Origin of the sequence: Salinimicrobium terrae DSM 17865 (assembly GCF_000424665.1) — a bacterium.
GTDB classification, from domain to species: Bacteria; Bacteroidota; Bacteroidia; order Flavobacteriales; family Flavobacteriaceae; genus Salinimicrobium; species Salinimicrobium terrae.
The window spans coordinates 266294-356454 of record NZ_KE384221.1 but is presented as its reverse complement, the minus strand read 5'-3'; the positions used below and the strand labels follow the sequence as shown (position 1 = coordinate 356454).

The window sequence follows — 90161 nt, the reverse complement described above, 5'->3', positions numbered from 1 at the left end:
TGTATCGAGAACAACCACTCCCCAATTAACTAATCACTAATTCACCTTTCCCTTCAATTCGAGTGGCTTTCCAACTGCAGCGCAGGTGGGAAGATATATCAAGAACAACCAATCCCCAATTATTCAGTTATAAAAAGTTATAATTATAATTATAACTTTTCGTATTTTTGACCAACATTATAGTTATACCTTAAATGCAATTAAAATTTCCACCACACATCGAATTACGCGATCATTACCTTGAAAAGGTAAAACCTTTTATTGGGAAAGGAATAATTAAGGTGCTTACAGGACAACGGAGGGTGGGGAAAAGTTATTTACTCTTTCAGATTATCAGTTTTATTCAGAAGGAAACTCCCAATGCTCCCATCATCTATATAAATAAAGAAGATCTGGAATTTGATCACATAAAAACAGCCAGGGATTTACATGATTACGTTCTAAAAGAGAAATCCGGGACGGGAAAAACTTTCGTGTTCATAGATGAAATCCAGGATATCGAAAATTTTGGAACTGCTTTGAGATCTTTGCTGCTCCAGGCCGATCTGGATGTTTACTGTACAGGAAGCAATGCCAATCTATTATCATCGGATATCGCCGGACATCTTAGCGGTAGATATGTTGAAATTCAGGTTTTTAGTCTCTCCTATCCAGAGTTTCTTCAGTTTCATAAATTAGATTCAGGTGATAATAGTCTTGAGAAATATATGAAGTATGGCGGACTTCCCTATTTAATCAACCTGGAGCTCGAAGACACTATTGTTTTTGAATATTTAAAGAATATTTACGGGAGTATTGTCTATAGAGATATTATCAACAGGTACTCAATTAGAAATGTAGCTTTCCTCGAGCAGCTGGTATTATTCCTGGCTGCCCATACCGGCAGTATTTTTTCAGCAAAGAAGATTAGTGATTTTCTTAAATCCCAACGGGTAAAAATGGCTCCAAATCAGGTGCAGGTTTACGTACAGCATTTAGTCAATGCTTTCCTGATACATAGGGTTCCAAGATTTGACCTTGTAGAAAAACGCTTTTTTGAAATCGGGGAGAAATATTATTTTGAAAATCTCGGAATCCGTAATGGGCTCTGGGGTTACAGGTTGGAAGACAGAGGAAAAATAATGGAAAACATAGTTTATAATCATTTGGTCTATCAGGGATTTGAAGTACAGGTAGGGATCATGGGCAATAAAGAAATAGATTTTGTTGCTAAAAAATCAGGTGAAAAGATGTACATCCAGGTTGCTCTGAGTATCAACAATATCTCAACACTTGAGAGGGAGTTCGGGAATTTAAAAACCATTAAAGACAATTACCCGAAAGTTGTTATTACACTTGATTCCTTTTCAGGAAATACTGTAGAGGGAATTCCTGCAATGGACCTGGAGAGTTTTTTACTTTCGTAGTTTTAAGTTCTCAGTTCTCAGTTCTCAAATTAAAAAATGTCATTTCAACAGAGTATTTTCTTTTGAGAAAAAAAGAAAGTGCGACGAGAAAATCTCATCAATGGGAGGAGCTGAAAATTAGGACCAGAGTAAGAGTGAAAAATATCCTTGCATCCGTGGCTTTAATTTGAATAATTAATGATTAAAAGTTAATTGTTGTGGTTCTGTTTTAAATAGGTATTTCATCAATTAATCAATTTCCAATTAACTGACTAACCATTCCCTGAATACAATTTTCCGTTTTCACGTTTCCCGAATTAAAAGTTATCATTTTCGGCAGAGTACTTCTTTTTGAATTAAATTTTGTTTACTGCAGTAAACAACATTCAATTATATCTACTTAATTCAATAAGCAAAAAAGTGAATAGCTTTCAGGAAAAATATCACAGGGAAATACAAGAAATCTCTCTCGCCTTGTTAAGAAGCGAATTGGACAATATTTCATGGGAGACCCAGTTAATTGAAATCAAAGGTGCCAGAGGGGTTGGAAAGACAACCTTTATTCTGCAATATATCAAGAAAAACCTGCCACTCAATGATTAGTGAATAGGATTAGGGATTAGGGAATTCAATTAACCATTCCCCAATTAACCATTCCCAATCATTCCCCAATTAACCATTCCCAATCAGTTCGAGGCTTTCCAACTGCAGCGCAGGTGGGAAGATGTATCGAGAACAACCAATCCCCGTCAGTTCGAGTGGCTTTCCAACTGCAGCGCAGGTGGGAAGATGTATCGAGAACAACCATTCCCCAATTAACCATTCCTTGATAACCCATTCCTCCGCACCGGGAGTAGACAGAAAATTTGCTAAAGGGAGATTAAAATTTCTTCGAGAACCAGCTGTCGCAATAAGATATTAACCATCGAATCCAATCCAGTTGGCCCTCATATAAATCTCAAAAGATCCCAAGGTACGACAAGTAGATGTTTTTAATAGCTCTTTGATTGACTCTGCCCATTATTTTAGATCCTCTGTTCTCAAAACAAAAAATTATTAGTTCTAAACAATAAAATCCGTTTTGTTACGTTAATAACTGAATTAAAAATTTTAATTTTGCTAATTTTTTGTGAAAAACACATCAAAATATAAATCTTTTATCGTTTGGCTGCTGCTTCTTTGCAGTTATTCTCTTTGTTCCCAGGAATTTAGCCTCGGCTTGAAAGGAGGCATTAATTCCAGTATAAATAAAAGATCTGCAGAGGTTGTTGGAAATGCCGGTCGATTTTCTACAGATTCCCGGCTGGGATTTCAGGCAGGCACTTTTTTAGAGTTGGATTTTGACTTCTTCTTTTTACGTCCCGAAGTATTTTATAGTCGTGCGAGAGGAGAATTTCCTTTTCCCGATAATTCCTCTCTCTATACTCTTGATAAGATAAGTATCCCTCTTTTAGTAGGACTCAAAGTTTACAAAGATTTAGATTTCTACGCAGGTCCTGCCTATCAGTATTTTTTAAACTCTGAATTTGAAAATGCAACTTTGACAGGGACCTCAGAAGAATTGGAAAATCATCAGCTTTTTTGGGCCGGACAAATTGGATTAAAATATACCTTTTATAAGTTCGAAATTGATTTGCGTTACGATTTCACCTTTGACTCTAAAGACACGCAGAAAATTGATGTTTTTAATGTTATGAACGGAGCATCTTTCGACGATGGGCGTCTTAATCAATTTATGCTGAGTCTCAACTGGGAAATCTTCGACAGTGAAAATCCTTGGAGGAGAAAGCGAAGCTGCTATTTCTGATTAGTGATTAGTGATTAGTGATTAGTGATTAGTGATTAGTGAAAATAAAAAATACACAATTACCATTCCCTGATTAACCAATTAACTAACCCCCAATTCACCAATCCCCGTCAGTTCGAGTGGCTTTCCAACTGCAGCGCAGGTGGGAAGATGTATCGAGAACAACCATTCCCCAATAACCTATTCTCAATTAGCCAACTAGTTAACCAATCCAAAACTTTAACACTCCTGCCGTCCTAAAGATCTAAAATCTCCATAATTACCTGAAAATTAGACTTATGAAGAAATAAAATTATCATTTTTGCCCCAATTCTTACCACAATCGGTAACTAATCAAACGCTTTCGTAGCCTCTTACTAAAATGTGTTAATAATCTCCTAAAAATTTTAACACATAAGCCTTGAAAAAAGAAAGGTTAAGGGATATATTCGCAGCTTCAAACTGGCAATCAAACCCCTAAACAGGTTTTTTTGTATTTCATCGACTGATTCCATGTTAAATAATTGGGACTCAGAGCGGCGAAGCCGTGCCGGGCGCGGAGCTCCATTCAGGATTCAGAATTTAAAATTCAAGATTGTAAAGAAGTGACGGAGTAACGAAGTGATCAAGTCAAAACTAACTACATCACAGCGTCACAAGATCACAGCGTCACAACAAACTTTACTCAGCACTCCCAACTCCTAACTCATAACTAACTAAAAAAATGCCCTCCATAAAACACGTCCTTCTTACTGGTGGAATTGGAAGTCGCTTATGGCCGCTCAGCCGACAATCGCGACCAAAGCAATATTTGAACATCTTCTCCGACTCAAAAAGCCTTTTTGAATTGGCAGTGGAAAGAAATGCTCCGCTTACCGATCAACTTATTGTAGTTGGAAACCAGGGCAACAGGCAACTTTCTGAAGCTAGTCTACAAAAAATTGGAATTGAGGATTATGTGGATATCGTTGAAGCAACTCCCAGAAACACCGCACCCGCAATTGCTCTTGCAGCCTTTGCAGCTGAGCCGGAAGATATTCTGCTGGTAACTCCGGCAGATCACATCATCAAAGAAGGTCCTGAATACACTGTAGCTGTGCAGCAGGCAATTAACTTAGCTGAAGAAGGAAATATCGTAACCTTCGGGATTCAACCATCACGACCCGAGACAGGTTATGGCTACATTGAATTTGAGGGTAATGATGTGATTTGCTTCCGGGAAAAACCTAACACTGAGACAGCCAAGGACTTTATAGCTAAAGGCACTTTTCTTTGGAACAGTGGAATGTTCTGCTTTAAAGCCCGAGTATTTCTTGAAGAACTCCAAAAATATTCTCCCCAGGTATACACAAAATCTCTTTCTACATGGGAAAAGGCTCAAAACGGCCGACTTGAAACTTTATCCTCTCTTGAAATACCATCAATAAGTGTGGATTACGCAGTAATGGAAAAGAGCGAAAAAATGAAAGTCGTGTCTTCTAATTTTAAATGGAGCGACATGGGTAGTTTTGAAGCCATTTACGATTATCTCCGCGAACAGGGACACCCTGTAGATCTTGAAGGAAACATGGTCATTGGTTGTGAAAAATTCACCGCCTTTGTAGGCATGAAGAACAGCATCCTTGTCTGTACTGAAGATGCAAACCTGGTCCTGCAAAAAGAAGTATCTCAGGACGTAAAAAATATCTACCAAAAACTAGAACAGGAGCAATCTCTGCTCATTAATTAGAACAATCTGCGGAATCCGCCATAATCCGTGAAATCTTGTTTAAAATCTGTGAAATCAACGAATGAAATGAGTAAAAAAACAGCACTTATTACCGGCGTTACAGGTCAGGACGGAGCTTACCTGAGTGAATTTCTTTTAAAGAAAGACTACATCGTTCATGGGATCAAAAGAAGATCTTCCATGTTTAATACAGACAGGATAGACCACCTGTACCAGGATCCACATGAAGATCAAAGGAATTTTATTCTGCATTATGGGGATATGACCGACAGTACGAATCTTATCAGGTTGATCCAGGAGATCCAACCCGATGAGATCTACAACCTGGCAGCTATGAGTCATGTTGCTGTTTCTTTTGAACTGCCTGAGTATACAGGAAATGCTGACGGACTGGGAACACTAAGAATTCTTGATGCTGTACGTCTGCTTGGATTGGAAAAGAAAACCCGGATCTATCAGGCATCCACTTCTGAGTTGTACGGAAAAGTCCAGGAAGTGCCGCAAACGGAAACCACTCCTTTCTACCCTCGTAGTCCATATGCTGTAGCAAAAATGTACGCTTACTGGATCACTGTGAATTATCGCGAAGCCTATGGAATGTATGCCTGCAACGGGATCCTATTTAATCACGAATCTCCGTTAAGAGGTGAAACTTTTGTAACAAGAAAGATCACACGTGCAGCTTCGAGAATCGCTCTTGGTTTACAGGACAAATTTTATTTAGGAAATTTGGATGCGCAAAGAGACTGGGGACACGCAAAAGATTATGTTCGCATGATGTGGATGATCCTACAGGCAGAAGAAGCTGAAGACTGGGTGATTGCTACAGGGAAAACCACCCCGGTACGTGATTTTGTGAGAATGGCTTTTGGAGAAGTAGGAATTGAACTGGAATTCAAAGGCAGCGGAGCCGATGAAAGAGCATATGTAAAATCCTGTAGCAATCCTGATTTCCAATTAGAAGAAGGAAAAGAAGTTCTTGCCGTAGATCCAAAATATTTCCGCCCGACAGAAGTGGATCTTCTAATTGGAGATGCCAGTAAAGCTAAAAATAAATTAGGATGGGTTCCGGAATATGATCTTAAGTATCTTGTTAAGGATATGATGACTAGTGACGTTGAATTGATGAAAAAAGATCAGCACCTAAAGAAAGGTGGATACCAGGTTTTAAATTACTTCGAGTAATTTAAAAGATTACACAGATTAATACTGATTTAACGGATTAGAGCACACCTATGTCACCATTGTTATTTGAGGAAGAAACTTACAAGATCATAGGTGCCTGTATGACTGTTCACAAGAACCTTGGCAGTGGTTTTCTGGAGAGCGTTTATCAGGAAGTTTTGGCGAAAGAATTTGTGAAGGAAGAAATACCTTTTGAAAAGGAGAGAAAGCTGAACCTTTATTATGAAGGGGAGGAACTCGATAAATTCTTCAAAGCTGATTTCCTATGCTATGACAAAATAATAGTTGAACTAAAGTCAGTAGCCTTTTTAAATAAGAATCTGGAGAGTCAGGTAATCAATTACCTCAAAGTAACCAATAAAGAAGTTGGATTACTGATCAATTTCGGAGAGAAAAGCTTGAAGTGGAAACGCTTTATCAATACTAACTAAAAACTAATCCGCGGGATCATTTTTCAAATCAGCGGAATCAGTGCTTTATGAATAAAGAAACAAAAATATACATAGCTGGGCACCGCGGCATGGTCGGTTCCGCCATTTGGAGAAAACTTGAGAAAGAAGGCTACACCAACCTAATCGGTAGAACCAGCAAAGAACTTGATCTCCGCAACCAACAAGCCGTAAACACCTTTTTTGACACCGAAGCACCAGAAGTTGTAATCGACGCTGCAGCCCGTGTAGGTGGGATTCTTGCGAATAACGACTACCCTTACCAGTTCTTAATGGAGAACCTGCAGATCCAGAACAACCTGATAGATGCTTCCCATAAAAACAACGTTGAAAAATTTATTTTTTTAGGCAGCTCTTGCATATACCCAAAGCACGCCCCCCAGCCGCTTAAAGAAGAATACCTGCTTACCGACAGTCTGGAACCTACCAATGAATGGTATGCAATTGCAAAGATCGCCGGAGTAAAAGCCTGTGAAGCTATAAGAAAACAGTTTGATAAAGATTTCGTATCACTTATGCCGACAAACCTATACGGCAGCCATGATAACTTTGATCTACAGACATCTCACGTTTTGCCGGCTATGATCAGGAAGTTTCACGAAGCAAAAGAAAACAGTGAGCCTGTAAAACTGTGGGGCTCCGGAACTCCTATGCGCGAATTTTTACATGTAGATGATCTGGCAGATGCTGTATTTTTCGCTTTGGAAAAGGAGCTAAAGGAAAACCTGTACAACGTAGGTACAGGGAAAGATCTTACCATAAAAGAACTTGCTGAAACCATCCAGAAAATTACCGGCCACACCGGAGAGATTATTTGGGACAACTCCAAACCCGACGGCACCCCACGAAAATTAATGAACGTGGACAAGCTAAAAAATGAAGGCTGGTCCGCCTCTACTTCGCTGGAAGAGGGGATTCAAAAAACCTATAGTTGGTTTTTAGAAAACAACACCAATTACAAACAAGTTAAACTGTAAACTCGCATCAGTTCGAATGATCACGATGGTAATCGGGATTGTATCGAGAAGAATCCGCGCAATCCGCTTAAATCAGTGGAATCCCATTATCCTGAAATGAAAGACATCAAAATCGCCGTAATAGGTCTTGGCTACGTTGGCCTTCCACTGGCAAGATTATTCGCCACCAAATATCCCGTCATAGGATTTGACATCAATGCGAAACGCGTTGACGAATTGCAAAAAGGTCATGATTCTACCCTGGAAGTAGAAGATGAAGTGCTGCAAGCTGTATTGCTTCAAAAATATCCTATTGCCGTAAAAAGGCATGAGGAGGTAGAAGAATTGGCTATTGCCGGACACTGGGAGCCAAAGGCAAAGCAGAATGGTGCTAGCAAACGAGAAATAGGTGAAACCGTCAATGGACTGTTCGTTACACGCGACCTGGGCGACATCCAGGATTGCAACTACTATATCATCACCGTGCCAACTCCCGTCGACAAAAACAACCGCCCCGATCTTACTCCGTTGTACAAATCCAGCGAAAGTGTTGGTAAGGTCTTGAAGAAAGGTGATATAGTAATCTACGAATCTACGGTATATCCCGGAGTAACAGAGGACGAGTGTGTACCTGTCCTTGAAAGAACCAGCGGCCTCAAATTCAACGAAGATTTTTTCGTAGGATATTCTCCGGAAAGGATCAATCCGGGAGATAAGGAACATACGGTGGAGAAAATATTAAAAGTTACTGCAGGTTCCACTCCTGAAACAGGAATGAATGTAGATGAACTTTATGCTTCTGTGATTACGGCAGGCACTCACCTCGCCCCTAACATTAAAATAGCCGAAGCCGCTAAAGTAATTGAGAATTCGCAACGGGATATCAACATTGCTTTTGTAAATGAACTGGCAAAGATCTTCAATAAAATGAACATCAATACCGCAGACGTTCTAGAAGCCGCCGGCACTAAATGGAACTTCCTACCCTTTAAACCGGGATTGGTTGGGGGACATTGCATAGGTGTAGATCCCTACTACCTGGCTCAAAAAGCACAGGAATTAGGCTACCACCCTGAGATCATCCTTGCAGGAAGGCGCATGAACGATTCTATGGGAAAATATGTTGCCTCGGAAGTGATCAAGTTGATGCTGCAAAGGGACCTAAAAGTAAAGGGAGCAAACATCCTGGTACTTGGGATTACCTTCAAGGAAAATTGTCCGGATGTACGGAACACAAAGGCAGTAGATGTGGTAAGGGAATTACAGCAATACGGGCTTAATGTTACCATCTATGATCCGCTCGCAAATCCTGCAGAAGTTGAGCACGAGTACGGACTGCAAACCTCACAGACTCTTCCGGAAGAAAAATTTGATGCCATTGTTCTTACCGTAGCTCACAAGGAATTTTTGGAACTAGATTTAGCGCAGCTAAAAAACAATCAAGCTGTAGTCTACGACGTAAAAGGCATCCTCGGCAATAAAACCGACGCCAAACTATAATCAAATACAAACCGCATATAAAAATCCGCGCAATCCGCTAAAATCCGTGGAATCCGTACCTTAAAAAATCCGCGGAATCCGCATCTTAATGAAATGAAAAAGATAAAAAATATTTGTTGCATAGGAGCAGGCTACGTAGGTGGCCCCACAATGGCCGTAATCGCACAAAAGTGCCCCGAGATCAACGTAACCGTTGTAGATATTAACGAAGCTAGAATTGCTGCCTGGAATGATGAGAATGTGGAAAACATTCCAATCTACGAACCGGGATTGTCTGCAATTGTAAAAGAAGCCAGAGGAAGAAATCTGTTCTTCTCTACAGAAGTAGATGACGCCATAGATAAAGCAGACATGATCTTCATCTCGGTGAATACTCCAACTAAGACCTACGGAATGGGCAAAGGAATGGCAGCCGACCTGAAATGGATCGAGCTTTGTGCCAGACAGATTGCACGGGTTTCCACAACCAATAAAATAATTGTTGAAAAGTCCACTCTTCCGGTACGGACAGCCGAAGCTTTAAAAAGTATACTTGAAAACACCGGTAACGGAGTGAAATTCCAGATCCTATCCAACCCTGAATTCCTGGCAGAAGGAACAGCCGTGGAAGATCTCCTGGCGCCGGACCGCGTACTTATAGGTGGCGATGTAGATACCAAGGAAGGTAGAGAAGCAATGCAGTCTCTGGTAGATGTATATGCTCACTGGGTACCAAAGGAAAACATCCTTACTACCAATGTATGGTCTTCAGAATTGTCAAAACTTACCGCCAACGCTTTCCTTGCTCAACGGGTTTCCAGCATCAATGCGATGAGTGAACTTTGTGAGAAAACTGGGGCAGATGTTAATGAAGTGGCACGTGCGATTGGAATGGACTCCCGTATAGGATCTAAATTTCTTAAATCTTCTGTTGGTTTTGGAGGGTCTTGTTTTCAAAAAGATATTTTAAACCTGGTTTATATCGCCAAATCTTATGGTTTAAATGAAGTAGCCGACTATTGGGAGCAGGTGATCATCATGAACGATCACCAAAAAAGAAGATTTGCTGCAAATATTGTGAGCACCCTTTATAATACAGTTTCAGGGAAAAAAATTGCTTTCCTTGGTTGGGCATTTAAAAAAGATACCAACGACACCCGTGAATCTGCCGCTATATATGTTGCGGATTATCTACTGAACGAGCAGGCGGAAGTGGTTGTGTACGATCCTAAAGTAAAGTCTGAACAGATCTATGGCGACCTAGATTATTTAGGAAGCAGAAGTCCGGAAGAAAACCGAAGATTGCTAAAAGTTGTAAATGAGCCTTATGATGCCTGTAAGGATTCTCACGCCATTGCAGTTCTTACTGAGTGGGATGAATTTAAAAGCTATGACTGGAAAAGCATCTATGACTGCATGCTAAAACCGGCTTTTGTTTTTGATGGGAGAAATCTTTTGGATGTAAAGAAATTAGAAAACATAGGTTACACCGTTAGCAGTATCGGAACACCTGCGGTAAGCAAAGAAGAAGCAGTAAAAGAACCTGCACTAGTATAAAAGATTGCACGGTTTTTTGCAGATTACACGTAAGTAATCCGCGCAATCCGCTTAAATCAGTGTAATCCGCGTTTTTAATAATCAGCGAAATCAGTACTTATATGAAAGGAATTATCCTCGCCGGCGGCTCCGGCACCCGTTTACATCCACTAACGCAGGTTGTCTCTAAACAGTTACTGCCTGTTCACGACAAGCCAATGATTTATTATCCATTATCTACTTTAATGTTAGCAGGCATTCGTGATATCTTGATAATTTCTACCCCGGGAGATTTGCCATTGTTTGAAAAGCTTTTGGGTGATGGAAGTCGATTTGGGATAAAACTTTCATATGCCGAACAACCCTCACCCGATGGACTGGCCCAGGCATTTTTAATTGGAGAGGAATTTATAGGCGAAGATGATGTATGCCTTGTATTAGGAGATAATTTATTTTACGGACAGGGTTTTACTACTATTCTAGAACATGCGGTAAAGAATTCATCGGAAAATCGAAAGGCAACAGTTTTTGGATATTATGTGAGCGATCCTACGGCTTATGGGGTTGCTGAATTTAATGATCAACAGGAAGTTATTTCTATTGAAGAAAAGCCTAATAACCCAAAATCAAATTATGCGGTAGTAGGTTTGTATTTTTATCCTAATGACGTAATCCAGAAAGCCAAAGAAATAAAGCCTTCACAACGTGGGGAGCTGGAAATCACTTCCGTTAACCAGGCATATTTAGATGAAGGTAATTTAAACATTGAATTACTGGGTCGTGGTTTTGCCTGGCTGGATACTGGTACACATGAAGCATTGAGTGAAGCTACACAATTTGTACATGCCATTGAAAAGAGGCAAGGGCTTAAAATCTCATGTCTGGAAGAAATCGCCTGGAGAAAAAATTGGCTGGATGACGATACTATCAATAAAAATATAGAAAACAAGAAGGGTGAATATTTTGATTATCTGAAAAAACTTTTAAAAAAATAGGCTGGAAATGTATTTACCCAATACGATTAATGACACTACGCTCATTGATTTACCAAAAATAGAAGATGATCGTGGTAATCTTTCGTTCGTGGAAGAAAATCAACATATTCCTTTTAAGATCGAGCGCACTTACTGGATATACGATGTTCCGGGCGGACAGGTGCGAGGAGGTCATGCTTTTAAGGAGCAAGATGAGTTTATTGTTGCCATATCAGGTAGTTTCAATGTTATTGTAGATGATGGGAATGAAAAAAAGGAGTTTCATTTAAATAGATCATATTATGGTTTATATATCCCAAAGGGACTTTGGAGACAGTTGGAAAACTTTTCTACAAATTCCCTTGCTGTGGTTTTAAGTTCGACACTTTTTGATGAAAAAGATTATATCCGGGACTACCCGGAATATTTAAAAACAAAAAGACAGTGAAGGAAAATTCGGTCTATGACTGCCATATAATTCCTTTGAATAAAATTCATAACCGGGCAGGGAATATCACTGTTATTGAAGGAAACAATAACATTCCTTTTGAGGTTCGACGTATCTATTATTTGTATGACATCCCAGCCGGTGCAAGTAGAGGTGGTCATGCTCATTATGATCTATATCAATTAATAGTTGCGGCAGGTGGTAGTTTTAACGTCTTGCTAGACGATGGAGAAAACAAAAAAATTATTTCCCTCAATCGCCCGGATTTTGGATTGTTAATAGTCCCGGGAATATGGCGAGAACTATTTGAATTTTCTTCCGGTTCAGTAAGTATGGTTTTGGCATCACACAAATACGATGAAGAAGATTACATCAGAGATTATATGGATTTCAAGCAATTAAAATTAAAATGATACATCCCACGGCAGAGGTACAAACCCTAAATATCGGAAAAGATACATTTGTATGGCAGTATTCCATAGTCCTCAAAGACGCAGTTATTGGGAGCAATTGTAATATAAATTGTCATGTCTTCATAGAAAACGATGTGGTGATAGGTGATAATGTTACAGTGAAACCCGGAGTACAAATATGGGATGGAATTACTATTGAAAATGATGTTTTTATAGGGCCTAATGTAACTTTTACCAATGACCTTTTTCCACGATCTAAACAATATCCTGAAAAATTTACTAAAACAATTATTCGAAAAGGAGCATCTATTGGGGCAAATGCTACAATATTGGCCGGAGTTGAAATAGGAGAATATGCTTTAATTGGTGCCGGGAGTGTAATCACAAAAAATGTTCCGCCGCAAACTATTTGGTATGGGAATCCTGCGAGGGAAAAAGGTAAAATTGAAAGAGACGGTACAAAAACAGACTCCGAAAATAAATGATTAAATTTTTAGACCTACAAAAAATTAATTCTCAGTATGAGCAGGAATTAAAAGAAGCGGCAAACAGAGTAATTGATTCTGGTTGGTATTTAATGGGGAAAGAATTGGAAACTTTTGAAGAAAACTATGCATCATTTTGCGGTACCAAATATGCATTAGGGGTTGCAAATGGTTTGGATGCACTTCGATTAATCTTCAAGGCTTACATTGAATTGGGTTTGATGAAAAAAGGCGATGAAGTAGTTGTTCCGGCAAATACCTATATAGCATCTGTCTTGGCAATTTCTGACAATGATCTCATTCCTGTTTTTGTTGAACCAAATAGTCAGACTTATAATTTAGATTCCAATAAAATAGAAGCTGCTGTTACTTCTAAAACAAAGGCGGTATTAACTGTTCATTTATATGGTCAAAATTCTGTTGATCAACAAATGATAGATGTATGTGCAAAGCATAACTTAAAATTGGTAGAAGACGGGGCACAATCTCACGGAGCCTTGTGGAATGGTAAAGCTTCAGGAAATCTTGGAGATGCGGCAGGTCATAGTTTTTACCCAGGTAAAAATCTTGGCGCTTTAGGTGATGCAGGTGCGGTCACAACCAATGACAAGGAACTGACAAAAACCATTGAGGCATTGCGTAACTATGGGTCTCATAAGAAATATGAGAATATTTACCAAGGTTTAAATTCCAGGTTAGATGAAATACAAGCTGCTTTTTTAAATGTAAAATTGAAATATATTCAAAATGATATTAATGCCAGAAGGTTGGTAGCTAATTATTATTTGGCAAACATTAATAATCCAGAAATTGCTTTACCTCAAGTATTGAGTGAAGAAGGTCATGTATGGCATTTATTTGTAATACGGACTAAAAAAAGAGTGGAATTGCAAAAGCATTTAGTTGAAAAAGGAATTCAAACTCTAATACATTATCCAATTCCTCCTCACAGGCAAAAAGCCTATAGAGAATACAATAGTTTCAATTTTCCTATTACAGAACAAATACATGCGGAGGTATTGAGTTTGCCAATAAGTGCAGTTATGGAAGAAGATGAGATGGTGAATGTGGTTAGAGAAATAAATAATTTCAATGCTTAAAGATTTTGTCGTTAAAGTACATCCTTATTCCTATCCCTGTAAAAACAATTCCTAAGGTTTAATGGCTGAAGAAAATAAATCATTCTCTCGCATCTTCAAATCCTCCTCCATAGTTGGTGGAGCAGAGGCCATTAATATGTTGATTGGTATTATCCGCGTTAAATTTGTGGCCGTACTTATTGGTCCCGTTGGAGTAGGACTGGTTGGCACCTATCGTTCAGCGGTGGCGTTTATAGGAACAATTGCAGGGATGGGATTACAATCAAGTGCAGTGCGTGATGTTGCGAAGGCAGTAAGTGGTGGTCATCAAGAACATGTGGGACGAACCGTCTTGACCTTACAAAGAATGTGCTGGTTGACGGGTGGCTTAGGTTCATTGGGTGTTCTCCTTTTCTCTCACCAAATAAGCCAATTGGCGTTCAGTAGTCCCAAGTATTCAGTAGAAGTTGCATGGGTTGGTCTGACAATATTATTCGCTAATGTGAAAGGAGGGCAAATGGCCTTAATTCAAGGTATGCGGCGTATTGCAGATCTGGCCAAATTAAATGTAATTGGTATTGCTTCTGGCTCCATTATTAGTGTTTGTTTGTATTGGTGGCTCGGCCAAAAAGGAATTGTGCCAGCTATAGTCATCATGGGTTTCATTGAACTGCTTGCTTCCTGGTGGTTTGCCCGTAAAGTTGAAGTGCCTAAGGTTAAAATGAGCTGGAGAGAGTCATTCCTTGAGGCTGGTGGCATGATAAAATTAGGATTGGCTTTTATGTGGAGTGGAGCTTTGACAATGGGAGTAGCATTTGCTGCTAAAGCACTTATTTCATATGAAATAGATCTAGTGGCAGTTGGTATTTTTTCAGCTGCTTTTAGTCTTTCTGGTATGGTGGTAAATTTTGTTTTAAGAGCAATGGGAGCTGATTATTTTCCTAGCCTAACTGCTGTAAAGGATGATCATACAAAAATGCGTGATTTGGTTAATCAACAGACAGAAATTGGTTTATTGCTTTCTGTGCCAGGAATATTAGGCACGGTGGCGTTCGCTCCTCTGGTAATTTACATATTTTATACCCCTGAGTTTTCGCAGGCTATTGATCTCCTGCGCTGGTTTGCTTTAGGTTGTCTTGGTCGTGTTATTTCCTGGCCACTTGGATTTGTAATTTTGGCTAAAGGGGCAGGTAAGCTATTTGCATTTACTGAAACATTCGCAAATAGCCTGCACCTCGCAATGATTTGGTTTGGGTTACTATTTTTTGGAATTAATGGTACGGGTATGGCCTTCTTTTTCCTTTATTTATTTTATTCACTTTTGATGCTTGTGGTAACATATAAATTAATAGGTTTTTCTTGGAGTCGTGGAGTACGGAAGTTATTATTTGTATTGCTGCCAATTGTTGCTTTAACTTTTCTTTCAGGGATCTTATTACCACAAATTCCAGGGATTCTAGTAGGCTTAGTTCTTACGATAGTTACAAGTGTATGTTGTCTACGAGGGCTGTACCAACGCTTAGGTGCAGATAATAAGTTATGGCGAGTGGCTTTTAAAGTTCCTGGAATGAAATATATTTTAACCTAACTAAAGAACGTTAATGAATATTCTTTTTTTTCAGGATGATGCGGAGGTATTAGGTGGTACGAAAACGCTTATAGCCAGAATGGCAAAAAAATTATTAACTGATGGAGCATCTGTAACTGTATTATTTAAAACAAATAAAGCATCTGCTGCTGTACTTAATTGTTTCCCCGAGGGTTGTTCGTTTTTTTTCTTTGATAATAGCGCTCGTCATCTTTGGAAATTTCCATTTGGTTTGAAGAAACATCTTCCGGAGTTTGAAAAACCCTATGATGCAATATTTACGTTATCCCTTGATGCATATTATTTTTCTGAAATATTAAAGCTTTATTACAACCTTAAAGGGAAAAATTTTTTTTACGTGGTTAATCCACTTGCATTGCAAAGTGATTCAGGTTACAAAGTAAAGTTATTACTATTAAGGAAAAAACCTCCCGAATCTCTCATATTCATGAATGAAGAATGTAGAACAAGTTTTTCCAAAGTTTTTCAATCTGATCTGAATGAGACGCAAATTATTCCTCTCCCTGTGGAACCCCGCCGGCGTATAATGGAAAAAATCCCAAGGAAAAGAATAGTTTCAATTGGAAGAATTGATAAGCATATGAAAACTTACAATTTTACCATGATAAAGGAAATAAAGAAGTTGCGTGAAAAATTCCCTTCCTTAACCTGGGATATTTATGGTAATGGGAGTTCTGATTGTGATTTAAAGCAGCGAATTATTGACTATAAATGTGAGGATTTTATCTCTTTAAAAGGTCCGATTTCCTACGATGAGATGGAAACTGTTTTGCTTGATGCTTATGCATTTATCGGGATGGGAACTGCCGCAGTAGAAGCAGCTTCTTCCGGTATACCTACAATTGTTTCCATTGCTTATGCTTCTGCTCCTGTTTCTTACGGTTTACTTCACGAATTACCTTTTGGAAATGTAGGGGAAGAAAATGGGTCCCTTAAAGAAAGGAATATGGGAGATATTTTGCACGATTTACTTATTTTAAATTACCAGGCTTACAATAGAATTCAAAATAAATCTGCAAGTTTTGCAAAACGATATAGTGTTGACGGAGCTTACGCCTCCTTTAAAACTTTAGTCTGTGGAAAACAAGAAAGTTCCGTCCAGAATAAACCACAGCTAATATACCATTGGATCGAATATTTACAAGCTAGAATAGCTTTAAGGTTAAGAAAACAATTTAATCTTTTTGGTTGAAATCCTAAACTAAAAAATCTATATAATCCAGATACTGTGCTAAAACATTAATAAAATATAAGCAAGAACTGCATTTTGAATGAAAAACATATATATTTTTCGGTTCTAAAAAAGGCTAACCATTTCCACTTCTTATAAAACTAACATTTTGCTCAACAAAGAAGACGTCCAATATTGATATTACAGGAAATATTACCGGCAGCTTCATAATGTTTGAGAAATAAAAGTTGTCGATTCTTGTCAATCTGGTATTATAATAAATAAAAGAGAATTGAAAAAAAAAGGAATATACCTAGTAACCGAACCTGCTTGTTTAGAGATAGGAAGTGGTGCTCATAGGCATATTGAAATAGGAATGCGGATGCTTTCAAATTATTTCGATATCCGGTTAATAGCACCAAAAGCAGAACAATCTTTGGAAAAAACTGCTTCAACTGATGCAAAATTAGATAACTGGGTGAAACATTTTTTAAAAAAAATTGGATTCTGGGGAGTAGTAAAGGATGTAGTTATTTTAACAAAAAACCATTTTAAGCTTTTTTCATTATATAAAAATTTCAAAGCACAACATCCTGATTTTATATATGAACGTAACTCCTATTTAAACTACAATGGATTACTAATTTCCAAGGTTTTAAACATTCCCCATTTTTATGAGAGTAATGGGATTCATTATTATGCACGGCAATCTATGTACAAATCTTGGTTCAATCCAATTGCAGAATTTCTCGAGAAAAATGCTTATGAAAAATCAGATTATGTTTTTTTTATAGGTTTAAGAGGAAATTTAGTTAACTCTAAAAAAACAAATTGGTCTAACATTGAAAACGGTATTGAGAAAGATTTTATAGACCACTTTAAAACCCATCAAAAAGAAATAAATAGACATATAAATATTTGTTTCGTTGGTAGTCTTATGAAACATCACAACTTCCCACTACTTATTAAGGCATTACATCAAATTAAGCATAAATCAAATTTCCACCTTCATTTAATCGGATCGAAACTAGAAACAGTCCACCTCGAGCTGAAAGATATTTTGCCTACTAAAAATCACGGCTTTTTAAAACGAGATGAGCTTAAAAATTTACTAGAAAAAATGCACGTCGGTCTAATTCCTGGAGGACCAGATTATTCTTCTCATATGAAACTGTTTGACTATGGCGCAGCAAAATGTATCGTAATTGCCCCAAACTTGAAGAATATAGTGTATTGGTTCAGTGAGGATGAACTAATTACATTTAAAAATAATTCGGCACAAGATCTAGTGACTAAGCTTAACTCTATTAATAGAAGTTATATAGAAAACAATAAACTGGGAGAAAATTTACATCTAAAAATAAATAATAATTTCACTTGGGAAACTATTTTCAGTACCAAAGCAAATATAATTAAAAATGTTCTTAGCGGTGAATCTAATCCCTTAGTGCATAATAATTATAAACGAAAAGTAGAGAGTGAAATTAATTAAGAACAAAATAACAGCAGGAAAAATTCTTGCTTTAGAAATAAGAAAAAGACTTCCTTTAAAAAGGTCTACCAAGTCAAATATCGGATACATTGGCGGACACGGCGTTAGAAATTTGGGAGACGATGCAATGTTCAACGCTTTTAAAGAAAATATTCCGGAATACAATGTTATTACTTTACAATCTATAGGAGTGGAAAAAGCTCTTTCCATTGTTGGGCTTTCAGGTAAATCATTTTTTGAAAAATTCATTCTTGGAGGTGGCACACTAATAAACGAAATGTGGTTTGACAAAGTAAAAAGGTCTTTAAGTTTTGACGTTCCTTTAATTTCTCTTGGCACAGGAGTCGGTTCTTGTGGGATTGAACAGCCATATGAAACCAGATTTTCATTTTGGAGAGAGGTATTACAACAATTTCAATTTGTTGGAGTAAGAGGTAATATGTCCCGTAGAAGATTAAAGGAGATAGATGTGGATTCGGAAGTTGTGGGGGATCTTGCACTTCTATTAGGAGATAGTGATATTAAAAAAGAGTATGAAAAATTAATTATTCTCAATTTAATGGATATTCAGGAATACAATCACTTTTGGGAAAAGATGATTCCTCATCTGAAGTCTTACCTAAAAGAAGGTTGGGATATAAAGCCTTTAATTATAAATCCTAATGACTTACCCTATACCAAAAGATATTTTAATGAGCTGGGGCTTTCAGAACCAATGGCGGTAACTGAAACTTATAATTCCTTTGAACAAGCAGTTAAAGGAGCAGCTTTATGTATAAGTGTAAGACTTCATTCAGGTGTCCTATCCCTCTGTTATAACATTCCCACAATTCTTATTGGCTATAGAGATAAATGTGAAGATTTCATGGACTCATTGGACTTGATGCATTCCTATGTTTCAGTAGAAAAAGAGATAACTTTAAAAGAATTTTCAATTTTAGAAAAAGTGGATAATCTTTTAGATAAAGATAAAAATATTGAGGAGCGCCAAAAAATTTCTAAGAAAGTTAACTTTTACAAGGAGAAGCTTCAAAAAGCTATTAAGGAGCAAGTTAAATGAAAATTCTTCATTTAAATGATAAAATTGAAATTAGTGGGGGTACAGAAGTGTACATAAAGAACACTATCCATTATTTGTCAAAGATCGGCATTGAAAGTTTCTGGATTGGTGTATATAAAACTGGTAAATATACCATCCGGATAAAAGAAACTGCTGAGGAAATTACAAGTTTATCCTTAGACCAAGCCACAGATTATTTAAAAACTTTTATTTTGAATAATGATATTGATCTTATTCATGTTCATAGTATTTCCGATCCAGAACTGTTAAGAGCTTGTTTTAAAATGGTTCCCGTAGTTCGAACAATGCATGAACCTAGAATGTTTTGTCCTGGTAAAGGTAAATTCTGGAGAAAATCAGAAGAAGTTTGTAAAGTTCCATTTGGAAGCCATTGTATTAAACATGCCTATACACAAGGTTGTATGAACAGGCATCCAAAAAGGATCTATAATGATTGGAAAAATACTTCTGCTGAAATCGATTTTAGTTCGAAGAAATACAAAGCGATTATTGTAATGTCACAATATATGAAGGCGGAATCTTTGAAAGTTGGAATGCCAGCAGGCGTCTTGAATTTAAATCCTGCCTTTACCGAGATAAGACCAAGCGCTGAGTTAGAAAGACCAGGAGAAATTAGGATCTTGTTTATTGGAAGACTTTCTCGCACAAAAGGGGTTCATTATTTTATTCAAGTAGGACTTATCCTTCTAGAGACATATCCAAATATAAGTTTTGATATTGTCGGGGAGGGGCATGATGGAAAACTCTTCAGGGAAATGATTCCTGCCAACTACAGAAAAAATTTTATATTCCACGGTTGGTTATCTCCTAAGAAAGTAGACAGTTATTTAAGTAAATCATTTCTTCTTTTATTTACGTCCATCTACCCTGAAGCTTTCGGTCTTTCGGGTATAGAAGCAATGATGCACGGTAAACCGGTTGTAGGTTTTGACGTGGGTGGTGTTAGTACATGGTTAAAACACGAAAGAACAGGTTTTTTAGTTCCTCCCAAGGATTTAATGGCTATGGCGAAGAAAGTGGAACTACTAATTAAAGATGAAAAGTTATACCTTAAAATAAGTCATCAAGCCAAAATGCTAGCAATTCAGAAATTTTCACCGGAGGTACACATTAAAAAGTTAAACAATATTTATTTAGAATCTTTAGGCAGATAATATACATTTATGACAACCAAGAATAAAGGTGGTAGAAATTTTTATTTAAATGAAGACAATTCAATTTATGTGAAATCAAATCACAATGAAGTCAATAGTGGTGTGGAGCACTTTAAGCAATTAAAAATCGATCCTAAAACTATTCGTGATTCAACTTTAAGTCAAATTTATAAGGAGCGACTACGCTTTGCTGAATTTCTCAAATACTTAATGACCGGAAAAGATAAACTTTCAAAGGAGCAAATCGTCCAAAATCTTTATGACCATCCTGATGGTATTAAACACTTCAAGTATAAGGTAAATGAGGATAGCACTGCTAACTAACGGTATTTATCCATACGTAATGGGAGGGATGCAGAAACACTCCTACTTTCTTGCTAAGTATCTGGCACAAAAAGAGGTTTATGTAGATTTGTACCACTATAGAGATGAAGCTTTAGCCAACAATGAAGATCCTTTTTCCTCAGAAGAACTAAAATTTCTAAACATAATTGAAGTTGAATATCCCCGTGCAAAAAAATTCCCGGGGCATTACCTATACGAGCAGTATTTGTATTCATACAAAGTATATAAAGCAGTAATTAACAGGGAACTGCCAGATTTTATTTATGCCAAGGGGTTTTCCGGCTGGGCTTTAATTAAAAATAAACAGAATTTACAAAGGGAAATACCTGTTGGGGTGAATTTTCACGGCTATGAAATGTTTCAGCAGTGGCCTGATTTTAAAACCGGGATAAAACTTCAAATGTTAAAGCTTCCGGTAAAATATAATGTTTCAAAAGCAGATTATGTTTTTTCCTATGGAGGAAAAGTTTCTGATATTATTGGAAAGATTGGAAGTAACTCTAAAATAATTGAAATTCCTACAGGAATAGGAGCAAGCTGGTTAGCTTCAGATATTAGCCAAAGAAAGCCTAAAGGAAAGCGGAAGTTCATTTTTGTTGGAAGGGCCGAAAGGAGAAAAGGAATTGTAGAAATAAATAAATTTTTGTCCTCTACACAGGATCAAAATTTTGAATTTCACTTTGTTGGCCCTATTAAAGAGGCTGAAAAAATTAAAAAGCCTAATGTAGTATATCACGGCGCAATACGTGAACAGGTTGAGCTTCAGAAAATTTTAGATCAAATGGACGTGCTGGTTTGTCCCAGCTATTCTGAAGGTATGCCTAATGTTATTATGGAAGCAATGGCCAGAGGGCTTGCCATTATTGCAACAGATGTAGGGGCTGTAAACCAAATGGTAGATGCTGGCAATGGTTGGCTAATTGCTGGTAAAGATATTACCTCAGGAATTACAAGAGCTGTTTCAGCAGCCCTCCAGCTTTCTGAAACTCAAATATTAGATAAAAAGAAACGATCTACAGAAAAAGTTCGGGAACATTTCACCTGGGAAAAAGTTATAGATAAAACCATCAAAGAAATAAAGATTTGTATAAATATCTAAATCCCATATTACTTTATAAAAACCTATTCCTGCCAGTAGTTCTTATAATTCTTTTGGGAATTTTTACAAATTTTGTAGTCGCCGGCGGCGCTTTATTAATCTATCTTTTTAGCTCACGTTCTGATGATATACCTCAGTTTCTACTACTTTTATTATTAGCTACATTTATATTGGCGTCTAATTTATCTCCCAGTTTAAGTTTTGCTCAAAATTTTCGTTTCCTGGCTTTAGGAGGAGCGCTTTTATATTTATTTTACAACAAAGGTATCCCTAAGAATCCAGGTAACTATATTCTTCCCTTTGCCATTTATGCCACATTTATAAGCTTGATATTTTCGCCACTGGGATTTGATGCTGTGCTTAGGGGTTTGGCATACTGGCTAATTGCCATAGTAATTTTTACACTTTATGAAAAGTCATACTTCAATTTTCCGGCTAGCACCTCACAAATTATCCTGGGTTTTTTAATTCTGGTTTTCGGTTTAAACTCTTTGCTCATCTTTGGAGGTCCCGAAATGTATTTGGTTGGGAGATTTAGAGGTGTCATGGGTAACCCAAATGAACTGGGTCTCATAGCCGCATTTAGCTATGGTATTATCGATCTATTAAAGAGTAGAAATGAAACAGATTTTAGCCGCCGTGGATTTCTTCTTCTTAAAATTATTTTAGTTGCCATTATTATTTTCACCGGCTCACGAACCGCATTGTTTGGTCTTATTTTATATGAAATTACCTTCAGATTATTCCAGAATAAACTTTTACTAGCTGTTTCCCTACTAACATTGGGCACTCTATACTACATAAGTTTGTCTATTGATCCTGTTGCTATAATTCAATCATTAGGACTTTCGCAGGAACTGAGGGTCGAAAGTTTAATAACCGGAAGTGGGCGGACTGAAGTATGGAAGATAGCCTGGGAGGAAATCAAGCTCAACCCCTGGTTTGGACAGGGAATGCTGTATGATCAATATTTCATTGAAGAATATGTAGACCAAAATCTATCTGGTGTAGTAGCAAGGCACTGGGCGGGAATTTGGAATTCATATTTAAGTTTGTTGATGGATGTTGGTATAATAGGTTTAGTTGCTTTTTTCTTCTTTATTTATAAAGTTTTTAACCTCTCGAATCAGAGAAATTTGGCGGCTGCATTTTTAGTTTTGACACTATTTGCAGGAATCACCGAGTCCTGGATGGCGGCTTCAATGAATGCATTCACCCCAATGTTTATGCTTTATTGGGCAATACAATCACATCCTGTAAATGACCCCGAGGAGGTAATAGAGGAATGAAGATATTAGTTTTATATTCCCGTCTTACAGGTTACTGGATGGCTTGTATGCAGGTTGACCATCAACAAGCAGGAAATGAATACCTGGTAATAAGAAAAAATCCAAGCCCGGAAGCTCCTTTTCAAATAAATCCAGAAAAGGGAATAGAAATACTGGATGGTGATGGACTTAGTGCACAGGAATTAACAGCTACAGCCATAGCTTTTCAGCCAGACCTTTTATATGTGGCCGGTTGGGCAGATAAGCGCTATTTAGAAACAGCGCTGCATTTTGAAAAAGAAGGATTGCCTGTTATTACGGGAATGGACAATCAATGGCTGGGTAATCTTAAACAGCGAATTGCTGGGGTAATGAGTCCCATATTGGTCAAAAAATATTTTACGCATATTTGGATTCCTGGTTTTCCTCAGCATGTATTTGCAAGCAAGCTGGGTTTTTCTTCAGAAAACATTTTACGGGGGCTTTATTGTGCAGATGACCGGCTTTTTAAGGGGATTTCCCAGTCTGGCTATACTAAGCAAATAACCTTTGTAGGGCGGCTTGTGGAACATAAGGGTTTAAAGATCCTTTTTGATGTGATTAATGAGCTTATTAGAGAGAATAAATTGGCGTTAACTGTACATATTATTGGAAACGGGCCTTTGGCCGGGGAAATCCCAAAGCATGACAATATAAAACACAATGCATTTGTAGCGCCTGAAGCTTTGCCCGGGTTGCTGGAAAATGCCGGTTTCCTTATTCTTCCCAGTTTATACGAAGCCTGGGGCGTGGTGGTTCATGAAGCGGTTTTGGCCGGGCTGCCGGTAATAACAACACAGCAAACAGGGGCCGCATCAGAATTTGTGATCCACGGGCATAATGGGTTTATTTATGGGGCTACAGATAAGGAAGCACTCAAAAAAACACTTTTGGAAATTCAAACCTTACCGGAAGAGAAGTACCTGCAAATGTCCCGAAACAGCAAAAAATTGGCAGAAAGGATCAGCTTAAATACCTGGTCTGCAACCTTAAATTCTGTAGTTACAAATTGAAAAAAAGCACAGGAAAAAAGATTCTCATTTTTATTGATTGGTTTTTGCCTGGGTACAAAGCCGGTGGTCCTATCCAGTCGGTAGTCAATTTGATCAGCCATTTGGGAGATGAGATTGCCTTTGATGTGGTAACCTCAAATAAAGACCTGGGAGAAGATTCTGCGTATCCCGATATTCCGAGTAACCAGTGGCTGCAAAAAGAAAATTATCGTGTGATATATCTCGATGAGGAAAATCAATCTTTAAAGCGTTACAGGGAAATACTGGCATCAAAAGCCTATGATGCTGTTTACTTTAACTCTCTATTTTCGGTTAATTTCACTTTAAAGCCATTATTGGTTTTAAGAAGAATTACTACTAAAATCATTTTAGCACCCCGGGGAATGTTGGGGCAAGGTGCTTTACAGATAAAGCCCTTAAAGAAGAAACTGTTTTTAAAACTTTTTCGTATTTCCGGGGTTAGCGGCAGGATCAACTTTCATGCAACAGCGGCTTCAGAGGCTGCAGAGATAAAAAAACATTTTGGGAATGAGGCAAAAGTAAAGGTTGCTACCAATCTTTCTGCAGTAATGCCGGGATCATTTCCGAAGAAAAATAAAGAACAAGGGAAGCTAAAACTGTTCTTCCTCTCCCGAATCAGTAAAAAGAAGAACCTGAAAGCGGCCCTTCAGTTTTTGTCCGGTATAAATGAGCAGTTTCAAATTACTTTCAGCATCATTGGTCCTGTAGAAGAAGCTGATTACTGGAAGGATTGTGAGGAGATTATTAAAAGTCTGCCTAAACATATTTCAGTAAATTACTTAGGTGCGGTACCTAACCATCAATTAAAAGAGATTTTAAAAGATGAGCATTTTATGTTGCTGCCTACCTTTCACGAAAACTTTGGGCACGTGATCATGGAATCCTGGCAAAATGCGTGTCCGGTAATCATTTCAGATCAGACTCCGTGGGCAGATCTTAAATCTAAAAAAACAGGATTCGATATTCCTTTAAAGGAAGAAGAGGATTTTATAAAAGCAATAGAACAAGCAGCATGCATGGATCAATCTGAATATGACGTATGGTCCAAAAATGCTTTTGATTTCGCAAAAGCCTATTGCAACGATCCAAAAGCTGTGGACGCGAGCAGAGAGTTGTTTGTCTAAAATGCTATAGGTTGTAGGCTTTAAGCTAAAAGCTAAATAATTCGGCAAAATTCAAGTTGTAAAAGCACCTGTTAAGACGAGTAATAATCATTGAAATTTCAATTAAACTTTACATAAAGCCCATAGCCTAACGCTTGGAGCCTACAGAATAAAAACAAATGAAAAGAATATTAGTTACCGGTGGTGCCGGTTTTATTGGTTCTCATACTGTAGTTGAATTATTAAACAGCAACTATGAAGTAGTAATTGCAGACGATTTATCTAATTCTTCTATGGAAGTTCTCAATGGAATAGAACATATCACGGGGCAGTATCCAATTTTTGAAAAAATAGATCTTAAATGTAAAAATTCTGTTTCAGAATTATTCAACAAGTACACCAACATTGAAAGTGTCATTCATTTTGCTGCACATAAAGCTGTTGGTGAAAGTGTACAGAACCCTTTAAAGTACTATGAAAATAATCTTTCGCCGTTGGTCTATATTTTACAGGAATTACATTCATTACAACGTCCAATACATTTTATTTTCAGTTCCTCGTGTACAGTTTATGGTGATACCTCTATTAGTCCCATAACAGAGGACGCAGAAGTAAAGTCTGCAGCTTCTCCTTATGGTAATACAAAACAAATAGGAGAAGAAATTCTTAAAGATACCTGTAAGAGTAATAATTTTTTAAACGTAATATCCTTAAGGTATTTTAATCCCATTGGGGCACATCCATCTAATAATATTGGAGAATTACCTCAAGGTAAACCACAAAACCTGGTGCCGTTCATAACACAAACAGCTGCAGGACTTCACAATTCCTTAACCGTTCACGGAGATGATTATCCTACACCCGATGGAACCTGCATAAGAGATTATATAGATGTGGTTGATTTGGCAAAAGCACATGTGTTGGCTTTAAAACGACTAATCAACGGAGAAAACAAGGAAAATTACGAAGTCTTCAATCTTGGGACAGGAAAAGGTAGTAGCGTAAAGGAAGTTATCCAGAGTTTTGAAAAGATGTCAGCTATGTCTTTAACATATAAAGTTGGACCGAGAAGGTACGGGGACGTAGTTACAGCTTTTGCGAATACTTCTAAAGCGGAAAAAATTCTTGGCTGGAAATCAAAAACATCTTTAGACAAATCAATTTTGAAGGCGTGGAATTGGGAAAAGAAAATCAGAAATATTAAAAATAAATAATGAAAAGAATTTTAGTAACCGGTGGAGCCGGATTTGTAGGATCTCACCTTTGTACAAGGCTCATAGAAGAAGGCAATGAGGTTATTTGCCTGGATAATTACTTTACAGGAAATAAAAAAAATATAGTTCATTTATTGGAAAACCATTTTTTTGAATTGGTAAGGCACGACATTACAGAACCTTATTACGCAGAGGTAGACGAAATCTATAACCTCGCCTGCCCGGCTTCCCCCGTTCACTACCAGTACAACCCCATTAAAACGATGAAAACTTCAGTGATGGGAGCGATAAATTCCCTTGGACTTGCAAAAAGAGTTAATGCAAAGATACTGCAGGCCAGCACCAGTGAAGTCTACGGAGATCCTAAGGTGCATCCACAACCGGAGAGCTACTGGGGAAATGTAAATCCTATCGGAACTCGTTCATGTTATGATGAAGGAAAAAGAGCCGCCGAAACATTGTTTATGGATTATCATCACCAAAATCGAGTAAAAGTCAAGATCATCAGGATCTTTAATACCTATGGACCCAATATGAATCCCGAAGATGGAAGGGTGGTTTCCAATTTTATTGTTCAGGCCTTAAGAGGAGAAGATATTACCATCTTTGGAAATGGAACTCAAACCCGCAGTTTCCAATATGTGGATGATCTGGTGGAAGGGATGATAAGAATGATGAACAGCAGGGATGGTTTTCTGGGGCCGGTTAACCTAGGAAATCCGGGAGAGTTTACTATGCTTGAACTAGCTGATAAGATTATTGAACTCACTGGATCATCATCTAAAATTATTCATTTAGAGTTGCCAAAAGATGATCCTACTCAAAGGAAACCATTGATTGACCTGGCGAAGAAGGAATTAAATGGTTGGGAGCCGAAGGTGAAATTAGAAGAAGGATTGGTAAAAACAATTGCTTATTTTGACGAGTTGCTGAAGGAGGAGAAGGTTTTAGCTTAATTTAAATTTACTCGGTGGCCACTGAAAATTTTTGCTCCTACTCCTCTGTACCCAATATTATCCTGGTCCTCAGTGGTCCAAAACCTGTTCTCGATACAAATACTTCACCGCTCCTGCGGTTCCGTATTCACTCGAACTGACGGTTTTGGCAATCGGGAGCAGAAAGTGGAATGCTCAATTTGGAAGCATTTGGCCTTCAGTTCGAGTGCTGGCACAACTGCAGAGCAGGTGGGACAGTGTATCGAGAACAGGCCAAAATCAATTCGAAGAATTATAACTTAATGAAAACAGATCTTTCTAAATACGACAACAGCTGGTACCAACCCGGGAGTAAATTGAAAACATCTTTTTGGTATTTCATTAATGTGCTGTTTTTTCTGAATCCACTCAACCCGGTTTCGGGAATTAAGGTGAAGCTATTGAGATTATTTGGGGCTAAGATTGGTGAAGGTGTTGTTATAAAGCCAGGCGTAAATATCAAATATCCCTGCAAGCTTGAGATCGGTAACCACAGTTGGATAGGAGAAAAGGTGTGGATCGACAACCTGGGGCAGGTAAGCATAGGCAACAATGTATGCATTTCTCAGGGAGCCATGCTGCTTTGCGGGAATCACAACTACAAAGAGCCAACTTTTGATTTGATCGTGAAGGATATTGTTTTGGAGGACGGGGTATGGATCGGAGCGCAAAGTGTGGTTTGTCCGGGAGTGATTTGCAGATCTCACAGTATACTGGCAGTGAACTCTGTGGCAACGAAAGATCTGGAGCCTTACAAGATCTACCAGGGAAATCCTGCAGTTGAAGTGAGAGAGCGGGTGATTGGAGATGGGATTGCCACGCCGGCTGTGAAGTGAAAATCAAATCACAAGCACCAAATTCCAAGACCATTTTTTTTCAATAAAAGACAAAGAATTAGTAAAACTGCCTATTCTCGATACATTTTCCTCATTTGCACAGCAAATAAAGAAAACACTCGAATTGACGGCATTCGTGAATTGGCGGCTAAATGGCAGCAAGAAATAGAGTAAATGACGAGGGGGCAGATTGCCACGTCGGCTAGCACCTTTTCTAAACAATAAATTTTCACGAGTTATCAGAACAGTAGTTTTTAATATCCAGCCCTTGTTCTCGATACGATCCCGACCGTCAGTTCGAGTGCTTTCACAACTGCAAAGCAGTTGTGGAAAGTGTATCGAGAACAGGCCGGGATCACTCGAACTGACGGGCACTAAGATTAAATAAAAATGAAAATTTCAATAATAACCGCAACCTACAACTCTGAAGCAAGTATAGGTTCTGCCCTGCAATCCATTGCTGAACAAAATTACAAGAACGTGGAAGTGCTTTTAATCGACGGCAAATCAAAGGACAACACCATAGAGGTGTCAAAAAAGGCATTTTCGGGAGAGCTTAAAATTATTTCCGAAAAAGACCGGGGAATTTATGATGCTTTGAACAAAGGTATTTACCATGCCACCGGAGACATCATTGGCTTTGTTCATTCAGATGATCTCTTGGCTTCAGCAGATGTGCTTCCTGAATTAGCTAAAGCTTTTGAAGAAACGGGAGCTGACGGTGTTTATGGAGATTTGCAATATGTAAGCAAAGAAAATACTTCACAAGTTATCCGCTACTGGAAAAGTGAAGACTTTACAGCTTCCCTGTTAACCCGGGGTTGGATGCCTGCCCATCCCAGCCTATTTCTTAAAAAAGAAGTGTATGAAAAACACGGCTGTTTTGACTTAAATTATTCTATTGCCGCGGATTATGATTTTATGCTGAGAATCTTACAAGATCCTGATCTCAAATTCTCGTACCTGCCAAAGGTGATCACCAAAATGAGAGTCGGTGGTGCCAGTAACCGCAGCATCAAAAATATTGTTCAAAAATCCGCAGAGGATTATAGAGCCCTTTCAAAAAACAAGATCCCAAACCCGGCAAGAGTGCTGGCAATGAAGAACCTTAGTAAGATCTCGCAGTTTGTGAAAAAATAGCTATTGGCTATTGGCCGTTAGCTGTTGGCTGGAGCTAGAAGAAACCAAAGGCTAATAGCTAAAGGCTAATGGCTCAACCAAGAAAAAACAACATACATTATACATTCTTCAGGTCGTCCCCTACCCGACCTACTAACCTCCAACAATTATGAACATTCTCGATCAAGAAGTAATTCTGGAATTTTTTCGCGACAATTATATGTGGTTCGTGACCTGTGTATTCCTGGGAACCTTTGGGCTCACCTATTACCTTATCCCTAAAGTGCTGTGGGTGACTAAAGAGAAGAACCTAATGGCACATGTAAACGACCGCAGCTCTCATGCCAGTGCTGTGCCTTCTTTTGGAGGGGTAGCTTTTTACATCTCCATTATCATGGTACTGTCCATCCTGCAGAGTATGAGGCTCACGTATATTGGAAACCACCTGATCGCAGCGATCACCATTCTCTTCATGGTGGGTCTTAAAGATGATCTGGTGATTTCCACAGCCCGGGTAAAGTTATTTGGACAGGCGGTGGCTGCAATGTTCCTCATATTTTCGCCCGAAATGGCCCAAAATACACTCCACGGCTTTTTAGGTATTTATGAGATCCCCTTGTGGGCAGGATATGTTATTAAAACTTTTCTGGTAGTAGCTTTAATAAATGCCTTTAACCTTATTGATGGTATCGATGGCCTCGCCGCCATAGTAGGTATTGTGATCAGCTCCGTATATGCTTATATCTTCTATCTCTCTTTCCAACCTTACTATGTATTGATCAGCATAAGTATAGCCGGGATCCTTGCAGCGTTTTTAAGATATAATTTCTCCAGGGGGGCAAACAAGATCTTCATGGGAGATTCCGGCAGCCTGGTAATAGGTCTGATGCTTGCTTTTTTAAGTCTGAAATTCCTGGTAATGGAACCTCATACTGAAATACTTGATGCAGGTTATGATCCGGGAAACCGCCTGTTGTTTCTGGCCTGTCTCCTGTTTATTCCTGCATTTGATACCCTGCGGGTGATGATCCTCCGGAAGATGGGTGGTACTTCAATGTTCACGGCAGACCGCAACCATATGCATCATGTGCTGCTCGATCTTGGCCTGCCCCACTGGAAAGCCAGCCTTGGCATAGGCCTCCTTAACTTGATCGTGATATGGACCTTCTTTTACTTTGCAAATAAGCTCCCCCAGGCCTGGTTATTCTTCCTGGTGGTCCTTCTTTATTCTTCCAGTTTCCTACTTTTTATGAGGCTAAAGAAGTTGAGTAGTAAAACCGCCAGACAAACCATCCGTCGATCTGAATTCAGCATGGACTCAAAATGAATGGTTAAAATCTAAGGAATAAGGATTAATCGTTTTCACAGATTATCCCGGTCATACTGACCACTGACCACTAGAAAATGATCATTGTTAATTGCGTGATTGTTCCCTGTTAATTGTTAACTCTTTAATTGTTAATTGTTTCTTAAACAATTATCTTCGCCCTCTTATTAAAAAACTGCATGAAATTTCCTTTACCCTATACGTTTTTTATTGGAGCATTGGCCCTCCTAATCAGTACTTCCTGTGTATCCCGAAAAAAGATCGCCTACTTCCAGGGGATTGAAAATATTGAACAGTTGGAAACAGAGAGGAATGTGAAAATCCAGCCGGGAGATCTGCTAAGCATTATAGTTTCGGCACCTGAATTACAGGCCGCTCAACCCTTTAATAACTTTAGACCCATGCCGGGAATTGGACAGGGTTCAGGCGGAGGAAGTAATCAGGAGCCTCTTACGTATCTGGTAGGTGAGGACGGTGATATAGACTTTCCGACACTTGGAGAAATGGAGGTAACCGGAATGACCGGCAAGGAGCTGGAAAAAAAACTTAAAGATCAGCTTACCTCCTATTTGCAGGATCCTGTAGTAACCGTAAGGGTGGAGAATTTCCAAATCAGTATTCTTGGAGAAGTGGCCGGTCCCGGAACATTTCACATAGAGAACGATGATATCAGTTTACCTCAGGCTTTGGGCCTTGCCGGGGACATTACTCTTTCCGGAAAACGATCTAATGTCCTTGTAGTCCGGGAGGAAAACGGAACCAGAACTCATGCGTACCTTGATCTAACCGATGCAGCAGTCATTAATTCTCCTTTTTATTATCTAAAGCAAAATGACGTGGTATACGTAGAACCCATTGGTTCGAAGATCCAAACTACCGGCTGGCTTGGAACTACGGCAAGCTATTTGTCTATAGCTTCTGTAGCACTTTCACTAATATTCCTGTTTACAAAATAATATGGCACAGAATCAAAATAAGCCTGTAAGAGCTAATCCTGCCGGCGAAATTAACATAAGAGAAGAACTGGAGAAATACCTGCGCTACTGGCCGTGGTTCCTCCTGTGCGTCATTTTAGCACTCGGGCTGGCCTACCTGAAACTTCGCAGCACCACCCCGGTCTATGCTACAACCGCGACTATTATCATTAAAGATGGCAAGAACAGCCAGAATTCAGAAATGGCTGCTTTCGCGGAATTAGGTCTGCTTAACGGGATGAACAGCAACAGTATCCAGAATGAGATTGGCATCCTACGCTCCCGTCGTCTAATGGAAGAAGTGGTAAAAGCGCTGAATATCAATATCGTTTATTATGATGAGGAGCGGCTTAGAAATCCTGAACTTTATCAAAATACCCCGTTCCTTGTTAAGCCCTTGAGCCTGCAGGAGAGCGTACAACAGTCGGGTGCGGGATTACGCATTTCTTATCTCGGAAACAATGAACTTCAGGTGATGAGGCTTGCCGACGGTAAGACCTTTAAAACGGAATTCGGAGCCCCTGTGGATCTTGGCTTCGGAAAAATTCTGGTTGTAAGAAATAGGTTTGCTGCTGAAGGAAGTCTTCAGGAAGACCGGCCGATCCTGGTAAATCTTGTTCCCACCGAAAGAGTGGCCAGTGCATACAGAAATGAATTGGCTGTACGAATTAAAGAAGCTAACTCCAGTCTGATTGAACTTGCTCTGAATGACGCTGTACGTCCTAAAGCTGAAGATATACTTGACCAACTGGTACTGGAATACAATCGAGAAGCCATTGAAGACAAGAACCTGGTGGCAATGAACACTGCCGAATTTATTGATGAACGGCTGGCTATCATCAATGAAGAACTGGATTCGGTGGAGACCGGAAAGGTAGAATTTAAAGAAGATAACCGGCTTACCAGCATAGAGGCAGAATCTCAGCTTTTTATGACCAGCGCCAGCGACTTCAAGAGACGTCAACAGGAACTGGATACGCAGATCGAACTGGTAAATGCTATGACAGCATATTTACGCTCCAGTAGTATTGAGGATCTTTTGCCGGCCAATTTGGGTATCGAAGAAACAGCTGTTAATACTTCTATTGCAGCATACAACGAACTCGTCCTGGAACGGAATCGCGTCCTTAGCGGGTCGACCGAAAGGAACCCGGTGGTGGTGAAACTGAACCGGCAATTGGAGGAACTAAGGGCAAACGTCCTGCAAAGTTTGAATCGCCTGGAGGCCAACCTGGAAATAGCTGAATCAAATCTTAACAGGGAAGCCGCTGCCATAGGTTCACAGATCGCGGCAGTTCCCTCACAGGAAAAACAATTCAGAGGTATTGAACGTCAGCAACAGATCAAGGAAACCCTTTACTTGTTTCTGCTTCAAAAGAGGGAAGAAAATTCCCTTTCGCTGGCAGTCACGGCCCCAAAGGCAAAGATTGTTGACAGTGCTTTCAGTTCTGCTGTTCCTATTTCTCCAAATCCCCGCAGCACTTATCTTACTGCACTTCTTTTAGGGCTGGGAATCCCCTTTGCCTTTATCTACAGCAAAAATCTACTGAACAACAAGATCAGTAGCAGGAAAGATCTGGAAAGTCTGGTAAATGACATACCGGTAGTTGGAGAAATCCCGAAGATCGGAAAAGGAATGAACGATCTTATCGAAAAGAACGATCGTTCTGTGCTGGCAGAATCCTTCAGGATTCTCCATACAAACCTGCAGTACCTGCTGGTGAATTCCGTAGGCAAAGCTAATGGGATCAGCATCATTGTAACTTCCACTATTAAAGGGGAAGGAAAAACTTTTACAGCATTTAACCTGGCCACAACCCTTGCTAATACAGGCAAAAAAGTTATTGTAGTAGGAGGAGATCTAAGAAATCCACAACTACAGCGATATGTTCCTGAAAGCAAGACCTGGCTAGGGGTAAGTGATTATCTGGTAAACAATAGCCTTAATTTAAAAGAACTTATAAAAAAATCAAACATCAGTCCCGATCTGGACCTGCTTTCTTCAGGAAGCATTCCTCCAAATCCTTCTGAATTACTTAGACAGGAAAAGGCAAAGCAGATGTTCAAAGAACTGGAAAACATGTATGACTATGTGATCATAGACACGGCTCCTTCCATGCTGGTGGCAGACACCTTCCTCATCAACCAGTACGCAGATCTTACACTTTACGTAGTCCGTGCCGGCTACACCCAAAGAAAATTACTCGATTTTGCAGCTTCTGCCAAAAGAGACGGTAAATTGAGCGAAGTCAGTTTTGTCTTGAATAACGTAGAAGCCGCACAATTCGGTTATGGGAACAAGTATGGCTATTATTACACCTACGGCGAGGAACAGGGAGGATTCTGGAAAAGATTGAAGAACAGAGCTGCTTTCTGGTAAGCTGAAGTTCGAGTTACAAAGATAGAAGTACAAAGGTAGGAGCGCCGTCAGTTCGAGTTGTTTTTTCAAGGCCGTCATTTCGAGTGGTTTTTGCTGAGCGGTAGCGAAGGAAAAAATGTATCGAGAAGAAGGCCATCCTACCCCTTGTTCTCGATACGAATTTGGCCGTCAGTTCGAGTGCCGGTGACCGAACGGAAGTGAGGGCAACGGTGTATCGAGAACAGAGACGTCGAACTCTCCCCTTGTTCTCGATACAAATTTGGCCGTCAGTTCGAGTGATTTTACAACTGCGTTGAAGTTGTGAAATTGTATCGAGAACAGGCCAAATTCACTCGAACTGACGGGGAAAGAATAGCCGTCACTTCTACCACCCACCACTCCGAATCAGCCGTCAGTTCGAGTGATTTTCCAGAGCGGAAGCGAGGGGAAATTGTATCGAGAACAGAGGAGTCTCTGATTCCTTAGATCTCGATACAAATTTCAAAACCGGTTCTCAATACAATTCTGCAACTATCCAGTTGCAGAATCACTCGAACTGACGGTTTGGAATTTTACTCGAATAGACATGAAACTCAGTTACGTCTACATCCTCAAATGCACTGATGACACCTACTACACAGGTATTACTTCAAATCTTCAAAAGCGCCTTGTAGAACATCAATCTGCAAAATATCCGGAGAGTTATACAGCTAAGAGATTACCTGTAGAATTGGTTTTTTATGCAGAATTTACTGATATCAATATAGCCATCCTTCAGGAGAAACAAATTAAAAGCTGGTCCAGAGCTAAAAAGGAAGCAGCAATAGAAGGAAGATTTGAAGACCTTCCGAATCTGGCAAAGAAGAAGTTTAAAAAGTAGAATCCCTAGCCGTCAGTTCGAGTGATTTTCAAGAGCGAGAGCGAAGTAAAATATTATCGAGAACAGAGGGGTACTAAAGTAAGAAGTACAAAGGTAGAAGTTGTTTTTCCCATGGCCGTCACTTCGAGTGGTTTTTACTGAGAGGTAGCGAAGGAAAAAATGTATCGAGAAGAAGGCCATACTACCCCTTGTTCTCGATACAAATTTGGCCGTCAGTTCGAGTGATTTTACAACTGCGTTGCAGATGTAAAATTGTATCGAGAACAGGCCAAATTCAGTCGAACTGACCGGGTGCCGAATTGCCGTCAGTTCGAGTGCCGGTGACCAAAATAACAGAAAATAAAAGAGAGCAGTTGAAAAAGACCGACAAATACCTCAGTCAATAATTTGTAAATCAGCATCTATAACTTAAACTTCATTATTTTAAGAAATATTTCTTAGTTTCTCCAATAACCTTCCCAATTCTAAACTGTAATTTTGAAGTATCTAAAACCAACTCGATGAGATCACCCAAGCTGTTCTTTTACCTGTTCCTCTTTTTTGTCACTACAGGTTTTGCACAAATTGAAGAAAAAGACAAAGATCTTGGATACGAAGGAGAAATTCTTGACACCACTGAAACTTACCAGAGAGGAATTGACTACTCAGCCGTAGTGAATTTTAAAGGCATGGCCTCCACAGAGGATGAGTTGCCTTTTTGGATGCATCAAAACAAGGTGGGCCGGGTAAATCCTGACTCCAATATTTCCACATGGTTTACCGGAAAAGCCCTTACTTACCTGAACCTTGACAGTTTTATTGAAGCCGGAGTAGGATTAGTTTATCTGGATGGTACAAATGATGAATTTGCCATTGATGAACTTTATGCACATTACGAGTACAAATGGCTGCAGATCACTGCAGGGCAAAAGCACAAGCCAATCATGTACAATGGTTTAAGTGCAACAAATGAGAACATGCTGTGGTCCCTTAATCACCGGCCTCTACCGGGAATTGAAATTGGAACTAATCGTCCTGTATTTTTCTCTGGTAGTGATAATACTGCTGAACCAACGGGATTAGGTTTTGAAGCTTCCTGGGAAGAATACTTTATGGGAAAAGACAGGTATGTGGAAGGGGCAATGCTCCACCACAAAAATTTGCGCCTTGTATACCGGTTTAGCGAACAATGGGAGCTAAAAGCAGGTATCCACCACTTCGCGCAATGGGGCGGCAGTCCGGCAGGCGACGAATCTCAAAAACGTCCTTCTTCCTTCAGTGATTATCTTGAGGTGATCTCGGGACAGGGAGGAGAATCCGGGCTGGATCCAAATGCGGATGTTCTGGCAAATCACCTGGGAAGCTATGAGTTGTTTGTTTCAAAGAGATTTCCAAATTACAGGCTTCAGTTTATTTATAATCACATCTTTGAAGATTCCTGGGGCATGGGCTTCGGAAATTTCCCCGATGGTCGTTACGGCGTTTATTATGAGGATGTAGACACTGAACGTCTTTTCAATTCCTTCATTCTTGAATATTTCACCACCCGAAATCAGCGAAATCCGGAAGGCACCATTTCCAGACTTGAGTATTTCAGCCATGGAATTTATCGTTCAGGGTGGACCTACCAAAACAGAATAATTGGAGCCCCTTTCTTTACCGCTAATGAAGATGGCTTGGGAATATCCAATAATAAATTTTCTACCATTCATGTTGGTGCCGGCGGAAGGCTTCCTTTCGGGACATATAACCTGCCCTATAAATTACTCCTGAGCTATGACCATAGAGAAGGCTCCTGGACCAACTGGATCAATCCTAACGAGAATGTACTTCATGCTTATGCCACCGCCACAGTAATGGATCGTGCTTTTAAAGTCAACGTAGAAATAGGAGCCGATTTTGGCGCTGATGCCGGTTCGGCCTTTGGAGCAGGTCTGCATCTTGTTTATGAGATCGAACCCAGAGATTTTTAAATTATAATTTATAAGTTTAATGGCGGGTCTTTCTATTTCTGAAGGATCCGCTTTTTATATATTTTAAGTCTATTATTATTTCCTTTCATCTTTCTGTTCTGACTCTTCTTCCGGCTCTTCTCTTTGGCCTGAAAGCCCCTGCCCAGGAACTTCAGATTTCGGGAGAAGTGCAATTGCATTTAATGGGAGGTACGGGAGAAAATCTGCCTTTCTGGATGCATAGTAACAACCGGGGCCGAATTGGAAAAGAATCAAATCTTCTTGGGGTCACCTCCCTTCTTGCTGAATATTCCTTTTACAACGGAAGTACGCTAAGCATAGGAGCAGGAGTTTTTTCGGGAGATCAATTGCACAATGAAATAGCCGTTGACCAGGCTTATGTAGAATTTAAAAACAACTGGTTTAAAATTACCGCAGGTGCAAAACAACAGCCGGAGATCTACAATGGATTAAGTGGCACCAACAACTCTATTCTTCATTCTTTAAATGCTCGTCCCTTCCCTGGCCTAAAAGTGGCCACGGCTCATCCTTTAATGATAGTTCCCGGCATCGGTTTCGAAGCAGAATGGGCAGAATATCTATTGGAAGAAGATAGGTTGATCCCATGGACAAGAGTACACCAAAAGAGTCTTCATCTTGTTCTTCAGCCTTCAAATGATTGGGAGATCACAGCGGGGCTACTCCACTTTGCACAATGGGGAGGTACTTCTCCTGAATGGGGAGAACAGCCAGCCGGGCCGACAGATTACTTAAAGATCGTTACCGGCCGCCATGGAGGGGAAGCCGCTATAGAAACAGAGCGTCAAAATTCTTTGGGAAATCACCTGGGTTCCTGGGAGTTAAACGTAAGAAAACAATTTGAATTTTCATCGGTGGAGTTTATCTACAACAGCATCTTCGAAGATGGTTCCGGAAGTCGCCTGGCCAACTTCCCCGATGGCAGGTACGGCATCTTTTGGAAGAGTCGAGAAGAAGAAGGATTTCTTTCCGCTCTTATGTATGAATTCTATTATACCAAAGATCAGAGCCAGACCGGACCTCATCTTTATGACCAGTACTTCAACAGCTATCTCTATCGGTCAGGCTGGACATATCATGAAAAAGTAATTGGCGCACCTTTTTTCTTGTATGATAAGGAAGTTGATCAAATTATCAACAACAAGTTTATTGTGCATCATCTGGGCATCAGTGGTAATATTTTAACTCCCACTGACATTTACCCTTATCGTTTCCTGCTTTCCTATGCGCAAAATGAGGGAACCTATGGCAGATCTCTTTTCCCTTCAGGAGAAACTGAAAAAAAACTTTCCCTCCTCTTTCATACCCGCCTGTATAATAGTCTCTACGAAAATTTCCAGATCGATCTCCACGTCGCTGCTGATTACAGCAATATGGCTGTTCCCAATTATGCTGCAGGAGTGAGATTGAAGTACGAAATGCTTTAGAACCTGGACATCTCTGGAATACAAACTATTAGCCTTTAGCTATTGGCTTTAGCTTTTCTTTTGTCTGTTGCCGTTGGGGATTCTCCTGTCATCTCGACAGAGCATTTCTTTTGATAGAAAGAAAATGCGACGAGAGATCTAATTTCAGTATCAGACATCTAAAGATAAAAATTGATGGCCTTTGGTATTTAATTTTTTCTGCGAAAATCAGCGAAATCTGCGGGAAACTTTTGTTTTACCGGTTCCTATCCTTACAAAACAAATTCTCTCCGGGAGCTTCAGCTAAATACCTCGTGGACTTTGGGTGAAAATTTTTGTGGTCTCAAGAAAATTGGCATCTCCTTTTGTCATTCCGATGAAGGAGGAATCTCTCTGGTGCCCAAAAAGATTCTTCGCTCCGCAAAAGCTCCGCTCTGAATGACAAAATTTTCTGCGCCACTCTGCGAAATCAGCGGGAAAAAAGTTTTGACTCCTTTGCGCCAGCCTTTGCGCCCTTTGCGAGAAACAGTATTGAGAATTGAGTGCTGAGTATGAGATATCTGGTAGGAAATTGATCCTCCTCAACTTAAGATAAGCAGTAATGGCTGAAATTTTATGTCATACAAAAAGGCTTTCCGCGGATAAAATCTTATTCTCAATTGAAAATTCCTGATACCACTCAATTTGCTTTATTAATCCCTCCCGTAAAGTTGTAGCCGGATTATAATTCAGCAGCTTTCTGGCTTTTTCAATATTTGCACAGGTGCGGGATTGATCTCCGGCCCTTCTTGAGACAACCTCCAGGCGAATTTTGCGACCAAGTAATTCTTCAACCATGTTAATTCCCTCAATAGTCTTATGCTCCCCGGCTGCCCCTAAATTAATTATAGTTCCATCCAGGTTTTCGTATCTCAGGATGGCTTCATAAATTCCTTCCACTATATCTCCAACATAGGTAAAACTCCTTAAGTGCATTTCACTCCCCTCAAAGATCTTAAACGGCATATTAGTAAGTCCGCAGGCGATCAATTGAGCATAAAGCTTTTCCGGTCTCTCTCGTGGACCATAAACCGAAAACAAACGAAGTACTGAAGAAGATATTTTTCCTGAAAGACTCTGTTCTAAAATAAGTTTTTCTCCTGCCAGCTTGGTTTCACCGTAAATAGAAGCAGGATTGGGAACAGCATTTTCCGGGAAAGTTGCTTCAAGTCCATATACCGAAGACGTGGATATGAAAAAGAAATGTTTCAGATTGCGATTACTTAAGGCAAATTGAATGAGATTCTTGGTCGCTGTAATATTATTCGAATAGTAGTCATCAAAGCTACTACTGCCTGAAATTCCCGGTTGGGCGGCAAAATGCACGATAAAATCGAAATCTCTGTCCAGATTATGATAATGCTCTATCTCCCGAAGATCCATCTCTACTATTCTGCCACCTCTCAAAATAACTGCTTCAGCATTGGATCTTTTCTGCGCCACGTTATAATAATCGGAAAAATTATCAATACCCGTAACATCCATACCTGCAGAGAGCAATCTTTCCGCAGCATGAGATCCAAGGAACCCGGCTGCTCCCGTCACCAGTACTTTCATTAAAGTTAAATTTTAACTGCAAATTAACAATCTTTTATTCAGTTCAAAGGTTCTGAATAAAATAAAATACCTTTGCCTTCAGATTATTTAGATGGACTTTCAGCTCACCATTATAATTCCTCTTTACAACGAGGATGAGAATTTGCTCCGGCTTGAGGAGGAACTAATTTCCTATCTCAAAGAGGCCAGTGTTAATGTGTTTGTTCTGTTTGTCAATGACGGCTCAACGGACAGTAGCCTGTCAGTAATAAAACAAATCTCGCAGCGGAATAAAAATTTTGGATTTATCTCTTTTGATCAAAATTACGGACTAAGTGCAGCAATTAAAGCCGGAATAGATCACGCAACTACTCCTTTAATTGGTTACATGGATGCAGACCTGCAGACAAGTCCCGAAGATTTTGAGCTCCTGTTACCTTTTATAAAGGATAATGATCTGGTAACAGGAATGAGAGTAGATCGGCAGGATTCCAAAGTTAAGAAGATATCCTCCCGAATAGCGAACCATACACGCCGATTTTTTACAGATGACGGCATGGAAGACACCTGTTGCCCGCTCAAGATCATCAAGGCAGATTATGCTAAGAAGATCCCCATGTTTAGAGGTCTTCACAGGTTCTTACCTGCCATGGTGCTTCTGCAAGGTGGAAAAATAAAACAGGTTTCTATCCCGCATTATCCGAGGATGGCCGGGAAAGCAAAATTCAACTTCTTGAATCGTCTGGTCGATCCTTTCCTGGATTGCTTTGCCTATTTGTGGATGAAAAAAAATTACATCAATTACAAGATTAACCAGCAAAATGAGTAGCTGGCAAATTTTTACCCTGGGATTTGCAGCCCAACTGCTCTTCACCGGCAGATTTCTTTTTCAGTGGATTGCTTCTGAAAAGGCTAAAAAAGTTGTAACACCCTCTCTTTTCTGGAAGCTTTCTCTGCTGGGTTCCTTCCTTTTATTTCTTTACGGGGTGCTGCGGAATGACCCGGCCATTATTTTCGGGCAGGTTCTTATTTTTGGCATTTACATCCGAAACTTGCAACTACAGGGGGAATGGAAAAAGATATCTCGGCATTTCCGCTTTTTGATATTGGTGCTACCAATCATTACAATTATTTTTTTTAGCTTCAGCAGAAACCACACTTCTGAAGTTCTTTTTTTCAGAAATAATATTTCCAATTGGTTATTGATCCTTGGTTTTATTGGTCAGATAACTTTTGCACTGAGATTTGTGGTCCAATGGCTTTATTCTGAAAAGGTCAAAATTTCCATTCTCCCTTTGCCTTTTTGGATCCTTAGCATTACCGGAAGCGTTCTAATCCTCATCTACGCTGTTTTCAGAAAAGATCCTGTCTTATTTATAGGACACCTTGCCGGAATATTTATTTACATCCGTAATATTAATCTAAGCCGACACAATTATGCATCTGGATAGTAAGTATCTCTGGATCATAATTGGGGTATGGGCTGTAATTTTTCTTCCTCACCTTGATGTGCTTTATGTAAACATCATGGAGGCGCGTAATTTCATTACCGCCAGGGAAATGGTGAATGAAAACAACTGGTTTCTCACGACCCTGAATCTGGAACCGCGGTACGAAAAACCTCCCCTCCCAACCTGGGTCACTGCCATTAGCGGAATGTTATTTGGTTTCGGCAATTTTGCCCTCCGACTGCCTGCCGCACTTGTAACCCTGCTTCTTCTTATTTACTTTTACAGGTTCTCGCTTCTGTTGAAGTTGTCACCAAAACAGGGATTGATAGCCAGTCTTATCCTTGCGAGTTCTTTTTATACTGTTTTTATGGGCCGCAATGGGCAATGGGATATTTTCACCCATGCCTTCATGCTGGTAAGCATTTATTACCTGAGCAGGATTTTTGTATTTCCCGAAAAGGTCTGGAAAAATGCCATTTTTGGATCCCTATTCCTGGGATTTTCTATATTGAGTAAAGGGCCGGTATCGCTATATGCACTTCTACTCCCCTTTCTTATTTCTTTCGGCTTCGTCTATGGATTCGGAAATTTTTCAAAAGTCTGGAAACCTCTGCTTTTCTATATTTTCATCGGAATAATCCTGGGAAGTTCATGGTTTATTTATGTTCGGCTTGTAGATCCCGCCCCTTTTATGGAAATTACAACAAGGGAAGCTTCCCGGTGGACAAACTACAACGTGCGACCATTCTATTATTACTGGAGTTTCTTTACCCAAAGCGGAATCTGGACCATTCCGGCTTTTGTCGGCTTGCTATATCCTTATTTAAAGAACAGAGTATCAGATAAAAAAGCCTATAAATTTGCCATTTTCTGGACCTTATCGGCAGTAGTTCTTCTATCAGTCATTCCGGAAAAGAAATCCCGGTACCTTCTCCCGGTTTTAATTCCAATGGCTTTAAATACCGGCTTTTATATTGAATATCTTTTCAGACGATTCAAAGATTTGCCAATTAAAGAGAAATGGATCGTTTATTTTAACCACGGATTAATCGCTGCCCTGGGGATTTTTTTTCCGATTGCCAGATATTTTATTCTGAACCTTGACGGTCATTGGTTCTGGTATTTTGTCAGCTCCATCACCCTCTTCGGAATAGGTGCTGCTCTCATTTATTTCCTGAAAAAGCAGAATTATCCCATTGTTTTTTACCTCACCGTGGGATTCATCTGCGGAATCACGACCTTCGGTTTTCCCTTAGCTGAAGCATTTTTACATAATCCAAAATTCCGAAGCTATTCAGGTTTAAAGGAAGAATTAGAAAAACAGGATATTCCCCTTTACCTTTACGAAACCTCGAGTCCTGAATTAATTTGGGGTTATGGTGCTCCCATTCCGGTTCTCTTAAAAAATGAAACAGAACAGTTGAAAGGAGATTTTGCGTTGCTGGTAAAGACAGAAGACACTCTTATTCTGAATGATCTGGATTCTTACCAAATCAGATCTTCAGAAAGATACGACCTGAACCAGGTTTCTCCGGAAAAGTCAGGTTACAAGAATCGCCTCGTGAGGTGGTTTTATGTGTTGGAGAGGAAATAAGCCGTTGGCTTTTAGCTTTTAGCCGTTGGCTTGTGGTCATTAGCTCTTAGCCAACTTTTGTATTGTCATTGCGAGGGAGCTTTTTTAGCGATCGGGGCAATCTCTTTTTTAGCTATTGGCTGTTGATTTCTTTGTTATCAATTCCCTTTCCCCGTTTTGCCCTAGCCCTAAAGGGAACCGGGAAAAGCTTAATAGTATCTGCAAAGATTTGTGAGATCAGCGGGAAGTTTAAAGTACAATTGTAGGAGAACGAAGTTAGAAGTAAACTGCTTGAGATCTCTCGTCATTGCGCTCCACTCCCGTTCCGCGCAGCTCTTTCGGGATGACAAAGCACCATGATGATAGTAACGGCCTACGAAAAGTTGCCGTAAAATTTGAAGTGAAGACAGCGTAAAATTTTAGGCTGTTTGAGCCTCACGTAGTAAATCGTTCTTCGGCTGTTTCAGGCGAGTTCCTAAAATTTAGCTGTCGAACGATAAATTTAGGCGACTTTTAGTAAGCCTAGATTTTTTTGCTTCTTTTTTCATCAATGGAAAAAAGAAGGAGAACAATCAAAAGTAGTTTCTAATAATTTGTCCAAATTCAAACATGTCAGTGTACGAACAATAAAAAGGTGCCGGTGCCAGCCGTATAACATTCGGTTCCCGCCAGTCGATGATCACACCGTTCTGCATAAGATAATGGAAAAGCTCCTTACCCTGCCCATGCAGGAAAACAGAAAGCTGAGTTCCCCGCTCCTTGGGAGTAATGACCTCAAAATTCCCTCCGACTTCCTTAGCTATTTCCTGTAAAATAAATTCGAGGTAAGCCACGATCTTATTCCGCTTTTCGATCAAAGCGGACATTCCTACTTCTTCGAATAATTCAAGCGAAGCCAGGTAGGGCGCCAGGGCCAGAACAGGAGCATTTGAGATCTGCCAGGCGTTGGCATTTGGCTCCGGTTGAAATTCCGGTTCCATTAAAAACCGTCTTTCTTTATTGTGTCCCCACCAACCTTCAAACCGCGGAATATCCTTCTGTCCGTGATATTGTTCATGAACAAAGCAACCTGCAGCATTTCCGGGCCCCGAATTCATATATTTATAACTGCACCAGGCAGCAAAATCCACATTCCATTCATGCAACTTCAGTTCCACATTTCCTGCAGCATGCGCCAGGTCCCAGCCCACAAAAGCTCCTACCTCTTTTCCGGCTCTGGTAATGGTTTCCATATCCAGTACCTGCCCATTGTAGTAGTTTACCCCGCCCATTAAAACCAGGGCACATTCCTCCCCAACCTCTTTAATCTTTGCCCGGATATCTTCGGTCCTGAAAGAATGTTCTCCACTCCTCTTTTTCACCTCCACGATCGCCTCCTCAGGATCCAGCCCATGAAACCGGACCTGACTCGCCATCATATATTGGTCACTCGGAAAAGCTTTCTCTTCCATGACGATCTTATACCGTTGCTTCGTAGGCCGGTAAAAAGAAACCATTAATAAATGGAGGTTTACAGTCAGGGTATTCATGACCGTAACCTCAGCCGGTTTTGCTCCAACTACAGGAGCCAGCTTTTGGGCAAATCTTTCATGGTAATCCCACCAGGGCTTTTCTGCCTGAAAATGTCCTTCTACCGCCAGTTCAGCCCAGTCATTAATAATGTCATCCACAAATTTCTTTGCGTTCTTCGGTTGCAAACCAAGAGAATTACCGGTGAAGTAGATTACCTCTTTACCCTTGACTTTTGGGAAAAGGAATTGATCTTTATATGAGCGTAAAGGATCTTGTTGATCGAGATGTTGGGCGTATTCTTGAGTATTACGGAATTGCATTAGGAGATTTTTTTACCAAAAATAAGAAAGTAGGTTGAAAAAGCTATTGGCTATTGGCCATTAGCTGTTAGCTTTTTAAAAAGAGCTTTTAGCTGTTGGCCTTTAGCTATTGGCTTTCATTAAAAAGCTTTTGGTTATTGACTATTAGCTATTGACTATTATTTGAAAAAGATTAGCCGTTGGCTTTTAAAAGAGCTAACTCTCGTCTTACGCATGGATGCTACGCTTAGGCTAAAGGCTATAGGTTGTTTTTATCTTCCCTTGAGTTTTCCGTAGAGACTATTCAATCCTCTTTGGATTCCATGTAGTTCCTTGAGCTGTCGATCTAACTGCAGCTGATCCAAGTAGCCTACCTCTTTGCAAATAACTAAAAGAGTTTCTACTTCAAAAGCAGAACCAAGTGCAATTTCGGAAAAACGAGCAAAATCTTTTTCTGAAGCCCTGGAACAACCTTCTGCAATATTAGAAGGAATAGAAACACTTGCTCTTCGGATTTGACTTATTAATCCAAACTTTTCACTATCCGGTAAATCTATGGTAAGAATATACACACCCGCAGTAAAAGCTATTCCACTTTTCCATACCTCGTACTTTCTGAAATTTCTCATTTTCTAAAATGATTAAAAGTTAGGGTTTGAAGATATTTAATTTATGGTTAGCTTTTAAATCCGGCTGAAATAAGGCAAACGGCCAAAGGCTAATGGCCAATAGCTCCACAAGGCTTTAGTCTCAAAAGCTTCAGCTTAAAATTAATTTCCGCCGACTAATCGTAAGTCCGTCTCTAACAGGCAACATCACCGTCTCCAGCCTCTCATCTTCCGCTAACAATCTATTGTATTCCAGAAGGGCTTTTGTAGATTCATCATCTTCTCGCAATGGTTCCACCACTTTTCCACTCCAAAGCACATTATCTGAAAGGATTACACCCCCGGGGCTAAGCTTATCCATTATTTGCTGAAAGTAGTTAGGATAGTTTGGTTTATCTGCATCAATGAAGACCAGGTCGAAATCCTCTTTTAGAGTGGGAACGATTTCTGTAGCCTCGCCCAAATGTTGTACAATTTGTTCCTTCCAGGGAGAGGCGTCAAAATACCTTTTTTGGAGATCCATGAGTTCTTCATTAATGTCGATAGTATGCAAAACACCATCAGGCTTCATACCTTCTGCCAAACATAAAGCCGAATAGCCGGTGTAAGTGCCAATCTCCAGGATGTTCTGCGGATTTATCAACTTCGATAGCAGACTTAGTAACCGACCCTGGTAATGTCCGCTAAGCATTCTTGGCTGTAATACTTTCTGATTCGTCTCCCGGTTCAATTGCTGCAGCAGTTCCGGTTCTTTTGCGGAATGTTGAACTACATAATCGTCGATAGCTTGAGGGAGGAAATGCATTTGTAAGTATTGAGTAGTTAATATTGATTGAGATGGCAAAAGTACAACTTCTAAAAATCCAGAACCGAGAGACTAGAGCGAGGACTTTTTCTGCTAATATTTAAAATGAGCATCTAGTGTTTAGAAGGGATAAGATGGCGCCGATTTATAATCCGAATGGACATCAGAATAACATATGTCGTCCCTGGAGGAGTTCTATTACGAGATCAAATTTTATTTCTACTCATATTATTTCCCTAATGAAAATATTCTGAAGGAATATAAACAAGAATTAGAGCCACAATTAAATCTAAAGACAGAAACCCATTAATTCTTAACCACTAACTAATAACTACCTGGAATTTGGTGCTAATTAAACCGACAATTGTTAATTGATGATTGCAAAATGATCAGAATCTTCTTTTTACACTTCCCGTTAGCTCCTCGATCTCTTCTTTCACCTTATCCACTTCCTTTTTCACATCATCTCCTACCGAAGTGTCCATTCCATGTTTTTCAGCGCTGCGCATTACTTCCGACTTGATATCGTTCGTAGCATTCTTTATACTGCGCATACCCTTTCCAAGACCTTTGGCGATCTCGGGGATCTTATCGGCACCAAAGACCATCACAAGGATGAACATAATAAACGCCATTTCGGCACCGCTAATAAATAAAGGTAATGTCTGCATACGCTGCAAATATACTTACTATTCCATTCACTTAAAAAAGCGACCTGTTAAAAACCACCCCGCCCTGCGGGTACCTCTCCTGGAAAAGGAGGGGAATTGTTTGAGAGTTAAGACCGCCGCGCCTGCCCGTCCGGCAAGTGGGCTACAAGAAAGAAGAGCTCAGCCTGGATCTCGACAGCTTGCGCTCCCACCAATGGAGAGGAGAGGGGAATCAACCACTCCGTCCACCGCAGGGGGCCAAAGTGCCTTGGACCTCTGGATGCGGCAGGATAACACTGAGTAAGAAGGGTAGCATTTGAAATTATGTATAAATAAAAAAGTTCCCGCAAAACGGGAACTTTTTTTGAATTATAATTTTTAAAACCAGGCCCTCCCGAAGGGAGGAAATCACCTTCAGGTGTTTCAACCTCAACCAGCACCCCTACGTTTTCAAGGAGGGGTGGCAGGCGATAGCATGACGGGGTGGTCTGGAGTCGAATCCCGTCGCAAAACGAAACTGTGTTCCTACCCCTGTGTCCTCTCTTTAAACTCCTGAAACTTATCAACCTCTGCCTGCTGTGGCCAGGAATTGTTGTCTACATTAACATCGGCAGTTTCAAGGTCTGGGTCTACCACGATTTTGATGATCTCCTTATCTGTAGCCAATGCTCTGCTTACCTGTTGATCGTTCTTTCTCCAGATTTGTGCAGGATAAGTTATTTTTTCGGAAGTACCATCAGCATAGGTATATTCAACAATAATTGGCATTACCAGTCCGCCCGGTTTGTTAAATGTCACCTGGTAAAAATACTTCGGCATTTTCATATCGGCTCTTTGCTGCGGGGTGAAATTATCCATGAGGTACTCATTCAGAGTTGGTGCATTTTCAGCAGGAGTTTTTCCTTTCATGCTCGAATCGAATTCTTCACTACCTTCTTCCACAACATAGACGAGATCCATAGAAGAGGGATCCTCTACCCCGTAACGCTCAAGCAATTCTGCACCCTCTTTAGTAGGTTTATCTGTCACGTGAAATTTCTTTACTTCTTCTACACCAATATCTACATAATCTGTAGTGTAAAACCAGCCTCTCCAGAACCAGTCAAGGTCAACAGCCGAGGCATCTTCCATAGTCCTGAAAAAATCTTCAGGTGTTGGATGCTTAAACATCCATCTTTGGGCATAGGTTTTAAACGCATAGTCAAAAAGCTCTTTGCCCATCACTGTTTCTCTCAGAATATTCAATGCAGTTGCAGGCTTCCCGTAGGCGTTATTCCCCAGCTGATAAACATTTTCGGGATTTGACATGATCGGGGCAATATATTTCTGGTCTCCCTTCATGTAATTCACAATTTTGGAAGGCTCACCTCTTCTTGAAGGATAACTGGTGTTTGGCGCGATATCCTCGGGATATTTTTCTCCGTACTCCTGCTCTGCCACATATTGCATAAAGGTATCAAGACCTTCATCCATCCATCCCCACTGGCGCTCATCTGAATTTACGATCATTGGGAAGAAATTATGTCCTACTTCATGAATGATCACGCTCATCATTCCGTACTTAACCCGGTCACTATAAGTTCCATCTTCATTTGGCCGACCATAGTTCCAGGAGATCATAGGATATTCCATCCCCTGATTCTTCGCGTGAACCGAAATAGACTTGGGATAAGGATATTCAAAAGTATGATCTGAAAAAGATTGCAAAGCATGAGCCACTACTTTAGTGGAATATTCTTCCCACAGCGGATTTCCTTCTTTAGGATAGAGTGAAACTGCCATTGCATCTTTTTCCCCCAGATCAACCGCCATCATATCCCAGATGAATTTTCGGGAAGTGGCAAAAGCAAAATCCCTAACCATATCGGCTTTTAGCTTCCAGGTTTTCTTCTTATCAGAAAAACCTTTTTCGGCAGCTTCAGCCTCTTCCTGGGTTACAATCATTACAGGCTTGTCATAAGACTTCTTTGCCTGCTCGTACCGCTGCATCATTTCTTTAGAAAATACTTCCTTGCGGTTCACCAGTTCCCCGGTTCCGTCCAGAATATGATCTGCAGGTACAGTGATGTTCACCTCGTAATCCCCAAAAGGAAGAGCAAATTCTCCGTCTCCCCAGAATTGCATGTTCTGCCATCCCTCAACATCATTATAAACAGCCATTCTAGGAAAGAATTGCGCGATCACATACGCGTTGTTTCCATCTTCTGGAAAATGTTCAAAGCCCGAACGTGCCCTGTCGGTAACGTGATTATTGATATTGTACCACCATGCGATGTCAAAAGTATAACTTTCCCCTGCCTTTAATGGCTCCGGAAGGTCCACCCGCATCATCGTGTTGTTGATAACAGTCTCAAGAGGCTTGCCGTTGGCGCTTACTTCAGTAATATTAAAACCGCCATCAAAAGACTCTTCCATATATTCTGAAACAAAACTTCCCGGTTGTGTAACGGGAGGAATGCCATTTCCATCCTTAAGTTTAGCTACAGACTCTTTTGACCGAATGTTCTGGTCCAGCTGCACCCAAAGATACTCAAGATCATCGGGGGAATTATTATGATAAGTGATGGTCTCGCGCCCGGTTAACCGTTCATTGCGATCATCCAGCTCGATATCCATCTTATAATCGGCTTCATTTTGATAGTACGCCGGTCCCGGAGCTCCGCTACCGGTCCTATATTGATTCGGGGTTGACCATTCATGGTGTAATTGTCTAAATTTGTTCTCATTAACATGTCCCCCTTCCCTTTGCTCAGTTTGCTGTTCTGCCTCCTGTGCATAAACGCCGGCCGAAAACAGAATAAAAAAAGCCGCAAGGGCAGTTTTAATTGATCTCATATATATAATTTAAATTTAAGTTGCTAAAAATAATTGAATTCTGAAGCTTCACAATATTAATTACGGAATTTTAAAGTACCGTCCAGGGCATCCCGCATTAGCAGCAAACTTTTGATCGTTCCGTCATACTCCACCTTCACCACATTTTTTTGTTCCGGAAAAAGATCGGTCAGAACAGCATTTTTGACACTTATGTTTTCTAGCGGTTCCACGTCTTCCACTTCAAGGTATACCAGTAATTGATCTTTATCGTATTCTTTCCCGATATAATTGAACGTTCTCTCTTTTCCATTCACACTTACACCGAAATTGCTACGGAAGTATTTTTCAATGTACTCATCGGCTGCGGGATGTTCGTCTTCCTTTACCAGCGTCAGCTTATCACTATACCGGGTCTGCAGCAGATTTTCCATATCGTCTGTAAAGACATGAGAAATTATCTGAAGGGAATTTTTCTTTTCGTTGTACTCAATATCTGTCGCACTAACGTAAAACTTATGTACAGCAGAAAAAGCAAAGAGAGGCAATGCTGCCAAAAAAAGTAAAATATATTTTTTCATAGATTCGGTTATACCTGAAGGTGTCCTGTCAATAACAAAGACCGTTCCATTGCAGGTATAGCAAGTAAGACTAAAGGAATGGGGAAAGGTTTAAAAGCTGGTAATTGGTTAAATGGAAAAAGTTAATTAGAAGACACTGTAGCAAAGTGGAAAATACATGTTTTCTCACGTTACTGATTACGAGCAAAGGAAACTAAGTCTTTCGACCTGCCAAAGTTATATTAATGTGGAATCCAAATTAATAATCTTGTTCTGAAATCTATGACGATTAACTTTGGCAGGTTTCTCCCCCACAACGACTTAGATCACAACTCTATAGGTAATTTATTAAGGATCTGGTAACATAAGCACTTCGACTATTCCTCCCTACGGTCGGGCTCAGTGTGACAATCGTGAGTAAACTCTACGCCTTCGTGGAAACTCCAATGATTCAATCTCTCCTTTGGCACGTTTGGCCATCAGTACACCATCTTCTCTAAACGTCAACTGTGAATTTACTCCGTTACGGTTAAAATTTGGCCAAACTAAAAATCTTGTTCTGAGATCTATACGAAGAACTTTGGATCTCCGGTCCTCTGGTAATTAATTAAGTATCTAATTGCATAAGCACTTCGACTATTCCTCCTTACAGTCGGGCTCAGTGTGACAATCGTGAGAAAACTTTTTCCCCTTAAAAAAGGCGGAAATGAGGAGAATTTTCAATTTCGTGCCTCACCAATACTCCTTTCTAAATACTTTATACTATTTACTGGCAAACAATCTCACATCCTCCTCACTTACCTCCTGTCCGCCAAGAATGATGAGTCGTTCCACGACATTTCGCAGTTCCCGGATATTTCCGGTCCAGTTATATTCCTTGAGCAAATTAAGTGCGTCTTCTGTAAAGGTCTTTTTGTTTACACCCTGTTCTTCTGTGATCTTATCAGCAAAGAAGTTTACCAGCAAGGGGATATCTTCCCTACGCTCATTAAGCCCCGGAACTTTAATCAGAATCACCGCTAGCCTGTGATAAAGATCTTCCCGAAAATTATTTTCCTCAATCTCCTTTTTTAGATCTTTATTGGTCGCGGCTATTACGCGTACGTTAACTTTTATATCCTTATCACTTCCTACCCTCGAAATCTTGCTTTCCTGCAGAGCCCGAAGCACTTTTGCCTGGGCAGAAAGACTCATATCCCCAACCTCATCAAGAAAAATAGTACCTCCGTTGGCAGCTTCAAACTTCCCTGCCCGATCCTTGGCAGCCGAAGTAAAAGCTCCTTTTACATGCCCAAAAAGTTCACTCTCAATTAACTCTGAGGGGATGGCGGCACAGTTTACCTCGATCATAGGCCCGGCAGAGCGATCACTCTTTTGGTGAAGCCAGTGCGCCACAAGTTCTTTCCCGCTTCCATTTGGCCCGGTTATCAAAACCCTGGCATCTGTAGGCGCTACTTTTTCGATGATATCCTGGATCTTTGAAATCTCTTCAGATTCCCCTATCATTTCCAGGTTCTTACCGACTTTCTTTTTTAAGCGGGTATTCTCCACTACCAACTCTTTCCTATCGAGTGCATTCCGAACTGTATTGAGAAGCCTGTTTAAATCTGGTGGTTTAGAAATATAATCGAATGCTCCGAGTCTCATCGTGTTAACCGCCGTATCCAGGTCCCCATGGCCGGAGATCATCACCATTGGTATTTCAGGCTTTATCTTTTTAACTGCTTCCAATACTTCCACCCCATCCATCTTTGGCATCTTAATATCGCAGAGAATAAGATCGTATTCCTGGTCTTTTATTTTTTCAATTCCCTCAAGCCCGTCGGCAGCCTCTTCTACCTCGTAGGTAGCATTCTCTTCAGTAAGAATTTTTATAAGCACTCTTCTAATGGCGGCTTCGTCTTCAATTAACAGTATTCTTGGCATTCCTTAATTTTTTAATTTGAACCATGTGTTCTGTTGCACCTTGGACAGTTAGTCACCTGCATTTGGTGTACAGGTAATATAGTAAATGTTTAGAAAGTGTACTTCAGGTGCAGTCTCGCTTTTATTAACCTTTGCAAAAATTTAATATTTCATCCATTTATAAAGATCTTTATAGCCCGGTTTTTTCCCGTACATAAGTATTCCAACCCTGTAAATTTTGGCTGCCAACCATACCACTCCTGCTATAGTAATAAAGAGAATTGCAATGGAAAGAGTCAGTTCCCACCAGGCTACTCCAAAAGGTATTCTCATAAGCATTACTATCGGCGAGGTGAGAGGTACCATGGAAAAAACCGTGGAGACCACCCCGTGCGGATTTTCGATCACTGCAAAGAAACCCACATAAATTCCTAGCATTAACGGTATGATCACAGGAAGCATGAACTGCTGCGTATCGGTCTCGTTATCGACTGCTGCACCAATGGCAGCGTAAATAGCGCTGTAGAGAAAGTACCCCCCTATAAAATAAATTAGAAAACTCACCAGCAATAACAACATAGGCAGTTTTGCTATATCGATCACCAACTGTTGGAGTTCATTGTCCGAGATCTGTTCCATTGCTTGTTGCTGCGGCCCGTGTAACTCGGCCATACTCATGCCGGAAATCACAGTAACTACTGTAAGCATAACCCCTCCAAGGATCACCCAGATGATAAATTGTGTGATTCCGGCAAGGGAAGTTCCCAGGATCTTTCCAAGCATCAGGTGAATTGGTTTTACAGAAGAAATAATGATCTCAATAATGCGATTAGTCTTTTCTTCTATCACGCTACGCATCACCATATTTCCGTAGATAATAATGAACATCATCAAAAGATAGCCGGCTGCACCACCAAAGAACATTTTGACATAAGTTGACATTTTTGAGGTCTTTTCTCCGGAAAAATTCTGAATACCTATCTCCACTTTGGCCCTGGACGCTGCGATTAGATCAACATCTATCCCGCGGGTTATTAACTGGCGGTTCGTAAGTTTATCACTAATGGTCTTTTCCATTTGGGTTAGAAACCCAAAAGTTGGCGCCTCTTTGGCAAAGAATTCAATTTCGGGTAAAGTATTTTCCTGCAACTGCGGAATGTGCAACAGCCCATAATATTCCTTTTCCCTCACAATGGTCTTGGCTGCTTCAAGATCAATTTTAGAAAGATCGATGAACTGAACATCTTCAGAATCATTGAAATCCTCTACAAACATCCCGCTCTCATCATTAATCCCCACAATCCGCCGCTCTTCAGAATTAAGGTTTACCAGGTAAGCGATTAAGACGATCATTCCGACAAAGATGAGAGGACTCAAAAAGGTCATTACGATGAAGGCTTTGTTTTTCACCCTTGCCAGGTATTCCCTCTTGATTATCAGCTTCAGGTTACGCATTGGTGGTGACGGTTTTAATGAAAATGTCATTTACTGAAGGAATCACTTCCACAAAATGATTCACTTCTGCCCGGGAGGTGAGGAAAATAAGTAGATCATTGGGAGAGGAATTTTCTCCTACTTGTATTTGCAGTTTAAGATCATCATTGATACTCTTAAAATCGGTATCGGAAATATGAAATTTCTCCTCCAGTTCCTTTCGGAGTGCATCAGAGTCTCCGGACATTAAACCTACCTCAAATGTATTTGATTTGTAGCGGCGTTTAATTTCATTTACTTCTCCGTCGAGCAATTTATTTCCCCGATGGATCAGGGCCATATAATCGCACATCTCTTCTACACTTTCCATTCGATGCGTAGAGAATAAAATAGTAGCCCCTTCGCGACGGAGTTGCAGGATCTCATCTTTAATTAAATTAGCATTGACAGGATCGAACCCACTAAAGGGTTCGTCAAAGATCAGCAATTTTGGCCGGTGCAAAACAGTCACTACAAATTGTACTTTTTGCGCCATACCTTTTGATAACTCCTGTATCTTTTTGTCCCACCAGTCCTGTATCTGCAGCCTGTCAAACCAGTACTTAAGCCTTTCTCTGGCTTCGGCTTTTGATAAACCTTTCAACTGGGCAAGATACAAAGCCTGCTCCCCAACTTTCATGGATTTATAAAGACCTCGTTCTTCGGGCAAATAACCAATATGCTGTATATCATCTGGCCGCAAAGCATGGCCATCCAGCAGCATTCTTCCCTTATCGGGCAGCGTAATTTGATTAATGATCCTGATAAAGGTAGTTTTCCCGGCGCCATTAGGACCCAAAAGCCCAAAAATACTACCTCTGGGAATCTCAAGGGAAACGTCGTTAAGTGCAGTAAAATTTCCGAATTGCTTGGAGACATTCTCGGCTACCAAAAGGTGATCCATAAATGTGATTTGTGTAAAGATATAATTTTGGCAAAGGCTACATGAGCATTGGGAAGAATTTAAGAATTCCGGTAGCTGCCAAAAGTGTTATTCCTTTAAATGCAAAACCCACCCTTAATTGCTTAAGGATGGGAAAAAAATTGCTATGAAAAAGAAAAATTTACCACTAACCTGAATTAGTGATATTCAAATATATGTAAAAATTTTTAACAAATAAAAATTATGTAAACATATCTTTAACTTTTTCAAAAAATGATTTATCAGTTTTCTCCGGCTTTGGCTGGAAATGCTCATCGTTAGCCATACGTTCGAAGAAATCACGTTGTTCTCTATTGAGAGTCTTAGGAGTCCACACATTTACATGCACCAAAAGATCTCCCTTCCCGTAGCCGTTAATGTTAGGAATCCCTTTGCCGCGCAATCTCAAAATTTTTCCGGACTGTACTCCTTCATCTATTTTGATCCGCACCTTACCAGATACCGTATCGATCTCTCTGGAAGTTCCAAGTACAGCTTCAGACAGACTTATATACAGGTCGTAATGAAGATTATCACCTTCCCGCTGTAAAACAGGATGTTCTTTTTCTTCTATGGCAACCAGCAAATCTCCCGGCACACCATTGCCCGGGGCCTCGTTTCCTTTTCCGGAAACTTTAAGCTGCATTCCTTCCACTACCCCCGCAGGAATTTTGATTGAAACTGTTTCTTCGTTTACGACCAGTCCCTGTGCATCAGCATCGGCAGGACGCTCGTCTATCATTTGTCCGCTACCGCCACAAGTGGTACATGGAGTAGCAGTTTGCATACGTCCTAAAATAGTATTCGTTACTCTGGTTACCTGCCCTGTTCCATTACAGGTTGAACAGGTTTTATAAGTCGTTCCCTGAGCCTGAACTTTGCGTTTAACTTTTATCTTTTTCTCGACTCCATTGGCGATCTCCTCCAGGGTAAGAGCTACCCTGATTCGCAGGTTACTACCTTTCACCCTGCGCTGGCCACCTCCAAAACCGCCGCCAAAGCCCGAAAACCCTCCGCCGCCGCCAAAGGCACCGCCAAAAATATCTCCAAACTGGCTAAAGATATCATCCATATTCATTCCGCCACCGCCGCCAAAGCCGCCATTCTCGAAAGCCTGGTGACCAAAACGATCATATCTCGCCCGCTTATCTTCATTACTAAGAACTTCATAAGCCTCGGCAGCTTTTTTGAACATCTCCTCTGCCTTTGCGTCTCCCGGATTTTTATCGGGGTGAAATTCTATAGCCTTCTTGCGGTACGCCTTTTTTACCTCGGCGGTAGTTGCATTCTTGCTTATTCCTAATATTTCGTAATAGTCCTGTTTCATGATATCTTTAAAGTTCTCAAAAATTAAAAGTTACTTGCCGGTTACCACCTTTGGATAACGAATGATGCGGTCACCAAGCTTGTAACCTTTCTCCACTACGTCAACAACCTTGCCTTTTAATTTATCTTTTGGTGCGGGAATTTGGGTAATTGCTTCATGGATTTCGGCATCAAAAGTATCTCCCTCTTTTACCTCCATTTTTTCCAATCCTTTGGAACGCAAGGTTTCCTTGAATTTATTACTAATAAGTTCGACGCCTTTCAACAATTCCTTGTCCCCGGCTTTGCGTATTTCATTCAGGGCCCGGTCAAAATCGTCAAGTACCGGCAACATAGACACAATGACGTCCTGGCTGGCAGTTTTAAACATTTCTATGCGCTCCTTACTGGTACGACGCTTGTAATTTTCGAATTCGGCAAAAAGTCGAAGAAATTTGTCTTTCTCCTTCTCCAGATCGGCTTTAAGTTGCTCTTTTTCTGAAGCTTCCCCTTCCCGGGAAGAACCGTTGTCTTTACTTTCGGCTTCCTCTATTGCTTCATCAAGTATTTCCTCTACCTGATCTTTTATACTTTCCTCTTCTGATATATTCTCCTGGTTACGTTCTTTTTCACTCATTGGATACAAATTTTATTCTGTGAGAGAGTTGGCAAAATTACTGCCAAGAAAGCTGAAATGCCAAAATGTCACAGGAAACTTTTAGTATTCTTTTAGGAAAAAGCTTTTGTTAAAATTCTAATTTTGCTTCTTTAAATTAATTAACAGAAATATGAAAAAAAGAGTATTCAACTTCGTGTTGGTTGCAGGTATTGCCCTTGGAAGTGTTGCCTGTAAGAATGATAAAGAGAACAAAGTTGAACCCGGAGAAGCAGAGAAAGCTGCTGTTGCCGGGGAGGAGGCAATGACCTATGAAATTGACACAACCCAATCCACTATTGAATGGAGAGGCACCAAGCCAACAGGGGAACACAAGGGTTATATCAACATCCAGGACGGCACTTTAATGGCTACGAGTGAAAACATCACCAGCGGCCGTGTAGTAATAGATATGAATTCCATAGTTGTTACAGATGAAGGTATGGATGAAGAAGACAAAAGAAGCCTGGAAAATCATCTGAAAGGAACTGTCGAAGGAAAGGAAACTGACTTCTTTAATGTGGAAGAATACCCGACTGCTACTTTTGAGATCACCGGGGTGACCGAAGAGAACGGACAGAAAATGTTACAGGGAAATCTTACTCTTAAAGAAGAGACTAAGAATATCCAGTTTCCTATTGATTCAAACCTCGATGGAGAAACTATTACCCTTGAAAGCGAAACTTTTACTATTGACAGAACAGACTGGGGAGTGAATTATGGTTCAAAATCTGTATTTGACAACCTTGGGGATAATTTCATCAGTGATGAAATGGAGCTAACAATTAATGTTACCGCCCGAAGAACGGAGTAGAAAAACTTCTCGAAAATGATAAAAGACCGGCTAATTTTAGCCGGTCTTTTTATTTAACAGATCCTGAATTGCAGGTCTGAGATTTACAAAATTAAACTCAAATCCTTCCTCCTGAATTTTCCCGCTGCTCACTAGCTGACTGCCTAAAACGACACTCGACATCTCCCCCATGGCTGCCTTCAATGCTAATCCCGGAACTTTTGGAAGCCAGAGTTTTTTATGAAGGGCATGAGCCACTTCTTTTGTTAGTTCCTCATTGGTTGCAGGATTTGGTGCCACTCCATTATATACACCTGCAAGTCCATTTGAAATAATGTAAAGGAACATGCGGGCGAGATCATGTATGTGAATCCAGGACTGCCACTGCTTTCCGGAACCAAGAGGTGAACCCAGATTAAACTTCACCGGCTTCATGATCTGAGGCAATGCACCACCATCAGCCGATAGTACTATACCAATCCTTACCTTGGCCACCCGCAGGTCCAGATCATTAAATTCATCAGCGGCAGCTTCCCATTTTTCGCTCACCTCTCCTAAAAAATTGTCGGCTACGGCTGTATGATTCTCCTCATACATCTTGGTTCTGGAACTAGGATAGATCCCTATAGCACTGGCTGAAACCAGTTGTCCTACCTCATGAGAATTTTGCTTTAGAGTTTTATGCAGAAGATTTAAAGAATCGAGCCGGCTGTTAAGGATCTTTTTTTTGTTGGAGGTGGTCCAGGGTTGAAAAACACTGGCTCCTGCAAGATTAATAATAGCCCCAACTCCTTCCAGACATTTAGTATCGATCTTTCCGGACGAAGGATCCCAGTAAAACCCGCGGTAAGTTTCGCCTTTTTCAATCTTACCCTTACTAGTTGTAAGAAAATTCACATTTATACCTTGTTCATGGCACAAACGGGTAATTTCAGAACCTACCAGACCGGTAGCTCCGGTTATGAGAATTCGCATTTTTTATTTTGAATTTACAGGATTTGTATCGGAATAACAGACAGTTTATTAAAGGTTTAACAGCGTTCAATCTTTGTCGCCCGCAGCATTTCCCGCTTCCCGGGCGGCCCCTGTAGGCGTTCTACAGCAAAGCCGACAGCCTGCATCGCCCGCCTCACATCACCCTTTGCCGAGTAGGTCACCAGTACACCATTTTCCTTTAAAGCCCTGTACATATTCCTAAAAACCTCTTCGCTCCATAAATCAGGTTGTACCCGGGGACCAAAGGCATCAAAGTATATGAGATCGAATTCTTCATTTGCTGAAATCTCACTAAAAAATTTTTTCTCTTTCTTAAGGCTGAAAAATGGTGAAATTTCACTCCTTTTCTCCCATCCTGTCTCATGTAGCTCTTGAAATATTTCTGAAGCACTTTGTTCTGCAACAGCTTCAGCATAATCCAGAGCCGCCAGTTCTTCCGCAGAAACAGGATAAGCTTCCACCCCTGTATAATCCACTTTGACCCTGGTGTTTTCAGCTTCAAAAAATGTAAGAAGAGCGTTCAATCCCGTTCCAAATCCTATTTCCAGTATTGAAATACTCTCAGGACTATGCCTGGTAAGATGATGCTTGTAACCGGTTTGGATAAAAACATGCAATGCCTCCTGCATTGCGCCGTGTTTCGAATGATAATGCTCATTCCAATCGGGCAGAAAAATAGTAGCAGAACCGTCTCCGGTTTTAATAATCTCTCGCTTCAAAACTTATTTTTTGATCTTCACCCCATCAGCCAGGAAAGATAAAGTTACGGCGGGAGTGTTAATGGCTTTAACCTCTTCGACAGTTTTTCCTGCATCTTCGGCATAATGCTGCCGGTCTTCAACAGACATTTCGGTCACATAGGCTTTACCCTCCATGATAACTTCCCGGTTTTCAATGTCTTTAGGCACAAAAAAGGCATAATCTTTAAACTTCACCATCACCTCCCTGCCATCTTCCAAAGCCACATTCATCCAGCATCCTTTTTTCTTGCAAACAGAAGCTACATCTGCTTTAAAGGTGACATTTAAAGTGTCGCCAGGCTTAAGCGTTTCATAACGTTCCTGCATATTGTAAGCCGAAAGAATATTAGAAGTTTCAACTTCCTCTCCAACAGAAATATATACGTCTTTATCAACCAGATTTTCCTGAGAAAAAACCGAAAAACTTATCATTACAGAAGATATCAGCAGTAAAAGCCTAATATTTTTCATTATGTTCCTGTTAAAGGTTTAGAAATATCAAATTAAGATAAAATTAGTTAAATGACACCTTTAACACGTGTATTTATTTCGGTAAATTTGCAGCAAATAAACAACCATGAAAAATGTACCACTCGCAATCGATGTAGTTGAAGCTAAATCTTCAAGGATCGATTCGGTTGATTTTGATAACCTGGTTTTCGGAAATGTATTCGCAGATCATATGATGGAATGCGATTATGTAGATGGCCAATGGAAAAATCCGGTTATAAAACCGTATGGCCCCATTCAGCTAGATCCTTCAGCCAAAGTATTTCATTACGGCCAGGCCATCTTTGAAGGCATGAAAGCGTTTAAGGACGACAATGACAAGGTGTGGCTTTTCCGGCCTATGGCGAACATCGATCGCTTTAATGTGTCATCAAAAAGACTTGCAATACCCGAGTTTCCCGAAGATTTATTTTTGGAAGGACTGGAAACTCTTTTGAACCTGGACCGGGATTGGGTGAAAAAAGGCTTTGGAAATTCGCTTTACATTCGACCATTCGTAATCGCTACAGAAAAAGGAGTTTCGGCTTCGCCTTCAAAAACATATAAATTTATGATCATCTGTTCTCCCGCCAAAGCTTATTACAGCGGTGAGGTACGGGTTTTCTTTGCAGATAAATTCAGCCGTGCTGCCGATGGTGGCGTGGGATATGCAAAAGCAGCCGGTAACTACGGTGCCCAGTTCTATCCTACCAACCTTGCAAAGGAAGAAGGCTTTCAGCAAATTGTTTGGACCGATGCTAATTCCCATGAATATCTGGAAGAAGCAGGAACCATGAATATTTTTTTCAGGGTTGGAGATAAACTGATCACAGCCCCAACCAGCGACCGTATTCTTGACGGGGTAACCCGCAAAAGTGTACTTACTCTTGCCGAAGAAAATGGTATTAAAGCTGAAGTAAGACGAATAAAAGTTTCAGAAATAGTAGAAGCTGCCGAAAAAGGCGAATTAAAAGAAATCTTTGGATCGGGTACTGCTGCAACTATTAATCCTGTGAGAGGATTTGGAAACAAAGGCAAAAAATACGAACTGCCACAGCTCGAAGATTCATATGCTTCATTTTTCAAGAACAAATTAATGGAGATACAATACAACAAAGCCGAAGATAAATTTGGCTGGAGATATCTTGTTAAAAAGAACTAATTGAATTCCACCGGAACCCGAAGCATCCTGTCATGCTCCGGTTTTCCTGAAGCATTAGCGCGGCTAACGATCAAATAGCCGCGCTTTTCATTTGTTTTAAATTCCAGTCTACCCGCAAAAGGCACCCAATTTTCGGTCATCCATTCCCCTTGTGCTTCGACATAACTTTCTGCAAGCTCTTTTCCGCTTTCACTAATTAACTTTATGGGCGCAGTAGCCTCAAAGAACCAGTATCCTTTCGCTTCCCCCTTAATTTCAAGAGGAGAACTTACGGTGGCATTTTCCTGCGGCTTTTCAACTTTTATAAGATCTCCGATTTCTTCCCGCTCCCGATTAGGATCTGTAAAATATAAGCTCTCTAAAATGGCATTCAGGGCCTTCTTTTTTTCTTCGGAAACTTCTCCGTAGAACTTCATAGCATCACCTCCCAAAGGATTACACTGCTCCATTGCAATTTTTTCGCCCGTATTACTACTGAAACACTCAGCCCTAAAATTATTTACCTGGTAAAAAACATAGATCCCTCCATACTCATTCCACCCCGGCGGCGGAGTGTGAAATCTTAGACTTATCCCCCACGGCTCTCCATTCTCCATCAAATAGACATATGAATCCCGGCGATTTACATTAAAAGATAAAGGTAAGTTTCCATCCCAATCCAAAAGAGATTTTCGTGGCCCTCCCGGCCCGTCAACACCGTAACCTTCCGGTAAAACGGCGATATAAGCCATGGAGGCATCATTGTGAATACCAAATGGAGGCTCCTTTTCTATACTGCTATCGTAGAAATTGACTATTGGAGCCTTACCCGGCAACTCTCCTTCAAAAACTTCAAAACTCTCAGGAATTTCTGCTGAAAAACGCCATTTTTCACTGGTAAATTCTTCTGTATTTTCAGAAGTTTCCGGCTGGGAGATTGAAGGTTCTTCCTGTTGCTCTGTTCCTTCGCCGGAATTCCGGCAGGATAACACTACAAGTCCTATAAGAATAAATATAATTGCTCTCATTCTTACAAGGTAAGAAAAAACAGAAACTAGAAAATGGCGTGAGGACCAAATTCACAGTACGAAATATTAGCATTTATTGGTCGCCGTTTAGTGGAAAATTTTTTATTCCTGGGTTTTTGAACTTAAGATTTTCTGGAGATTAGGACGGGAGTAGGCTGGTCCTTTAAGCACTTTTCCGTCCTCGCGATAAACAGGCTTACCTTCTTCTCCAAGTTTGCTCATATTACTACGCTGTATCTCGTCAAATACATCCATAATTTTATGCTGCATTCCATGTTCTATTATGGTGCCGCATAAGATGTACAACATATCCCCCAAGGCATCGGCAACTTCAATTAAGTCAGCGCTTTCTGCGGCCATGAGATACTCTTCATTTTCTTCTTTCATCAGCTCATAACGCAAGTGTATTTTTTCACGTGAAAGGGAGGTTGTTGGTTGCTCCTGAACTCCCAGACCAAACGCTTCGTGAAACTCCTGTACTGCGGCTAAGGTTTTTTTCATTCTAATACTTTAAATTCGCATAAAATTATAAAAAATTAAAGCCCATGGAAATGTTTAGCACAGGACAAATAATTTTTGGGATATTATTCTTTGTGGCTTTTGTCATTGTGATCATCTTCAGTTATCGCAAGGATGTCAAACTTCACCGCAAATACTACAAAGGCACACTTTACATACTGCTAGGATTCATTGCTTTTATCCTGCTGCTTTTCGTTCTGAAGACTTATTTAAAAGGCTAAATATTCAGCATAAAAAAACCGTCCTTCTTTGCAGAAGGACGGTTCATTTTTAAATCTTTTGCGCTTAATTTTCCAGGGGAAGAATATCGAATTCTTCCGAATATTTCAGCATTTGCTCCTCAAAAGATGTGGGTTGTACCACTCTAATGGCTGTAATTTCACCATTTGCATCTGTTTCGGGAACAAGTACAGGGTTTACAAATCCGCTATACGGTGCAGATTTGAATTGTTCGTTTCTTTCAAGCACTTCCCTGTGAATATTCTGGTCTACAATAACTCCATAGGTCTCTACAAGATCTTTGGCTGCCTCATAATCTCCTTCAGATTTAATTCTCTGGGTTTCTTTCAGTAAATCACCAAATAGTTCGCGTAGCGCAACATAATCTGTAATATTAAAATATGTCTTACCATCTCTGGTCACCTTCTCAATAATGCCTCTTTCACGACCTTTTTCAAAGACCCAGGCACTCACCCACTGTCGGTTTCTCATGTGTGCCTGCTCAATGTTGGCTCCCGGTTGGATCCTGATAAGCTGGGTCATTAAACCGTTTCTTATATAACTATTATAAGCTGCTTTTCCAAGTTTCTCATGATCATCAACTAATCCGAGCTCCTCCAGTTTCGGATCCATCAGGTAATAAAGTCCAACTAGATCTGCACGACCTTCTTCCAAAGTAGAAGCGTAACTCTTAAGGGTTTCCTTAGTCTCTCCCACCCCGGGGTTAAGCTGACCGGAAGCATGTCCTACCACTTCGTGAAGTGCGGTATGTAATTTATTAGACAATTCACCATATTCTTCTTCAAGAGCGATCTCTTCCTGGTCATGTGCAAACTCCTGAAGCCTTCCTTTACTACCGGCATTGCTGTATGCCTCAATAATATTTCCAAGAGATACAGATTTACTGCCGTGCTCTTTTCTAATCCAGTTGGAATTTGGTAAGTTCACACCAATTGGTGTAGACGGGGAAGCATCTCCTGCTTCACCTGCAACAATTACTGTTTTGTATGTAACTCCTACAACAGAGTCTTTTTTGTGCTCCTCCATTAAAGGGGCATTATCTTCAAACCACTGTACATTTTCTTCCAGTACCTGCATTTTTTTACTCATATCGAAATCCTTGATCTGCACGATGTTCTCGTAAGAACCTGTATAGCCCAAAGGATCATTATAGACTTCAATAAAGCTGTTGATGTAATCAATATTTCCTTCGGTAGAATTCACCCATGCAATATTGTACTCATCCCAGGTTTGCAGATCTCCGGTTTTATAATAGTCAATTAAAAGTGCAAGTCCATCTGCCTGCTGCTGATTTTCGGCAACTCCTTTTGCTTTTTCCAGCCAGAAAATGATCTTGTCAATAGCAGAACCATACATTCCTCCACTCTTATATACTTTTTCCACCAGCTGTCCATTCTCTTTTACAAGCTTTGAGTTAAGTCCGTAAGCAAGAGGTCGGTTTGGATCCGGAGATTTTTTGCCGGCGTAGAACTGTTCTACATCCTTTGCTGTAACTCCCTCTCCATAAAAATTCACTGCAGATCCTTCCACCAGTCCTTTCGATTCATCAAGATTTACTTTTTTTGAATCTTTGTCATTGAAGATAACCTCGTACGGTTCTCCGGTAAGATCTGTTCCTGTCTCTGCAAGTAATATGTCAAAATAATCTTGGCTAAAATCTGGTTTCAGCTTATCCATTGAATAGTGGTGATGTATCCCATTCGAGAACCATACCCTTTTAAGGTACGTTTCAAAATTTGCCCAGTCTTCGGTAGTTTTGTCTCCATCGTAAGTGGTGTAGATGTTCTCGAGGGCTTCTCTGATTTTCAGGTTGTGTTTGTAGTTCTGGTCCCAAATGATATCTCTACCGCTAAGGCCGGCCTGAACCAGATAATACACCAGCTTTTGCTCCTGAAGCTCAAGGTCTTCCCAGCCGGGAATCTGGTACCGAAGTACCTTAATATCTGCAAATTCATCTACCTGATAGTCAAAATCGGTAGTTTGTGTAACTTCTCCCAAAGTTGCCGGATTCTCTACTTTAGAATCGGCGCAGGAAAAAAGGATCATTGATGCCAACAACGGCACCAAAAAAAATTTGATTTTCATTTTTTTATAATTATTGTTTTTAAGAGTTAATTGAGAAATATCTTCCGCGGGAAAGCCAGTGCTCATCCATGTTGCAAGACATCGGCCAATCTTTAACAAATGTAAGAATTACCAACTTCAAATTATTTATATTAGCGTAATTAATAGAATAAATCTGCCAAACCATATGAAGATCCTTAAATACCTCCTGTTTCTGCTGCTAATTGTTATTATTGCAGGATCTATTTATATCGCCACCAAAGATGGCACTTACAAAATTGAAAGCAGTAAGGTCATTAATGCCCCTGCACCCATGCTGTTTGGAGAGGTGGCCGATCTTTCCAACTGGAAAAACTGGGATGCGTGGAGCAGTATAGAAGGTATAGACATGGATGTTATTGGGGAGAAAACCGGTGAGAACGCCGCTATTAACTGGCAGGCCGAAGAAATTAGGGACGGCAGGATCGTTACTACCTCTGTTATTCCTTATTCCCGGCTACAACAGGCTCTTCTAATGCAAACCATCATTGGCGAAGCTGAAGGTTTAATTACCTGGTCTTTTGTTCCTGAAGATGATGGCACACGAGTAACCTGGACTCTGGAAGGGGAGCAAAGCTTTAAGGAGAAACTTGCCTTCACAATACAGGAGCAAAATCTGGCTGAAGTTTTTCAACCGGTTTTTGAAGAAAGCATTGAAGACCTGGAGCAAAATGTAATTCGAAAAATGGAGGCTTATTCCATAAGTGTGGACGGTGTAACCGAACATGGAGGCGGTTATTACATGTACACTACTACGGCCGCAAGATTGGGAGAGGTGAATACCCGGGCCGCCAGCATGGTGGAACAGGTTAGGCTTTACATGGAACAGAACAATATTTCTATAAGTGGCCCACCGCTTATTATATATAATCAGCGAGATGATCGCAGTGGTACTACAATCTTTTCTACCGGAGTACCAACACCCAGCCAGGTCATCACTCCGGCGGGCAGTGAAATTTTGAACGGTTATCTTGAACCCCAAAAGGTAGTCAAAACTACCTTGAAGGGACATCATAAGAACACTGCGGAAGCATGGGAGCGCACCTACCGGTATATAGAAGAGAACGGACTTTTAGTGGATCCACTGGGGCAGCCTTTTGAGGTCCTGATAACAGACCCTGTTGAATTTGAAAATCCCGCGCAATGGGTTACCGAAATTTACATTCCGGTAGAATGATAAAGCAAATTTTCCTGGTCTTTCTTGGAGGTGGTGTGGGAAGTGCGCTTCGTTTCCTAATTGCAAAAAATCTTAATCCTCTTTCGGTAATTCCCCTGGGTACACTCCTGGTAAATTTCTCCGGAAGTCTTATAATAGGTTTTATTTTGGGAATAGGTTTAAAGGAGGAAATGATTTCCCCTAACACAACATTGCTGCTCGCCACAGGTTTCTGCGGTGGATTTACCACCTTTTCAGCCTTCAGCTTTGAGAACGTGGCACTGTTAAAAGCAGGAGATTATATTAACTTCGGAATCTACTCGGCCGGGAGTATCTTTCTGGGAATTGCTGCTATTTTAATAGGACTCTGGCTTTCGAAGATGGTTCAGGGTTTGTCTTAGTTCCTTAGGCTACAGTAATGGAAGTATTCAAATCATTTTTCTGAGTAGTTCCGAGGAAACATTAAAGTCGGGATCAAAAGGAAAGAAATCCAGAACAACAAAATTTTCCTGTTCCTTGTTCAACACATGAGGTTTGGGAGGCTCTTTAAATTCAGAATTTATCCTATTCTGAAAACCACAAAAGGAGAATCCTCCTGCCCGGCAACATGTATGGAAAAAATAAAAAAGGGAACAAGATTAAACTCTCATTTTTGATCCTGCATTTTAGCGTCATAGAACCTGGAATCCCCCAGATAATGATTAATTATCTGGTTATATTCGGGTGTCAATCTCAGGCCAAGAGTACCCTCAATATTATACAGAGTTTCCATATCATTATAACCATGTTTAAGCATTTCTTCCAGATAAAAATAAGCAGTGGAAAAATCGTTGTCCTGGGCACTTAAAGATATAATCTCTCTGTAAGCATCATAAGCCCTGGGATCAAAAATAGTCTGTATCATATTTGCCACCAGCTTATTTTCTAATGGTGTCCTCCTCTCTTTGAACTCCCGCTTCTTAATCTCCACATATTCTCTAATGAAATCTTGGAGGCGAAGAGCCATTTTTGCCTCTGCATTGTTTTTTTGTGCCAGGGAATCGAGTTGATTCTTTTGGTAATTCCACCAGCCAAGGTTTTCAAAACTGGCCTTGCGAATATCCTCTTCCAGGTAGTAAATAAAATCCTCCATTAGTCTTGCTTCCTTTTGTGTGACAGTACCTTGTTCTCGTTTTTGCTGAGAATAATTCCTGGAGCGCGCCAGTTGATTTTGTTTGGACCTTATTTCCGCCGTGCTTATAAGTCCGTCATATTTATCCTCCATAATCTCCAAAAGTGACTCTGCAGTTACGAGTTGGTTGAGGCTCATTAATTTATTCACTCTTGCAAGATCCTGCCGGTATAACTGTTCAACAAGTTGAGGATCTACAGGACGAAATCCTTCCCGCATGGCTTCAAGGGTTAATGAACCTACGGCGCTATTGATGATTTGGGGCTGGGGCCAATCTTCATTCCCCGAATATGTGTAGATCTGGGTGGGGAACCTGAGGCGGGAAAGAGTAGATGCAGTACTCTGCATTCCGGAGGCGGTGAATTGTTCATCTCCCACTATCCCAATAAAATTAAAATTCTTCTTGTTGTCCAGCAGGTTGAAGTTCACCCAATGATCTCCTACCGCAACTACTCCATGGATATCATCAAAAATAAGCGGAATTGCACTTGCTACCTTTGCTCCGGCAGCAGAACCCACACTGGCAATTTGCCTGGAATCTATTGGCAGAATTCCCGCTATATGCTGCATTAACCTAGCGCCGGCAAGTGTGTTTTGCTCAAGATTATTTTGTTGGCTAATACTATTGGAAGAGACGATTATATACCCCTGCTCCTCGGCCGTAGTCTTAAAAAGCTGGGCGGCAGCCCTTCCCCTTCCTTCCCCATCAAATACAAACAGCACAGGCCACGGCCTCTCATTTTTATATGTTGTAGGAAGATACAAGGCATAACTTTCTTCAAGAGTATCGGAAACCTTGAGGTCGTCCATCACCACTCCTTTCTTTACCACAAACTCCTGAGCGGAAAGCTGAAGACTCAGGAATAAAAAAAAGATTATTTTTTTCATGGAATTAAGTTAGTGAATTTTCTAAAATCCGCTGCAGAATTTCACCGGCGGGCATAAAAAAAGCCTTACAAAAATGTAAGGCTCAGGAATATAAATATCAAAAATTGAGACTAAGCTTGTCTCACGTTTACTGCATTTACACCTTTTCTACCTTCTTCAAGGTCGAAAGTTACTTCGTCATCCTGTCTAATCTCGTCAACAAGACCATTAGCATGTACGAAATACTCATCATTTGATTCTTCGTCTTTAATAAATCCGTAACCTTTTGATTCATTAAAGAACTTAACTGTACCTTTATTCATTGTATAAATTTAAATTGGAGGCGAAGATACAACTTTAAATTTGATAACTTACTAAAAATCAATAAATTATTTATAAGAGCTTTAAAATGTGTAGTTAAGGAATTTTTATTGAAGATATATTACTCTAAAAAAGCAATATTTATTCCCTGTATAATCATATTAACTCCAATAATTGCAATAATAAGCCCCATTATTTTCTCTACCACTACGATCTTGTTTGCCCCAATGTAACGCACCAGGTACTCACTGGAAAGAAAAGCAAGGTAATTGAGCCACATTACAAGGGCGAACATCACTAAAATAATTCCCACCTGAAGGTAAGTAGCCGTGGTTGTAAAATTCATAGCAGTAACTATAGTACCCGGACCGGCAAGAATTGGGATACCTAACGGAGAAATTGAAATTTCCTCATTAAAATTAATTTCTTTCTGGTTATCAATACTGGAGACCTGGGCCCGGATCATTTCAAAACCAACAAAAAATACAAGTATTCCTCCAGTAATTTTAAAGGCAGGTATTGTTAATCCAAAAAAATCAAAAATATACTTACCTAAAATAATAAAGCCCGAGACAATTATAAAGGCTGTAAAAGTGGCTTTTTTAGAGATGTTTTTCCTGGTTGGCCTATCGGCCTGCCGGGTGAGGCTTAAAAAAATGGGTACGTTCCCTACCGGATTGTTTATCGCAATAAACCCCGTGAAAACCGCAATAGCAAAGACCCAGATCCCTTCCATTTAAATTTTTTCGTTCTATAAATTAAAACGACAAAAGTATCTAAAATAAACTTCCTGCAAAAGAGAACGGAATCCTTTCCATTAATACTAACTTCCTATAACATTTTTTGAGACTTCTTTAACGATAGCGCAGGTGCAATTTTTGTACATTTTCGATTCAGGAATTAAAGTGTCAATGAAGACTTACAACGAAAAAAGAGATTTCAGCAAAACAAAGGAACCAAAAGAAGTTCCTCTAAAGAAAAAGAATGGAGAAGAACGCATTTTCGTGATCCAGAAGCACGACGCTTCAAATCTCCATTATGATTTCAGGTTAGAAATTGATAACACTCTTAAATCGTGGTCAATTCCAAAGGGTCCCAGCACAGATCCTTCAGTAAAGAGAATGGCTATTCCAACAGAAGATCATCCCATGGCTTATGCCAGTTTTGAGGGTGTTATTCCGCAGGGAGAATATGGCGGGGGCACAGTAATGATATGGGACACCGGTACCATCGAGAGCAATAAACACGATGAGGACGGAAATATTATCTCCCTTGAAGAAAGTTTCAAATCTGGCAGCATTGAGGTAATTCTGCACGGAAAAAAGCTCACGGGTAACTTCAACCTTGTGGAAATGAAAGGCGGAAAAATGAAAGGAAACTGGCTCCTTATGAAGCAGGACGATGCCGAAGCCGATGCCCGTCGTAATCCCGTGAGCACCCAATCAAAAAGTGTGGTATCGGGAAGAACTTTAAAGCAAATTGAACAAGAAGAATCTGAAAAAGAAAATTAAATGCAGATAGCCGGAGTTGATGTATCAAATCCCGACAAAATTCTCTTTCCTAAGAAAGGAATTACCAAAGAAGGTATGATTTCTTATTACGAGAAGATTGCACCTTTGATGTTACCATATCTTAAAAACCGACCGCTCACCCTCCACCGGTTTCCCAGTGGGATCAATGAAAGTGGTTTCTACCAAAAGAATGCTGCAGACTACTTCCCCGACTTCATTAAAACCGTGGAAATTGAAACCGAAGAAGGAAAGAATACGCAGGTTCTTTGCAATGATGTGAAAAGTGTTATTTATCTGGCCAATCAGGGAACAGTGGTTTTTCATATCTGGCTCAGCAAAAAAGATAAGCTGCGCCAGCCAGATAAGATAATCTTTGACTTGGATCCATCGGAAGATGACTTTGAAAAAATTAAAGATGGCGCAAGAATACTCAGGAACCTGCTAAAAAAGAAAAAAATCGATCCCTCTCTTATGACAAGCGGAAAAAGCGGCTTACATTTATATTACAAAATAAGGAGGGGAAAGGATTTTGATGAAATAAAGGCATTAACTCACGACATAGCAGAAGAAGCAGAAAAGCAGGCACCTGACTTATTTACTACTCAGATAAGGAAAGACAAGCGAGAAGGAAAAATTTTTGTTGATTACCTCCGTAATGCGTATGCTCAAACAGCTGTTTGTCCTTATTCCCTGCGAGCTACAGAGGATGCGGGAGTTGCCACTCCAATTGAATGGGAAGAGCTTACCAAGATCAAAAGCGCCTCCCAATATAACATTGAAAATATATTTAGAAGGACAGGACAGTTAAACAGAAAATAAAAAAACAAAGAAATGAAAGAAATCACCCCGGAAAAGGCCAGACAAGCATTAAACGAACAGGCAGAAAAAGTGGAGCGAAAAGATCTGGAAAAAGTATTGGCAAAAGAGCAAAAGATTGAAGATAAATTCAAAAATAACGACTCAATGAGTGGATATCTCGCCAAGGCCAAAAGTATGTTTGGTCTTATTCGGGATTACTGGAGCGGCAATTACAAACAGGTGCCATGGAAAACGATTGCAGCAGTTGCGGGAGCTTTACTTTATGTACTTATGCCATTTGACCTAATTCCCGATTTTATACCTATAGCCGGATTCCTGGATGACGCAGGCGTTATTGCTGCCTGTCTTACCCTAATTAGCGATGATCTCGTTGATTACGAGAAGTGGAAACTTCACCAGGATGATTCGATGATTAGAAATCAGGATGACTCCCTTACCTAACTGCGTCAATGAATAAGGATAAACTGGAGCGCATGCCTTTGTACAAAAAGGCCATGGAGATCCTTGAGATTGTGGAACGCATCATGCAACTGGTTCCCGAAGAAAACGAATTTACAGTTGCGGTTGCCCGGAATATGTATACAGATGCACTCCAGCTTGCACCAAAAATAGCTGGTGCAGAAGGTATTGATCTCTACGACATCAAAATGGAAAATGCCGCAATCATCCGAAAGTGCGCCCGCGAAATTTATGTGGGCTGCAACGGGTTCATCATGGAAGGATTCAAGGAAGAGGAATATTTGGAAATGCTAAGAGCAGAGATAGAAGAATTCCGGGTGCTCTTTGCCGAATGGGTGAAAACCTTTGACAAATGGAATTATACTATAGACCGCTGGGGCTTATTTAATCCCCCGGGGGTTAATTACGACGACAAAGACCCCGACGAAGATATTCCTTTCGATAATCCTTTCAATGAAGAAGATTAAACCTGCCAAAAAGGGCAAATCATGATCATCTTTCCAAGAATGTAAAAAATTATAAATTGCTCCTGCTGAAAATTACCGTTCAAAAAAGGCATTTCAGAAAAATATTTTTGGGGCAATATGAATAAGATTATAAAGATCTACGGGATAAATTGGCTAATGGTTGTGTGGCTTATTTTCCTGTTGTTATATGTTATAGAACCTGTGAAGGCTCAAAGCTCCCTCAACGAATACGCTGTCAATAACCCTAACGGACCGTATGTTACCGGTCCTGAAGTTAAAGATGTGCCTGCAGGAATGAATACACTTTATATTAGAAATGCCGACATCTGTGCGATTACCTCGATGGAGGTTTTAGTACCGGAATTTGCCGCTGCTTTTAGTCCGAATAACGATGGTATCAACGACAACTGGTTTGTTAGCACCGGCACCTATCCTGTTCCCGAGAGACCGGTAAGGATCTTTGACCGCTATGGAAAATTACTCGGGCAATTTTATGTAAACACCGGAAGCTGGGACGGAATGCTAAATGGTCGAGAAATGCCGGCAGATGATTATTGGTTCGAATTTTCTCTACCCGAAAATCTAATCATAAAAGGGCATTTTAGCCTGGTGAGATAGAAGAATTTTCCTTCCGTCATCCTGAACTTGTTTAAGGATCGCGTTACTGAAAAGGAAAAATTTTAGGGTTTCGGGATTTTTGCAACTTCAGTTATTATTTCTGAAACTTGAACAGAAGCAATGAATTTTTTACTTCAGTGCAATGAGCAGCAATCCGACTAATATTTTTTTGTTTCTGTCCGTCATCCTGAACTTGTTTCAGTATCTTTTGATTTCCTGAAAAATTAACTTCAGAGATTTTGGATTTTTTGGAACTTCAGTAGTCAAGTGAAAAACATGGAGTCCCAAAATAGCATTTTAGGAAGGTATTTTCTGAAGCTTAAATAGAAAATATAAATTTTTTACTTCAGTGCAATGAGCTGCAATCCGGTATCCTGATACTATTATATCCGTCATCCTGAACTTGTTTCAGTATCTTTTGATTTTCCCTGAAGCCAAAAAAACCTAACAGGTTTTAAAAACCTGTTAGGTTTGATACATTGTTATTCATAAATAGATCCCGAGTCCGCTGCGCGTCTCGGGATAAGCGATTCACACACTTTTTGCTGCGCAAAAAGTGGTTCTCTGCTTACATATTTCTCCTATACTGCCCTCCTACTTCAAACAAGGCTGTGGTGATCTGGCCAAGGGAACAAACTTTTGTAGCCTCCATAAGCTCCTCAAAAATATTTTCATTTTGAATAGCCGCTTTTTTCACCTTTTCAAGAGTTTCGTGTTCCAGTTCTTTTTTCGCCGCATGAAGGTTTTCTAAAGTCTCGATCTGACTTTGTTTTTCTTCTTCAGTTGCACGAATTACTTCTCCGGGTGTTACTGTCGGGGAACCTGTTGAACTTAAAAAGGTATTTACTCCAATGATAGGGAAGTCTCCGTTGTGCTTAAGAGTCTCATAATAAAGACTTTCTTCCTGAATTTTACTTCGCTGGTACATGGTTTCCATAGCTCCCAAAACTCCGCCTCTTTCGGTAATGCGGTCAAATTCCTGCAGTACTGCTTCCTCAACAAGATCTGTTAGCTCTTCAATTATAAAAGCACCCTGTATAGGATTCTCATTCTTTGTAAGTCCTAATTCTTTATTGATGATCAACTGGATTGCCATTGCACGTCTTACCGAAGCTTCTGTTGGTGTTGTGATCGCCTCATCATAAGCATTGGTATGAAGCGAATTACAGTTATCATAAATAGCGTAAAGCGCCTGAAGCGTAGTTCTTATATCATTAAAATCGATCTCCTGTGCATGCAAGGACCTTCCCGAAGTCTGGATATGATATTTCAGCATCTGCGCCCGTGGATTCGCTCCGTATTTATATTTTAAGGCTTTAGACCAGATCTTTCTTGCTACCCTTCCAATCACGGCATATTCGGGATCAATTCCGTTCGAGAAGAAGAAAGACAGGTTTGGACCAAATTTGTTTATATCCATTCCACGGCTCAAATAATACTCTACATAAGTAAATCCATTGGCAAGAGTGAGAGCCAGCTGAGTGATTGGATTGGCTCCGGCTTCGGCGATGTGGTATCCGGAAATTGAAACCGAATAGAAATTCCGCACATTTTCTCTAATGAAATACTCCTGCACATCACCCATCAACCTCAACGCAAATTCCGTAGAGAAGATACAGGTATTCTGCGCCTGATCTTCCTTTAAAATATCGGCCTGGACAGTTCCCCGAACCTGGCTTAAAGTTCTCTTTTTAATATCTGCGTAAACATCGGCCGGCAAAACCTGGTCTCCCGTTACTCCCAGCAACATTAATCCAATACCATTATTTCCTTCAGGCAACTCACCTCTGTATTTCGGCTGCCCCATTTCTTTATCAGAATAGATCTTATCGATCTTTTTCTGCACCTCTTCTTCCAGGCCATTTTCCTTGATGTACTTCTCACATTGCTGGTCAATAGCTGCGTTCATAAAGAACCCAAGTAACATTGGTGCAGGGCCATTAATAGTCATACTCACAGAAGTCATTGCATCGGCAAGGTCAAAACCGGAATATAATTTCTTGGCATCGTCAAGACAACAAATCGAGACTCCGGAGTTCCCAATTTTTCCGTAGATATCCGGTCTGCGATCTGGATCATTTCCGTAAAGGGTAACCGAATCAAATGCTGTAGAAAGACGTTTGGCCGGCAGACCCATACTAACATAATGGAAACGACGGTTTGTACGTTCGGGGGAACCTTCCCCGGCAAACATTCTGGTTGGATCTTCTCCCTGTCTTTTAAATGGATATAATCCACCGGTATAAGGAAATTCCCCCGGCACATTCTCCTGCAAACACCAGCGTAAAATGTCTCCCCACGCCTGGTACTTCGGAAGTGCGACTTTAGGGATCTGCGTATGAGAAAGTGATTCGGTGTGAGTTTCAATCTTAATTTCCTTATCCCGTACTTTAAAGGAGTAAATGGGATCTTTATACGTATTTACCTTCTCGTCCCAACCGGTAATGACCTCCCAGTTATATGGATCAAGATCCATTTTAACTTTGTCAAATTCTTTTTTAAGAAGATTCAGCAGGTCTTCATTTTCTGAAGTTGAAGCATCTTTAAAACCGTCCTCATCAAGACCATATTGATTCAATTCAAATTTCACTCCCGAAACTGATTCTATGGTCTTATAAATTCCGTAGAGCTTTTGAGCCACCTCGGCCTGGGCTTCGGCCTTTTCGTCATAGGAACGATTATTTTCTGAAATCTCTGAAAGATACCTTGTCCTGTTGGGCGGGATCACGAAGATCTTCTCGCTCATCTCTTTTGAGATGTTGAAAGTAGAATTGAATTTGCTCCCCACCTTCTCATCGATCCGGTCCATGATTTCCTTGTAGAGCGTATTCATTCCGGGGTCATTGAATTGAGAAGCAATAGTTCCATAAACCGGAAGATTATCTGCATTCTCATGCCATAACCCGTGGTTTCGTTGATATTGTTTCTTAACATCCCGAAGTGCATCCAAAGCACCACGTTTGTCAAATTTGTTAATCGCAACCAAATCGGCGAAGTCCAGCATGTCAATCTTTTCCAGCTGCGTAGCTGCACCAAATTCGGGTGTCATTACGTATAGAGAAACATCAGAATGTTCCAGTATTTCAGTATCACTTTGACCTATCCCTGAAGTTTCCAAAACAATTAGATCATAATTTGCTGCTTTTAGCACCTGAATTGCTTCAGCAACATATTTAGACAGTGCAAGATTTGCCTGACGAGTTGCCAATGATCTCATATAAACCCTCGGATTGTTGATCGCATTCATCCTGATACGGTCCCCTAAAAGGGCGCCGCCGGTTTTCTTTTTTGAGGGATCAACAGAAATAATACCTATGGTCTTTTCAGGAAAATCCATCAGGTAGCGACGCACAAGTTCATCTACTAAAGAAGATTTTCCTGCACCACCTGTTCCGGTAATACCCAAAACGGGGATCTCTCTCTCCTTATTTTCTGAATGTATCTTGTCAAGAGTATCTTTTGCTATTTCCGGAAAGTTTTCCGCAGCTGAGATCACTCTCGCTATTGCTCCCGGAGTTTTATTTTCGAGCTCCTTGATTTCTCCGTTAAGACTGTCGCCCAAGGGATAGTCTGATTGCTTTACGAGGTCATTGATCATTCCCTGTAGTCCCAGCTCCCGGCCATCATCGGGCGAATAGATCCTGGTGATGCCATAATCCTCCAGCTCTTTGATCTCCTCGGGAAGGATCACTCCGCCGCCGCCACCAAAGATCTTTATATGACCTGCACCTTTTTCTTTAAGCAGGTCGTGCATATATTTGAAATACTCTGTATGCCCGCCCTGGTAAGAGGTCATTGCAATAGCGTTCGCATCTTCCTGTATTGCACAATTCACAACCTCTTCTACACTGCGGTCATGACCCAGGTGGATTACTTCCACTCCCGTCGACTGAATGATGCGGCGCATAATATTAATGGCTGCATCATGCCCGTCAAAAAGGGATGCTGCGGTTACAATTCTAACTTTGTTCGTGGGTTTATAAGGAGCTTGTTGTTCCATTGTATCGAAAACGTTTTAGGGCGTGCAATTTACGAATTTAGAAACGAAGTTGCCATTTTGAGCCGGATATTAAACTCAGAAGAAAGGTTTTAAAAAAACATGCAAAAACCTGGTACTGCAGGATAACTTTTGTTTATGATTTTAATCTCATCTTAATAGGTAACTTTGACAAAACAGAATTATGAAGAAATTTCTCCTCCTCCTCACCGTCATACCTTTATTTTTAGGCTGTGCCGAATTACAACAAATCGCCGATTCCCTGCCGCAGGAAGGCACAGGTGTGACCAATACTGAAGTTGCCGCAGGTTTGCGTCAGGCACTGGATTTTGGTATTGATAAACAGGTGACAAAACTCTCGCAGGAAGATGGATTTTTCAGCAACGAACTTGTGCGTATAAGTCTTCCGCCGGAATTACAAAAAGTGGACAGGACGCTCCGTGATCTGGGAATGAGTTCTCTTGCAGACGAAGGCCTTAAAGTACTTAATCGCGCTGCCGAAGATGCCGTAAAAGAAGCCACGCCAATTTTTGTAGACGCAGTAAGACAGATCACCTTCACCGATGCCCGCGATATTTTATTAGGAGACGACACCGCCGCTACCACTTATCTCGCCAGAACAACTACAGATCCTTTGTATTCAAAGTTCAATCCGGTAATTACTAATTCCCTGGACGAAGTGGGCGCCACCCAGATTTGGACAAATATCATCAACCGTTATAACGCACTGCCCCTAACCGGCGATGTAAACCCGGATCTTGCCGATTATGTTACCCAGGAAGCCCTTGAAGGAGTTTATACTATGATTGCTATAGAAGAAAAAGAGATCAGGAATAATTTTAACTCAAGGACAACTAATCTACTGAAGAGGGTATTTGCATTGCAGGATCAATATTAACCAGGAGTTCATGGGCTTCCGGCTGAAGGTACAAAGGGATCAAAATAGTCGAATGGTTTTATCTATAGAACTCATCATTTGTTAGGATTAAATTTCGGAATTTAGACGGTTGTAAACAATTGAGAATGCCGGAAAACTACGGTGGAACCTGAATTTTCAACATTCTCATTTTAAGTTTTTAACAACAGAAGCCGATATAAGTCGCAGTTTTATCAAAAGGTTAACTTTAGGTTAGGATATGTTCGAATTTATGGAAGATATCTTTGTGGTAATAACACACAAAGTTTATGTTTCGATTATTTGAACCCCGATCAACGCTGGAACGACTTCAGGAGAAGTATTGTTTTCTTATGCGCCGATCGTTCGAGCTTGCGTTAGTGGATAAATCCCGAAGCGATATGCTCAACGAAAAGGCTTGTAAGATCTTGCAGGAGATCCGTCGCATGGAAAAAACTCAGGAGAGGACAGTTTGAAGTTTTCTGAAATAAGCAAAAGCTGCCGTTAGACGCGACCCATACCAGCTAAAGTATTCCCCGTCCACAATGTGAATCTCGTTAATCCCTACCTCTTTTTTCAACTCCTCTTTATCTTTTGATTTAAACGGAAATGGCTCCGTAGAAAGCAGCAGCAACTCCACTTGTTTTTGCTCCAACTGCTCTAATTCTATTTCCGGATACCTGGAATCTTCCCCTGAAAACACATTTTTGAACCGGTTAAGCTCCAGGAGGTGATCTATAAAATTATCTCTTCCCGCTACCATCCACGGATTTTTCCAGATAAGATAAGCTACTTTTCTAAATGGGACATGTTCCATTTCCTTCTGAAATTCTTCTCTTAAAAGAGTGATTTCTTCAGCTATTTCTGAAGCTTTATCTGTCACGCCGAAAATTTTTCCGTATTGAAGAATGAGCTCCAGCGAATCCTGAATGGTCATAACATCAGAAACATGAACGGGAGCGAGCTTTTCCAGCTCTGCCACCATTTCTTTTGTATTTTCTTCCTTGTTGCAAAGAATTATGTCGGGTGCAAGGGCTTTTATGCGGTCGTAGTGGACCTGTTTAGTGCCGCCCACCACCTTTTTCTCCTTCCGGAGTTCCTCTGGATGCACACAGAACTTGGTTATTCCCACGATCTTCTCCCGAAGCCCAAGATCTACCAGCAGTTCTGTCTGACTCGGCACCAGAGTTACGATTCGCTGCGGAAGCTCCTTCAGCTCAAGTTTTCGTTTTAACTGATCGTGAAAAGTTCTCAAAGTACTGGAAATTATAAGGTATCGAAAATGCCGTTTTTGACACCTGGTTAAGAAGCATTTTCCGTTATAGATAATAAGCCATCTCCTGCTGAAGCTTCTTGGCTTCTTCTGCGGCAGCTTCAGCGAAATCGGCACCCTCAGAAGCATATATAATTGCCCTTGAAGCATTGATAAGCAGCCCCACATTGCGGTTCATGCCATATTCACAAACCTCTTGCAAGCTCCCGCCCTGGGCACCAACTCCGGGTACCAAAAGGAAATTTTCAGGAATTATTTTTCTTATTTCTTTTAAAAATTCAGCTTTGGTGGCTCCCACAACATACATTAGGTTCTGCCCGTTGGTCCAGGATTTTGATGTTTTAAGGACTTTTTTGTATAGTTCCTCATCCTCTACCTTTTGCGTCTGAAAATCATAAGCTCCAGCGTTAGATGTCAACGCCAGTAAAATCGTGTGCTTATTCTCATAAGCTAAAAATGGCTCTACAGAATCTTTTCCCATATAGGGGGCTACAGTAACCGAATCAAAATTAAGATCCTCAAAAAAAGCCTTTGCATACATACCCGAAGTATTGCCAATGTCTCCGCGTTTGGCATCGGCAATGGTGAAAATTTCAGGGAAATTTTCATTCAGATAACTTATAGTTTTCTCAAGTGCTTTCCAACCTTTAATTCCATGAGCTTCATAAAAAGCAAGATTTGGTTTGTAGGCCACAGCCAGATGATGGGTAGCATCAATTATAGCTTTATTAAAGACGAAGATAGGATCTTCCTCTTTTAATAAATGCTGCGGAATTTTCTTTAGATCTACATCGAGACCTATGCATAAAAAGGATTTCTTAAGATGTATCTGTTCTACTAATTGAGAAGTGGTCATTGGCTGCAAATAAAAAAGCTGCCGGAGTGCGGCAGCTTTAATTAAATATCTGGTTTAAAAAACGTCAGAATTCTCTTTCAGTTTTTCTGTGTTTTCTACAAGTTGTAATTCATCAAGGATCTTCTGGATATCACCATTAATAATATTTCCTAGGTCATAAAGCGTAAGGCCAATTCGGTGATCTGTCACACGACCTTGTGCATAATTGTATGTTCTAATCTTCGCACTCCTGTCACCACTGGAAACCATGGAGTTTCTTTTTGCAGCATCGGCTTCCATCTTTTTTGCGAGTTCCTGCTCATAAAGCCTTGACCTCAAAACCCTAAATGCCTTTTCCTTGTTCTTGTGCTGAGATTTTTGATCCTGACACTGTGCTACCAATCCTGTTGGAAGGTGAGTCAATCGCACAGCAGAATAGGTAGTGTTTACCGATTGGCCACCCGGTCCTGACGAACAGAAATAGTCAATTCGCACTTCTTTGGGATCGATCTCCACGTCAAACTCTTCCGCTTCGGGCAACACCATTACTGTCGCAGCAGATGTATGCACCCGCCCCTGAGTTTCGGTTTGTGGTACTCTTTGCACCCGGTGTACACCCGCTTCAAATTTCATAGTTCCGTAAACATCCTCGCCGGTCACATCAAAAATGATCTCTTTAAATCCGCCGCTGGTTCCTTCGCTAAAGTCAACAATCTGGTGTTTCCAGCCTTTACTTTCGATGTATTTGGTGTACATGCGATACAGGTCACCCGCGAAAATACTGGCTTCATCCCCTCCGGTACCGGCGCGGATCTCCATTACAACGTTCTTAGCGTCTTCAGGATCTTTTGGCACGAGCATCATCCTTATCTTCTCCTCCATTCCCGGAATTTGCTCCTTCGCCTCTTCCAGCTGCATCTTGGCCATATCGATCATTTCAGGATCGCTGCCATCGGCAATGATCTCTTCAGCTTCCTTTTTGTTGTCAATGAGGCTGATGTAATCTGCACGAACCTCCATCAACTTCTTCAGGTCTTTATATTCTTTGTTGAGCTCAACATAACGCTTTTGGTCTGCAATCACGTCGGGCTGAATGATCAGATCATTCACCTCATCAAAGCGCTGCTTCACAATATTTAATTTCTCGATCATAACATCTCCTTAAAGTGGCAAATTTACGATAAATCCACCGGATTTATAAAAAGGATTTATTGGAGTCATGAAAATTCCTAAAACGCTTCCCTCCTGCGGAAATATTGTGGTTGCCATTAAATTTCCCTATTTTTCTTCTATGGAAGAAGTGCGAAAAATTGGATTGGGCGGAGGCTGTCACTGGTGTACCGAAGCTGTGTTTCAGGCAGTGGAAGGTGTAATTAAGGTTGAGCAGGGGTATATTGCTTCTGAAGCACCTGCAGATGCTTTATCGGAAGCTGTTATTATTCATTACCTTCCCAAAAGGGTAAATTTGAAGAGGCTTCTGGAAGTCCATCTTCATACGCACAATTCTACTTCCAATCATTCCTTCCGGAAAAAATATCGCAGCGCAGTTTATTATTTTACTTCTGAAGATGAAAAAGCTGCAAAGGAATTTCTGAAAGAGTTACAAAAGGATTTTGAGGAGAAATTAATTACCCGGGTTCTGCCTTTTGTGGAGTTTAAGGCTTCACGGGAGTCTATCCGGAATTACTATAAGAAAAACCCTGATGCCTCATTTTGTAAAAGGTATATTGAACCGAAGTTGGCTGTTTTAGAAATTATTTCTCGCAAAGGACCAATTAAAAATTTCACACGAAGGGCACGAAGCAAAAAAATGAAGATCACAAAGTAAGGCAGTTAAAAAGAAACTATTGTACTTTCGAATAATGAAAGAACAGGATTTGTCATACCGGATTATTGGAATTGCTCTTGAGTTGCACAAAAACCTGGGACCCGGCTTGTTAGAATCTTCTTATGAGAATGCTCTGGCCTATGATCTTCGTACTGCAGGATTCGAGGTAAAACAGCAACATCCTATGCCTTTTTTCTACAAAGAAATTAAAATGGATGTGGGCTACAGGATAGATTTATTAGTCCAAAATAAAATAATCATAGAAGTAAAGTCTCTTGAAAATCTGGCTCCTGTACATTTTGCACAATTACTCACTTATTTAAAACTTTCAGAATTAAAAGTGGGGCTTCTAATAAATTTCAACACAAAAATGCTCAAAGATGGCATTCACCGGGTAGTTAATTGAAGGATAAAAATAATCTTTCCTTCGATTTCTCTGTGCGCTTATTGAAATCTTATTTGCTTCGTGTGAAATTTTTAGTATTTAAATTCCCCAAATTCACTCCTAATCGTCAATCTTTTCTCCTCAGAAGCTTCTACTCTCCCTACTATTTTCGCATCTACATTAAAGGATTTAGAAATTGAGATAATATCTTCAGCTATGGCTTCATCAACATAAAGCTCCATTCTGTGCCCCATGTTGAAAACCTGATACATCTCCTTCCAATCGGTTTTGCTCTCCTGCTGAATCAATTTGAACAATGGTGGAACCTCAAATAGATTATCCTTTATCAAATGAACCTGATCTACGAAATGAAGCACTTTTGTCTGTGCGCCACCGCTACAGTGAACCATCCCAAAAATGTCATTTTTAGAATACTTTTCCAGGATCTTTTTGATCACAGGAGCATAGGTTCGGGTGGGAGAAAGCACCAGCTTCCCGGCATCCAGGGGACTGCCTTCTACTCCATCGGTAAGGTTCTTTGAGCCGCTGTAAACAAGATCTTCAGGTACTGAAGGATCAAAACTTTCTGGAAATTTTTCAGCTAAACTTTTTCCGAAGACATCGTGCCGCGCAGAAGTGAGTCCGTTGCTGCCCATTCCCCCGTTATACTCCTTCTCGTAAGTGGCCTGCCCGAAGGAAGCCAGACCTACGATCACATTTCCGGGCTTGATGTAGGCATTGTTGATGACGTCGCTACGCTTCATCCTGGCAGTTACGGTAGAATCTACAATGATGGTACGAACCAGATCGCCAACATCGGCAGTTTCCCCGCCGGTGGAGTGAATATTAATTCCGAAGCTTTTAAGATCCTTGAGGAGTTCTTCTGTTCCATTAATGATGGCCGAAATTACTTCGCCGGGGATAAGATTCTTATTTCTGCCAATGGTAGAAGAGAGCATGATATTATCTACCGCTCCAACACATAGCAGATCATCAATGTTCATGATAAGCGCGTCCTGGGCAATTCCTTTCCAAACACTTACATCTCCGGTTTGTTTCCAGTACATGTAAGCCAGGGAAGATTTTGTACCGGCACCATCGGCATGCATGATGAGACAGTAATCCTCATCTCCGGTAAGATGATCGGGCACAATTTTGCAAAAGGCTTTTGGGAACAAGCCTTTGTCGACATTTTTAATGGCATTGTGAACATCTTCTTTCCCGGCAGAAACTCCGCGGCCGGCATATCGTTTGCTTATTTCCTGGCTCATGCTATTGGATTTGCTGGTCAAAGATAATTAGTTTAGATTTTTTGACCTTCGGTTTCCTGAAATATAAAAGCCACTTCAAAAAGAAGTGGCTTTAAAATGGCATTTTTGAAGAGTATTATCGAGTAAACAATAATTCCCTGTACTTGGTTAAGGTCCAAATCTCATCGTCTATTACAAGCTCGAGTTTGTCGCAATGGTAACGGATTGTTTCAAAGAATGGCTTCACATCATTACAATATGCAAAAGCTTTCTCCTCGGCAGTTTCCAGTTTATTAGCTTTTTTTCGGGCTTCGATCATTTCGGTAATTCCGGAGTTGATCTTTTCAATGCGTTCAGAAATTTCTTTTATGATCTCCAGTTGTTCTTTCGAATGTTCTTTGAAATCATTACCAAAAATTTCTTTTAAACCCCGTACGTTCTTGATCAAAATGTTTTGGTACCGTATAGCTGTAGGGATCACGTGGTTACGGGCGATATCTCCAAGGATACGGCTCTCGATCTGCACCTTCATGATGTATTCCTCCAATTGAATTTCATGACGGGCCTCTATTTCCACTTTATTCATGATCTCCAGTTCCTTGTACATGTCCATTGTCTTCTTACTTACAAGGGCCTTAAGGGCTTCGGGAGTATTACGATTGTTACTTAGACCACGTTTTGCGGCTTCCTTTTCCCACTCATCGGAATAACCATCACCCTCAAAACGTATATTTTTAGAATCTTTGATATATTCTCTTAGAACATTGAAGATAGCATCATCCTTCTTCATCTTCTTATCTTTGATAAGCGTGTCAACTCTCTTCTTGAAATCTATAAGCTGCTTGGCAACAATAGCATTAAGGGCGGTCATTGGCTCTGCACAGTTCGCAGTGGATCCCACAGCACGGAATTCAAATTTATTTCCTGTAAAAGCGAATGAAGAAGTCCTGTTTCGATCTGTGTTATCGAGCAGGATCTCAGGGATCTTACCTACTACGTTCAATTTAAGTTCGGTTTTTTCCTGTGGAGAAAGTTTTCCGTCAGTAACTTTCTCAAGTTCATCAAGGACCTGAGTCAACTGAGAACCGATAAAAGTGGAGATGATTGCCGGCGGCGCCTCGTTGGCACCTAACCTGAAGTCGTTTGATGCACTGGCAATAGTAGCTCTTAGCAGCTCTTCATTATCATTTACAGCTTTAATGGTATTAATGAAAAAGGTCAAAAACTGAAGATTCTTCATCGGGGTAGATCCGGGTCCTAAAAGATTTACTCCGGTATCTGTACTTAATGACCAGTTATTATGTTTCCCGCTTCCATTAATCCCTGCAAACGGCTTTTCATGGAACAACACTGTAAAATTATGGCGCTCTGCTACTTTGTGCATTACATCCATTAAAAGGGAATTGTGATCTACTGCCAGGTTCGCCTCTTCAAAGATAGGAGCGAGTTCAAATTGATTTGGTGCTACCTCATTGTGTCTGGTTTTAACCGGTACTCCAAGAAGCATACATTCCTTTTCAAGATCCCGCATATAAGCAAGTACCCGCGAAGGAATGGAACCAAAGTAATGATCATCTAACTGCTGGCCTTTAGCCGGGGAATGACCTAATAGTGTTCTTCCTGCCAATTGAAGATCGGGCCTTGAAGCTGCCAAAGCAGAATCAATAAGAAAATACTCCTGTTCCCAGCCCAGAGTGGCCTGCACTTTACTTACATTTTTGTCAAAATATTTAGCAACATCTGTCGCAGACTGATCTACAGACTGCAGAGCTCTTAAAAGAGGGGTTTTATAATCGAGTGCATCTCCTGTATAGGAAACAAATACGCTTGGAATACAAAGGGTAGTTCCATATATAAAAGCGGGAGAAGTTGGATCCCATGCGGTATAACCACGAGCCTCGAAGGTATTTCTTATTCCGCCGTGAGGAAAACTGGAAGCATCTGGCTCTTGCTGTACAAGCTGTCCTCCTCCAAATTTTTCAATTGCCAGTCCATCACCGATTGTTTCAAAAAAGGCATCATGCTTTTCGGCAGTGCTTCCGGTTAAGGGTTGAAACCAGTGGGTATAGTGAGTAGCCCCTTTGGAAATAGCCCACTCTTTCATTCCGGTAGAAATATGATCGGCAATAGTCCTGTCGATCTTCTTTCCGGTAGCATTGGCTTCCAAAACGCTCTGATAGGCTTCCTTGGTAAGAAATTGTCGCATTACACTTTCTGAAAAGACATTTCGTCCGAATAATTCCGATCGTCTTTCCTTTTCTTCAATCTCAACAGGTTTGCGGTTTAAGGTTTCCTTGAGTGCCTGGAATCTTAATGTTGCCATGAGTATTTATATTTTTTATGGGTTAACAGCAACAAATATATTCATAATTTATTTACACCCCCTAAAATTTTAGGGCCAGTTTATAAAAAATTGTTTTTTTATTATGAAATACCCCTCAGCCAATAAAAGCCATGCTTACGAATATGGCATATCCTGCAAATAATAAAAGTCCCTTCCACCTGTTTAAAGTATGTTTCATTGGCAGGAATGCTAACGGTACTAAAATAAATGCAATTCCCAGCATCCAGAAAATATCACTGGTAAGGATGGCATCAGATACCACGGCGATAGGCTGAATGATCGCAGTAATACCAAGTACAGATGCAATATTAAATATATTGGAACCAATAAGGTTTCCGAGAGAAATCGCCTTTTCCTGCTTCATAGCAGCAATGACTGATGCTGCCAGCTCGGGCACACTTGTTCCAATAGCTATCATAGTTACTGAAATCACTCTTTCACTTACACCTAATGCCGATGCGAGGTCCACAGCTCCCGAAACAAGTAATTCTGAACCAAAATATAAAGCTGCCCCTCCAATGGCCAACCAGAGTCCTGTTTTAAAATTGGATGCAACTTTGAGATCGGGGTCAACCTCGTCGGGTTGTAATTCGGGTTTTATTCGGGCCCTGCGTATAAGTAAAATCAAATAAAGTATAATAGCCAATACGAGAATAATCCCTTCCGGCCGGGAGAGCACCTTTTCTGTAGAGAGAAAGTAGTACAGAGCCAAAGAGAAAAGCATCATAATAGGCCAGTTAAACCTGTAGAAGTCACGGTCTATAACCAGCGGAGAGATCATGGCCGTAATCCCCAGAACAAGTCCAATGTTGGCAATATTGGACCCAATTACATTTCCCAGGGAAATGTCAGAAAAACCTTCCAAAGCCGCCTGCAAACTAACCAGCAGCTCCGGTGCCGAAGTAGCGAAAGAAACCACGGTGAGGCCAATCACCATCCTGGATAACTTCAGCTTTAAAGAAATTGCTACAGATGATCTAACGAGGAATTCTCCACCCACAACCAGGAGAATAAAACCCAGGATAATAAATAATATGCTCATTAAGTTTTTTTTGCGAAGATAGAAGTTTCTTACCGAATGCAGGAAGTTGGGCTCTTTTGAGACGGGTAATAACCATTTATAAACCACTAATTCAACCTCAGGTAAAATGGAATTCCAGGATGGTAAATATCATGTCGAACCTGAGGAAATAATTGCCATACAAACAGATGACACAAGCACTTCAGCTTTCATATTTCAGGAAGAAAAACCGCTAATTGTCCTGGGAGGAAAAGTTCAGGATGAAGATTTTGAATTAAATTCTATTGAACCAAAGATGATAAAAAGTCTAAACGTTTTAAAAGGACAATCTGCAATTGAAAAATATGGCGAGCAGGCCGAAAACGGTGTAATAGAGATCAATTTAAAAACTAAAGAAGAAGTTTTGCAGGAAAATGAGAAGGAGCAGAATCAAACATCAGAAAACCGGGAAGAACAAAATTTTACTACAGAATCTGTGTCCTTTAAAATTTCAGAAAAAAAGGATAAAAATGGCACCGAAGTAAAAATTTCCAATGCTCATGATGCACAGTTCTCACAATGGATAGCTTTGTATGTAGTGGACGGCAAAAAAATGGACAAAGATTTTGATCCGGATGGTATCGATCCCAACAAAATTGAATCAATACAGGTTATATAAGGACCTAAGGCCATTGAAAAATACGGAAAGGAAGCCAGCGAGGGAGTAATAGAAATTATAATAAAGAAGTAACATACCTTCCTAAAATGGCAATTGAAGAATGCCTTTCGGAAGTAAGCTCTGAAAGGCCATTTTGTTCCTGTACCTTCCAAAAAGGTAAATTAGGAACTAATTTCTATCTTTGATAGAAACCAGCCGGCATGAGAAAAACATTATTCAAAACACTTTCCAGGATCAACAAGAAAGTCCTTCCCAGCTACTCAAAGCGACAGCTTGACCTGGCAAAAGCAACAAAATTTCAAAAAGCCCTTATTGGCTGGAAAACCTGGGTAACCAAAAACTCACTCTGAAAGTATTCAAAGTTCAAGATTCAAGGTTTAAGGTTTAAGGTAGACAAGCAAAACCTCTATTAACGAATAACAAATAACCAGAAACTATTAACTAGTAAGTAACTAGGGATACTACTTTAAAGAAACTAATTTTTTCCCTTCCCTTTAGGAAATCCAGATCCATTAGAAAATTGCATTGCACGATCTCTCCTCCCAGTTTTTCGACCAGTTTACAAGCCGCCGCTGCAGTTCCCCCGGTAGCCAGCACATCGTCATGGACAAGTACCTTCTCTCCTTTTTTAATGGCATCGCAGTGGATCTCCAGAGTGTCTTTTCCATATTCAAGAGAATAACTCTCTTTATACGTCTGGTATGGTAGTTTACCGGGTTTTCTTACGGGAATGAATCCGGCGTTTAATTCCTGTGCAAGAAGCGTCGCAAAAAAGAAGCCCCGGGATTCTATTCCCACTACCTTCTCTATCTTTTCACCTTCCAAAAATGACAAAAAAGCATCAAGTGTTTTTCGGGTGGCAACCGGATTTTCCAGTAAAGGTGTGATATCTTTATAAACAATTCCTGTCCTAGGAAAATCTTGTATGTCTCTAATGTAATCTTCAATCTTGAACATATAATTGATTTACCCGCGAAGTTAATAAGAATAAAGCGCCAAAAAGAGAATTGCCATGCCTACTTTAGTAAAAAATCAACAAAGATTTATTACTCATTTAACTGACTTTGGCGTATTTGATCTCTAACTTTAATCAAAACTTAAAAAGCTAGAAAAATGAGAAATTTAAAAGATTTATTTGAACATCAATTAAAGGATTTATATAGTGCCGAAACCCAATTAGTTGAAGCACTACCCAAGATGCAAAAGAATGCAAATGATGATAAATTGCAAAAAGCTTTTCAGAATCATTTAAAAGAGACGGAAGGTCATGTAAAACGTCTTGAGGAGATCTGTGACAATTTGGGAATTAAGCCTACAGGAGAAACCTGTAAAGCCATGAAAGGTTTAGTCAAAGAAGCTGAATCTTTTCTTGAAGAAGACACCGAAAAAGATGTGAGAGATGCCGGTTTAATTGCAGAAGCCCAGCGTGTAGAACATTATGAGATCTCGGGTTATGGTACAGCCGTTCGTTATGCCAAAGAATTGGGACATGATGACATTGCTGCCAAACTGCAAAAAACCCTGGATGAAGAATATAAAGCTGATAACCTCCTTACAGATATGGCGGAAGATCGCCTTAACCGAAAGGCGAAATCCTAATTGAGTAACAACAATATCAAAGAGGCTGTCTAAAAAGCAATTAACTCTTTCTTCCGAATTGGTTGAAATATATTTAAACGTATAGAAAAGAGGCTTTTTAAACAGCCTCTTTTCATTTTAAACTTTAACGCAGATCAAAGAATTTTATGAAACTTTTTGTCATCTTCTTCTTCAATTGTCAAATATGAGTTAACTAAGTAGTTTTACGAAAACGTTTGAGTAATATTTCTTAAATTAAAGTGTTCGTAAAAAGAACAAAATTTAAGAGTACTGCCATGGGTAATGAAGAAGTAAGAGATCTAACGTTACGGGAACTTTTGGAAGATAATTTCAAAAATGCAAGACGTTTTCGCAAATTGATAGGAACATTAAAAGACGTTTCTATGAAGCACTATTTCCAAAATATTGCTTCACGTCGCTCACAATTTGCCATAGAAATAAGTAGTGAAATCGTTTTTTACAGTGGCAACAGACCTTATTTTTCTTCTAAATATGAAGAGAGAAGTCAGGAAAAAAATTATCAGAAAAATCGAATACAATGCCTTAAAAAGGCTTTAAAATTAAAAAAAACAAGCTTGTTAAAATATCAGGAAGCGCTCTGCAGAATCCATGACGGCTCATGCCGCGAAGTTTTGATTCGACACAAAGCATATTTGGAGAACTGCATCTTCGAACTTAAAGCTCTTAAAAGCCTACTTAGGAACAGTGAACCAATAGAAGGACAAGCGGACGGGATAAGCAGTTATTCCTAACCTTCTTTAAATAATACCACATCAAAAGCACCCTGACCAAACTCCGGGTGCTTTTGCTTTTACAACTTCTCAAAGGATTTCTTATATTGCCGTTCCAACTTCAGCAATTATTATGAGCAACAAATATTTTCTTTACATTCTGGCTTTTTTAAGCCTCCAGATCATCCATGCCCAAACATCAGACCTGACGGTGGAAAAGATCATGCAGGATCCTTCCTGGATGGGAACTTTTCCCTCCGAAATATCATGGGGGCCTAATAGTGATTACATTTACTTCAATTATAATCCTGAAAATAATCCTTCAGATTCTCTTTACAGGGTAAGCGTCAAAAACCCTGAGAAAATTGAAAAAGTTCAGTGGCAGGATGAGATTAAGTTGATTCCCAGGTATGGTGATTATAATGAGGCAAGGACTAAAAAGGTTTATACCCGTGATGGGGATCTTTATTTATACAACCTTAAAAAGAAAAACGAACAGCACCTCCTGGAGTTAAACGGGAGCATTTCCAGTCCGCAATTTTTAGCCAATGAAGATCAGCTGAGTTTCGTTCTTGACAACAATGCTTTTTTGTACAACCTGGAATCGGGTGCAGTAAAAAAACTTACAAATATTAGTTCTGGCACTGCAAAAGAAGAAGAAAAAGAGTTGTCCTCCCAGGATCAATGGTTAAAAGATGAGAACCTGCAACTGCTGGAAGAAGTGAGAAAACGTAATGATGAAAGTGAAGCCCGAAAATCATACCGCGAGTTAACTGCTAAGCCAGAACCTTTCACCTTTTACACGAATAAAAAACAAATTCGGAATCTACAGGTCTCACCGAACGCGAATTACGTCACTTTCCAGTTAATCACAACTGCCGATGTAAAAAGCACTGATGTTCCCGATTATACAGATCTCTCCGGCTATACAGTGAACCTGCCTGCCCGCAGTAAGGTTGGCAGTGAGCAAACTACAATGGAAGCCATGGTCTATAATCTGGAAAAAGATACGGTTTACCAGGTTAAAACAGATGATCTTCCCGGAATAAAGGATCTGCCCGATTTTGTGAAAGATTACCCGGACAAAGAGTGGAAGGAAGAAGTAAGGGAAGTATACCCCAACGGAACCTGGTTTTCCAACGACGGGGAAAAAGCGATAATGGTGATACGTTCCAAGGACAACAAAGATCGGTGGATCACTCAACTTGATCTCGAAACCGGCAGTTTGAAATCTCTTGACAGGCAAAGAGATGAAGCATGGATTGCAGGACCGGGAATAGGTTACTCCTGGAGTGGTGGAAATATTGGCTGGTTAAATGATGATCAAACTATTTATTTTCAAAGTGAAGAAAGCGGGTACTCCCATCTATATCTTTTGAATACCATTTCCGGTGAGAAAACTCAACTAACCCAGGGAACTTATGAAGTTTTTGATCCTATGC

Annotated in this window: 84 protein-coding genes (1 of these 84 cut by a window edge); 55 read left to right on the top strand and 29 right to left on the bottom strand. The window is 40.3% G+C overall.

Annotated features, from left to right (window positions below; translation table 11 throughout):
- Positions 1–194: 194 nt before the first annotated feature.
- The 33 genes from H148_RS0113890 to H148_RS0113715 all read left to right on the top strand — a co-directional run bounded on the left by H148_RS0113890 (position 195) and on the right by H148_RS0113715 (position 38379).
- Positions 195–1406 carry an ATP-binding protein gene (locus H148_RS0113890; RefSeq protein ID WP_037325256.1) on the top strand — a complete coding sequence of 404 codons (1212 nt, stop codon included), beginning with the start codon at positions 195–197 and terminating at the stop codon, positions 1404–1406.
- Positions 1407–2514: 1108 nt separating this feature from the next.
- A complete protein-coding gene (locus H148_RS18390) occupies positions 2515–3192 on the top strand; it encodes a porin family protein (protein ID WP_051286485.1) in 678 nt (225 codons plus the stop codon).
- 703 nt (positions 3193–3895) lie between these two features.
- The gene (locus H148_RS0113870) at positions 3896–4900 is read left to right on the top strand and encodes a mannose-1-phosphate guanylyltransferase (RefSeq protein WP_029035338.1); all 1005 of its coding nucleotides are present in this window, start codon (positions 3896–3898) and stop codon (positions 4898–4900) included.
- 66 nt (positions 4901–4966) lie between these two features.
- Positions 4967–6085 carry a GDP-mannose 4,6-dehydratase gene (gene gmd / locus H148_RS0113865; protein ID WP_029035337.1) on the top strand — a complete coding sequence of 373 codons (1119 nt, stop codon included), beginning with the start codon at positions 4967–4969 and terminating at the stop codon, positions 6083–6085.
- A gap of 50 nt (positions 6086–6135) precedes the next feature.
- On the top strand, positions 6136–6516 hold the full coding sequence (locus H148_RS0113860; RefSeq protein ID WP_029035336.1) for a GxxExxY protein: 381 nt from the start codon (positions 6136–6138) through the stop codon (positions 6514–6516).
- Positions 6517–6563: 47 nt separating this feature from the next.
- On the top strand, positions 6564–7511 hold the full coding sequence (locus tag H148_RS0113855) for a GDP-L-fucose synthase family protein (protein ID WP_029035335.1): 948 nt from the start codon (positions 6564–6566) through the stop codon (positions 7509–7511).
- A gap of 96 nt (positions 7512–7607) precedes the next feature.
- Complete coding sequence (locus tag H148_RS0113850; RefSeq protein ID WP_029035334.1) at positions 7608–8990, top strand: nucleotide sugar dehydrogenase; 1383 nt, start codon at positions 7608–7610, stop codon at positions 8988–8990.
- A 93-nt stretch (positions 8991–9083) separates the two neighbouring features.
- Positions 9084–10526 (top strand): UDP-glucose 6-dehydrogenase, encoded by a 1443-nt coding sequence (locus tag H148_RS17965; protein ID WP_051286480.1) that lies wholly within the window; start codon positions 9084–9086, stop codon positions 10524–10526.
- Positions 10527–10627: 101 nt separating this feature from the next.
- Entirely contained in the window at positions 10628–11500 is an 873-nt protein-coding gene (gene rfbA, locus H148_RS0113840; protein WP_029035333.1) for a glucose-1-phosphate thymidylyltransferase RfbA, read from the top strand.
- Between the two features lie 7 nt (positions 11501–11507).
- Entirely contained in the window at positions 11508–11927 is a 420-nt protein-coding gene (locus H148_RS0113835; RefSeq protein WP_037325253.1) for a sugar 3,4-ketoisomerase, read from the top strand.
- Positions 11924–12340, top strand: a complete 417-nt coding sequence (locus H148_RS0113830) for a sugar 3,4-ketoisomerase (protein ID WP_029035331.1) — start codon at positions 11924–11926, stop codon at positions 12338–12340. Before H148_RS0113835 ends, H148_RS0113830 begins: the two co-directional genes overlap by 4 nt.
- Positions 12337–12825: an acyltransferase gene (locus tag H148_RS0113825; protein ID WP_029035330.1), complete on the top strand. Its 489-nt coding sequence runs from the start codon at positions 12337–12339 to the stop codon at positions 12823–12825. The genes H148_RS0113830 and H148_RS0113825 overlap by 4 nt, the downstream gene beginning before the upstream one ends.
- Positions 12822–13925 carry a DegT/DnrJ/EryC1/StrS family aminotransferase gene (locus H148_RS0113820; protein WP_029035329.1) on the top strand — a complete coding sequence of 368 codons (1104 nt, stop codon included), beginning with the start codon at positions 12822–12824 and terminating at the stop codon, positions 13923–13925. The genes H148_RS0113825 and H148_RS0113820 overlap by 4 nt, the downstream gene beginning before the upstream one ends.
- A 61-nt stretch (positions 13926–13986) precedes the next feature.
- Complete coding sequence (locus tag H148_RS0113815) at positions 13987–15492, top strand: O-antigen translocase (protein WP_051286477.1); 1506 nt, start codon at positions 13987–13989, stop codon at positions 15490–15492.
- Positions 15493–15505: 13 nt separating this feature from the next.
- The gene (locus H148_RS0113810; RefSeq protein ID WP_029035327.1) at positions 15506–16705 is read left to right on the top strand and encodes a glycosyltransferase; all 1200 of its coding nucleotides are present in this window, start codon (positions 15506–15508) and stop codon (positions 16703–16705) included.
- 271 nt (positions 16706–16976) lie between these two features.
- Positions 16977–18176, top strand: a complete 1200-nt coding sequence (locus tag H148_RS0113805) for a glycosyltransferase (RefSeq protein ID WP_029035326.1) — start codon at positions 16977–16979, stop codon at positions 18174–18176.
- Entirely contained in the window at positions 18163–19236 is a 1074-nt protein-coding gene (locus H148_RS0113800; RefSeq protein ID WP_029035325.1) for a polysaccharide pyruvyl transferase family protein, read from the top strand. Before H148_RS0113805 ends, H148_RS0113800 begins: the two co-directional genes overlap by 14 nt.
- Positions 19233–20411 (top strand): glycosyltransferase family 4 protein, encoded by a 1179-nt coding sequence (locus tag H148_RS0113795; protein WP_029035324.1) that lies wholly within the window; start codon positions 19233–19235, stop codon positions 20409–20411. The genes H148_RS0113800 and H148_RS0113795 overlap by 4 nt, the downstream gene beginning before the upstream one ends.
- Before the next feature lie 9 nt (positions 20412–20420).
- Positions 20421–20735, top strand: coding sequence for a hypothetical protein (locus H148_RS0113790; RefSeq protein WP_029035323.1), 315 nt, complete (start codon positions 20421–20423; stop codon positions 20733–20735).
- A complete protein-coding gene (locus H148_RS0113785) occupies positions 20713–21855 on the top strand; it encodes a glycosyltransferase family 4 protein (protein WP_029035322.1) in 1143 nt (380 codons plus the stop codon). The genes H148_RS0113790 and H148_RS0113785 overlap by 23 nt, the downstream gene beginning before the upstream one ends.
- 170 nt (positions 21856–22025) lie before the next feature.
- Positions 22026–23144, top strand: coding sequence for an O-antigen ligase family protein (locus tag H148_RS0113780; RefSeq protein ID WP_029035321.1), 1119 nt, complete (start codon positions 22026–22028; stop codon positions 23142–23144).
- Entirely contained in the window at positions 23141–24175 is a 1035-nt protein-coding gene (locus H148_RS0113775) for a glycosyltransferase (RefSeq protein WP_083961677.1), read from the top strand. The genes H148_RS0113780 and H148_RS0113775 overlap by 4 nt, the downstream gene beginning before the upstream one ends.
- The gene (locus tag H148_RS0113770) at positions 24172–25320 is read left to right on the top strand and encodes a glycosyltransferase family 4 protein (RefSeq protein WP_029035319.1); all 1149 of its coding nucleotides are present in this window, start codon (positions 24172–24174) and stop codon (positions 25318–25320) included. Before H148_RS0113775 ends, H148_RS0113770 begins: the two co-directional genes overlap by 4 nt.
- A gap of 158 nt (positions 25321–25478) precedes the next feature.
- The gene (galE, locus tag H148_RS0113765) at positions 25479–26513 is read left to right on the top strand and encodes a UDP-glucose 4-epimerase GalE (protein ID WP_029035318.1); all 1035 of its coding nucleotides are present in this window, start codon (positions 25479–25481) and stop codon (positions 26511–26513) included.
- Positions 26513–27469 carry a UDP-glucuronic acid decarboxylase family protein gene (locus H148_RS0113760; RefSeq protein WP_029035317.1) on the top strand — a complete coding sequence of 319 codons (957 nt, stop codon included), beginning with the start codon at positions 26513–26515 and terminating at the stop codon, positions 27467–27469. The genes galE and H148_RS0113760 overlap by 1 nt, the downstream gene beginning before the upstream one ends.
- A gap of 281 nt (positions 27470–27750) precedes the next feature.
- Positions 27751–28323: a WcaF family extracellular polysaccharide biosynthesis acetyltransferase gene (locus H148_RS0113755; protein WP_029035316.1), complete on the top strand. Its 573-nt coding sequence runs from the start codon at positions 27751–27753 to the stop codon at positions 28321–28323.
- A 390-nt stretch (positions 28324–28713) separates the two neighbouring features.
- Positions 28714–29463: a glycosyltransferase family 2 protein gene (locus H148_RS0113750; RefSeq protein ID WP_029035315.1), complete on the top strand. Its 750-nt coding sequence runs from the start codon at positions 28714–28716 to the stop codon at positions 29461–29463.
- 148 nt (positions 29464–29611) lie between these two features.
- Complete coding sequence (locus tag H148_RS17960; RefSeq protein ID WP_083961675.1) at positions 29612–30769, top strand: MraY family glycosyltransferase; 1158 nt, start codon at positions 29612–29614, stop codon at positions 30767–30769.
- Between the two features lie 179 nt (positions 30770–30948).
- Complete coding sequence (locus H148_RS0113740; RefSeq protein ID WP_029035314.1) at positions 30949–31725, top strand: polysaccharide biosynthesis/export family protein; 777 nt, start codon at positions 30949–30951, stop codon at positions 31723–31725.
- Between the two features lies 1 nt (position 31726).
- The gene (locus H148_RS17955) at positions 31727–34123 is read left to right on the top strand and encodes a GumC family protein (RefSeq protein WP_037325248.1); all 2397 of its coding nucleotides are present in this window, start codon (positions 31727–31729) and stop codon (positions 34121–34123) included.
- Between the two features lie 565 nt (positions 34124–34688).
- Entirely contained in the window at positions 34689–34982 is a 294-nt protein-coding gene (locus H148_RS0113730; RefSeq protein WP_029035313.1) for a GIY-YIG nuclease family protein, read from the top strand.
- A 500-nt stretch (positions 34983–35482) separates the two neighbouring features.
- Positions 35483–36934: a capsule assembly Wzi family protein gene (locus tag H148_RS0113725; protein ID WP_051286472.1), complete on the top strand. Its 1452-nt coding sequence runs from the start codon at positions 35483–35485 to the stop codon at positions 36932–36934.
- 182 nt (positions 36935–37116) lie between these two features.
- A complete protein-coding gene (locus H148_RS0113715; protein ID WP_029035311.1) occupies positions 37117–38379 on the top strand; it encodes a capsule assembly Wzi family protein in 1263 nt (420 codons plus the stop codon).
- A 597-nt stretch (positions 38380–38976) separates the two neighbouring features.
- Here the strand turns inward: H148_RS0113715 and H148_RS17950 are convergent.
- Positions 38977–39954: an NAD-dependent epimerase/dehydratase family protein gene (locus H148_RS17950; protein WP_051286470.1), complete on the bottom strand. Its 978-nt coding sequence runs from the start codon at positions 39952–39954 to the stop codon at positions 38977–38979.
- A 91-nt stretch (positions 39955–40045) separates the two neighbouring features.
- Between H148_RS17950 and H148_RS0113705 the strand changes: the two genes are divergently transcribed.
- The 3 genes from H148_RS0113705 to H148_RS0113695 are packed head-to-tail and all read left to right on the top strand — an operon-like array spanning position 40046 to position 42978.
- Positions 40046–40762, top strand: a complete 717-nt coding sequence (locus H148_RS0113705; RefSeq protein ID WP_029035310.1) for a glycosyltransferase — start codon at positions 40046–40048, stop codon at positions 40760–40762.
- Positions 40755–41384, top strand: a complete 630-nt coding sequence (locus tag H148_RS0113700) for a lipid-A-disaccharide synthase N-terminal domain-containing protein (RefSeq protein ID WP_029035309.1) — start codon at positions 40755–40757, stop codon at positions 41382–41384. The genes H148_RS0113705 and H148_RS0113700 overlap by 8 nt, the downstream gene beginning before the upstream one ends.
- Positions 41371–42978: an ArnT family glycosyltransferase gene (locus H148_RS0113695; RefSeq protein WP_029035308.1), complete on the top strand. Its 1608-nt coding sequence runs from the start codon at positions 41371–41373 to the stop codon at positions 42976–42978. The genes H148_RS0113700 and H148_RS0113695 overlap by 14 nt, the downstream gene beginning before the upstream one ends.
- A gap of 551 nt (positions 42979–43529) precedes the next feature.
- On the opposite strand, the gene kynU is transcribed toward H148_RS0113695, so the two are convergent.
- The 11 genes from kynU to H148_RS0113630 form a co-directional block, all read right to left on the bottom strand.
- Positions 43530–44789, bottom strand: a complete 1260-nt coding sequence (gene kynU / locus H148_RS0113690; protein ID WP_029035307.1) for a kynureninase — start codon at positions 44787–44789, stop codon at positions 43530–43532.
- Positions 44790–45040: 251 nt separating this feature from the next.
- Positions 45041–45397 (bottom strand): four helix bundle protein, encoded by a 357-nt coding sequence (locus tag H148_RS0113685; protein ID WP_029035306.1) that lies wholly within the window; start codon positions 45395–45397, stop codon positions 45041–45043.
- 130 nt (positions 45398–45527) lie between these two features.
- A complete protein-coding gene (locus H148_RS0113680) occupies positions 45528–46181 on the bottom strand; it encodes an O-methyltransferase (protein WP_029035305.1) in 654 nt (217 codons plus the stop codon).
- Between the two features lie 389 nt (positions 46182–46570).
- Positions 46571–46852, bottom strand: coding sequence for a Sec-independent protein translocase subunit TatA/TatB (locus H148_RS0113675; RefSeq protein WP_029035304.1), 282 nt, complete (start codon positions 46850–46852; stop codon positions 46571–46573).
- 504 nt (positions 46853–47356) lie between these two features.
- Entirely contained in the window at positions 47357–49666 is a 2310-nt protein-coding gene (locus H148_RS0113665; protein WP_029035302.1) for a M1 family metallopeptidase, read from the bottom strand.
- A 56-nt stretch (positions 49667–49722) separates the two neighbouring features.
- Positions 49723–50226, bottom strand: a complete 504-nt coding sequence (locus H148_RS0113660) for a DUF6702 family protein (RefSeq protein ID WP_029035301.1) — start codon at positions 50224–50226, stop codon at positions 49723–49725.
- Positions 50227–50967: 741 nt separating this feature from the next.
- Positions 50968–52131 (bottom strand): sigma-54-dependent transcriptional regulator, encoded by a 1164-nt coding sequence (locus H148_RS0113655; protein ID WP_029035300.1) that lies wholly within the window; start codon positions 52129–52131, stop codon positions 50968–50970.
- 141 nt (positions 52132–52272) lie between these two features.
- Positions 52273–53565 (bottom strand): ABC transporter permease, encoded by a 1293-nt coding sequence (locus H148_RS0113650; protein ID WP_029035299.1) that lies wholly within the window; start codon positions 53563–53565, stop codon positions 52273–52275.
- Positions 53558–54487, bottom strand: a complete 930-nt coding sequence (locus tag H148_RS0113645) for an ABC transporter ATP-binding protein (RefSeq protein ID WP_029035298.1) — start codon at positions 54485–54487, stop codon at positions 53558–53560. The genes H148_RS0113650 and H148_RS0113645 overlap by 8 nt, the downstream gene beginning before the upstream one ends.
- 220 nt (positions 54488–54707) lie before the next feature.
- Positions 54708–55832: a molecular chaperone DnaJ gene (gene dnaJ / locus H148_RS0113635; protein WP_029035297.1), complete on the bottom strand. Its 1125-nt coding sequence runs from the start codon at positions 55830–55832 to the stop codon at positions 54708–54710.
- A 30-nt stretch (positions 55833–55862) separates the two neighbouring features.
- Positions 55863–56447, bottom strand: coding sequence for a nucleotide exchange factor GrpE (locus H148_RS0113630; RefSeq protein WP_029035296.1), 585 nt, complete (start codon positions 56445–56447; stop codon positions 55863–55865).
- A gap of 151 nt (positions 56448–56598) precedes the next feature.
- Here H148_RS0113630 and H148_RS0113625 point away from each other — a divergent pair, with 151 nt between their 5' ends.
- On the top strand, positions 56599–57279 hold the full coding sequence (locus tag H148_RS0113625; protein ID WP_029035295.1) for a YceI family protein: 681 nt from the start codon (positions 56599–56601) through the stop codon (positions 57277–57279).
- Between the two features lie 36 nt (positions 57280–57315).
- Here H148_RS0113625 and H148_RS0113620 read toward each other — a convergent pair whose 3' ends face one another.
- From H148_RS0113620 to H148_RS0113610, 3 genes are read right to left on the bottom strand one after another with little or no spacing between them, the layout of a single operon-like run.
- The gene (locus H148_RS0113620; protein ID WP_029035294.1) at positions 57316–58233 is read right to left on the bottom strand and encodes a TIGR01777 family oxidoreductase; all 918 of its coding nucleotides are present in this window, start codon (positions 58231–58233) and stop codon (positions 57316–57318) included.
- A 56-nt stretch (positions 58234–58289) separates the two neighbouring features.
- Positions 58290–58973 carry a tRNA (5-methylaminomethyl-2-thiouridine)(34)-methyltransferase MnmC2 gene (gene mnmC2 / locus H148_RS0113615; RefSeq protein ID WP_029035293.1) on the bottom strand — a complete coding sequence of 228 codons (684 nt, stop codon included), beginning with the start codon at positions 58971–58973 and terminating at the stop codon, positions 58290–58292.
- A 3-nt stretch (positions 58974–58976) separates the two neighbouring features.
- Positions 58977–59465, bottom strand: a complete 489-nt coding sequence (locus H148_RS0113610; protein ID WP_029035292.1) for a DUF4920 domain-containing protein — start codon at positions 59463–59465, stop codon at positions 58977–58979.
- A 106-nt stretch (positions 59466–59571) separates the two neighbouring features.
- Between H148_RS0113610 and H148_RS0113605 the strand changes: the two genes are divergently transcribed.
- Positions 59572–60645, top strand: coding sequence for a branched-chain amino acid aminotransferase (locus H148_RS0113605; protein WP_029035291.1), 1074 nt, complete (start codon positions 59572–59574; stop codon positions 60643–60645).
- Here H148_RS0113605 and H148_RS0113600 read toward each other — a convergent pair.
- Together H148_RS0113600 and H148_RS0113595 are read right to left on the bottom strand one after the other, a co-directional pair.
- On the bottom strand, positions 60642–61652 hold the full coding sequence (locus H148_RS0113600; RefSeq protein ID WP_029035290.1) for a Gmad2 immunoglobulin-like domain-containing protein: 1011 nt from the start codon (positions 61650–61652) through the stop codon (positions 60642–60644). The genes H148_RS0113605 and H148_RS0113600 overlap by 4 nt on opposite strands.
- 102 nt (positions 61653–61754) lie before the next feature.
- Positions 61755–62153 (bottom strand): pyrophosphohydrolase domain-containing protein, encoded by a 399-nt coding sequence (locus tag H148_RS0113595; protein ID WP_029035289.1) that lies wholly within the window; start codon positions 62151–62153, stop codon positions 61755–61757.
- 50 nt (positions 62154–62203) lie between these two features.
- Between H148_RS0113595 and H148_RS0113590 the strand changes: the two genes are divergently transcribed.
- Positions 62204–62392 (top strand): hypothetical protein, encoded by a 189-nt coding sequence (locus tag H148_RS0113590; protein ID WP_029035288.1) that lies wholly within the window; start codon positions 62204–62206, stop codon positions 62390–62392.
- A gap of 64 nt (positions 62393–62456) precedes the next feature.
- Here the strand turns inward: H148_RS0113590 and H148_RS0113585 are convergent, their stop codons facing one another.
- Complete coding sequence (locus H148_RS0113585) at positions 62457–64496, bottom strand: dipeptidyl-peptidase 3 family protein (protein WP_029035287.1); 2040 nt, start codon at positions 64494–64496, stop codon at positions 62457–62459.
- A gap of 166 nt (positions 64497–64662) precedes the next feature.
- On the opposite strand from H148_RS0113585, the gene H148_RS0113580 reads away from it, so the two are divergent.
- Together H148_RS0113580 and crcB are read left to right on the top strand one after the other, a co-directional pair.
- Positions 64663–65691 carry a GyrI-like domain-containing protein gene (locus tag H148_RS0113580; protein WP_029035286.1) on the top strand — a complete coding sequence of 343 codons (1029 nt, stop codon included), beginning with the start codon at positions 64663–64665 and terminating at the stop codon, positions 65689–65691.
- Positions 65688–66071: a fluoride efflux transporter CrcB gene (gene crcB, locus H148_RS0113575; protein ID WP_029035285.1), complete on the top strand. Its 384-nt coding sequence runs from the start codon at positions 65688–65690 to the stop codon at positions 66069–66071. The genes H148_RS0113580 and crcB overlap by 4 nt, the downstream gene beginning before the upstream one ends.
- A 245-nt stretch (positions 66072–66316) precedes the next feature.
- Here crcB and H148_RS0113560 read toward each other — a convergent pair whose 3' ends face one another.
- From H148_RS0113560 to H148_RS0113550, 3 genes are all read right to left on the bottom strand, one after another.
- Complete coding sequence (locus H148_RS0113560; protein ID WP_029035284.1) at positions 66317–67729, bottom strand: hypothetical protein; 1413 nt, start codon at positions 67727–67729, stop codon at positions 66317–66319.
- 110 nt (positions 67730–67839) lie between these two features.
- Positions 67840–68031, bottom strand: a complete 192-nt coding sequence (locus H148_RS0113555) for a cold-shock protein (protein WP_029035283.1) — start codon at positions 68029–68031, stop codon at positions 67840–67842.
- A gap of 119 nt (positions 68032–68150) precedes the next feature.
- Positions 68151–68765 (bottom strand): MarC family protein, encoded by a 615-nt coding sequence (locus tag H148_RS0113550; protein WP_029035282.1) that lies wholly within the window; start codon positions 68763–68765, stop codon positions 68151–68153.
- A 175-nt stretch (positions 68766–68940) separates the two neighbouring features.
- Here H148_RS0113550 and H148_RS0113545 point away from each other — a divergent pair, with 175 nt between their 5' ends.
- From H148_RS0113545 to H148_RS0113520, 5 genes are all read left to right on the top strand, one after another.
- A complete protein-coding gene (locus tag H148_RS0113545) occupies positions 68941–69540 on the top strand; it encodes a DNA polymerase ligase N-terminal domain-containing protein (protein WP_037325243.1) in 600 nt (199 codons plus the stop codon).
- Positions 69541–70359: a non-homologous end-joining DNA ligase gene (gene ligD, locus H148_RS17945; protein WP_051286468.1), complete on the top strand. Its 819-nt coding sequence runs from the start codon at positions 69541–69543 to the stop codon at positions 70357–70359.
- Between the two features lie 12 nt (positions 70360–70371).
- Positions 70372–70800, top strand: a complete 429-nt coding sequence (locus tag H148_RS0113535; RefSeq protein WP_029035280.1) for a YkvA family protein — start codon at positions 70372–70374, stop codon at positions 70798–70800.
- Between the two features lie 8 nt (positions 70801–70808).
- The gene (locus tag H148_RS0113530; protein ID WP_029035279.1) at positions 70809–71285 is read left to right on the top strand and encodes a hypothetical protein; all 477 of its coding nucleotides are present in this window, start codon (positions 70809–70811) and stop codon (positions 71283–71285) included.
- 117 nt (positions 71286–71402) lie between these two features.
- Positions 71403–71903, top strand: a complete 501-nt coding sequence (locus tag H148_RS0113520; RefSeq protein ID WP_029035278.1) for a T9SS type B sorting domain-containing protein — start codon at positions 71403–71405, stop codon at positions 71901–71903.
- A gap of 568 nt (positions 71904–72471) precedes the next feature.
- Here H148_RS0113520 and H148_RS0113515 read toward each other — a convergent pair.
- Entirely contained in the window at positions 72472–75903 is a 3432-nt protein-coding gene (locus tag H148_RS0113515) for a methylmalonyl-CoA mutase family protein (protein ID WP_029035277.1), read from the bottom strand.
- 181 nt (positions 75904–76084) lie between these two features.
- On the opposite strand from H148_RS0113515, the gene H148_RS0113510 reads away from it, so the two are divergent.
- Together H148_RS0113510 and H148_RS18525 are read left to right on the top strand one after the other, a co-directional pair.
- Complete coding sequence (locus H148_RS0113510) at positions 76085–76798, top strand: DUF4197 domain-containing protein (RefSeq protein WP_029035276.1); 714 nt, start codon at positions 76085–76087, stop codon at positions 76796–76798.
- Positions 76799–77085: 287 nt separating this feature from the next.
- Positions 77086–77271, top strand: a complete 186-nt coding sequence (locus H148_RS18525; RefSeq protein ID WP_083961673.1) for a Lacal_2735 family protein — start codon at positions 77086–77088, stop codon at positions 77269–77271.
- Here H148_RS18525 and H148_RS0113505 read toward each other — a convergent pair.
- From H148_RS0113505 to prfA, 3 genes are all read right to left on the bottom strand, one after another.
- On the bottom strand, positions 77253–78050 hold the full coding sequence (locus H148_RS0113505) for an ABC transporter substrate-binding protein (protein WP_037325239.1): 798 nt from the start codon (positions 78048–78050) through the stop codon (positions 77253–77255). The genes H148_RS18525 and H148_RS0113505 overlap by 19 nt on opposite strands.
- A gap of 64 nt (positions 78051–78114) precedes the next feature.
- Entirely contained in the window at positions 78115–78924 is an 810-nt protein-coding gene (gene pyrF / locus H148_RS0113500) for an orotidine-5'-phosphate decarboxylase (protein WP_029035274.1), read from the bottom strand.
- Between the two features lie 54 nt (positions 78925–78978).
- Positions 78979–80055 (bottom strand): peptide chain release factor 1, encoded by a 1077-nt coding sequence (prfA, locus tag H148_RS0113495; protein WP_029035273.1) that lies wholly within the window; start codon positions 80053–80055, stop codon positions 78979–78981.
- A 67-nt stretch (positions 80056–80122) separates the two neighbouring features.
- Here prfA and H148_RS0113490 point away from each other — a divergent pair, with 67 nt between their 5' ends.
- Positions 80123–80731 (top strand): peptide-methionine (S)-S-oxide reductase, encoded by a 609-nt coding sequence (locus H148_RS0113490; protein ID WP_245583430.1) that lies wholly within the window; start codon positions 80123–80125, stop codon positions 80729–80731.
- Positions 80732–80765: 34 nt separating this feature from the next.
- Positions 80766–81137: a GxxExxY protein gene (locus H148_RS0113485; RefSeq protein ID WP_029035271.1), complete on the top strand. Its 372-nt coding sequence runs from the start codon at positions 80766–80768 to the stop codon at positions 81135–81137.
- 71 nt (positions 81138–81208) lie between these two features.
- On the opposite strand, the gene H148_RS0113480 is transcribed toward H148_RS0113485, so the two are convergent.
- The 3 genes from H148_RS0113480 to H148_RS0113470 form a co-directional block, all read right to left on the bottom strand.
- Positions 81209–82387, bottom strand: coding sequence for an AIR synthase related protein (locus tag H148_RS0113480; protein ID WP_029035270.1), 1179 nt, complete (start codon positions 82385–82387; stop codon positions 81209–81211).
- Between the two features lie 115 nt (positions 82388–82502).
- Positions 82503–84689: a glutamine synthetase III family protein gene (locus H148_RS0113475; RefSeq protein WP_029035269.1), complete on the bottom strand. Its 2187-nt coding sequence runs from the start codon at positions 84687–84689 to the stop codon at positions 82503–82505.
- A gap of 115 nt (positions 84690–84804) precedes the next feature.
- Positions 84805–85752, bottom strand: coding sequence for a calcium/sodium antiporter (locus H148_RS0113470; protein ID WP_029035268.1), 948 nt, complete (start codon positions 85750–85752; stop codon positions 84805–84807).
- Positions 85753–85858: 106 nt separating this feature from the next.
- On the opposite strand from H148_RS0113470, the gene H148_RS0113465 reads away from it, so the two are divergent.
- Complete coding sequence (locus H148_RS0113465; protein WP_029035267.1) at positions 85859–86389, top strand: hypothetical protein; 531 nt, start codon at positions 85859–85861, stop codon at positions 86387–86389.
- A gap of 200 nt (positions 86390–86589) precedes the next feature.
- On the top strand, positions 86590–86739 hold the full coding sequence (locus tag H148_RS0113460) for a hypothetical protein (protein ID WP_029035266.1): 150 nt from the start codon (positions 86590–86592) through the stop codon (positions 86737–86739).
- A gap of 91 nt (positions 86740–86830) precedes the next feature.
- Here H148_RS0113460 and H148_RS0113455 read toward each other — a convergent pair whose 3' ends face one another.
- A complete protein-coding gene (locus H148_RS0113455) occupies positions 86831–87346 on the bottom strand; it encodes an adenine phosphoribosyltransferase (RefSeq protein ID WP_029035265.1) in 516 nt (171 codons plus the stop codon).
- A 156-nt stretch (positions 87347–87502) separates the two neighbouring features.
- Here H148_RS0113455 and H148_RS0113450 point away from each other — a divergent pair, with 156 nt between their 5' ends.
- From H148_RS0113450 to H148_RS0113440, 3 genes are all read left to right on the top strand, one after another.
- Positions 87503–87988 (top strand): YciE/YciF ferroxidase family protein, encoded by a 486-nt coding sequence (locus tag H148_RS0113450; protein ID WP_029035264.1) that lies wholly within the window; start codon positions 87503–87505, stop codon positions 87986–87988.
- A 275-nt stretch (positions 87989–88263) separates the two neighbouring features.
- Positions 88264–88740, top strand: coding sequence for a ferritin family protein (locus H148_RS0113445; RefSeq protein ID WP_029035263.1), 477 nt, complete (start codon positions 88264–88266; stop codon positions 88738–88740).
- 112 nt (positions 88741–88852) lie between these two features.
- On the top strand, positions 88853–90161 hold the 5' portion of the coding sequence (locus H148_RS0113440; RefSeq protein WP_029035262.1) for a S9 family peptidase. Its footprint extends 1052 nt past the window's final position; 1309 of the gene's 2361 nt are visible here — the first part of the coding sequence; it begins with the start codon at positions 88853–88855; its stop codon lies beyond the right edge, outside the window.

Coding starts and splice junctions, on each gene's coding strand:
- H148_RS0113890 (WP_037325256.1), top strand. CDS start 195: ATGCAATTAAAATTTCCACCACACATCGAATTACGCGATCATTACCTT.
- H148_RS0113870 (WP_029035338.1), top strand. CDS start 3,896: ATGCCCTCCATAAAACACGTCCTTCTTACTGGTGGAATTGGAAGTCGC.
- gmd (WP_029035337.1), top strand. CDS start 4,967: ATGAGTAAAAAAACAGCACTTATTACCGGCGTTACAGGTCAGGACGGA.
- H148_RS0113860 (WP_029035336.1), top strand. CDS start 6,136: ATGTCACCATTGTTATTTGAGGAAGAAACTTACAAGATCATAGGTGCC.
- H148_RS0113855 (WP_029035335.1), top strand. CDS start 6,564: ATGAATAAAGAAACAAAAATATACATAGCTGGGCACCGCGGCATGGTC.
- H148_RS0113850 (WP_029035334.1), top strand. CDS start 7,608: ATGAAAGACATCAAAATCGCCGTAATAGGTCTTGGCTACGTTGGCCTT.
- H148_RS17965 (WP_051286480.1), top strand. CDS start 9,084: ATGAAAAAGATAAAAAATATTTGTTGCATAGGAGCAGGCTACGTAGGT.
- rfbA (WP_029035333.1), top strand. CDS start 10,628: ATGAAAGGAATTATCCTCGCCGGCGGCTCCGGCACCCGTTTACATCCA.
- H148_RS0113835 (WP_037325253.1), top strand. CDS start 11,508: ATGTATTTACCCAATACGATTAATGACACTACGCTCATTGATTTACCA.
- H148_RS0113825 (WP_029035330.1), top strand. CDS start 12,337: ATGATACATCCCACGGCAGAGGTACAAACCCTAAATATCGGAAAAGAT.
- H148_RS0113820 (WP_029035329.1), top strand. CDS start 12,822: ATGATTAAATTTTTAGACCTACAAAAAATTAATTCTCAGTATGAGCAG.
- H148_RS0113815 (WP_051286477.1), top strand. CDS start 13,987: ATGGCTGAAGAAAATAAATCATTCTCTCGCATCTTCAAATCCTCCTCC.
- H148_RS0113810 (WP_029035327.1), top strand. CDS start 15,506: ATGAATATTCTTTTTTTTCAGGATGATGCGGAGGTATTAGGTGGTACG.
- H148_RS0113795 (WP_029035324.1), top strand. CDS start 19,233: ATGAAAATTCTTCATTTAAATGATAAAATTGAAATTAGTGGGGGTACA.
- H148_RS0113790 (WP_029035323.1), top strand. CDS start 20,421: ATGACAACCAAGAATAAAGGTGGTAGAAATTTTTATTTAAATGAAGAC.
- H148_RS0113785 (WP_029035322.1), top strand. CDS start 20,713: ATGAGGATAGCACTGCTAACTAACGGTATTTATCCATACGTAATGGGA.
- H148_RS0113775 (WP_083961677.1), top strand. CDS start 23,141: ATGAAGATATTAGTTTTATATTCCCGTCTTACAGGTTACTGGATGGCT.
- galE (WP_029035318.1), top strand. CDS start 25,479: ATGAAAAGAATATTAGTTACCGGTGGTGCCGGTTTTATTGGTTCTCAT.
- H148_RS0113760 (WP_029035317.1), top strand. CDS start 26,513: ATGAAAAGAATTTTAGTAACCGGTGGAGCCGGATTTGTAGGATCTCAC.
- H148_RS0113755 (WP_029035316.1), top strand. CDS start 27,751: ATGAAAACAGATCTTTCTAAATACGACAACAGCTGGTACCAACCCGGG.
- H148_RS0113750 (WP_029035315.1), top strand. CDS start 28,714: ATGAAAATTTCAATAATAACCGCAACCTACAACTCTGAAGCAAGTATA.
- H148_RS17960 (WP_083961675.1), top strand. CDS start 29,612: ATGAACATTCTCGATCAAGAAGTAATTCTGGAATTTTTTCGCGACAAT.
- H148_RS0113740 (WP_029035314.1), top strand. CDS start 30,949: ATGAAATTTCCTTTACCCTATACGTTTTTTATTGGAGCATTGGCCCTC.
- H148_RS17955 (WP_037325248.1), top strand. CDS start 31,727: ATGGCACAGAATCAAAATAAGCCTGTAAGAGCTAATCCTGCCGGCGAA.
- H148_RS0113730 (WP_029035313.1), top strand. CDS start 34,689: ATGAAACTCAGTTACGTCTACATCCTCAAATGCACTGATGACACCTAC.
- H148_RS0113725 (WP_051286472.1), top strand. CDS start 35,483: ATGAGATCACCCAAGCTGTTCTTTTACCTGTTCCTCTTTTTTGTCACT.
- H148_RS0113715 (WP_029035311.1), top strand. CDS start 37,117: ATGGGAGGTACGGGAGAAAATCTGCCTTTCTGGATGCATAGTAACAAC.
- H148_RS17950 (WP_051286470.1), bottom strand. CDS start 39,954: ATGAAAGTACTGGTGACGGGAGCAGCCGGGTTCCTTGGATCTCATGCT.
- H148_RS0113705 (WP_029035310.1), top strand. CDS start 40,046: ATGGACTTTCAGCTCACCATTATAATTCCTCTTTACAACGAGGATGAG.
- H148_RS0113700 (WP_029035309.1), top strand. CDS start 40,755: ATGAGTAGCTGGCAAATTTTTACCCTGGGATTTGCAGCCCAACTGCTC.
- H148_RS0113695 (WP_029035308.1), top strand. CDS start 41,371: ATGCATCTGGATAGTAAGTATCTCTGGATCATAATTGGGGTATGGGCT.
- kynU (WP_029035307.1), bottom strand. CDS start 44,789: ATGCAATTCCGTAATACTCAAGAATACGCCCAACATCTCGATCAACAA.
- H148_RS0113685 (WP_029035306.1), bottom strand. CDS start 45,397: ATGAGAAATTTCAGAAAGTACGAGGTATGGAAAAGTGGAATAGCTTTT.
- H148_RS0113680 (WP_029035305.1), bottom strand. CDS start 46,181: ATGCATTTCCTCCCTCAAGCTATCGACGATTATGTAGTTCAACATTCC.
- H148_RS0113675 (WP_029035304.1), bottom strand. CDS start 46,852: ATGCAGACATTACCTTTATTTATTAGCGGTGCCGAAATGGCGTTTATT.
- H148_RS0113665 (WP_029035302.1), bottom strand. CDS start 49,666: ATGAGATCAATTAAAACTGCCCTTGCGGCTTTTTTTATTCTGTTTTCG.
- H148_RS0113660 (WP_029035301.1), bottom strand. CDS start 50,226: ATGAAAAAATATATTTTACTTTTTTTGGCAGCATTGCCTCTCTTTGCT.
- H148_RS0113655 (WP_029035300.1), bottom strand. CDS start 52,131: ATGCCAAGAATACTGTTAATTGAAGACGAAGCCGCCATTAGAAGAGTG.
- H148_RS0113650 (WP_029035299.1), bottom strand. CDS start 53,565: ATGCGTAACCTGAAGCTGATAATCAAGAGGGAATACCTGGCAAGGGTG.
- H148_RS0113645 (WP_029035298.1), bottom strand. CDS start 54,487: ATGGATCACCTTTTGGTAGCCGAGAATGTCTCCAAGCAATTCGGAAAT.
- dnaJ (WP_029035297.1), bottom strand. CDS start 55,832: ATGAAACAGGACTATTACGAAATATTAGGAATAAGCAAGAATGCAACT.
- H148_RS0113630 (WP_029035296.1), bottom strand. CDS start 56,447: ATGAGTGAAAAAGAACGTAACCAGGAGAATATATCAGAAGAGGAAAGT.
- H148_RS0113625 (WP_029035295.1), top strand. CDS start 56,599: ATGAAAAAAAGAGTATTCAACTTCGTGTTGGTTGCAGGTATTGCCCTT.
- H148_RS0113620 (WP_029035294.1), bottom strand. CDS start 58,233: ATGCGAATTCTCATAACCGGAGCTACCGGTCTGGTAGGTTCTGAAATT.
- H148_RS0113610 (WP_029035292.1), bottom strand. CDS start 59,465: ATGAAAAATATTAGGCTTTTACTGCTGATATCTTCTGTAATGATAAGT.
- H148_RS0113605 (WP_029035291.1), top strand. CDS start 59,572: ATGAAAAATGTACCACTCGCAATCGATGTAGTTGAAGCTAAATCTTCA.
- H148_RS0113600 (WP_029035290.1), bottom strand. CDS start 61,652: ATGAGAGCAATTATATTTATTCTTATAGGACTTGTAGTGTTATCCTGC.
- H148_RS0113595 (WP_029035289.1), bottom strand. CDS start 62,153: ATGAAAAAAACCTTAGCCGCAGTACAGGAGTTTCACGAAGCGTTTGGT.
- H148_RS0113590 (WP_029035288.1), top strand. CDS start 62,204: ATGTTTAGCACAGGACAAATAATTTTTGGGATATTATTCTTTGTGGCT.
- H148_RS0113585 (WP_029035287.1), bottom strand. CDS start 64,496: ATGAAAATCAAATTTTTTTTGGTGCCGTTGTTGGCATCAATGATCCTT.
- H148_RS0113580 (WP_029035286.1), top strand. CDS start 64,663: ATGAAGATCCTTAAATACCTCCTGTTTCTGCTGCTAATTGTTATTATT.
- crcB (WP_029035285.1), top strand. CDS start 65,688: ATGATAAAGCAAATTTTCCTGGTCTTTCTTGGAGGTGGTGTGGGAAGT.
- H148_RS0113560 (WP_029035284.1), bottom strand. CDS start 67,729: ATGAAAAAAATAATCTTTTTTTTATTCCTGAGTCTTCAGCTTTCCGCT.
- H148_RS0113555 (WP_029035283.1), bottom strand. CDS start 68,031: ATGAATAAAGGTACAGTTAAGTTCTTTAATGAATCAAAAGGTTACGGA.
- H148_RS0113550 (WP_029035282.1), bottom strand. CDS start 68,765: ATGGAAGGGATCTGGGTCTTTGCTATTGCGGTTTTCACGGGGTTTATT.
- H148_RS0113545 (WP_037325243.1), top strand. CDS start 68,941: ATGAAGACTTACAACGAAAAAAGAGATTTCAGCAAAACAAAGGAACCA.
- ligD (WP_051286468.1), top strand. CDS start 69,541: ATGCAGATAGCCGGAGTTGATGTATCAAATCCCGACAAAATTCTCTTT.
- H148_RS0113535 (WP_029035280.1), top strand. CDS start 70,372: ATGAAAGAAATCACCCCGGAAAAGGCCAGACAAGCATTAAACGAACAG.
- H148_RS0113530 (WP_029035279.1), top strand. CDS start 70,809: ATGAATAAGGATAAACTGGAGCGCATGCCTTTGTACAAAAAGGCCATG.
- H148_RS0113520 (WP_029035278.1), top strand. CDS start 71,403: ATGAATAAGATTATAAAGATCTACGGGATAAATTGGCTAATGGTTGTG.
- H148_RS0113515 (WP_029035277.1), bottom strand. CDS start 75,903: ATGGAACAACAAGCTCCTTATAAACCCACGAACAAAGTTAGAATTGTA.
- H148_RS0113510 (WP_029035276.1), top strand. CDS start 76,085: ATGAAGAAATTTCTCCTCCTCCTCACCGTCATACCTTTATTTTTAGGC.
- H148_RS18525 (WP_083961673.1), top strand. CDS start 77,086: ATGTTTCGATTATTTGAACCCCGATCAACGCTGGAACGACTTCAGGAG.
- pyrF (WP_029035274.1), bottom strand. CDS start 78,924: ATGACCACTTCTCAATTAGTAGAACAGATACATCTTAAGAAATCCTTT.
- prfA (WP_029035273.1), bottom strand. CDS start 80,055: ATGATCGAGAAATTAAATATTGTGAAGCAGCGCTTTGATGAGGTGAAT.
- H148_RS0113490 (WP_245583430.1), top strand. CDS start 80,123: ATGAAAATTCCTAAAACGCTTCCCTCCTGCGGAAATATTGTGGTTGCC.
- H148_RS0113485 (WP_029035271.1), top strand. CDS start 80,766: ATGAAAGAACAGGATTTGTCATACCGGATTATTGGAATTGCTCTTGAG.
- H148_RS0113480 (WP_029035270.1), bottom strand. CDS start 82,387: ATGAGCCAGGAAATAAGCAAACGATATGCCGGCCGCGGAGTTTCTGCC.
- H148_RS0113475 (WP_029035269.1), bottom strand. CDS start 84,689: ATGGCAACATTAAGATTCCAGGCACTCAAGGAAACCTTAAACCGCAAA.
- H148_RS0113470 (WP_029035268.1), bottom strand. CDS start 85,752: ATGAGCATATTATTTATTATCCTGGGTTTTATTCTCCTGGTTGTGGGT.
- H148_RS0113465 (WP_029035267.1), top strand. CDS start 85,859: ATGGAATTCCAGGATGGTAAATATCATGTCGAACCTGAGGAAATAATT.
- H148_RS0113460 (WP_029035266.1), top strand. CDS start 86,590: ATGAGAAAAACATTATTCAAAACACTTTCCAGGATCAACAAGAAAGTC.
- H148_RS0113455 (WP_029035265.1), bottom strand. CDS start 87,346: ATGTTCAAGATTGAAGATTACATTAGAGACATACAAGATTTTCCTAGG.
- H148_RS0113450 (WP_029035264.1), top strand. CDS start 87,503: ATGAGAAATTTAAAAGATTTATTTGAACATCAATTAAAGGATTTATAT.
- H148_RS0113445 (WP_029035263.1), top strand. CDS start 88,264: ATGGGTAATGAAGAAGTAAGAGATCTAACGTTACGGGAACTTTTGGAA.